Genomic DNA, 102,462 nt, shown 5'->3' on the forward strand with positions numbered 1-102,462 from the left:
GTGATATGGATAAAGTTATTTGTGAAATTTGCAATAGATTTCTTGTGTGAAACTATTTTATTTCAAAAAAAGGTTTGGTGTAACGGCAATGGGAATTGAACAGCTTTTAATGGTAGGTGTCAGCCGAGAAGCTCCAATTGAGCTTAGAGAAAAAGTGTGTTTTGATAAAAGAACAGGCGAAGCATTGGCAAAACTTAAAGAAATTAATGGCATACTTGAGGCGGTTATAGTATCAACCTGCCACCGAAGTGAGATTTATGCGATTGCGTCTGAGCCTAAAACAGATGTGCTTACAAACTTTTTTGGCGATTTTTTCGCTTTGGATGATGCTCGGCTTTCCCCATATATCTACGCACTTGATGGAATATGCGCAGTAGAGCATCTTTTTCGAGTTGCCTGCGGTCTTGAATCAATGGTGGTGGGGGAAGATCAGATTTTATCTCAGGTGAAACAAGCCTGGGAAATTGCAAAAAAATGTAAATCCACCGGGAAATACACAAACAAGCTCTTTAGAGAAGCGATTACTCTTGGAAAAAATGCACGAAGTCAAACCGGAATTACAAATCATTCGCTTTCTATAAGCTATATTGCAGTTTTGTTTATATTGGAGGTTTTTAAGGATTTGCATGACAAAAATATCTTTGTAATAGGCGCCGGGGAGATGGGGAAGCTGGTCATAAAGCACCTTGTGGCAAAGGGGGCAAGACGCATTTATATCTCTAACAGAACCTATGAAAATGCGTTAAAACTCAAGGAAGAAATCCCGGAGGTAACGGTTGTGCCCTATGAGCAAAAGTATGAATACATAAACCAGAGCCATGTAGTTATAAGTGCTACAAATGCGCCGCACTATACGGTAAACCTTGAGAAATTTACGGCCTGTCATCATCAGGGCGATAAAATCTGCATGGTGGATATAGCGCTTCCGCGGGATATTGACCCCCGGATAGGCGAAATAGATGGAGTGACACTGTTTACCATTGATGATTTAAAAAGAACCGCTGTGGAAAATCAAAAGAAAAGGGAACATTTAGTTACTATGATTGAGGATATGATCGATGAGAGTCTAAACGATATTATCAAATGGGATAATGCCATTTATGCCGAAAAGATGATACGGCATATGAACGAATATGCTGATGAAGTCTGCCGCAGCGAATATGAACGAGTTAAAAACAAGCTGCAGGATTTGGATGAAAAAGAAAAGGAAAAGATTAAGTATTCACTTGAAAGGGTTGCAGCAAAGATAGTGAATAGATATTTAATCGGACTAAAGACATTGGCCGAGGAAGAAAAGCTAGACGAATCAGTAGTCAATGTATTTGCAGGAGGCATTTTTGATGAAAAAAATTGTAAAAGTCGGCAGCCGGCAAAGCCAGTTGGCATTAGTGCAAACTAAGCTGATTATCAGCCAATTAAAAGAACACTTTCCACAATGGGATTTTGAGCTGATAACCGTAAAGACTACAGGAGATAAATTTTTAAATTCCAATATGTATGAATTGGGCAAGGGCGCCTTTGTTAAAGAAATAGAGGAAGCACTGCTTTCCGGTGCTATTGATATGGCAGTGCACAGTTTAAAAGATGTGCCACAAGATTTGCCTGAAGGGCTTGAAATTTCAGCGATTACTCGGCGGGAAGATCCCCGAGATGTGTTTATATCGGCAGATGGCAGGAGATTTTCCGAGCTGGATACAGGGGCTAAAATAGGAACTTCCAGTATGCGGCGAATGTGTGAATTAAATAAGCTAAGGCAGGATATCCAGTGTGTTCAGATAAGAGGAAATATTAACACCCGCATAAAAAAGATAAAAACCTGCGGCCTTGATGGCATTGTACTGGCGGCGGCAGGCGTAAAGCGGCTGGGTATGGAAAACCTTATAACCGATTATTTTTCACCGGACGAAATAGTACCGGCGGTAGGACAGGGTGCATTGGCTGTGGAAACTCGAGCTAATGATGAAATATCCTTGTTTGTTAAGTATATAAATGATGACGAGACTACTTGCACAGTAAGAGCCGAAAGGGCATTTATGAAAGTCCTAGGCGGCAGCTGCAAGCAGCCTATGGGAGCATATGCCGAGATTTTTGATGACAGATTAAAGCTTATAGGCATGATAGAAAGGGATAAAATAGTAAAGCGGGGAAAACTTGAAGGCAGAAGAAACGAAGCAGAACAAATCGGTATCCGCCTTGCCGAGGAATTGGGAGGTAAACTATGAAGGGCAAAGTATACCTTATAGGTGCAGGTCCAGGGGATTTAGGTTTAATTGCTTTAAAAGCGGTAGAGGCTTTAAAACACGCCGATACGGTGGTTTTTGATCGCCTGATAAATCCTGATATTCTCAAATGGGCACCTTCCGGTGCAGAGTTTATTGATGTGGGTAAATTTCCGAAAGATCATCCGGTGCCTCAGTCCAAGATAAATCATATTCTTTATACGAAAGCCCTGGAAGGCAAGAATGTAGCAAGACTCAAAGGCGGCGATCCTTTTGTTTTCGGACGAGGCGGCGAGGAAGCCCTTTATCTTAGGCAAAATCAAATACCCTTTGAAATAATTTGCGGAGTTACATCAGCAGTGGCAGTGCCCGCTTATGCCGGAATTCCGGTAACGCACAGATATGCAGCTTCATCCGTCCATATTATAACAGGGCATGAGAAAGACGGAGGAAGCTCTATTGATTTTGAAGCATTGGCAAAACTGAAAGGGACCTTGGTATTTTTGATGGGGATTTGCAACCTGGACAATATCGCAAACAGCCTTATAAAATATGGCAAATCACCAGATACGCCTGCTGCCGTCATAATGAAAGGGACAACACCTGGTCAGAAGACGGTGGTAGGTACATTATCAAATATAGGCGATAAGGTGAGACAAGCCGGTATAAAAAATCCTGCTGTCATAGTGATAGGCCAGGTTGTAAATTTGAGAGATGAGCTATCCTGGTATGAAGAAGGCAAGCTTTTTGGCAAAAGGATCCTCTTTTTAGGAACGGGTTTTTCCGATGAGCCGACGCCGAGGCGAGATTTGCCATTTAATGAGCTAAAGCAAGAGGGGGCAGAGGTTATTATTTGCCCTACACTTAAAATATCTTCTCAAGCGGAAAATGTGAAAGTTATAAACGAAATTGCGGACTGCGATATCCTGATATTTACAAGCAAAAACGGCGTTAATGCCTTTATTTCATGTATGAAGGAAAATAAAATAGATGCACGGTATTTATCAGGCAAACAGATATGGGCCATAGGTGAAAAAACAGGTGGAGAACTTTCGAAAGCTCATATATATCCTGATGTGGTGCCTAAGGTATATACATCAAAGGCACTATTGAGCTGCATAGAAAAAGAGCATTTTGGAAAGAGCGCCGCAGTCATAACGTCGGATATAGGGGGAACGGAACTTATAGCCGGTCTTGAAAACTGCGGAATTAAAGCAAAAAAAATTACGGCATATAAAAACGAACCAAATTTTGAGATTAAAGAAGAGCTGCTTGAGAAAATCCAGGATGGCATCGATGTAGCGGTGTTTACCAGTCCATCCTCTTTTGATTTTATGTGCAAAATACTAAATGATGATATGGCAAGTTTTAAAAATGTAAAGATAGCCGCAATCGGTCCTGTTACAAAAGCGGCCTTAGAAAAAGCAGGCTGGAACGTTGATATTATACCTCAAGAGTATACTCTGGAAGGACTGTCAAGAGCTATATTAGCCTATTATATTGATAAGGAAGGTGATTTTAAATGAAGGCGGAACTTGTGAAAAGACCGCGGCGGTTAAGACTTAATCAAAATATCAGAGATATGGTAAGAGAAACTTCACTTGATGTAAAGGATCTCATATATCCTTACTTTGTCGTGGAAGGCGAGAATGTAAAAGAGGAAATCGAGGCTATGCCGAAAGTATTTCATTTTTCCATAGATAAACTGGTCAAGGATGTCAAAGAAACATATGAGCTTGGAATACCGGCAATTTTACTTTTTGGCATACCCTCTTCGAAGGATGAGGTAGGAAGTCAGGCTTATGCAAGCTCAGGCATTGTGCAAAGGGCTGTAAGGGCTATAAAAGAGGCGATACCCTCTATGATTGTCATAACAGATGTATGCCTTTGCGAATATACCAGCCATGGTCACTGCGGAGTGGTGGAAAATGGGTATGTGGATAATGATAAGACCTTAGAACTTATAGCAAAAACCGCCTTATCTCACGTAAAAGCCGGAGCCGATATGGTAGCGCCTTCCGACATGATGGACGGAAGGGTAGGATGTATACGACAAATATTGGACAGCGAAGGTTATGTGACGGTGCCGATCATGGCTTACAGCGCAAAATACGCTTCCGGCTTCTACGGACCATTTAGGGAAGCGGCTCAGTCGGCTCCTCAGTTTGGAGATAGAAGAAGCTACCAAATGGACCCTGCAAATTCAGATGAAGCTTTAAGAGAAATAGCATTGGATATAGAAGAAGGCGCTGATATCGTGATGGTAAAGCCGGCGCTTGCATATCTTGACATAATAAGGCGTGCAAAAGACAGCTTTAAGGTTCCTCTCGCTACATATAATGTAAGCGGGGAATACTCAATGATAAAGGCTGCAGCGCTGAAAGGATGGCTTGATGAAAAAGTTGTGGCGCTGGAGTCGCTGACGTCCATGAAGCGCGCAGGCGCCGATATGATAATAACCTATTTTGCAAAGGATGCGGCAAAATGGCTTACTACCCGATAATGCTCGATATAGAGGACAAGAGGTGCCTGGTGGTAGGCGGGGGCAAAGTTGCATATAGGAAGATAAAGTCTTTGCTGGAATGTGGAGGGAAAGTAACCGTAATTGCAGACAAAATATGTGATGAAGTGGATGAGCTTTCCAAAGAAAATAAGATCGACGTAATACATAGAAGCTATATTTCAGGGGATGCTGCCGGATATTTTTTAGTAGTTGCTGCATGTGATGATGCCCGTATAAATGAGCTGGTGGCAAATGAAGCTAAAGAGCGCGGCATCCTCGTAAATGTTGCAGATAATCTTAAGCTTTCTTCATATATAGTTCCATCGGTGCTAAGGCGAAAAGACCTTACGATAGCGGTTGCAACGGGGGGCAAAAGTCCTCTTCTTTCAAGGAAAATACGCGAGGAGCTTGACAAAACAATAGGAGAAAGATATGAAAAACTCCTTGATGAGCTGTCAAAGGCAAGAGAGGAGATAAAGCATCAGAATCTTACAATCGAAGAAAAGATAGAAATCTATGAGAACATAATTGAAAAAGGTGAGAAAATATGAAATCCCAAGAGCTTTATACAAGAGCCGTGAAAGTTATGCCGGGCGGTGTAAATAGCCCTGTCAGAGCATTTAAATCCGCAGGGCTTACGCCGCCTTTTATAAAAAAAGGAAGTAAAAGTCATATCTGGGATGAGGACGGCAAAGAGTACATTGATTATGTGCTTTCATGGGGTCCCCTTATACTGGGACATGCCCATCCGGAAGTGGTATCGGTTATTAAAAAACAGGCTGAGCTGGGCACAAGCTTTGGCGCATGCACAGAACTTGAAGTGCTTATGGCTGAAAAAATAAGAGAAGCCTTACCTTCAATTGAAGTTGTAAGAATGGTAAATTCCGGCACTGAAGCCACTATGAGCGCAATACGGCTTGCACGAGGCTATACAGGTCGAAACATCATAGTTAAATTTGCAGGCTGTTACCATGGCCATTCTGACAGTCTCCTTATAAAAGCAGGTTCGGGAGCCCTTACCTTCGGCAGTCCGGATTCTGCCGGGGTAACTCAAGATACTGCAAGAGATACTGTTGTTTCTAACTATAATGATATAGATATGATAAGAGATGTTTTTGAAAAACATCCGGGAGATATAGCCGCCGTTATTGTGGAACCTGTAGCCGGCAATATGGGAACAGTGCCTCCAAAGCCAGAATTTTTACAGGAGCTGAGAAGTTTAACAAAAAGCCATGGCGCGCTTTTGATTTTCGATGAAGTCATTACAGGATTTAGAGTTGGATATGAAGGCGCCCAGGGATTGTATAATATTGTGCCTGATATAACAACACTTGGAAAAATTATTGGAGGCGGTCTGCCGGTGGGAGCCTATGGAGGAAAAGAAGAAATCATGCGCAGGGTATCTCCCGATGGTCCTGTATACCAGGCAGGAACGTTATCTGGCAATCCTTTGGCTATGGCTGCAGGATATACGACTTTAAGCATACTTTCTAAAAATCCTGACATATACAGCAAGCTTAACAAGAAGGCGGAAAGACTCTGCTCGGGATTAAAGGACATTATGGATAAAGCAGGTATTCCGGTTACAATAAATCGCGTCGGAAGCATGATGACGCTTTTCTTTACAAATAGCAAAGTTTATGATTATGCTTCGGCAGCCACGTCTGATACAGCCCGTTATAATACCTTCTTTAAAAAAATGCTGCAAGCCGGTATCTATCTTCCCCCATCCCAATTCGAAACTTTCTTTGTGTCGACTGCACATACAGATGAAGATATAGAAAAAACTTTGAATATAGCAGAAGGCGTGACAAAAAATCTGAGCTTTTAAGTAAAAAAATTTTTTAATTTAATTTTATCAAAAGTATATAATTAAACTTTTTGTGGTATAATCAGTAATGTATTTTAATCTGTAAAAATGTTTAGGAGGTAGTTTTATGCAGGTATTTATTGAAAAAGATTATTCGGCAATGAGCGAGAAAGCAGCACAGATTTTTGCTAACGAAATAAAACAAAAACCTGATTTAGTGCTCGGACTTGCGACAGGAAGCACTCCTATAGGTACATACAAAGAGCTTATTCGGATGCATAAGGAAGAGGGATTAGATTTTTCTAAAGTAGTATCATTTAACTTGGATGAGTATTACAATCTTCCTCCTGACGATCCCCAGAGCTATAACTATTTTATGTTCGAAAATCTTTTTAATCATGTAAATATAAAAAAGGAAAATGTTCATATACCTAACGGATTGGTAAAAGATGTTGAAACTTATTGCAAGCAATATGATGAAGAAATTTCAAAGTTCGGCGGCATTGATTTGCAGCTGTTGGGCATAGGCGTAAACGGTCATATAGGTTTTAATGAACCTGCAGAGGAATTGATTCTAGGGACACATCTAACCGATCTTACAGAAGATACCATAAAAGCAAATTCCAGGTTCTTTGATTCTCCTGAACAAGTTCCAACAAAAGCTATAACAATGGGCATTGGTTCTATAATGAAAGCCAAAAAAATCCTGCTTTTAGCCAGCGGCAAAAATAAAGCAGAAGTTATGGCTAAAATTCTAAATAGAGATGTGGTAACTACAAAAATCCCGGCTTCTCTCCTAAAACTACATCCCGATACAACAATAATAATGGATGAAGAAGCAGCATCGCTGTGTAAATAAATAATTTCTAAGTAATAAGCACTTCTTAAATTTTAGCAGCACAAAAGCTGCCTCTGGCCTACTTGACCCGGGGCAGTTTTTTATCGTCTCCTATCAAAGCTACTTTTGGCAATTTTATACTATCGTCAATTACAGTTTTAGTTTTTATTGCTTTTAAAGTTCACTGTTCCACCCTTCTATGATAAAATGTATTAGAACACAGAAATAGAAACGGAGGAAGCTTGATGAATGTTCTTATAAAAAATGCAAACATAATAACGCCTTATGAGGTGTTGTATGGTTTTGAATTAGCTGTTGAGGGAACTAAAATAAAAGATATTGCGCCTTGCGGTAAACTGCAGGAGGAAAATTTTGACAAGATTATAGACGCTAAGGGCAATTATCTTGCTCCAGGCTTTATTGATATTCACACCCATGCAAATTCCGGGCATGATACTATGGATGCCACTTTTGAGGCACTCTGCGCCATGGCTGATTTTTATTGTAAAAACGGCGTGACAGGATTTTTGGCAACTACTATGACAGCTTCAATTGAAGATACTAAGAAAGCCATTGTAAACGTTGCAGATTATATATCAGAGCAGAATAAAAAACATGGCAGCTTAGATGTTTCAGATAATCCCAGATCCCAAGTACTAGGGCTGCACCTTGAAGGTCCGTATTTTTCCCCTGCAAAAAAAGGAGCACAAGCTCCCGAGCATCTTAAAGAGCCAAACGCAGATGAACTGGCAGATTTTATAAGGCTTTCAAAAAATTCTGTAAAGATAGTTGCACTGGCACCTGAACTTCCCGGTGCGCAAGATGCGATACGTTTTTTGAAAGACCACGGCATAACAGTGTCAGCAGGCCACAGCGATGCCTCTTTTGATATTGCAAAAAAAGCATTTGATTGTGGGGTAATACAAGTCACTCATGTTTTTAATGGAATGAGAAGCTTTACTCACAGAGAGCCTGGAATAGCCGGAGCTGCCCTGACAGATGAAAGGGTATCTTGTGAGATGATTTGTGACGGGATTCATTTACATCCTGCCGCAATGAAACTTGCTGTAAATTCAAAGGGCAAAGATAAAGTCATACTGATTTCCGACTCCATGATGGCTGCCGGACTTGACGATGGAGAATATACCCTGGGCGGGCAAAAAGTTATAGTAAAAGATAGACAAGCCCGGCTCATAGATGGAACTTTAGCAGGCTCCACCCTAACGCTGAATAAAGCGGTATACAACATGGTAAAAATGGTGGGGGTTTCTTTACAAGATGCCGTTCGCATGGCGAGCCTAAATCCTGCAAAAGCTATTGGTGTAGATAAATGCAAAGGCAGCATAGAAATAGGAAAAGACGCAGACCTTATAATTTTTGACGAAGAGCTCAACATTTTAAATGTTATAAAAGCATATTAATACTAGCAAAGGTGATGAAAAGTGCTTGAGATCATAGCAACATGTATTGACGATGCGATAAAAATTGAGGCATGCGGAGGCCAAAGGATAGAGCTGGTGTCAGGCCTTACTGAAGGAGGGCTTACGCCTAGTTATGCTCTTATTAAAAATGTTGTTGAAAGGGTTAAAATTCCTGTTAATGTAATGATTCGCCCCCATGCCAAGTCTTTTATATATACCAAAGAAGACATAAAAATCATGGAAGAAGATATAAATATTGTAAAAGAGCTAAAGGCAAACGGAATCGTTATAGGCATGGCGGATGAAAACGGAAGTATTGATGAAAGAAATTTACAAAAATTGTTGAGGACAGCAGAGGGACTTGATATAACTTTTCACCGGGCAATTGAAGAGACAAAAGATTTGGTAGAAAGCATTAAAATTCTTGCAAAATATCCACAGATAAAACGAGTGCTTACCTCTGGCGGTAAAGGAAAGCCTATGGACAATCTTTCTACAATATGTAGGATGATCGAAGCCGGAAAAGGAAAGATCGAAATTATGGTAGGGGGAGGCATGACAAAAGAGACTTTAGCTCCGGTTATTAAAAAAACCGGGACAAAAGAAGTTCACTTTGGAACTGCAGTCCGCATGAATAATTCTCCTTTTTATGATATAAACTGTGAAAAGCTAAAAGAAATAGCTGAGGAATACAAAAAGGCAACTGAAAATTAATCTTCCCATACGTCATTCATCAGTTTTTCTATATGAGCCTTCCTACTTTTTGTTTCCTCTTTGTCCACAGTTATACTGATTACATCTCCTTCCTTCGCCTCTGAAGGAAGGAGTATTTTTAACATATTCACCATTGTTTTATCCGGTAATTCTACTACCGCAAAATCCCCTTCGAATCTATCAATAATTACCTTCATCATTTATTCCATCCTCCTAATGAACGCAAACATCGCAAGGATCCGATTTAGGACATTTGGAAAGAGGACCGCTTAAGATGGTCTTACTGCGAGAAAGGGTCGAGCATTCCTTAGAATAATGATATGATTTGCCATTAGGCGTCCAATACACTGTTATTTCCGAACTTTTAGTAGAAAACTTATTTATATTTGAAACGGAGCTTGAGATAGACGAATTTGAGCTGCTTAGTGCCCCGGAATTGTAAGTTCCGGGCTTACAATTAAAAGAAATGTTCGCGCCATCGCTTGTAGCAGTGATTGTCCCACATTCGTCCGTTCTATACACTATTATATTTTCAGTCTTTAGTTTATCCATCGTTGTCTTTGCAGGATGGCCGTAATCATTGTTTTTTCCAACACTTATCACGGCATATTTTGGAGACACAGCTGCAAGAAATTCTGATGTAGTAGAACTTGAGCTGCCGTGATGGCCGATTTTTAATACATCAGCTTTAAGATCATATCCTTTTTTTAACATTTCCTTTTCGGATAAACTTTCAGCGTCTCCCTCGAAAAGAAATGCGGTTTTACCGTATGTAATCCTTATAACAGCAGAATAGTTGTTTAAATCATCATAAGTTTCGCTGTTGGGAGCAAGCATTTCGATCTTGATTTTAGGATCTATGTCAATTGTAACTCCTGCTTTTGCAGTAGAAACCTTGAGATTTTTAGATTTTATAGCTGTTAATACATCTTCATATGTCCGGGTTGTAGAAGCAACTTTAGGCATATAAATTTTGCCTATATTAAAGGAATATATAACATCATCCATACCGCCTATATGATCTTCATGAGGATGTGTACCTACCAAAACATCAATCTTTTCTACACCTTGAGATTTTAAGTATGACACAACAAAATCTCCATCTTCGTTATTCCCTGCGTCAATAAGCATCACTTTTCCTTCAGGAGTCTGAATTAAAATACTGTCTGCCTGACCTACATCTATAAAATGGACTTTGATCTGATTTTGCGCAGAAGAAACTTCCTCTTCCTGGGATTGGGCAGGCGGAGATTTTGGCAGAGAATCAGATTGAGGTGAATCTGTTGAGACACCACAGGCCGCAATAATTATCAGCGACAGGGATATTAATAGACACAACAAGATTTTCGAAATTTGGATGGCTTGCTTATGCTGCATCTTAGCTCTAAATCCGAAAATATTTTTTAGCAACTTCATATTAGCAACCACTTCCTGGTAAGATGTTTCTTCGAACTAATAAACCCCGTATTTATCTTCAAATAAAATAAAGACTTCCGCAGTTGTTTTTTACTTCGAAAGCCCTTTTGCACAGTTTCAAATCTCGTGCTTGTATATGTCCAATAAAATTAATTAATATCAAAAATAGCTTTTTATGGTGGAGGCGAGGGGAATCGAACCCCTGTCCGGAGGTACATCAATAAGAGCGTCTACAAGCTTATCCCTCATTTTGGATCTCGCCGGCTTTACTCCTGAGGGCAGGATTAAAGCTCGGCCAGCTCTGTAAGTTTCTCTTTTAGCGCCAGAGCAACGCTAAAAGAAAATCCCGATTTTTTTGACGCCCTTATCTCAGCTCTCGGGCAAAGCCGAGTAAGGACGCGCTGCTTTAATTAAGCAGCGTAAGCTAAATCGTTATTGGCGTTTAATTATTGTTTCCGGATTTACGAGTCGGAAAGCTCGGCCTGCAGCTCTTATCCCTGCTACCCCCGTCGAAACCAAACGCCCCCGTATGAAATTATACTACAAATCTATTATATAACAAATAATACAAAATATCAAGAAGTGCAGCGCCTGCAAAAGTTTTTAGCTTGCAGGCGCTGGGTAAATTTGTTGTTTGTTTATATAAGCGTTTCTATCTTGTATTCGCTAAATTTTTCTTGAATCCAAGTACTAAATGCAGTTGACAGCTTTTCTTCCAATAATACTTCTTTTATTTTATCTTTGCTTTCTTCATAAGTTGCTTCTTTTGCCTCTTTTTTGTCTTCAACCTTGATAATATGATAGCCAAATTCTGTCTTTACAGGATCGCTTATTTCTCCAACCTTTAAAGAAAATGCGGCTTCTTCAAACTCTGGGGTCATTTGCCCTTTTGAAAAATAACCAAGCTCTCCGCCCTGCTGATTATTTGAGGTGTCAGTGGAATAAGTCTTTGCAAGTTCTGCAAAATCTTCTCCGTCTTGCAATTTTTGCTTAACCTCTTTTGCTTTTTCTTCAGTGTCGACCAAAATATGGCTTGCCTTGACCTGCTCCGGCGTGTCAAAGTTTGCTTTATTCTCGTCAAAATAACTTTTCATTTCACTTTCTTCTATTTTAATTGTAGGTTCAAGGAGTTTTTTGACATATAAGTTCATTTTAATATTATCCTTTATTCCATCTAAAGAATAGCCATACATATCAAGAAACTGAGTAAATGCTTCTTCACCGCCGTATTGCTCGGCCAGTTTATCAACTTCTTTTTGCACATCTTCTTCTGACACAGTTATGTTCTGTTTTTTAGCCTCGAGTTCCACTATTTTATTGGCAATTAAGGAATTTAACACTGCGTCGCCGTTTTCTTGAACTAACGCATCATACAATTCATCTTTCGTAATAACTTCATCATTGACACGCGCAACTACATTGTCATCAGCCTTTTTAGCCGATGTGCTCGTATTACATGCCGATAAAATCAATGCGAAAACCAATGACAAAACTAAAATGCTTACTATAAATTTTTTGTGTTTAATTAAAATTGTCCTCACCCTTTACAATCTTTATTAGTAATAGTATATCAGCTTTTAGACGGTTATGTCTATGAGCTGGCAAACAAACAACTTATTGATGGAGTGCTTTCTTGTAAATTATTATGCTATCAAAAAAATGTATAACAATGGGTAAAATAAGTGAAAGTGTATGAAATAAAGGGGGATTTTTCTCTTTATTCCGTGAATATATGTTTCTTGATGTATGCCGCAACTTCTTTACCTAAAACAGCATGGCTTTCAGGGTCTAAGTGCATACCGTCTATTTTGCTGGTTGAGATATATTTAGACGAGTCTAATAAATGGCATTGCCCGCTTAATACCATCGCATACTGCTCTGAAAAATGCTTGCTCTTTTCTATAGCTTTTTCAAGCTCAGGTGCTAAATAACTTATAGTCGGCGCATTTTCCGGAATCAAAATCGGCGGAGGAATTATTACCATGACTTCCGGGGATCCTAAATTTGGCCCTGTTTCACTTTTCTTGATTATATTTACCAACATTTCTACGCTCTGTGCTATTTCATTAGATGTTACACTAAACCTACTTTTTAGGTCGTTGCTGCCTAGAAATAATATTACAAGATCTAAAGGCTTATGAGTATGTAAGCATGGCAAAAGATAAGCTTTGCCGTTTCTATGTTCCCCTCTGACAGGATCATCCCAGACAGTGGTTCTGCCGTTTAGACCCTCGGGTACCACCTCGAATCCTTGACCGAGCTCATTTTGAAGCACACTTGGCCACCTTATATGCTTTGGATACCTACCTGTACCATCAGGATTATGACCCCATGTGTTGGAATCACCATAACAAAGTATAGTCTTCATAAATTTACCCACCTCATAAAAAATTTGCCTATGTTTATATAATAACATGAAAATGAAGTAAGGGATACTTATTTAACACGTTAGGTTGTTTTCCTATAGCCCATAAAATCAACTTGGAGAAAATTTTTGTATATGATAGTATAAAAACACGGGGCTTGCTTAAATGACAAGAAAACAATATAAAGAAGAATTTAGAAAACAAATAAAGCTAAGAAAATAATTAAGGAACTGACCGAAGATGATCAAAAAATAATGCAGGAGGTGAATATCGTTACAGAAAAAACTTAAAACATTAAAAAGCTAGACTCCCTTATATCATATAAAGCTTTATAAGTTTTCTGTAACGGCACAACATGAAAGTAACCGATATTATGAAAAAAAGGATGTCTTTTTCTTTCGAGGTTTTCCCACCTAAAGCTGAACAGTCCATGGAACCTCTTCTTGACACATTAGAGCATTTATACGCTTATAAACCGGATTTTATCAGCTGTACATACGGTGCGGGAGGAACGAATGTAGGCCGGAATATGGAAATATGCAAGGCCATTAAAGAAAGCGGCAAAACAATTCCGGTAACTCATTATACATGCATAGGCAATAAAAAAGAAAAAATACGCGAAGAGCTAGAGACATACTTAAAAATGGGGGTTAACCACATTCTAGCATTAAGAGGAGACTTCCCCAAGGGATGGCAGGAAACAAGAGGAGATTTTGATCATGCCAATGAGTTAGTAGAATATATTAGGACAAATTTCCCTGAATTTTGCATTGCAGTAGCAGGGAACCCGGAAAAGCATATTCAAGCTGGTTCTCTTAAAGAAGATATAGCTCACCTTCGATTAAAGCAGGACGCCGGTGGAGACTACATAATGACCCAATTATGCTATGATGTCAAAAACTATCAGTGTTGGGTTGAACAAATTAGAAAAGCCGGAGTTACATTACCTATAGATGCCGGTATTATGCCGGTTCTTTCAAAGGATCCTACGATTCGAATGACGGTATCTAACGGATGCTCGATTCCGAAGGAATTAGCGGAAATCATAGGAAAATATGGCGACAGCCCTGAAGATTTCAAAAAAGCAGGTAAGGAATACACTGTAAAATTAATTTACGATTATATTAATATGGGAATCGATGGCCTCCATATCTACACTTTAAACAAATGGCAAGATGTTGCAGATATAATAAAAAATGCAGGAATAAGAAGTATAAAGGAATAAACATCTATCTTTATAAATAATGCTACGATATGTAAAATCATTAACTTATAAAGGCTGCAAGTTAATGTATGTTAGCAAACTGCTGAGCTTATATACTAATTTTTTGTTGAGATATTCGGGATAGATCCATACAAAGAAAATGATATAATCACAAAAACGGATGAACTTTTTAGGAAATTACAAAAAATAAAGTCCATATGGCCATTAATGAATATGAAGGAACTGCCAGAATTGTTACTATGAAAGAACTCATGGAAGAGATAGTATAGAAATATCAAGAAGATAAAAACTCCCTGCGAACCTGGAAGGAACGCAGGGAGTTTTTATCTATCTGCAAAAGGAATTTTTACCTCACTTTGAATAAGCGGTAGCGTGTAATTGAGAGCATCTTGTGTAACCCTCTATTCGTTTTATCTACCCATTGGTAGGCATAAATTTTGCTGCTATTTTTTCTTTATAAGATTTAAAGCCATATCAAGAACCTTTGCACCATTCATGGTCCCATAAGTTACAGAATCTATAACTTCTACTGGCACTCCCTTCTTCGATGCAATTTCTTGAACATCTTTCAAAAGGTATCGAGCCTGAGGGCCTAAAAGTATAACATCTGCATCCTCTAATGCTTCGTGAATCTGTGTTGCCGCAACTGCCTGAATGTCTACATCTAAATTTTGTTCTTTTGCAACTTTTTCCATCCGCGTAAGCAGCAAACTAGTGGACATGCCCGCATAACATACAAGATATATTTTCATAGTTTTTTCCTCCGAACTTACAAAAGTAGTTTTACTCCTCGATTTGTGCCTGCGCTTGCTCCTCCTCGTATCTTTGCTTGTCTGCCATCGCTATAAACGGCCACCAGATTGCTCCGACAATTAATATATCTACAAGTTGAAGCACTGCCCCAGTCCAGTGACCTGTAATAAGGAAGCCTTGAATTATCGGCGGTGTAGTCCACGGAAGAATGACACCTGTAGGCCTTGCAACAATGTTGGCTGCCATCGCAAGATAATTTACTATAGTTATTGTCACAGGACCCAAAATCAAGGGTATCATCATTATTGGATTAAGAACTACAGGAAGACCAAACATTATAGGTTCATTTATGTTGAACAAGCCAGGTGCAAGAGATAATTTGCCAAGTTCTTTATATTGTTTTGATTTTGCTCTGAGTATAAGCAGGAATACTACAGGTAAAGTAGCGCCGGCACCTCCGATCCAAATCATATCAAAGAACTGTTCTGTAATGATGTTTGGAACAGGAAGGCCTTGTTCAATTGCGGCCAAATTTGCTTCCTGCAAAGGCACCCAGAATGGTCTTAGAATGCCATTCACAATTGCTCCGCCATTTAAACCTATGCACCACAGGAGGGAAATAGCAAAAACTGTCCCAACTGCCCCTAAAAGATTATTTGCTACTAAAGCAGTCATCGGTGCAGCAACAATTTTATAGATAAAATCATGAATATAACCATAGGGCGTCTGAAGGAAAGCAAGACGAACCAGCAACATAAATACGATTACTGCAAATCCGGGAATAAGAGCTGAGAAAGCTCTGCTTACTGCCGGCGGAACACCTTCAGGCATTCGTATAATAATACCCTTTTTGATAAAATAATTAAATATTTCAGTGGATATAATTGCAACTAAAAGTGCTACTAACAGCCCCTGGGTTCCATACCAGCCACCAACTGTTATGACCTTTTCTACGGTATGAACTGTATTATCAATTTCTATCGTCGTAGTAATAGGCGTTACAAGTATAAATGAAGCAATTCCTAATAAGGATGCCGAGAAAGCATCAATTTTGTAAGATTGGGCTAGCTTGTATGCTACTGCTGCGACTATATATATTGACATTATATCGTAAGTGACTCTTTTTGGAAGTATAATAAACTGATTGAATCCCGGCCCAAAAAGCTTTGTCTGCAGCTCTTGCCATCCGGGAGCAGGAAAATCTTGAATAATAATGAATATAGAACCTATGATTAAGAAGGGCATAAATGAAATAAATCCATCGCGAATAGCGGCTAAATGCCGTTGACCTGCTAATTTTACAGCAAAGGGTAATAATTTCTTTTCAAGAAAATCCTGTACCTTATTCATATAAAATCTCCTTTCATTTTTTGGCTTTAACTTTTACACTATGGGGCTTGTAATTCTTTTAAGGTATTCTTCTAGCCATTGTTGACTGGCCTGAGAGTACAAGGTTTTGCTGCCATGAGGATTTGCAAGGTATACCTTGGGAACATTATCATCCTCGCAAGATACAACAAATGAAAACTCTACATTTGTTCCGACGCCCCAACGTCCCTTATTGTCCATACATACAACAGATATTTCTCCGGATTTTCCCCTCCTTTGCAATAATTTTTGCGTAAGCTCATATACTGACTTTTCTGCAGCTTCTTGTGGACTAAGACCCCTTTCTATCAGTTTTACAGTTTCATAAGACAGGCACCCTTTCATGATATCTTCCCCGAGACCTGTGGCAACAGCTCCGCCGATTTGTGAATCTACATAAAACCCCGAACCTGATAACGGCGAGTCGCCTACACGTCCCCGCTTTTTCATAAATAAACCGCTGGTAGAAGTTCCTGCTGCCATACTTGAATTTTTGTCAAGACAAACCATACCTACTGTATCGTGACCATCGTACGGGCTAAGGTTCTGTTCTCTTATTTCCCTAATTCGTTTGTCCCAGATCTTTTTGGCACGTTCTGTTAACATGTTTTTTCTTTCAAAACCGTTTTTATGAGCATATTCTTCAGCGCCAATGCCAACTAAAAAGATATTAAATCTTTCTCGACTAAGATGGCGGGCAATGCTAATGGGATTTTTAAAGTCGCGAATTCCTCCAACTGCACCGATAGATAAAGTATCTCCATCCATAAAAGCTGCATCCAGTTCCACTTCGCCGTTTTCATTGGGCAATCCGCCGTAACCTACTGACTTATAAAAGGGATAATCTTCAACCGCCATTATAGCATTTTCTAATGCATCACCTGCCCTTGAACCGTCTTTCAGCATTTTTGCAGCTTTTTCAACGCCTTCAAGGGCCATGCGCCATGTAGCAATTATTCCAAAGCTCAATTAAATTTGCCTCCTTTTGAAACTTCTGCAAGCTTTCTATAAAGCTGTATCATTTCCTTAATTAATATTTGAGCAAGCATTGCATTCATCAGATGGTCTTGTGCATGAACCATTAATATAGAATATTCACTTTTAATGCCCTGTGCTTCTTGAGTAATAAGACCCGTTTGAACTTTATGAGCTTCGGTAATAGAAAGACTTGCTTGCTGCATTAAGCTGTCAGCTTTTTCAAAATCGCCTACTCGTGCGGCATCTAAAGCCTGCACCATCTGCGCTAAGGCATCTCCGGCGGAAGCAATAATTTTAACAGAAACTTCTTCTATGTTTTGCATGACTGCCACCTTTCTACATTATTTTAATTTGATGCTTCTAAAACTATTTTATAAAGTAAGTTATACCTTCTTCAAATAAATATTTTCCTAACAGAAAGGAAAAACATAGTTTGGTTTTAAAAATAAAGTACTAAATTGCAATTAGTATGGTGCAATAAATTGAACTTATTATATTAAAGGATATTCCAAGGAAATAGCGAATATTATTATCAAAAGTTAATTGGAAAGTATATAGATATAGTATTTTATTTCAACAATGGTTTTGCAAAAATAATACTTTTTAATACAAACAAAGGTGATTTTATGGATTTATCAGAGAGACAGCGTCATATTCTGTATGAATTTTTAAATGAAGAAAATCAGATGTATACGGCAGAAGAGTTGGCTAATAAGTATAAAGTGAGCAAGAGAACTATATATAATGATTTGCAGGACATTAGAGAGTGGATTTCGAGTAAGGGGCTGGAATTATGTATTAAACCAGGTACGGGTATCTGGTTAAATAAGGAGAAAAACGATCAAGAAACTATTTGTAAAATCAAAAATGAACTCTCTGACTTTAAACCATATATAACTCCGTTATCAAAAGAAGAACGAGTGAAAGCAATTATAAATATTCTTTTAAAAGAAAGCGATACTGTTACTATAAGCGATATATGTTCTCGTACCGGTATTAGCAGAACTACCTTTTATAATGATTTAAATGATGTTGAAAATTGGTTTGAAAGGTTTGACCTGGATGTTGTCAGGACACAGAAAAAAGGTGTGGCGTTAGAAGGAGATGAAGATAATAGGAGAGAGGCTATTATAAGCTTTCTTACAGAAAATCTCGATGAATCGCAAATACTAAGTCTTATGGAAATAAATAATAATTATGCAAATACAATGAAAAAACCCGGAGACAATATTGTTATAGACCTTTTTTCCACCTATTTGTCTAATATCAATTTAGAGCCTGTAAAAATCTTCGTGAATGAATCGCAAAAGGCCTTAGGTTACAGGTTTACCGATAGTGCTTTTTTGGCATTAGTAGTGCATATAGCAATGGCGGTAAAAAGGATTAAAGATGGTTTTAATATAACTATTGATGAGCAGAAACTAAATTTCCTAAAGCAAAATCCTGAATATGAGATATCAAAACTTTTGAGCAAAAAAATAGAGAAAGAATATGAAGTTGCTATTCCGGAAGCTGAAGTAGGATATATAACATTACATCTTTTAAGCGGAAAAATTAATCAGATCTATAAAGAGGAATTAAATCCGTCGTTAAATAATTGTGTTGCTACTATGATAGAGACAGCCGGCAGCATCTTGGGGATGGACCTTTCGGATGATGAAGAATTATCTAAAGGGTTAAATCTTCATTTATCTGCTACATACAACAGGCTAATGCTGGGAATAGAGGAAAAAAACCCTCTCAAAGATATTGTTTTAGAAAAATATGCACAGCTATATTCAACCGCCAAAATAATGGCTGAGGTTTTTGAAAAAGATACCGGATATTCCTTAGATGATGATGAAATAAGCTACATTATGATGTATCTGGGAGCTGCCATAGAAAGGGCAAAGGGAACGCAGACAAAAAAAGTATACGCAGTATGTCCCACCGGTTTAGGAGGAGCCCAGTTACTTGTAGCAAACCTCAAAAATAAATTTCCCGATATAGTAGTCAAGGGAACGATTTCGATGTCTGAAGCCGAGTCATTAAATGATCCTGAAGTAGATGCAATTATTTCTACAGTTAATTTTAAGAACGATAATTTTCCGGTCATTTCCGTAAGCCCATTTGTATCAGAAACTGATATGGTTCGCATATACAATGTTTTAAATGTGGAAACCAGCAAGTTTCAGAGTAAAAGATCGGCCAATAATTTAAAAATAGCGAACAAAGAAGAGATCCCGGCATTTATAAGCATAATTTCCGATCTAGCATGTTTCGTTGATAGGCTTAAAAATAAACTTGCAATCAAAATGAGCAATGAAACTTATTTAGGGCTAATTATTCACTTGGCTTTGAGACTTTCTTTGAGTTCTAAAGAGAAGGACCTTTTTAAAGGGCAGCCATTTAAATTGACAAATGATAAATCAGAGGTCGATTCCGTTATATATGAAGAAATGAAAGATTTGTGTAAAAAGTATCCCTTTACCATAATGGATGAGGATATTTTAGCAATAAAAACATATATGAGTTTAAATAGTGAGGATGTGACGAAGTGAAAGCCCAAACTTTAGTTATAAAAAATGCAAGGATAATTGATCCAATGAAATGCGCTGACTTTAATGGCGATATCTTAATTGAAAATGGTAAAATTTCAAAAATAGATTACGATATTTCTAAAGAAAATGCGTCGTTCGTGATCGAAGATAAGGATATAATAGTAACGCCTTCTCTAGTAGATATGCATACCCATGTCTTTCCTGACGTAACGCCTCTTGGGGTATTGCCGGACACAGTAGGAGTAAACATGGGCGTGGGTATTTTGGTAGATGCCGGCAGCGCAGGGGCATATACCTTTGAAGACTTTAAAAAGAATGTAATTTGCAAAAGCAGGACGAAAGTATATGAATTTTTAAACATTGCCAAAGATGGACTTAAGAAGGGAACGGGAGAGCTTTCGGATTATAACAATATCGATATTGAAGCTAATAAAAAAGTTATCTTAAATAATAGAGAAGTTATCAAGGGGATAAAAGTAAGAGCAAGTGCCAGCGTAGTAGGCAATTTAGGAATTGGTCCCGTAAAAATTGCTAAAGAATTTGCTAAAGAGATGGAACTACCTTTAATGGTGCATATTGGAAATGCTCCGCCGGAGCTTAAGGATGTCCTGAATCTGCTAGACAAGGGAGATATTGTAACCCATATTTATCATGGCAAGCAGGGCGGTCTTTTCAACCCGGATGGTACAGTATTAAAAGAGGCTTTAGATGCATATGAAAGAGGAGTCTTGTTTGACATAGGCCACGGAACATCTAGTTTTAATTTTAAGGTTGCGCAAAAAGCTTTTAGCCTGGATATAAAACCCTATACAGCCGGCACCGATATATACAATCAAAATATTAATGGTCCTGTGTACAGCCTAACTACTACATTGACTAAGCTTGTAAATTTGGGTCTTAGCCTAGGGGAAGTTGTAACATTGGCGACAATAAATCCAAGGACAATACTGGGCATAGAAAATCAACCTATAGAAACAGGCTACAAGGCGGAAATTACGGTTATGCAAAAAATTGATGGACAATATTTGTTTATAGATTCAGATGGAAATAAAATGAAAAGCAATTTCAAACTTGTTCCGAGGTATTTAATTACAGGAGAAGAATTAATTAATACAGAAGGAGAGTAAAATGGACTACATGTCAGTTGTGCAAAAAGAAATGCAGCTAAATACAGAGGAAATTTCAGAGTTAAAGTCATTTATGGAAAGATTAATAAGTGAATCACAAAAAGAGGGTATTCATTTTAGTGAATCTAGAAAAATAGCAGTCGCTGCTCATTATATAAGTCTGATAAGAAGACTAAAAGCAGGAGAATACCTGCCGGAGATGGATTTAAGCGCAGTTAAGTCGCAGCTTGACGGCAAGATAATGGACATAGCGCTAAAGTCAGCAGAGCCTATTTTCAGCAAGTATAACTTAGATGTTGACGAGCGAGAAGTAATTTTAATTGCTACACATATCGGAGCTGCTAAAGAGGAACAAAATAAAAGTGAAATAAATAGCTTAGAGGAGGGGAAATTATGAGTGATAATGAGAAAAAGATTTTGGTAGTTATAGGAGACAGGCTCGGAAAGGGCCAGAAGGTGGCAAAGGGAGTTGAAAAGGCAGGCGCAGAAGCATACGTAATCCCAGGGATGGCAGCGGATATGAAGTTGGCTGATGTTATGCATGAAAAAAATGCTGACATAGGGTTATCGTTTTGCGGCAGTGGAGGCGCAGGAGCTCTTGTGGCGGCGAACAAATATGGCTACAAGGTTGCTCATCATTTAAGGTCGATAGACGCAGGCATAACTGCATTAAGAGAGGGAGCCAGAGTATTAGGATTTGGATTTATGGATGTAGAAGAACTTGGTTTTAGAATTGTTGAAGAATATAAGAAAATTCTTCAAGAGGGGAAAGAAAATGGAAAATCTAAAGGCAAAAAGTGAAAATCAGTTAAAAGAAATAGTAAAAGAGTTTAATATCTCGGGAAAAGGCAAAAGCGAAACTCTTGCGATTCAAAACGCCTTTACAAATCTAAGAAAAGAAGTATATGCATCAATAGATGGATGCATTGTATTTATGGAACCTGAAGCATTTCGCATTGACAAAATGACAATAAAAGAAAGGAAAGAAAAATTTCTTTGGGTTTTTATGCCAAAGATAAAAAGGGAATATCTAGTTAAATCAACTATTCAAGTTCGGATTAGATATATAGATTACAAAGAAGATAGTGTTGAGGTAATTCGAGATGGTAAAAAAAGGTTAATTAATCGCCTTCAAGAAAATAGTCTATAACTAAAAATAAAGGAGGTTCCAACTCATGTTAGTCATTATTATTAAATCAATCATAATCGGAGCTTTGGCTGGTGCTGCGGTATCAGCTGGCGCTGCAAGAATGTTCTTTGCTCCGGAAGTTCAGTCTATGGGGTCGTTCCGAACCATCGGGGAACTTAACGCATGCAAAGGAGATCCAATTACGCATTTTTCTTTTGGTCTTGGTTTTCTTTTTAACTCTGCGGCTTCTGTTGTCGGAGCAGGCGCTTTAACGCAAGATGTGCTGCACAGAGTAGTGCCAAACTGGGCAGAAGCCCTACTGCTGCTTAAAAATCCAAAAGCGGAAGAGACCATGTATAATCCTACTGCTATGGCAATTAGCGGTAGCATAGTAGGCGCCGTTGTAGTGACGTTTTTGAATACCATTGCATCTGCCATTCCAGAATCTATGTCGATGGTTGCCCAAAAGATATTAGGACCTGCATCAAATTTAATGATAAATCCTGTAATGCCGATAATATTTTGGATTGCCGCACTTGATGCAGGTAAAACTACCGGGATTTTCGGAACTATATTTGGTGGATTAGCGCATATGATAATGGGCAATGCTGTGCCCGGCGTTGTGCTTGGCATCTTAATCGGTAAATCTTTTGAAGAAAATAAAAATCAAAGTTCTAACTGGGCATTATTACTAATAGTTATTGCGTTGTTTGCGGTTATTGCGTATTTCCGTGGATTTTATGCTAATCTTTTAAAGTTTTTTTAAGATTGTTTTGCATTAATAAAATACTTTAGAAAGAATGGAGGATTTATAATGGAAGAGAAGAAAACGATAAACTCAAAAAGCTTTTTAATGAGCCCCCTTGCTTTTCCCGTGATTACCGCACTTGCTTGTGCCGCAGTTTTTGCCGGCACGCATATGTTTGTGATGTATCATGTAGGGGCGTTCAATGAAATTTTTGTAGTTCAAATGTTTGATGAAGGATTAAAAACCGGAGATTTTGCTGCCGCGGCTGGTTTTGCAGGTGGCTTCCTTCTAGCGAGAATTTTGGAAGGTCCGCTGGTTGGAGTCTTAGATATTGGTGGTTCGATTATGACAGGAGTCGGGATTGGAATACCTGCCATGCTTATGGCATCCGGCATTAAAGCCCCTATATACAATTTTAGCTTATCTCTTCTTACAGGTGCGGGAATCGGTATAGTATTAGGAATAATTATAATGGCTATAAGGAAAATTATGCCTGAAACTACCACTTCTTTTGGAACCGACGTAATGATGGGAGCAGGTAATGCTTCCGGAAGATTCTTAGGCCCGCTTGTTATTTTATCAGCCATTCAATATAGTATTCCGGCAGGCATAGGAGCTTTTGTCGGCGCAGCTCTTTTTTATAAATATGATAGACCGATAGCCGGCGGCGCAATTTTAGGAGCTATGATATTAGGAATAGTGTTTCCGGTTCCGGTAGCATAAGCTTCTGGGAGGGCAAGCAAAATATATTTTTATCTTAAACAGTTGAAAGTAAGGTGCTTAAAGTAAATGACAATTTATGAAAGTTTAGGTTTAAAGAAAGTAATTAATGCAAGCGGTAAAATGACGGCGCTTGGAGCAAGCGCCGTGAAAAAGGAAGTTGCCGAATACATGGCGCAGGCTGCCCAAGAGTACGTTGAGATAGATTCATTAATCGACAAAGCCGGAGAAATCATATCATCATATACACAAGCCGAAGATGCCTGCGTCACTTTGGGAGCTGCGGCTGGTATAGCGATTAGCGTTGCTGCATGCATCACAAAAGGAAACATGAAATTAGCAGAACAATTGCCAAACAGCGAAGGCATGCAAAACGAGATCATCATTCAAAAAGGACACAGCGTAAACTTTGGAGCTCCCATAGTCCAAATGGTATCACTGGGCGGCGGAAGACCTATAGAAGTGGGACAGGCAAACAAAACAGAGTCTTTCCACATAGAAGGCGCGATTAATGAAAAAACAGCGGCACTGCTGTTTATCAAATCTCATCATACCGTTCAAAAAGGCATGGTTTCATTTCAAGCCATGGCGGACATAGCTCATAGGCACAATCTTCCCCTTATTGTAGATGCAGCCGCAGAAGAAGACATTAAAAAATACTATCAACAAGGAGCCGATCTTGTAATATATAGCGGAGGTAAGGCAATCGGCGGTCCGACTTCCGGCTTTATATGCGGAAAAAGAGAACTTATCAGTTGGTGCAAAAAACAGTACAAAGGTATCGGCAGAGCGATGAAAGCCAGCAAAGAAAGCATAATGGGACTTTTAAAAGCTATAGAGCTATACGTAAACGAGGATAATCATGCCATTGCTTTAGAAAACAAGCAAAAGATGGAAAAACTTGCACAAAACTTAGCCGACCTAAAAAACATAAATGTTAGCATAAAACAAGATGAAGCCGGACGAGAAATATACAGGGCCGAAATAAAGATCGATGAAAAAGCGGCTAAAATTACTGCATATGAAATTATAGAAAAACTTAAATGCGGCAATCCATCAATATATGTCAGAGACCACTATGCAAACTTAGGAATAATAAGTATCGACCCAAGAAATTTAAAAGAAAAAGATGATGAAATAATAGCTGACAGATTGCATGAAATACTGGAGGGAATAACTAATGCTTAAATTTTACAAAGATCGCATTGCTATAAATATATTAGCACATGACGCAGACAACCTTATTGAATTAAACAAGATTGCAAATGGATATATGGCCGTAGGCATAATGGCGCAACATTATGCCAAAATTGAAGATGCCATTAAAGTAGCTAATGAATTTAAAAAATACAGCGCGATTTCAGTCGGACTTGGCGACGGCAGCGCATCCCAGTGGGAAAGGTGTTTAGAGATTGCAAAAGCGACAAATCCGGATCATGTAAACCAGACATATCCTACAGCCGGATACGCAAAAGGCTTTTTGACGGCGACAGGATATACCGGCACGATAGTAAATGCATTGGTAAAGCCATCTGATGAAATAGGAAAAGTCGTGATATCCACTGGGCCTTTAAGCGAAAAGAACATCGAAACGTTAGTCGATGTTTCTACTGCTGCCGCTATGATAAAAGAAGCAAAAATTGATTCTGTAAAGTTTTTCCCCATGCATGGAACAGAAAAGCTAAATCATATGATTGCTATGGCCAAAGCTGCAAGCAAAGCGGGAATTGACATATTTGAACCTACAGGCGGTATAAATGAAGATAACATAGAGGCAATAGTAAAAGCATGTCTTGATGCAGGATGCAAGAAAGTCATGCCCCATATATACAGTTTCATTGTCGAAAAAGAAACCGGCAAAACAAAATCAGAAAGCGTAAAGAAGATATTTGAAATATTATCAAAGATAGTGTAGGAATATCAAGAAGATAAAAACTCCCTGTGAACTTAGAAGGTACACAGGGAGTTTTTATATTTATTTATTGCGTTCCATAGTAGTCAAGTATTATTCCTTTAAATTCATCAAATTTTTTCGCCTTGATTAGCCGGCTTACGGCGTAAGGGTCATCTAAGATCTGCATGAGGTATTTGTACAGGCTCTGGAGGCTTTTTACATCAGATTCGTTGATAGCGAACATAAAAACAATCTGAACTTTATAATCGCCCCAGTCGATAGGTTTTTTAAGAATTGCAACAGATATTGCGGTCTTATAGGCGTTCATCACTAAAGCATGAGGTAAAGCCACCATATTGCCAAAAGATGTGGGAGAAAGAGACTCTCTTTCTACGACAGAATCAAAATATGTTGGCGGAACATAGCCTTTTTCATACAGGTTATTTGCCATAAACTTAATGATTTCGAAGCTGTCATCTATATCTAAATCCGGAAAAAATAACTCTTCGACTATAGCACGATCTATTCTGCTTACAACTGCCCTTACATTCATAACAATTTCAAAAAAGCTCAACTGTTTATTAATTTCTTGAATATCTTTTTTATCAAGAAATGGGGAAATAAAAATTACAGGTACGTCAAAATGATTTTGTAAATCTGCTGTGCTTATAATAAAATCAGGTTTCATATCCTTTGCCATATTATATTCTACAATTGATAGAACATCTATTATCTCAAGCTTGCTTCCGAATTCGGAATTTATCTTTGAACTTAGGATATCTCTTAGATTTTCGGTGCAAATTAAGATAACTTTTTTCTTTGATGCAGTTTTTTGATTAAGGCGTTCAAACGCAGCTCCTAAATGAAGCGCAAAAAAGCCAATTTCGTTTTCGTTCATTTGTATATTTGTAAGTTTGTAGAATTCATTTGATAAAAACACTGCAAGCTCAAAAATAAATGGGTATCTATGCTTTAGTTCCTCTAAAATGGGATTTCTAAGAATAATACTATTTTTAATTCTGCTGTCCATAGCTTTTATGTGCATAGCAAGACCTACAAGCAAATCTTCATCTTCTGAAAAATTTATTCCGAAGTTATCATAGACAGATTTAATTAGCTTTTGAGTAATATCTATATATTTTGTTTCAATAACATTTTCTAAATAGTGAAAGCTACTGCTCTTGCTTTTTAAAATTCGCTTTCCTAAAATCATATAACCAATATATAAAATTTCCTCTTTCGGGAAATTAATGCCGAATCTTTCAGACAACCCCTGAGCAATGTCTTTTGCCAATTTATATTCGTTTGTGTTTAAAAAACTTTCAAGGTATGGAGAGTCTTCGATAAAATAATTATTTTTAATTCTTCTAAGAGAAATAGCTATGTGAATAACTAGGTTCAATAAGCCGATTTCATTTATTACAAGATCGTTCTTCCTAATTGCCGATAGAACAATGTCCTGTATCGCGGACATATTAAAATCTTCGAAATAGCTATCATATTTTGATATGTTTAGGAAGTTATTGCCTGCCTCTTTAAAGAGCAACTGACTGAGCAAATTTCTTTTGCTTTCTTCGGAACCCTCCAAAAAGATATTATCTGAGTTTCTCTTAAGATTTAGGTTACAAGAAAACTCCTCAACAATTTTTCTAACTTTTACAAGATCACTTTCGATAGTACAGTCGCTTACCATAAGCTCGTCAGCTAAATCATATATATTAATTGCCGCCTTTTCAAATAGCAATCTTTTAAGGATAAAATTCGCTCGTTCATCTGGATAAATCGGCAAAGTATTCTGCAACGTCTCAATTTGTTTTAGCAACTCTAATGCTTTTTTGCGATCTGAGATAATGTAGCCATCGCGCTTAGAAGAAATGATCAAAGGCGGGTCAATGCCAATTTCTGCGTTAAGTTGTTGTATGTCATTTCTTATAGTCCGCGCAGAAACACCTGCTTCAATAGCGATTTCCGGACCTTTTACCCAGCGATCTTGCTTATATAACATCTCCAGTATGAATTTTTGGCGGGGAGATATATTAAGTTTACTCAAGCAAATTCTCCTTCATATAAATCTTATGTATTTTGGCAGCCCTTCTATAAAAGGAACTTTTACCTCGCCTTGAATAAGGGGCAGCATGTAATCGAGGGCATCCCGGGTAACCCATCTATTCGTCTTGTCTATCCACTGGTCGGGAAAGAATTTTGTGCGGTTTGCAACCTCGGATAAAGGAACTGCTCCGGCGCTAAAGATGCTATCTGTTTTTTCTATGGATATCATAACATCGCAAATGCCCTTCATTAATTTATCTACGGCTTCTTTACCTACCATAACAGCTGCTTCATTATCTGCAAGAGATGCTATATGGGCAGCGCACCTTTGGAGAATTGAAAGCTCGACAACTTTGACGCGTTTTGATATATTCTCAGCTACAAGTTGCTTCATATAGCTGCCTACTCCGCCCATTTGGATGTTTCCGAAAGCATCAGCTTTTTGTTCTTTTAAATAGATATAATTGCCGTTTTTGTTTTTAAGTCCTTCAGAAGCTACTATAAACACTTTGCCATGGTTATCCTTAAAAACTGTCTTAACATCGTCCAAAAATTCCTTTTCATCAAAAGACATTTCTGGAAAATATATTAAATGGGGAGAATTTACAACATTATCGCGGGCTAAAGCGCTGGAAGCCGCCAAAAATCCACTGTCCCTTCCCATTACCTCAACAATTGTAACAATGTCTTTTGCATAAACCTCTGCATCAAGAGCCATCTCCCTTACGCTTGACGCAATGTACTTTGCAGCACTTCCGTAGCCCGGACAAAAATGAGTATTTACCAAGTCATTGTCTATGGTCTTTGGAACACCGATGACCTTTATATCTCTACATGTTTTTTTCATATGTTCGGATAACCTGTGAGCTGTATCCATTGAATCATTGCCGCCTATGTAAATAAAATAGCCTATATTATGTTTATCTAAGATTGAACATATTTTCTCAAAGTCTTCGTCTTTCAATTTATGACGACAAGAGCCAAAAGCTGCCGAAGGAGAATACCTTAAAAGATTTAAATCGTTTTCGCTGATATTTGTTACTTCTGCAAGGTTATCGTTTAATATGCCTTCTATGCCGAACTTTGCTCCATAAATCTTAATACCATATTTTAAAGCTTCCTTAATAATACCGTAGCAGCTAGCATTTATGACCGAAGTAGGTCCTCCTGACTGGGCAAAGGCAAGGTTCTTTTTCAAAAAATCCACTCCATTCCTAATTTATTTAGCCTCAATATTATATTCGGGAAAAGTTTTCTTAAATTATAACATTTGACACAAAGACCTACAAGGAGGAGATGTTATATGGCAAAAACAGCTATATAATAAATGCCAAATTACAAAAAACAATTATTCAAGGTTCGTGTTTTTAATTTGTATATTGAAAATGGCAGGAATTTATGAAACCTAATGGCGGCCGATCTCATAACTTACCTTAGAAGTTTATAGCACAGATAAGGCAAAAAGATATTATTTGTGCTATATTGTGGTAAATGTTATAATGTTAATTAGATAATTTTTAAAAAACAATTTAGCATTTTGGATATAACCAATAAGACATTTTAGTTTCTCATGCTAAGGGAGCAGGATTTATGAATAGAAAAGAAAAAGTATACAATGCTTTAGGAAAGTTGACACAGAATATTTTACTCAAAGATTTAACGGAAAATTCCGATATTGGATTTGACGCAGAAACTATTTCCGCTATTGCACAGGTTGATCGCAGCAACGCCAGTCGAGAGCTGAATGAATTAGCGCGAGAAGGAAAAGCGATAAAAATAAATGGAAGGCCGGTAAAGTTTCTTGACAGATCTCATTTAGAGCAAATTGCGAAATTAGATTTTGAAAATGGGTACATATTTGACACACTAAATGATTTTTTAAAATTCTTTAATACTGCCGATACTGCCGAAAAAGAAAAGATAGAGAAAATGAGCGATCCTTTTGATAGAATAATTGGTTCAAGAGGAAGCTTGGCGCTTGCTATTAAGCAGGCAAAAGCTGCAATTCTCTACCCGCCAAAAGGCCTTCACACATTAATAACCGGTCCTACGGGCGTGGGCAAAACAACTTTTGCAGAAATGATGTACCAATATGCCCTCTATGCAGGAAGTATACCTAATGATGCGAAACTTGTTATTTTTAATTGTTCCGAATATGCTGATAATCCTCAATTGATTTTATCGCAACTTTTTGGACATACAAAAGGAGCATTTACAGGGGCTATAAATGAAAAAGCAGGACTTGTGGAAATGTCTGATAGAGGTATTTTACTGTTAGATGAAATACACAGACTGCCACCGGAAGCCCAAGAAATGCTATTTTTACTTATGGATAAGGGAATTTACAGAAGACTTGGCGAGACGGATAAGTACAGACAAGCAACTGTGCTTATAATCGGAGCTACAACAGAAAATATCAATTCTGCATTATTAAAAACTTTTCTGCGCAGAGTGCCCATGACAATAAATCTTCCGTCCTTGGAAGAAAGACCTATGGAAGAAAGGATGGAGCTTATAGAGGAATTTTTTATAAATGAAGTAAATAATGTTAATGTGCCTGTTAAAGTCCATAAAGATGTAATAAGAGCGTTTTTACAATATAATTGCACAGGTAATATAGGTCAACTAAAAGGTGATATCCAGCTCTTGTGTGCCAGAGGTTTTCTTGATTACAAAACATATGGCAAAAAAGAAATAGAGATAAACATCAATTTTTTGCCTGAGCATGTTTACACTGGTTTGTTAAACCAAGAGAAAAGCAGAAATGAGATAATAAATCTATTACGATATGAAAAAGATTATTATACTTTTACACCTCAGGATAGAGAGAATTTTTTGACCGTAGATAATTACGATCTATCTGATAATTTATATAAAGAAATAACTGATAAGTATAATCACTATTTCAAGATTGGGTATTCAGGAAGTTCAATAAATGAAATAATCAGCGAAGATATTGAAAAGTATTTAAAAGAACTTATGAAAAAATACAATGCTGAAAAAGAGCTTCCGGTCAAAGAAGAGCTTTTCAAGATTATAAGTCCGAAGGTGTACAATGCAGCAGAAATGGCGCTTACTCTTGCTCAGCAGAAGCTTAATCGAACATTTAGCACAAGGGCCGTAATTGGACTTGCCATGCATATTAGTGCATTGATAGAAAGAATATCTAGTGGAGAAATTATTTACTCTGAAGAAATAAATAAAATTGCTTTAAACAATCCGGAAGAATTTAGAGCTGCAAAGCTGGTAAGGGAAGTGCTTCAGCAAGAGCTGGAAATTAATATACCAAAAGAAGAAATTGGTTTTTTAACTATGTTTTTAAGCACCGTAGATTCTGATACGAGCTATAAGAAAATAGGCGTTATAGTGCTAGCTCATGGAGAATCTACCGCCTCTAGCATAGCAAATGTTGCAAATAGTTTATTGGGAACAGATCATTGCCGAGCAATAGATATGCCGCTTGATGTTAAAGTTGAGGAAATTTTAAACAAAACTATAGAAAAAGTGAAATCCATAGATGAAGGCAAAGGTGTATTGCTTCTTGTGGATATGGGATCTCTTATTGCATTTTCAGAGATAATTACAAAGAAGACAAATATACCAACAAAGTCAATAGAAAATATTTCAACACCAATAGTTATAGAAGCAGTAAGAAAAAGCCTTTTACCGGAAATGAGCCTGTACACCCTCGTAGAAGATATAAAGAATGCGAATCCTTATATAGGCCGAATGGTCAGCGGCGAAGTAATAAACAAAGCCGATATTACAGAGCCTAAGGTAATACTTACTACATGTATCTCCGGAAAAGGAGCTGCTGTAAAAATTGCGCAACTGTTAAGAAATACTTTGCCTTTTTTAGATGAATATAATGTTAAAATAAAACCGGTCGATATTACGGAAAAGGTAAATCAAGCCGGCAATAAAACTCTTTATGAGGGAACAATAAATGATCTGATAGCAGTGGTGGGGACCGTAGATCTACAACTTTCCGGAGTGCCATTTATTCCAATAGATGAACTAATAATTGGAGATGGGATTAAGAAAATAGAAAAAAGTATAAGTGGTTTAAACGCAGGTCCTTATGAAAAAGAGGAAATATCCGGAGATAGTGTTTTCGTCAAACTATTGGAAGGAATGCTTACGTTTTTAGATGCAAAAAAGGCTTTTAAATTCGTAAACGATTCTTATATTATGTTAGTGAAGATGTTAGGAATTAATGATACACGACAATTAAAGACAAGATACATCTTCCATAACTGCTGCATGATAGAAAGACTTATCCAAAATGATATACTTCCATATAGTGGCATAGAAAAACTAATAAAAGAAAAACGTGATATATATGAAAAGGTTAAATACACACTGATAGACATAGAAGAAGCTTTTGGCATTAAAGTACCTGACACAGAAATCGGCTATATAATGGATATTTTTGACACACAGTAGCACACTAATCTTGAAAAGAAAAATTAAATTGAAAAAAGTTTTTAAACTTTATATTAAAAAGGCGAGAAATGCTTCATTTGCAAGCCCTCGCCTTTTTAATATTTATCATGACACACTAATTTGGCACCGAACTTGCATTTAACAATAGGTAATTGCTAAGTAGTTGTATTCACATCAAATATTTTGCATGTATATAGGAGGACAATTTATGGTAGGTATCTTAATAGTTACACATGGCAATTTTGGAACTGAACTTTTAAAAAGCGCTGAACTAATTATAGGGAAGCAAGAAAACGTTGAAACATTAGGACTGAACCCAAGTGACGATATAAAAGAGTTATACATTGCTGTAAGAAGCTCTATTAAAAAATTAGATAAGGGAGATGGGGTTCTAATATTAACTGACTTATTTGGTGGTAGTCCCACAAATGTCACAGCAGCGAGTATAAGTGATTACAAATGCGAAAGTGTCTCAGGCGTTAATTTACCTATGTTAATAGAAGCATTGGATTCTAGGGAATTTATGCCCTTAGAGGAACTAACAGCCAAAACAATTCAAAGTGGCGTTGAGGGGATAAAAAACGTAAAAAATGAATTAGGTAACAAGGCAAATTCTATATAAGGAGTGCTATTAGCATGATGAGGGTAGATGAGCGCCTCTTACATGGACAAATTTTAATTAAATGGCTGGAAGCAAAAAATTCTAATTATATAATAATTATAGATGATGAAGTATCAAATAATCCTATATTAAAAAATATTTTAGAACTTTCTATTCCTCAAAATATGATTGTCGAAATTTATAACTTAGAAAAAGGAGCCGAAATATTAAAAAATAATAAAGAGTTAAATAGCTCTCCTATTATACTAGTTAAAAATTTGCAGATAGTAAGATATCTGCATGAAAAGGGAGTGAAAATAAATGAAATTATAATTGGAAGAATGCCAAGTGGTGTTGGGAAAAAGAAAATTTATTCAAATGTTTTTATATCCGATGCAGATATAGAGACAATTGATTATTTCAGGAGAGAAAAAATACCGATAATCATTCAAATGGTGCCTGATAGTAATCCAATTTCGATTTATGATTTAATTTGGGGAGTTTAGAAACCAACCTTTAATAATTTACTTGAAAGGGGATGATTGTATTACTCAAAAAAATAAAGATATACCATACTTACTAATTTTAACGCATGGCAAATGGGGCGTTGAACTCGTAGAAGGCGCTGAAATGATTTGCGGAAACTTAAAAAATATTTTTGCATTTCCGCTGATGCCAGATCAATCCTTAATAGAGTATGTCGAACCAATTGAAGAAATTCTAAGAAATGCTCCCGAAGGCAGCATTATCTTAGTGGACTTATTCGGCGGAACAACATCCAATATAGCCGCTTTATTGTCAAGCAAATATAATATACTAGCTGTAACAGGCCTTAATATTGCTATGTTAATAACCGCAAGTGAAGTTAGAGGGAAATATGGAAGAGAAGAAATATGGGAAAAACTCTTAAATTCATCAATTAATAACTACAAAAACCTTACAGAATTGTTAAGGAATAACTTGACTTAAAAGGAGCAAGGAGATGTTACTACAACTTAGAGTTGATGATAGATTATTGCATGGACAAGTTGGAACTGCATGGACACCAAAATTGCAAGCAGATATGGTAATAATTGCAAATGATAAGGTAAGCAATAACTCTATGCTGAAAATGACAATGAGTTTAGCTAAGCCGGCAGGAGTTGATTTAAAAATTTTAACAATTAATCAAGCAATAGAGTTTTTAAATGATAAAGACGGAAAACTAGCCAATAGAAGAGTATTTATTATAACAGAGTCAATACAAGACGCCGCTTTACTTGTAGAACACGTAAAAGATTTAAATAAAGTAAATTTGGGAGGGATTCGGCAGAGTCAAAATCAAGATAAAGTAAAAATATCAAAACAAGTTTTTCTAAATGAACAAGAAATGAAGATTCTCTCACGAATGGCTGAAAAGAATGTTGAAATTTTCGAACAAATTGCACCATTAGATCCCAAAAAAAACTGGGAAAATATACAAAAATTATTTTCAAAAGGCGGAGGTAAATTATGATAGGAAAAGCTATTATATTAGGCATCCTTGCCGGACTTACTCAACTTGATAGTCGTATAGCAGGCGACAATATGCTACAAAGACCAATTGTAACCGGACTTCTTGTAGGTTTGCTTTTAGGTGATATAAAAACAGGCATTATAGTGGGAGGCTCATTAGAACTTGTAATGATGGGGTTTGTGGGAATAGGCGTTTCTTCACCTGCTGATGTAAATATTGGCGGTATCTTAGGTGCTGCATTTGCAATTATTTCAAAACTAGATATTCAAGCAGCTGTAACTTTGACAATTCCTATAGCGATGTTAGCAAACTTTGTAGGCATTTTTATAAGAACTGTAAACATAGCATTTCAACATATGGCTGATACATATGCTGATAAGGGTGATTATAAAGGTGTTGAAAGAACCTTATGGTATGGGGCAGCTTTGTTTTTTATATGTCCAGCCCTTGTAGTGTTCTTCGGAGTTCTTTTTGGGAGTAATGCAGCGGCAACTCTAGTTTCAGCAGTTCCAATGCAAATTATGGACGGCTTAAAAGTTGCAAGTGGTGTCCTTCCTGCGATTGGAATGGCTCTATTGTTGGATATGACCTTTGATAAAAAGTATGCAGGGTATCTAGCATTAGGATTTATACTAGTTGCATATCTAAAACTTGACATTCTTGCTATTGCTATTATAGGTGGAATAATTGCTTATATAATTTACCAAAACAAGTCTAAGGGCGGTGTTTATAATGGCTAAATATACAAAAAAAGATCTTAAAAGATTGTTTTGGCGCTCATGGCCGATTATGGCGAGCTTTAATTATGAGAGGCTTCAAGCTCAAGGATTTGTTTTTGCCTTAATGCCATTTTTACGAGATCTTTATACGAAAAAAGAAGATTTTATTGCAGCGATGAAGCGGCATTTAACCTTCTTTAACACAACGCCTCAATGCGCCCCATTTATTTTAGGAACTACGTTGGCTTTAGAAGAAGAGTATGCAAAAAATCCGGACGGTTTTGATGTTGAAACAATAAATGCTGCAAAAGTTGCATTAATGGGACCTTTGGCAGCAATAGGAGATTCATTTTTCTGGGGAACATTTAGAATAATTGGAGTTGCTGTAGGTGCACCTTTAGCTGTTAAAGGCAATATACTAGGACCAATAATGTTTATACTTATATATAATATCCCTAATTTCTATGTAAGATGGAAGGGAACTTTTATAGGATACGAACAAGGCATGAATTTTATAACAAATGCTTCTGAAGCCGGGCTGTTTGAAAATCTTATGGAAGCTGCAAAGATTGTTGGGCTGGTTGTAATTGGCGGCATGATAGCAAGCATGGTTTCGCTTTCAACACCCCTCGTGCTTAAAATAGATGAGGGCAAAGTAGTTGTTCAAGAAATTATCGATGGTATTTTCCCGTGCTTATTGCCATTGCTTGCAACTTTAGGTGTATGGAATTTATTAAAGAGAAAGATATCTACTACATGGGTTCTTTTGATTATAATAGCATTAAGTATTTTAGGAAAATATATAGGAGTGGTATAAAATTGAGTATATATAAAAATCTTTCAGAAAAAGCGATGTTAGAGTATATTTATGAAACACCTGAGGCTTTAAAAAATATTTTAGAAAAACGCAAGGATATTACCGAACAATTCATTAATGAGTTTCAAACTAGAAATATAAATAAGATACAGATTATAGGATCTGGAACTTCGTTTCATGGCGGATATGCTACAAGAGGATTTTTAGAAAAATTATTAGGCATACCAGTAGATGCATTTTATCCAATACCATTTAAAGACAGCAGAACAGTATTAGACGAGAAAACAATGGTAATTGGCATTTCACAAGGCGGAAAAAGTTTGTCGACCGTTGCAGGTATTGATTATGCAAAAAGCAAAGGGTGTTACACGGTTGCAATAACAGCTAATGACGATGGAACAAGACTAAGTGAACATTGCGATATGACAATCTTACTTTCTTGTGGTCCGGAACATGCTGGTCCAAAAACAAAAGGTTATCAAGCAACGCTGCTAATTTTATTACTCCTTGGTATAGAATTAGCATTAAGGCAAGGGAAAATAAATGATAGTGAGTACAACAAAATAATTAACCGGCTAAAAGTAACTGTAACTAATCAAAACAATATTATAAGATCATCAGAAAATTGGTATGAGACAAACAAAGATGAGCTTGTTAAAAGCCGTAGAATGATCATTGTTGGTTATGATTCGAATTACGGAACTGCTCTTGAAGGACGACTTAAGATTCAAGAAACTGTGAGATATGGTATAGAAAGTTATGAACTCGAAGAATTTATGCACGGAATCTACAATTCAATTAATGAGGATGTATTTATAATTTACCTAGCATCTGCTGGAAATTATAAAAGCAGAATTATAAGATTAAAGGATTTCCTATCCAATTATACTAAACACAACTTTATTATCGGAAATCTAAAAACAAAAAACGATCCAAAAGCGCTAGATATTAGTTTTGTAGACGATCCTGATTTTTCAATTTTTGAGTATATATTACCTTTACAATGCATAGCGTATTACCTGTCAAAAGACTTAGGTATAAATCCAAACATACCTAAAATCGAAAATTTTCATTCTCTTATGGAAAGTAAATAAGATAGAATGAGTTAATAGCCATCTGTTAGTTTAAAAACCAGAGGAGACGAAAAATGGATAAAGAAGAAATTATTAATAAGTTGAAAAATGGATTGATTGTATCGTGTCAAGCAACACCGGATGAACCACACTATATGAATGGCATTACTATAATGATGGCGAAATGTGCTTATTGGGCAGGTGCAGTTGGGATAAGAGCAAATACACCACAAGATGTAAGATCTATAGCAAAAGAAGTTCCTCTCCCGATTATAGGGCTATGGAAGATAGGAAGGGGAGAGAAAGAGGTATATTTAACGCCTGATATCAATGCTGCAAGAGAACTATATAATGCAGGAGCACAAATAATTGCGGTCCAGGCAACTTCACATATTCGCGATGATGGAAAGCAATCTTATGAAATTATTAAGGAGATAAAGAATGAAATACCTGAAGCATTGATATTTGCAGATGTTAGAAATGCAGAAGACGCTAAAATTGCTGCAGAATATGGTGCAGATTTTATAGCACCGACACTTTATGGTTATACAAGTACACCTCAAGAATTAGTGAAAGTAAAGCACAATTTTGGACCAGATTTAGAATTGCTTGCATCTGTTATTAAAGCAACAGAAAAAACAAATTCTTTAGTAATAATGGAGGGGAAAATTAATACACCGGAACAAGCTGTTATGTGCCTTTATATGGGTGCCCATGCTGTTGTTGTAGGAAACGCTATTACTCGCCCACATATAACGGCAAAGAGATTTGTTGACGCAATCAATAAATATCGATAGAAGTTTTTATATAATTTTAGATTAAATAAATCAGAGAGAATAGCCCGAAACCTTCAATCAATGAGATATGATTTCTGGCTATTCTCTTAATATATTTATATTTTATACTAACTTTTTCGCTAAGTATTAATATAAATAAAACAAAAAGTTTTTCTAACAAACAGTATTGACAAAATACATATTGTAATGTACAATAAATTCATGAAATTCGAGGAGGTGATAATATTGAATAATATTCAAGAAGAAAAAAAATTCTTCACACAGTTGCTGAACATGTTAGAGCAACATTTAGGAGGTGATACTGAGATAGTTTTACATGATTTAAAGCATGATTACGACAAAACAATTGTTGATATACGAAACGGCCATATAACAAATAGAAAAATTGGAGGGGTAGGAAGCAATCTTGGTCTTGAAGTTCTGAGGGGCACAGTCAAAGATGGCAATCGCTATAATTATATTACTCGCTTAAAGGATAATAGAGTCATTCGATCTTCTTCTATGTATATACGAAATGAAGACAACGAGGTAATTGGCTCTATATGCATTAATACAGATATTACCGAGTCATTGAAATTTGAAGAGTTTCTAAGGCAATACAACAATTATAATATCAATGAGTATTTGGATAACGAAATTTTTGTTAGCGAGGTAAATCAATTGTTAGAACATATTCTTCGTGAAGGGGAGCGCATAATTGGTAAACCTGCGGCTATAATGACAAGAGAAGAAAAAATAGAGTTCCTTAAATATATTGACAGCAAAGGAGCGTTTCTTATTACGAAATCCGGTGAACGAGTTCAAGAATTTCTAGGTATTTCAAAGTATACGATGTATAGCTATTTAGATATTGCTCGTAAAAATGATTTAGAAACGGAATCTGAAATTAAGGCTGAAAGTTAAAATATAGTTATAATTGATAGAAAAAATAATTTTGTATATAAGTAATTAGTCTAAGTAAAACCATTATACTAAATCTTTTAAAATAACATAAAGGAAAGCTTGATCAAAATGGAATTTCAAGAAAATAAAGAATTTACCATTGATGTTCTTAAAAAGTTGGTGGCAATTAATTCTGTTACTGGTAACGAAAGTGAAATAGGCAATAAAATATTTGAGATTTTAAAATATTTAGGTGTAGATGAAATTGAAAAACAAAATGTTGACAATGATAGGTTTAATGTAATAGCAAGGGTTAGAGGAAATAAAAAGGGCCCTATTACTCTTTTAACAGGACATTTAGATACCGTTCCAGCTGGCAATGGCTGGGAAACAGATCCTTTTGTGCCCGTGATAAAGGGAGACAGGGTTTATGGCAGAGGAGCCCTTGATATGAAGAGTGGAATAGCTATCATTTTAAGTACAGTAAAATTTGCTATAGAAAATAAAGATAAGATGAAAGGCGATATTTTAATTGCTCTTGTTCCGGACGAGGAAGCAACATCTCTTGGTATAACTACTTTGATAAACAGTACAATAAATGCTGATTTTGGTATTGCTGCAGAACCTGAGTATATTCCAATAATTGGAAGCGTAGGCAAACTATTAATTCATGTTGACGCTTACGGTAAGGCTGCTCACGGATGTGAGCCAAACAAAGGAATAAATGCTATTGAAGAAATGGCACGTTTTATCGCTTCACTAGATGAGATCCCATTAAAGGAACATCATAAAATTCAAAAACAGCCGTATGTTACTCTTAAAATAGGAGGTGGTTTTAAGCAATATTCGGTTATCGTACCTGATTATTGCTTTTGCCTTGTAAATAAACATACAGTTCCTACCGAAACAACGGAATACGTTTTAGAAAAAATGCAAGAACTTGTTATTAATATGGGATTAAAAGCTAAATTTACTCTTAAAATAGATGAGCCTTATTATGAACCTTATGAAATCCAAACTGACCTGCCTCAAATTGAAAAATTATGTTCTATATATAAAGATGTAATAGGAAAGCCTATGGAGTTTCGATACGGCACAGGAGTTTGTGATAATAACAAACTAGTTCCAGCCACAGGAATTCCAGTCATATGTTTAGGAGCGAAGGGAGGTGGCTTACATTCAGAAAATGAATGGGTAAGCCTTAAGAGCATATTCGAGATGAATATAATTTATCAAAAATATATTTTTAGTTTTTAAAAACTTTATAATATTAGAAAATTATTAAAAGTGAGTTTTTCAATTCGTAATTTTGCATTTTTTGGCATGACTATCTGTTGCACAATAACAACATAGTTGGAGATGAAAATCTTGGAGAAAATTAAAATTTGCACTGATAAAGCAGGAAAACCAGGGGGATGGTATTCTCAAGGTTTTAGAGTAGGGAATATGATTTACACAGCAGGAATAACAGCTATTGATCCTAAAACACAAGTGCTTGTCTCTCCTGATGATATTACTGGCCAGACAAAACAGGTTTTAACAAATATGAAAGCCATTTTAGAAGCTGCCGGATCTGATATGAATCATGTCATAAAAACGCTTGTATTTATTTCCGATATAAACGATTTTCAAAAATTTAATGAAGTTTATAAGGAATTTTTTCCAACTGATCCGCCTGCGCGAAGTACTGTCCAAATTGGGAGATTTAAAGATGAAACGGTAATTGAAATTGAAGCTATTGCTACTGTTACTGACTAGCTTAAAGCTCACTTATGGAACATATTTTATATTAAATTTTGGGTCATAATAAATTATCAAAATACGGAGGCGCATTAGGGTGGAAAAGTTATATGAAGAGATCCGAAAAGATTTATCTGCAGATAAGAATTATGAGTATACAAAATGGCTAACTGAGCATTATCCCCGACGAATTTCAGGAATGGGAGACGACAGAAAAGCTGCAGAATGGGTTGCAAGTAAATTTAAAGAATTCGGACTTGAATCAGAAGTTATAAATTTTGAAGCTTATAATAGCAATCCTATCAGTTCGTCACTAAAAGTGATACAACCGGAACTGAAGGAAATTGATAGTTTGCCATGCTGCCACGTGGAATCAACGCCAAAAGAAGGGATAGATGTTGAATTAGTATACGTAGGAGCCGGTGATTATGATGATTACATAGAAAAAGATGTAAAGGGCAAGGCTGTGTTAGTCGAGGTATCCTATAGTCCTGCAACGCCTGAAAAAGCTAGAATAGCAACTGAAAAAGGAGCTATTGCCATGATTTGTGCTAATTGGGGGGAGGATGAAAATGAGGAAGAAGATTATATTTGTGGTCGAGGATTAAAATCTGTATGGGGGAATCCGACTCCAGAAACTTTCAAAGACATTCCCAAAATATCAGGAGTTAGCATATCGCACAGTGCAGGCATTTATTTGAGGAATTTATGCAAAAGTGGAAAAAAAGTTTTGGTGAACATAAGTGTCCAGTGTACAAGAAGCTGGGACATGTTGGCGATGCCCATAGGATATCTGAGAGGGAACGAAGTTCCGGAAGAATTTCTACTTGTTAATGGTCATATAGATGCATGGGAACCTGGTGTTACTTGTAATGCGACAGGAAATGGAACTATTCTAACACTTGCGGAACAGCTTGCAAAACATCAAGATAAAATTAAAAGAAGCATTTATTTTGTATGCTGGAATGGTCATGAAATAGCTGAATCTGCTGGTTCTACATGGTATGTAGACCATCATTGGGACGAGCTTGACGAAAATTGTATTGGCGGCATCAATATTGATTCTACAGGAATGTTACATGCTGTACAATATGAATGCACTGCTTCCAGAGAAGTTATGAAATTCGTAAAGGATATAATTAAAGAGATACTTAATGAGGATATAAATGTTTTACCGCTTAATAAATTTGGAGATCAATCTTTTTTTGGTATAGGGGTACCATCAATAGTAGGCCGAATGGGTATGAGTGAAGAATACATAAAAAGAACAAATGGAGCAAATCTTGGATGGTGGAATCATACCATAAAAGATGATCTAGATAAAGTCGACAAAAATAACCTTCAAAAAGATTTAGAAGTAAGTGCAGCTATAATATGTAATTATGTAAACGCATCAGTACTTCCGCAAGATTTTTCAATAACATGTGAAGATATAGAGACAAAATTAACTGAAATTATCGATAAGGCAGATCCAAAAATTGAGATTAAGAGCATTCTTTATAACATTAGGAAATTAAAGGATTACATTACTACAATAAATTCAAGAAAGATTTCTTTGAATAGCAACCCTCCAACTGATAATAAAGTTAAGCTCATTAATGAATTATTACTGAAACTGAGTCGCTCTCTTACCTGGGCTTTTTACACTTATTGCGATCGTTTTGAACAAAATTCGTACGCTTATAAGCCTGCTACAAAACCTATTCCTTTACTTTATTCTGCGGTAGAGCTTGCAAATATGGATCCAACGTCATCAGAATATAAATTGCATTATACAAGCACCGTGAGAAATCGTAATCGGGTCTCTACTGCACTGCGAGAAGCCCTTAAATATTGTGAACTGTATTTGACTTTGATCGACCAGTAGATTGATTAAATGTATGTTCAAAAATTAAATAATCATAGGGGGTACATATTATGCCATTAATAAAAAAAATTTCTGTGATTATCTTGACAATAATTATGATTATGGGGCTTACAGGTTGTGGAAATGAAAGTTTATCAAGCGATAAAATCATTTTGGGTTATATTGGTCCGATGACAGGAGAATCTGCTCTTTGGGGTGAAGTAGAGTCGAATACTTTAAAAATGTTGGTGGAAGAGACTAATAATCAAGGAGGTATCTTAGGCAAAGAAGTGGTGCTTAAGATATATGACAATCGTGGAGACCCTGTTGAGACAACGAATGCTGCGAGAAGGGCTTTACAGAATGATGGCGTTATAGCTTTTATAGGCCCCAATACTTCGTCATGCGCTATAGCACTTGATGAAGTTTGTGAAGAATATAAAGTTCCGCACATTACTACTTGTGGTACTAACTATAAGGTTACCCAGCGCGAAGATGGAAGTGTTCGCAAATATTCGTTTAGGGTATGTTTATCGGATCCTCAATTAGGAGATATCATGGGACAATATGCATATGAAAAATTAGGGATAGAAAAAGTGGCAATTATATACGAAATAACTAGTGAATATTCACTAGGTATAACTCAGAATTTTACAGATGCATTTGAAAAAGTTGGTGGCAAAGTAACAATACAAGAAGGCTATAAAACTGGAGATGTTGATTTTCGACCACAACTTTCCAAAATTAAAGCAGTAGGCGATTTTGATGCCTTAATGATTCCTGCAAACTACAAAGAAGTAGGCCTTATCGCAAATCAAGCTCGGGCATTGGGCATAACCCAACGTTTTCTTGGGGTAGATGCATGGATGATGGAAGACTTATTTGAAATTGCAAAAGACGCTGTTCAAGAGACATATTTTCCATGTGCTATGGATGTAAATGCTGAAAATTTGAAAGAATTCAAGGGCAAATTTAAAGAAAAGTTTAAAATGGATCCAGACAAAGGCGGAACAAATGCATATCTTGCATATGATTGTTTCCAAATAGTAAAGAATGCAATTGAAAAAGCTGGAGAGCCAGATCCTCAAAAAATTCGAGATGCTATGGAGAATACAAAAAATTTGCAGTGCCTCACAAGTGTAATAAGCATAGTTCCGGAAACTCACAATCCAATTCGCACGGCTAGCATATTTAAAATAGAAGGTAATAATTTTGTTAAAGTAGAAGAGTATGCACCAGATTATTCTAAATAATTTATTTCATTTTTAAATATAGCTTTTGCTTCGAGGTGTTTTTCTCGAAGCAAAAGCTAATTTGAAAGGTGGTACGAATTTGTTCTTTCAGCAACTAATTAACGGTCTATCAATAGGAAGTGTGTATGCTTTAATGGCTGTAGGTTATTCACTAATATATAGTCTTCTAAATTTTACAAATTTTGCACATAGTATAACAGTTACAATAGGAGCTTTTGTTACTTTTTACTTTCTTTCTATGGTTACCAAGAATCTTTTTTTAGGAATAGTTATAGCTACAGGCGTTGCAGGTTTACTAGCTGTTGTAATTGAACTGTTAGGATATAGGCCTTTGCTTAATAAAAATGCTCGTCGAATTTACTTACTCATTACAGGACTTGGAATCTCAATTATGTCTGAGAATCTTGTAATTATAGCTTTCAGTAGTCGCTTTCGTGTATATCCGGTAAATTTTTCCAATAAATCAATTGAAATATTTGGAGCCAGTGCTGGAGTGATAGATTTGATAATATTTAGCGTTAGCGTAATAACTCTTGTTTTGGTTGAACTGCTTATACAAAAAAGCCGATTAGGTTTAGCTATTAGAGGTGCAGCTGTAAATCTTGATGCAACATCTCTTATGGGAGTTGATGTCCAAAAACTAATTATGATTGTTTTTCTGATTGCAGGTAGTTTAGCAGGATTAGCAGGTGCGCTTTTAGGGGCAAAGTATACTACATTTCCGATGCTTGGGTCAGTAATGACTAACAAAGCTTTTATTAGCTCTGTAGTTGGCGGGCTTGGGAGCGTACCTGGTGCTGTTCTTGGAGGCTTAATTTTGGGAATTAGCGAAAGCATGATTTCTGGTTATTTATCTTCTGCTATGAGAGATATATTTGCATATCTGTTGCTTGTTATAATTCTTTTTGTAAGACCATCTGGTCTTCTGGGTAAGTCATCAGAGGATAAGGCATGAGGAGGAAAAGACATGAATAATTATGTTATTGGTGTCCTAAGTCTCACAGGAATCTATATGATAGCAATTTTAGGTGTATCTATTTTGACGGGTTTTACAGGACTTTTTTCAATGGGTCATGCTGGCTTTATGGCAATAGGCGCATATGTTTCTGCCCTTGTGACCAAGAGTTTTGGAATTTCACCATTTTTTGGGGTTTTTTTAGGAATGCTAGCAGCTACTGCGGTTGGCTTAGCAATCGGCTACCCCACACTTAAATTAAAAGGGGATTATTTTGTTATTGCTACACTTGGAATCGGCGAAGTGGTAAGGCTAATTATAGAAAATCTCCCTAGCGTAACGGGGGGTGCTCGTGGAATGGCTGATATCCCAAGGGGCTCAAGTTTTAGCGTTGTATGGGTTACAGTTATTGTATTAGTAATGTTATTGAGAAATTTCTTATATTCTAAGCATGGCCGCAATTGCATCGCAGTTCGAGAAGAGGAATTAGCTGCCTCAGCTATAGGCATAAATGTGGCAAACTATAAATTGTTGGCAATGGGAATAAGCTGTGCGCTTTGCGGTATATCAGGAGGGCTGCTGGCTCATTATATGAGGTATTTAAATCCGAGTATGTTTAGTATGGCAAAATCTAATGAGCTTGCTATGACCGTAATACTTGGCGGCTGTGGGAGCCTGACAGGAACTGTTATAGCTTCTTTAATTCTTGTTCCTCTTCCTGAAATACTGCGTTTTGGTTCTGTTCAAGAATGGCGCATGGTATTTTATGGGCTTTTGGTAACATTAGTAATAATATTTAAACCTTCTGGTTTATTAGGTAACAGAGAATTCTCTTTAGCTGATTTAAAAAATGTTCTTTTTCGAACCGCTCAGAGATTTTTAGGCGAAATGCTTAAGGGAGGGAAGAGAAAAAATGTCTGAGCATGATGTTGTTTTAGAAATAGACCATGTTGTAAAGCGATTTGGGGGTATTACCGCTGTTGATGATGTCAGTATACGTATAGCCAAACAAAGCATTCATGGGATAATAGGACCTAATGGAGCGGGCAAAACTACATTATTTAATATGATAACTGGCATATATAATACAACAACAGGGAGTATCTTTTTTAATGGGAAAAAAATTAACGGGAAGCAAACCCATGAAATTACTAAATTAGGAATCGCACGTACTTTTCAAAATATTCGTCTTTTTAATGATTTAACGGTGTATCAAAATATGCTGACAGCTTGTCAAAAAAATATAACCTATGGGTTGTTTGATGGTTTTCTAAGAACCTCAAAATGCAAAACCCAAGAAATGTCAGCAGATAAAATTTGTAAAAATATGATGATAGAAGCGGAGCTTAGTGAATATAAAGAACAAAAAGCAGGAAATCTTCCATATGGAATACAACGAAGGTTGGAAATTGTGCGAGCACTTTTAACAAATCCATATGTTCTATTATTAGATGAACCTGCCGCTGGCATGAATGAAGATGAATCTTTGCAGCTTTCTAATTTTATTAAGGATATTCGTTCGAAAAATGATATCACAATAGTTATAATAGACCATCACATGGATGTTATTATGAATATTTGTGATTTCATATCAGTATTAAATTTTGGCTCATTATTAGCCGAAGGTACGCCAAGCGAAATTCAGAAAAACCAAAAAGTTATTGAAGCATATCTGGGAGTTGATGAATAATGCTCAAAGTTGAGAACCTTAGTTTTTCTTATGGAAAGATCCGCGCAATAAAAAATGTAAGTTTTGAGCTTAAAGATGGTGAAATCATGGCTATTATAGGAGCGAATGGTGCGGGTAAATCTTCTTTAATGAAATGTATAGCTGGTCTTTTAAAACCTCAAGCAGGTAATATATGGCTTGGTAAAATCAAACTTGAACCCCCGCCCTTCAAAGCTGTAAAGAATGGCGTTGTTTTAGTGCCGGAGGGTAGATGGATATTTCCTAATTTATCAGTTGAGGATAATCTTTTGTTAGGAGGATATACAGTAAAGGATCGTAGGCCAGGCTTAAAAACTGCATATAATATGTTTCCGTGGATGGAAGAGCGCAAAACTCAGCGAGCAGGGACTTTGTCAGGTGGCGAGCAACAAATGCTAGCCATTGCGCGGGGCTTAATGTCAAATCCTGAGTTTTTACTTTTAGACGAACCTTCTCTTGGCCTTGCACCACTCATAGTTAATGACATAATCGAACTAATAAAAATGATAAATGCTCAGGGAATTTCTATATTACTTGTAGAACAAAATGCGCGCAAAGCTCTTGGAATAGCTCATCAAGCGTGCGTATTAGAAGAGGGGAAGATTGTAAAAAGTGGAAGCGGAAAAGAACTAGCTGCTGACGAAGAAATAATTTCAGCTTATTTAGGAAAGAAAAAATAGAAAGTGAGGAATAAAAAATGAATGAAAGAACGACTAAAGCACAATTTGATTATTTTGGTATTGAAGGCAAAACTGCAATTGTTACAGGTTCAGGAAATGGAATTGGCCGTGCAACAGCTATAATGTTGGCAAAATTAGGATCTAATGTAACTGTATGCGATATTGAAAATGAGAGTGCTAATAATGTTACAAAAGAAATAATAAACAATGGAGGAAGGGCAATCGGTATAAGGTGTGATGTATGCCAGCTGGAAGATATAAGAAATACTATTGATAAAACTATAGAAGAATTTGGCAATGTTGATATTCTAATCAATAATGCTGCTGGTTTTGGTGGAGGCAAAACAATCGACGATATGACCTATGAGGAGTGGAATCGCCTTATACAGCTCAATCTTACAAGTGCTTATATGTTTACCATGGAAGTTCTTCCTTATATGAAAGCGAAAATGCATGGGAAAATAGTTATGGTTAGTTCAGGAGCAGGAATAGTAGGAGATTTTTCAGATCCTCATTATGCAGCATCAAAAGCCGGAATGATAGGGCTTGGAAAAGAATTAGCTCATGAATTAGCTGCATATCGAATAAATGTGAATATTCTAGGCACTGGACTTACAGATACACGAATGTCAAGATCTAATTTATGGAATAAAAAAACGCAACAGGTGCCATGGTATCGCATAGGTTTACCTGAAGACCAAGCAGCTGCTATAGCTTATATGGTTTCTGAATCAGCTGATTATCTCACCGGCCAGGTAATTTGTCCGAATGGCGGTGCTTGGATGTAAGTTTTACTTAAAAATAGTTACATATTATCTTTTATATATTTTTATCTCTTAAAAAATTGTATAGAATATAGTAAGGAGAATAAAAGATATAAGATGGAAGATATTATAATTTATAACGGTATAATTGTAACAATGGCAATAGAAAACGGTACAGGTCTTATTAATAATGGTGCAATAGCTATTAAAGGTGATATAATTACCGATGTTGGTGAAACAAAAAATATATTAAAACAATTTAAAGCGCATAGATACATTGACGCAAAAGGAGAAGTGATAATGCCTGGCCTGATTGATACACATATGCATTCAGGAATAGCATTGTTTAAAGGACTTGCTCAAGATACAAGTAATTGGTTACAAGGATGTATTTGGCCTCTTGTAGAAGAAATACATGTACAAGAAGCTTTAAAGGGCTCCATGGTTATGATTAGCGAAGCAGTAAAAGCAGGAACAACAACTATGTGTGATTATGATAATCCAATGAGGGAAATTGTACAAAATCATATAAAAATAGGAACACGGGCGTGCGCGACCCAAGAAATAAATGCATTACCCTTAAATGCTTCTGAAACACCTATTGGTGAACTATATCCGCTTGATTCAAGTGTAGAAAATTCAAGATTAGAAGAAAGTAAAAAGCTTATAGAAGAGTATCACAATAGTTATAATGGGCGAATAACATGCATGCTTGGTCCTCAAGCTCCCGATAGAGTTACCAAAGGACTTTTAAACGAAGTAAATGAACTTTCCAAGAAATATGCTCTTAATATTCATATGCATGTTGCATGTGGGACACGAGAAATGAACCAAATGCTATTAAGGTATGGCAAGCGTACTATACCTTTCCTAGATGAAATAGATTTTTTAAATGAACGTCTGGTTGGAATTCATCTTTCTGTTGCTACTACTAATGAGTTAAAAATGTATGCACAATCTGGCACTGCTATGGTCTTATGTTCAGGAAGCGAGGCTATAATTGATGGAAACATTCCTCCGGCTTTAAAATTTAGCAAATACAGCAATCGCCTAGCTTTGGGTTCCGATCAAACACCTGGCGGAAACTCGAGTAATATGTTTAACGAAATGAAACTTACGGCATTGTTGAATAAGTGCAAATATAATAATCCAACTATTTTCCCTAGCTGGAAAGTACTGCGGATGGCCACAATCGATAGCGCCAAAGCTATAGGGATGGATTCTATTATAGGTTCTATTGAAAAAGGTAAAAAAGCTGATATGATAATAATCAATTTTATGCTACCACATCTTACGCCAATTATTTTAGAGCCAATTCGAAATATTGTACCGAATCTCGTTTATGCAGCAAATGGTAGCGAAGTTACTACATCGATCATTAACGGTGAAGTTGTAATGGAAGACCATTGCCTGACAAACGTTAATGAAAAAGAAATTATTGAGCAAGCAAACGAAGCGGCAAAAAGCGTGATGAAAAGAGCAAAAGAAAAAGTAATGAGTAAAGAAACTGAAATGATCCAAATGATGAGAAAAAACGAATATAATTTAATATAAATTTCGAGAAGATTATTTATTGTAGGTTAAAAACTTTTGTTTTGCTTTTGAAAAAAATGTAGATAACTTTATGAAAATCTTAATTTTATCTATATCTGATGTATTGTATTAAACTCTTGATATTTCTAATTAATATAAATATCAAGGTAAATGTGATCTAATTTAGGTATTTTATCTTGAAGGAAAGGAAAATGAAAGAAATATGAAAAAAGATAGTTTGGATTATTTAAAAATAGTTGGAAAGCCGGCAATTGTAACAGGAGGTGCAAGAGGCATAGGACGTGCAATATCTATTTCTCTTGCAAGATATGGAGCAAAAGTAGTGATTTGCGACATAAATGATGAAAATGGAAGGGCAGTAGTAGAAGAAATAATATCACAAGGAGATGAAGCTGCATATATTCATTGCGATGTATCTGACCCATTACAAGTAAAACAACTTGCTAAATTTACAATGGAAACTTTTAAGGGGATTGATATCGTTGTCAATGATGCAGGCATTGGATCTGCTCCTATTCCGTTTGAACAAATAAGCGATGAAGAATGGGAAAAAATGTTGCGAGTTGATTTAACGGGTCCTTATTATGTTTGTAGAGAAACAATTCCATATATGAAAACACAAAAGCATGGCAAGGTCGTAAATATTAGTTCTGGTTCAGGAATTATTGGAGCTGAATTTTGTGCTCATTATGCGGCAGCAAAAGCAGGTCTTATAGGATTTACTCAATCAATAGCTAAAGAATTGGGACCATTCAAAATAAATGCTAATGTAATAGCTGTTCCGACAACCGAAACCCCAATGTTAGCTGAAACAAATTTTGATGTGTTTGTAGAAGATGAACTTAAAGAAATACCGTGGGGCCGTATAGGCACACCTCAAGATATTGCAAATATGGTTTTATACCTGTCGTCGGATGCATCAGAATATGTAACAGGTCAAGTTTTGGCTCCTAACGGTGGCAGACGAACACCAATTTAACAAAAACATATTTCTTAATAAAAAGCAAGTCAATAGAGAACCTCGATTAATCTGCTCCTTATATGATAAAAATTCGAAACTATAAAAATTATTATCATATAACGAGCATTTTTAATTATATAATATCTGCAAACTTCATACTTTACTTTAATATTTTTTGGATCATATATAACATACAACAATTTATTTATATCACTCTATCTCCTCTTATATCTCTAATTACAAAATAATTTTCCTATCTTTATAATCATCTGGGTCTGTTCTATATACTCGTATACAAATTCTAGCTTTCGAAGGACCAATAATAAACTTAAGCAGCTTATAAACCGATAGAATCCTCTTTTTAGATTCAAATATTTCTTGCTCTAAAGGGATCAACCATCAAAGGCCCTGCGAATCAATTGCAGAAGTAGGAATTTTAGGATATATTGAGCATATAAATAGAGGGGATGGTGTTATTAAAGCCGTCATTCAAAATTAGAGAACAGTCAGGCGACTTGAATTCCTATATTATTTTGTGTGATGATGCAGCATCATTTTATATCCCTCTAGTATGACGATGAGCGATATTCTCCTTAGAAAGCTTACAATAAAACCTGTGTCAAACAGCCATTAAATTAATGATATTTACGCTGAGATTAAGGTTAGCTAATCTATCTTCAAATCCGGAAAGGGAACTCCTCTCACAATTGGTAATTTTCTTCCTGCAACTATTATACCTTACCAAAAACAAGGTATAATAGAAAAGAGAAATGAAATTTTACTATGATGTTAGAGATTGGACTTTGTTTGATAAGAGAGGGATTTACGATGACAGCCGAAAGGTTAGAGAAGATTTTCCGTGAGATTCTAGATATTTTGGATATAGGTATTCATATTATTAAGACTAATGGCGATACAGTCTTATATAACTCTTCTATGGGGAAATTAGAGAGACTTGTTCCGGCTAATGTAATAGGAAAAAATTTATTAGAAATTTTTCCATCTCTTAATAATGAAACAAGCACTTTACTTTATGTGGTTAATACAGGAAGGCCGATAGTCGATCGGGTACAGACTTACATTAACTTTAAGGGCCAAAAAATTACCACAGTTAACAGTACGTACCCATTAAAAGACGGGCAAAAGATAATTGGGGCTATTGAGATAGCAAAAGATATAACAAAATTAAAAGAGCTATCTGAAAAAGTAGCATTCTTACAGAGCTCATCAAAAGAGAACACAAAAAGAAAAAAAGAAGGTCACCCTTTTGCAAAATTTACATTTGATGATATTGTAGGAGAAAGCAAGGAAATCAAAAAAACAATTTCAATGGCTAAAAAAGCTGCCCAAACTTCTTCTTCAATTTTAATTTATGGAGAAACAGGCACAGGGAAGGAAATGTTTGCACAAAGTATTCACAACGCAAGCAGCAGAAGGAATCAGCCATTCATTGCTCAGAACTGCGCAGCAGTGCCGGAAAGTCTTTTAGAGGGAATATTATTTGGAACTGTTAAGGGAGGATTTACTGGAGCAATAGATCGTCCGGGTCTTTTTGAGGAAGCTGATGGAGGCACACTTTTTTTAGATGAAATAAATTCTATGGGAGCCAATCTTCAAGCTAAGTTACTCAGAGTTCTTCAAGAAGGTGTTATAAGAAGGGTCGGAGACACTAACATAATACCGATTAACGCAAGAATCATAGCGGCTGCCAATGAAAATCCTATAGAATGCACAAAGAATGGAACTTTGCGAAAAGATTTATTTTATAGATTGGCAGTAGTTTATATAAAAATACCGCCTCTTCGCGAAAGAAAAGGAGATATCTATATACTTACAAAATATTTTATCAAGAACTTAAACAAAACTTTAGGTAAAAACGTTATTGATGTGTCGCGTGATGTATTGAAAGTCTTTATGGAATATGAATGGCTAGGCAACATCAGGGAATTAGAGAATGCTATTGAAGGTTCTATGAACATGATTGTAAATGAGAGTTACATAGAAATTGAGCACCTTCCTTTTTATATATTAGAGCAATATAATCAAGATGGCAATTATATTTATAAGGACAAAAATATTGAAAATGAAGATAAATTAGCTAAATACATTATCCCGTATAATAATCAGGATGCAGAAGACGCTTATGATATTGCTGATTCTGCCCTTGATCAGGTGATAGATCGTATTGAAAAAGAGATTATTGTTAAGACATTAGATTTATATAATGGCAATATAACTAAAACAGCAGAGAAACTGAAGATTAAACGGCAAACTTTGCAGTATAAAATAAAAAAATATGGACTCATTCTTTAACGTTTGCATTCTTAATATAGAGCAAAAAGCAACCTCTTTATACCACCTTTAAATCGATTTTTAGATACTCACTTTTGCATAAATTTCAAATAGCTTGAAGCCTTATCATCTATAATATGGTTTCAGGCTATTTATTTTTATCGTAAGCAATACTCATTTATTTAAATTGTTCTAAAAAACTAAGCTATGAGTTATTTGTAAGCAGGAATTTGTCAATTGTAAGTTGTAATAATGATTATAAAGATTTTTACTCTAAATAGTATGCAAAATTTTTTGCATTAATAATTACGGATGCAAAAAATTCGTCATTATAATTAAAATAAGATTAAAAAAGCGCCACTTTGATAAAATGGTCTGCTTATATTTAATTATAAGTCAACAATAATCAATCACAATAGTTAAAAAGAAGATATAATTGGCATAGAAATTGCAATATTAATACTTAAAACAGTTTTGACTATAAGTTTTTTTATAAAAACAGCAAAGGAGGTAAAAATGTAAAAAAGGCAATAACCTTTACTGATGTTATTTGGAAGAAAAGAATATACTTTCTTTATAAACGATTTAGCTATCTTGATTCAGCTATCTTAGTGCAGGAAGTATGCACAGCCCCTTGACGAAAACCACAAAAACCTTTAAAGATATAAAAATTTAATGTCTAAAGATAATTATATGAGGAGAGGTAAAATGGAAGAGTCTAAAAGTAAGCCGATTATAGGAGTAACAACAGCTTGGAGCATTGAAACATGGGGCGATTCATTAGAGGGAGGGTATTATTATGTAGGGAAACCATATGTAGAAGCTGTAGCAAAATGTGGTGGAATACCGCTATTAATAGCTCCGGAATATGATTTATCCACATTGGATGACACCATTAATAATATTTTGGATACGGTAGATGGATTACTTTTTTCCGGAGGAGGAGATTCAAAGAAAAATTCAGGAAAATCTATATCTGGATTAAGAGAGCAACAGCCTAAGAGGTATGATTTTGAAGCTGAATTATTGACAAAAGCTCGGGGAAAAGGTATGCCGATATTAGGTATATGCAGAGGATTCCAAATGATTGTAGAAGTTTTCGGAGGTAAATTGTCCAATGAATTAGTTGAAAACCATAAGCAAAACATTTTCGGGAGCAATCCGTGGCACAAAGTTCAAATTAATAAAGAAAGCAAACTTTATGATGTTCTTAAGAAAGAAATATGGGACGTTAATAGTTTTCATGTGCAAAAAGCAGAGAAACCACCTGAAAATTTTATTATTTCTGTAATAAGTGATGATGGAGTAATAGAAGGAGTGGAAGCTATTGAAGATCCATTTTTAGCAGGTTTCCAATTTCATCCGGAAGAGTTAATGTGGCGCGATCAAGAGGCAGAGAAGATTTTTAAATGGTTTATAAAATCTTGTACAAACAAGTAGAAATTATTTTGTAATATTGCAGGAGATTGAATGACGGCATATCTTGCGAAAAGATGAGAGAAAAAATGAAAGAGACGATATTTTATTATGATTGCTTTTTAATACATAGTGAATTGGTAAGGAATATCAAGAAAATAAAAGATAACAGAAGGAGTGTTATGAGTGAGCAATAATGCTAAAAAAGAAAACAAGGATAGAAAGTTTCTAAATCCCAATGGTTATTTTATTATTATGATCTTGATACTTCTTGCTGCCATTGCCACATGGGTAATTCCTGCCGGACAATATGATAGAGTCGTTGATAGCGTTACAGGAAGAGAAGTTGTAGATCCAAATTCATTTAGATACATAGAAAAGACACCGGTAGGACTATTTGATGCTATCGTTGCTATACCCCTGGGAATAAAATCTATGTCAGGTATAATTGCCTTTATATTTATTGTTGCAGGAGCAACAGCATTAGTAAAAAGCACCGGCGCAATTGATGCCGGTTTAGTAGCATTAGTAGACAAATTTAAAGGGAGAGATTTACCGTTACTTATTGCGACAATAATTATATGTTCTCTTTTAGGTTCTTTATTAGGATTTGCACAAGAAATAATACCGTTTATTCCTTTAGGGGTGGCATTAGCGCTTAGCTTAGGGTATGATAAAGTAGTTGGATTTGATATTGTGAGAACATCTACTTGGGTTGGGTTTGCCGCATCGACAATAAATCCATATGTTGTAGTAGTTGCCCAACAAATGGCTGGACTACCTATTATGTCAGGACTTAGATACAGAATAATAATATATTTTATATTCATGATAATTAGTACTATATTTTTCTTGAATTATGCTAAACGAGTTAGAGACAATAAACAAAACAGCGTTATTTTCGGATATGAAAGCGGAGAAGATCAATCAAAATTTAAGATAAAGAATATTACCGAATTCACTATTAAGCATAAAATTATTTTAATTACTTTTGCATGTGGATTAATTTTATCTGTTTATGGCGTGCAAGCATATGAATGGGGAACTAATGAGATGGCAGCTGTAATACTTATTACAGGAATAATAGCGGGATTTATTGCAGGTTATAGCCCCAATCTTATTGCTAAGATATTCACTGGAGGTATGAGTGAAATAACAAGCGGTGCTTTAATAGCTGGATTTACCGGTGCTATAGCAATTATATTACAGCAAGGTCAGATATTAGATACGATCATATATGGATTATCACAACCTCTATCTCAAGTAAATGGAGCAATTACTGTTATAGGAATGGTATTATTATATAGCATCATAACATTTTTTATCGGTTCAGCAGCAGGTAGAGCGGCTGCAACACTTCCGATTTTAATACCCTTAAGCGATATTTTAGGAATTACAAGACAGACTACAGTATTAGCCTTTATATTAGGCGGGGGAATTACCAATATGATATGGCCAAATATGATCTATGTTCTTTCATTTGCCGACATTCCTTACAGCGGATGGGTAAAACATATTTGGAAGCTTGTAGTTATATTGATAGTTATTGCTTGCGCTGCTGTTTCTGTAGCATATTTTACTAACTATGGGCCATTTTAGTTATTATGAATTTAATTTGTTACAGCACACTTATTACCCTTTTAGTCGTGCAAACTTAAAAGGGTAATATTTTTTTGGTTAATTTGCATTAGCCATGACATAAAGGCGCTAGGAAGTATAATTATTTAGTTACCGCAAAATATTTTGCGCAAGTTTTTAGTAAAATAACGTATGGCTCTCCGATGTGTTATATAAAAAATATTTCATTATGTTTTCTGAGATTATACCTGCTTTCTCGTTAGTTAAAAGGATCTTAGGTCTGCAAACTATAATTTTATTAGAATTTATGTATGTAATTCAGGAAGATTAGAGCGTAAAAGTTAATTGGCATAAAAATTGCTTAAATTATAAGTAATGGTATTTTTGAAGCAGTTGCAAGCGATCGTAATATTTCCTATATATTCCCTATTATCCGCCGGAGACAGTAAACAGACAAAGTTATTATTTGTAAACTATTACTTTTAACTTAGATATGGAGGCCTTCATGATATATCCCAGTGTAAAAATTGATCTGGAAAAGCTAAGAAGCAATACAAATTGCATAGTAAATCTTTGCAAAGAAAAAAATATAGAGATTATGGGAATAACAAAAGGTATTTGCGCCTTTTTGCCGGCTGTCAGAGCAATAATTGGCGGAGGTGCAAAGAAACTTGGAGATTCTCGAATTAAAAATATCAAAATGATGAGAAAAGAAGGTATTGGTTTGCCTATTTACTTGATACGGTGCCCAATGCTTTCAGAAATAAAAGAAGTAGTAGATCTGGCCGACGGAAGTTTAAATTCAGAATTGGAAGTAATTAAAGCTTTGTCATATGAAGCTCTTGCAGAAGGTAAAAAACATAAAGTTATATTGATGGTTGATGTGGGAGATTTAAGAGAAGGAGTCATGCCTGAAGATGCACTAGATATTACAGAAGAAATACTTAAACTGCCGGCAATAGAATTCGAGGGAATTGGAACTAATACCGGATGTTTCGGGGGAGTAAAACCGACATATAGGAATACAAAAATTTTGGCAGATCTTGCCAATTGCATTGAAAAGAAATATTCTATTGAGTTAAAAACTATATCAGGAGGTAATTCTGATACTTTAAATCTTCTTAAGGAATCGGAACTTCCACCACGAGTCAATCAACTGCGAATAGGCGAGGCGATACTTCTGGGTACGCGTGTGGATAAATTTTCAGAGTTGCAGCTTTATAGAGATTCTTTTGTATTGGAAGCAGAAATAATAGAAGTTAAAATAAAACCCTCGTGTCCGATAGGAGAGATAGCTTCCGATGCCTTTGGAAAAGTTCCGGTTTTTGAAGATAAGGGACTTATGAGACGCGCTATAGCAGCAATTGGCAGACAAGATTGCATTATCGAGGGATTGTCTCCGCTAAACGATCTAATAGAAATAATTGGATCAAGCAGTGACCATCTTATCCTTGATGTTACTAAATCCAAAGATATAAACGTAGGTTCTAAAGTCCGTTTTAGATTAAGCTATAGCGCACTCATAACTTTAATGAATTCTAATTATGTAACCAAGAATTATAGTTAATATTTAAGAAAACAATAAATTTTAATTACTATGTCGTAAGGAGAGATAAAATATGGACAACGTAAAAGTTATTATATGGGGTTTAGGCGCAATGGGCAGTGGTATGGCAAAAATGATTTTGCAAAAAGAAGGCATGGATATTGTTGGAGCGATAGCTTCAAGGCCTGAGAAAAATGGCAAGGACCTAGGCGAAGTTATTGATTTAGGTCAAAAATGCGGAGTTTTGATATCATGCGATGAAGACAAAGTGTTAAACACTAAAGCGGACATCGTCCTCCTTGCCACATCATCTTTTACAAAGGATGTATTTCCTCAAATAGAGAAAATAATTGAAAGTGGTAAAAATGTTATAACAATTGCAGAGGAAATGGCATATCCTTTTTATAGTGAACCAACATTATCTAAAAAACTTGATGTGTTGGCGAAAGAACATAATGCAACAATACTTGGAACCGGTATAAATCCAGGTTTTGTTCTAGATACTTTAATAATTGCATTAACTGGAGCTTGCATGGACGTAAAAAAAATCACAGCTCGCCGTGTAAATGATCTTTCACCATTTGGCGCAACCGTCATGAAGACCCAGGGGGTGGGGACTACAGTAGAAGAATTTGAAAACGGATTAAAAAGCGGTAATATCGTTGGTCACATTGGATTTAATGAGTCTATTGCAATGATTTCCTCAGCCTTAGGTTTTGAGATAGATGAGATAGAACAGACGAGAAAACCAATAATATCTAAAGTTTTCAGAGAGACTCCATATGTTAAAGTTGAGCCGGGGATGGTTGCAGGATGCCATCACACCGCAATAGGAAAGGTAAAGGGTGAGCCGATTATTGTTTTAGAACATCCACAGCAAATACATCCTGAATTAGAAAATGTCGAAACTGGCGACTACATAAACATTGAGGGAATGCCGAACATAAACCTTGCCATAAAACCGGAAATTCCTGGCGGGGTTGGCACGATTGCTTTAGCAGTAAATATGATACCGCAAGTTATTGCTGCAAAACCAGGACTTACAACAATGAAGGATTTGCCAGTACCTGCTGCATTAATGTCAGATGTAAGGAAACTTGCCCACTGGGGGTGTTTTTAATTGATGAGTGCGAAAAAGGGAGATTGGGTCCAAATACATCGCATAGAATTAAAGCCATCAGAAAGAGTTTCTAATTTACCCCTAGATACTCAAAACGTTCCCTTGGAAGTGTGGCAAAAGGGATTTGCAGCACATGAGGCCTTAGTTGGCGATGAGATTGAGATTGAAACGGTTATTGGGAGAAAGGCAAAAGGAGAATTGGTTAAAGTTAATCCTGAATACGAACACAATTTTGGAAAACCGGTAGTTGAACTATTGACAATCGGTGCTGAGCTTAGGAAGATTTTGGAAGGTGAAGAAAATGAATAGTGATATGAGCTATGATGCTGTTATGAATAGAAAAAACGAGATAATGAAAAATGCAGTTGGCATAGATTACAATGATTTTGAATCAGGCGGTATTGCATTTGAATATGAAAAAATGATGGAAGAGGTAGGATATACACTAAATGAAATTAGGGAAATTCAATCTTATACAAGCGTAGGGAACACCCCCTTGATTGAACTTCGAAATTTAACTAAAATTGCACGCATGATGTCGGCTCCCGGCAAGGGTGCAAGAATTTTTATAAAAGATGAAGCCGCCAATCCTTCGGGAAGCTTTAAAGACCGACGAGCTTCTGTGTCAGCATACAGAGCTAAGGCATTGGGTTATGAGGGCATAATCGCAGCTACCAGTGGCAACTATGGAGCAGCTGTAGCTTCTCAAGCGGCTATAAACGGCTTAAAGTGCATAGTTGTCCAAGAAGTATTCGATAGTAAAGGTAAGGGCCAACCTGAAATACTAGAAAAAGGTCGAAAGTGTGAGGCGTTAGGGGCTGAAGTAGTACAACTTACAGTTGGACCAGAGCTTTTTTATACGTCTTTATGCTTATTAGAAGAAACAGGATATTTTAATGCATCCCTTTATACACCTTTTGCAATTTCAGGCATCGAAACACTTGGATATGAGCTTGCCGAGCAAGTAAAGACCAGAACAGGTAAAGAGCCGACTGCAGTTATAATAACTCATGCTGGTGGAGGCAATGTAACAGGTACTGCTCGCGGCCTTTTAAAAGCAGGGTGTAAAAACACAAAAGTTATTGGAGCAAGCGTAAATCTTGAAGGCCTCCATATGGCAAGTGACGGGGACTTTAATAGAAAATCGTTTACAACTGGACATACAGGTTTTGGTGTTCCTTTTGCTACTTGGCCTGATAGAACAGATGTCCCGAGAAATGCTGCAAGACCTTTAAGATACCTGGACCGCTATGTTACGGTAAGCCAAGGCGAGGTATTTTATATAACCGAAGCCCTTGCACAGCTAGAAGGAATGGAGAGAGGGCCTGCAGGAAATACATCCCTGGCGGCGGCTTTTGCAATAGCTCGGGAAATGAATGAAGACGAAATTATAGTGGTACAGGAAACTGAATATACAGGAGCGGGAAAACTGCCAAGCGCGCAGTTGACTTTTGCAAAATCAATGGGGATTGAAGTAAGAAAAGGCGATCCTGTTGATAATAAACCCGGAGAACGAATAGTAATTCCTGAGCATCCTTCACAGATAAGAGTAAAAGATATGGATTTAGATAAAATGAAGAGATCATATGTAAAAAATTGTATTACAGCCTACAGCAAAAGCAAAATTCGTCCTGAAGATATTACATTTTTGGCTGAAGATACAAAAAGCGATGTAAATTATATAAAAAATATTCTCGATGAACTAGCACCGCAAAACAAGGGTTAAGGGGTGAAAATATGCAGCGAAAAGATGATTTTGAGGAACGCAGAAAACATTTATCCAACCTTACAGAGGAAGAACTAAAAGATAAATTCTGGGAGCTTACTGAGCAGGTTGTAAAACCCTTGATTGAGCTTGCGAAAACTCATACTTCTCCTTCTATTGAACGCTCAGTATTATTACGAATGGGATTTAATAGTTTAACAGCAAAAGCAATAGTAGATAAGTGTGTCGAAATAAACCTTTTAGGAAAAGGAGCAGGCAACGTAGTGCTAAAGTATTCTCTCTTTAAGAATATTCCTCTGGAACAAGCTGGAAATGAACTTGCAAGTGGACGCGGCTGGGACGAGATAAAAGAAGCGGTTATGATTGATATTTCGAATCCTGAGATTTTTAGCAATATTTTATCAGAGGAGATATAAAAATGAGCTTAGAGAAAGATAAGAAAATTGATATAGATGAGATATTGAATGATCTTAAAAACTATAGACCTCGGCGTAGAGGATGGCATTGGCGGGAGAAAGTGGAAAATCAGAAATTAGGCCCTTTTGAATACCATCAAACATCATCAGGATTAAAGAATAGCATTCCCCTACCGGCCGCAAAATATTTTGGTAATATCGATCCTCAGCCGGATTGCATAATTACGACTGAAATTGCTTCCGGACGTTTTGAGGATGACATTAGGCGTATGCGAATGGCTGCTTGGCATGGGGCGGATCATATTATGGTAATCAGAACTGCTGGGCAAAGCCATTTTGATGGGTTGATCGAGGGGACACCTGAAGGCGTTGGAGGAGTTCCTATTACGCGTAAACAACTAAGAGCTACTCGAAAGGCCCTTGATTTAATCGAAGATGAAGTTGGAAGGCCGATTAATTTTCATTCTTATATCAGCGGCGTAGCAGGACCGGAAATGGCTGTACTTTTCGCAGAAGAAGGGGTAAATGGGGCACATCAGGATCCCCAATATAATGTATTATATAGAAATATTAATATGGTTAGATCTTTTGTTGATGCTGCTGTAGCTAAAAAGATTATGGCGTGGGGAGATATAGTTCAAATAGATGGTGCGCACAATGCCAATGCTACTGCGCGAGAAGCTTGGAAAGTTATGCCGGAGCTTATGGTTCAACATGCTATAAATTGCATGTATTCTTTAAAAATTGGTATGAAACAAGAGAATATTTGTCTTTCAACGGTGCCTCCTACTGCTCCACCGGCACCTAATCTTAGAATAGATCTTCCGTATGCTGTTACGTTAAGAGAACTTTTCGACGGTTACAAAATGCGGGCCCAAATGAATACAAAATACATTGAATCTAGTACTCGGGAAGCAACAGTCACCCATGTATTAAACTTACTCATATCTAGGCTAACAAGTGCAGACATTCAAAGTACTATAACTCCAGATGAAGGCAGAAATGTTCCTTGGCATTATTATAATGTTCAAGCAGTTGATACAGCAAAACAAGCTTTAGTTGGTATGGATGGCCTTGCAGAAATGGTTCAAATAAAAAGAGATGGTCCCCTCGGAGTAAAAGTACGCGAACTTAAAGAAAGGGCTGTTTTGTTCCTTGAAGAAATTATAGAAGTTGGTGGCTATTTTAACGCAGTGGAACAGGGCTTCTTTGTTGATTCAGGGATGTACCCAGAAAGAAACGGAGACGGAATTGCAAGAAAAATAGATGGAGGCGTTGGCGCAGGAACGATTGTAAAACGTGACGAAGATTATATAGCTCCGGTCTGCGAGCAGTTTGGCGATAATCATGTCCCAACTTGGGTTAATAAACCATGTGATCTGATAGGAGGTTGCACCTTTTGCAGCCCTGATAAGATTGCTTATATAGATGAATTGGATGAAAATGATAATGTAGAAGTAAGACTTAAAGAAACAGAGCATCTTCGAGAGAATAACCTTTTAAAACCGGAAGTGGAATGGTTTGGAGATGGATGCATTTGTATTAATGTGTTTTTGCCGGCAGAAGAAAGGGTAGCGGAAGCTGCAGGCCTTGAAATCGGGAAAAGGCTTGGCCTTACCGAAGTAGAGGTTATTCACAAAGAAATCATGCAGCCCGCCGAAGGCACATATTTAGAAATAAAAGGAAAAGTAGATTTTGAAATAGACCCTAATGATTTAAAAATACCAGAAAAACCTAAGCTCCTTTCAGCTGATGAAATTAGAAATTATGTTAAAGATAACCCCATTAAAGTTGTGGCAGCAACGGTTGGAGAAGATGAGCATTCTGTAGGTATGAGAGAAATTATTGATATAAAACATGGTGGCCTTGAGAGCTTTGGATTCCAGTGCCATTATTTAGGCACATCTGTCCCAATAGAAAAAGTAGTTGATGCAGCTATTGAGATTGATGCAGATGCGATTTTAATAAGTACTATAATTACACATGCAGATATTCACAAGATTAATATGAAAAAGCTAAATGATATTTGCATCGAAAAAGGTATACGCAGCAACATTATTCTTGTTGGAGGCGGAACTCAAATTACAAATGAAATTGCAAAAGATGCAGGACTCGATGCCGGCTTTGGCCGAGGTACAAAAGGAATTGATGTAGCAAGTTTTATAGTTGAATCACTAAGAAATAGAAGCCTTGAATGATTTTGGTCGAATCTAGTTGTTAAAAAAGTTTTCTATTCAGTTTTAAGGAGATTTTTATATGTTGAATATAGATGTTTTAGTAGCGGAGATTGGAAGCACTACTACAATAGTCAATGCCTTTAACGGTATTCGCACTTCCTGTCCGGAATTTTTAGGACAGGGAATTGCTCCGACGACTGTAGAAGATGGAGATGTAACGATTGGCCTTGAAAATGCAATAAAAGATTTAGAACAGCAAGTGGAAGATAAGATTCAATGGGGGAAAATGATGGCTTCTAGCAGTGCAGCCGGCGGTTTAAAGATGACGGTGCACGGTCTTGTATATGATATGACAGTTAAAGCGGCAAAAGAAGCAGCGCTTGGAGCGGGGGCCATTATTCGGATGGTTACTGCCGGAATGCTAACACTGGCCGATCTTAAAAAAATATCAGAGATAAAACCCAATATAATATTGATTGCAGGCGGAGTAGACTATGGAGAAAAAGATACAGCTATATATAATGCGAAAAAAATTACAGAACTTAAAATGGATATTCCTGTAATTTATGCAGGGAATGTAGCTGCTAGAGATGAGATAGAAGAAATTTTTAAAGGCAAAAATCAGATATTTTTTGTTGACAATGTTTATCCTCACATTGATGAACTGGTAGTAGAACCTGCTCGAAAGGTTATACAGCAAGTTTTTGAAGAACATATTATTAAGGCGCCAGGCATGGAAAAAATTCGTACTTTTGTAGATGGGCCTATTATGCCGACGCCCGGAGCAGTTATGAATGCTGCTAAAGCTCTAAAAGAAGAAATAGGCGATTTATTGGTTGTCGATGTAGGCGGAGCTACTACCGATGTCCATTCTGTAGCTGAAAACTCAGAAGAAATAGCAAAAATATTAATAGCACCTGAACCGGAAGCAAAAAGAACAGTAGAAGGAGATTTAGGAATATTTATAAACCGTTATCATGTAATGGAAATTATGGGCTATGAAAAATCTACGAAAATTTTAGGATTTGATGTTAAAGAAGCTCTAGAAAAACTGCCGCCTATACCCTCAACTCCTCAAGAAATAAAACTTGCAGAGTATTTGACACAAATAGCTTGCAAAACTGGACTTGAACGTCATGCAGGTAAAATAAAGTATCTTTTTGGACCTGCTGGCAAATATGCCATAGCAACAGGCAAAGATCTTACAAAAGTAAAATGGATAATTGGGACTGGTGGCGCACTTACAAAATTACCAAGAGGCAAGAAAATATTGGAAAGTTTACGTTGCCCGGAAAAAAGTGAAAAATTACTTCCAACTCAAAACGCTAGGGTTTTGATAGATTCCAATTATATAATGGCTTCATTAGGGGTTCTCTGCTCTCGCTATTCTTCAGAAGGCATAATATTGCTTAAAAAGGACTTAAGTATTAACGAAAATTTCTGTATATAGTTTTTCGGTTTTACTTGATATCTCCTTAGCTTTGTGTTATAGTTTAATTAAATTAAATATGTTTATGTCCACTAGGGGAGCAAGATAGCTGAGATAGTGAGTGATTCACTGACCCTTGAACCTGTTCTAGGTAATACTAGCGTAGGAAAGTGGTTTTAGGATTTGAATATAGTAAGCCGCTGACCTTGTGTAGCGGCTTTTTGCCATCTACTCTCCGGACATAAAGTTTTGTTTGGGGAGGAGGTGAGTTTATTTGAATTTTGCTGCCGGTTTGTTTGAGGATTTTGCTGAAATAACTCCGCTTACATGGGTTGTTTTACTGGCTATAGTTGCTTTTGTTATCATAATTTCAATGATAGGAAAACACGCGAAGTTTGATACGAGAGCTATGGTATATGGAGGTCTTTGCGTTGCGGTTGCCTTCATACTTTCCTATATCCGGCTGTATCGTTGGCCTCAAGGAGGTTCGATAACGCTGGCGAGCCCGCTGCCTATTTTCATTTATGCTTATATTTTTGGACCTGCTGCAGGATTTATAGCCGGAACAACTTATGGTCTTTTACAACTTGTTCAAGACCCCTACATCCTACATCCTTTTCAAGTATTTTTGGATTATATATTGGCTTTTGCAGCTTGGGGGATTGCCGGATTTTTCCGTAAGAATTTGATTCTCGGTATAATTGCAGGAGGTTTAGGGCAGATATTTTCCAGCTTCCTTTCAGGCGTTATATTCTTTGCATCTTTTGCACCTGAAGGTATGAGCCCTATTTTATATTCTATAGCTGTAAATGGAACAGTGCTGGGGACCAACATTCTAATATGTGTTTTAGTTGCAATGATTCCTCAAATAAGAAATACAATTGAAAGCTTAAAAAGGCAAGTTATAAAAAGCGAATAAGATTTTATTTTTACCGGCTGCAATAATTGTAGACTATTTGCAGCCGGTTTTTGTATGCACAGCTATATTTTTAAAAAGCTTCTATATAAAGAATACTTAAAAGTCTTGATTTACACATTAGCAATGAGACTCTGGAATAAATTGCTGTTATGAGTTAAAATATTTATATAACATGTAGATACTTAAAAAGGTGGTAGCCATGGAGAATATAATAGGTTTAGATGATATTGAAGAGGCTAGAAAAACTCTAAATAATGTGGCGTACAATACAGGATTGGTACATAACACCACTTTTAGCGAGATGACAGGAAACTCTATTTATTTAAAAATGGAAAATCTGCAGAAAACAGGTTCATTTAAAATCAGAGGGGCATTTAATAAAATAGCTCATTTACCTAAAAAGTATAAGAAAAAGGGAGTAATAGCTGCCTCCGCCGGAAACCATGCTCAAGGAGTTGCGATGGCTGCTAAAGCTTATGGAATAAAAGCAACGATCGTAATGCCTAAACATGCGCCTTTGTCAAAAATTGCGGCAACCCGCGGTTATGGAGCTGAAGTTATACTCCACGGACATTTATATGATGAAGCCTATGAAAAAGCAAGGGAAATCCAAGAAGAAACAGGAGCCGTTTTTATTCATCCCTTTGACGATCCGGAAGTGATAGCAGGACAAGGGACTATAGGTATTGAAATTCTCGAAGACTTGCCTGATACGGATATTATTATTGTTCCCGTAGGAGGAGGCGGCCTTATATCCGGTATAGCTGTTGCAACAAAAAGCATAAAACCAGATATTAAAATAATAGGGGTGCAGAGTAAAAATATGCCATCAATGGCTGAGTCGATTTTTAAAGATCGTATAACAACGGTAGATGGCATGCCTACCATAGCAGACGGAATTGCAGTAAAGACTCCGGGCAAAATTACTTTTGAAATTGTTAAGCGGTATGTAGACAATATTGTTACAGTTGATGAAGACGAAATAGCAAATGCAATTTTGCTGTTAATGGAACGTGCAAAAGTAATTGCCGAAGGAGCTGGAGCTGCGTCTGTTGCAGCACTTTTAAATAGGATGGGGCAGTTAAAAGATAAAAAAATAGTCGCATTGCTAAGCGGCGGAAATATAGATGTTAATATGTTGTCAAGGATAATAGACAGCGGCCTTGTAAAAAGCGGTAGAAAAGTCTTTATTAATACACTTATACCGGACAGACCCGGCACACTTGGCATATTGCTTAATCGCTTAGCGGATACGGGAGCAAATGTACTATCAGTTACCCACAACCGTTCAAGTAGGGATATACCAATAGGATATGCTAAAGTTGAGCTGGAATTAGAAACCACGAGCGAAGAACACATTGAAGAAATAAAGGAACTCTTATCACTAGACAATTATAGTTTTGTAATATTATAGACGGATAAATTTGAAAAAAAGGTTGGCCTAAAAAGCCAACCCAATTATCTTATATATTACAGCTTAATAAAATATTTATTCGACGTTTATTACTTTTCCACTTAATTTTGCCACTCCTGATTTTGGCAAGGTAACTTTTAAAACTCCATCCTTAAAACTTGCTTTAATTTCATCAGCCTTAACGTCTTCAGGGATTGAGAGAGATCTTGAGAAATTACCGCGCCGGCGCTCACGACGAATATAATTCTTATCTTTTTCTTCTGCGGTTTCTTCATAGCTTGCGGCAATTGTCAAAACGCCGTCATCATAACTTACATTTATGTTGTTCTTATCACATCCGGGAAGATCTGCCTCAACTATATATTCCTTGTCGGTTTCTTTTACATCTACTCTAAAAGACCTTGTCTCGAACTCATCGAGAAAATCAGAAAAATCATCAGTGTCCAACATCAAGTCTAACAAATCAGGAAGTGAGTGTTTACGCCGTCTCCAAGGAATTAAACCTCTGTCTTGCATAAAAATCTCCTCCTCACTAAATTTTTAAACTTCGAAATTTAACGCTATTATATCATAAAGGTCAGAAAAGGTCAATGAATTTGTATTAAATTTTTAAACTATAAAGGTTTTTTAGGACAAATATCGAAATAAAATACTATGTGCCCAATGTTTGGCACATTGTTTTCTAAAATGTTTATCAAAAGAGGTCAAAATGGAAATTGGAGTAGACATAATTGAAATAAATAGAATAAAAAATGCCTGCAGAAGGAAGAAATTTGAGGACCGCTTTTTTACAGCTTGCGAGCTTACTGAAATAAGTGCAAAAAAAAGCTACTATACCCATCTTGCAGGCAAATTTGCTGCAAAAGAAGCTGTGGCAAAGGCTTTAGGTACTGGTTTTTCCGGTATGAAATGGAAGGATATCGAAGTCTTAAACGAAGAATCAGGCAAGCCTATGATTATCCTAAATGGAAAGGCCTTTGAAATATTTAAAACGAAGGGTTTTGAAAAAATACTCATTACTATTTCTCACAGCAGAGAATATGCCATAGCTTTTGCTGTAGCCCTTGGAGGTGCGGTGGATGAAGGTAGTAAGTCCTGTTACAATGAGAAAAATGGACCAGATGGCAATAGAAGAATATAAAGTTCCCGGTGCGATATTAATGGAAAATGCCGGAAGAGAGGTTGCGCTAGCCGCAAAAAATTTGTTTGAGCGAAAAAATAGTGGCATGTCGGCAAACAAAGCAAAAATCGCAGTATTTTGCGGTAAAGGAAATAATGGCGGTGATGGATTTGTAGCCGCAAGGCATCTTTCCAACATGGGTTTTGGTACAACTATATATCTTATTGCAAATCCTGAAGATATCATAGGAGATGCCGGCCTAAATCTTAAAATTGTAGAAGAAATGGAACTTCCGATTGAAATCATCGGTAAATCCTCAGATTTAAGCTCGATTGAAGAAAAAATAAAGGAATCTTCTATTATAATCGATGCTATATTCGGAACAGGATTAAAAGGCGAAGTTAAAGGCATAGCACGCGACGTAATAGAATTAATAAATTCACTCAAAATTCCTGTGATTGCAGTTGACATACCTTCTGGAATATCCGGTGAAAGCGGTAAAGTTCTTGGCACTGCTATAAAGGCTGAGGAAACTGTAACTATGGGTGCTTTAAAGACAGGACTCTTATTGTATCCCGGCGCCGAATACGCAGGCAATATTAAAATTGCCGATATTGGCATGCCTAAAATTGTAGAGGAATCAATCGAAGCTGAAGCTGAACTTTTAGAAGACAAGTGGGTTGCATCCTGTTTTAAGGCCTATCCGCCCGATGCCCATAAGGGAACATTTGGAAAAGTCTTTATTATTGCAGGTTCGCAAGGCATGACCGGAGCAGCAGCTCTTTCGGCAACAGCCGCTGTCAGAAGCGGAGCAGGTCTTGTTACAGTGGGCATTCCCAAAAGTTTAGATGATATTTTAGAGACAAAGCTTACCGAAGCCATGAAACTTCCCCTTGCTGAAACATCTGATCGCTGCTTGAGCTTAGATGCCCTCAATACAGCCATAGAATTTGCCTCAACATGCAATGCTGTTGTTTTGGGTCCGGGCATTTCACAAAAAAATGAAACCAAAAAATTTGTGCAGCAATTTATCTTAAAATGCCCTGTTCCTATAGTCATCGATGCAGATGGTTTAAATGCCCTAGCAGATAATCCGGACATATTAAAAGATATTAGCGCGCCGGTAATTATTACACCACACCCCGGTGAAATGGGACGGCTTTTAAACATGACCTCTGCCCAAATACAAGAAGACAGGATAGGCGCAGCGAGAACTGCTGCAAAAAGATTCGGATGTGTTGCGGTTCTGAAGGGGGCCAGGACTCTTATAGCTACACCTTCCAATGAACTCTTTATAAATCCTACCGGTAATCCCGGTATGGCAACAGGCGGCAGCGGAGATGTGCTTTCTGGAATGATAGGAGCTTTTTTGGCAAGGGGCATGGAGCCTCATGAAGCGGCTGCATCGGCTGTATACTTGCACGGCTTGGCTGGAGATTTTGCAGCTTTAGATAAAACCGAAATATATCTTTCGGCGGGAGATATAATCAACTATTTGTATAAAGCTTTTTATAAAATCAAAAAGGAGCATCAAGATGTCTGACGAACTTTTAAATATCAGGCCTACTTGGGCTGAAATTGATCTAGATAACCTGCGCTACAATTTTGCTGAAATCAAAAAAGCCATCTCGCAAAATGCAAAGCTATGTGCGGTTGTAAAAGCCGATGGATACGGCCATGGAGCTTTTGAAGTTGCTGAAGTCGCCATTGCATCAGGAGCATCTTATCTTGCGGTGGCATTTCTTGATGAAGCAGTAGAGCTCAGACAAAAGGGCATAAAAATCCCTATTCTAATTTTAGGTTTTACACCATCTGTTCAATTTGATACAATAATAGAATATGATATTACTCAAACTATATATAATGTAGAATCTGCGAAGATTCTTTCCGAAAAAGCTTTGAAGCAGAATAAAAAGGCCAAGGTGCACATAAAGCTTGACACAGGGATGAGCAGAATCGGTTTTCAAACCGATGAAGCTTCTATTGGTCAAATAAAAGAAATTTGCAAACTGCAAGGACTTGAGGTAGAGGGGATATTCACACATTTTGCAAAAGCGGACGAAAAAGACAGCAGTGCCACTTATCAGCAGTTTCAAAGCTTTACAAATGCTGTAAATGCGATAGAGAATGACAGCTTAAAGATTCCTATAAAACATGTGGCAAATAGCGCAGCTATAATAAGCTATCCCCAGACTCATCTTGATATGGTAAGGCCGGGCATCATAATTTATGGTATGTATCCTTCAAAAGAGGTGCCCCGAGAAAAGGTAAGGCTTAAACCTGTGATGAGCCTTAAAACCAGGATTGCTCATGTTAAATCTGTTCCAAAGGGCAAAGCCATAAGCTACGGCGGAACCTATATTACACAGAGACAGAGCCTTATAGCTACATTACCCATAGGATATGCAGATGGTTATTCAAGGCTATTGTCGTCTAAAGCCCATGTACTTGTAAATGGACAGCGAGCGCCGATTGTAGGAAGAATATGTATGGACCAATGCATGATAGATGTAACTGATGTGAAAGAAGAGGTGATGCAGGGGGATGAAGTTATTCTAATAGGTTCTTACGGTAATGAGAGTATTTCGGCTGAGGATCTTGCAGACATCATAGGCACTATAAACTATGAGATAACTTGTGGCATCTCAAAACGAGTACCTAGGGTGTATATTAGCGGCGGAAAAGTAAGTAAGGTCAAAAATTTTTTGTTAAAATCCTAAAACAGTCATTGCGGCTGTGTTTCTACAAGATTGACACGGCAGTGCCAGAATATGTATAATGGATACGTACCTGGGCATTATTTTAAAGCATAAGCAGGGGGTGCCGGTATCATCATGTCAGAACTAAGGCAGATTGTCATTAGTTTGCCGGATAATTTATTGAAAGAAGCGGATTATTTTATCTCATTGGCGAACAAAAATCGCAATGATTTTATATGCGATGCAATGAAATCGTATTTAAAAGAAATGGAGAAATCCCTGATGAAAGAGCAATTGAAAAATGGCTATTTGCAAATGGCAGAGCTGAATGCGCAGTTTGCGGAAATTGGATTATGTGAGGATTTTAAGGATTTTGTGATATATGAAACAAGACTTTCGGGGTGTGAATAATGTGCTGGTTAGGCGTGGCGAAATTTTTTATGCGGACTTAAATCCGGTCGTAGGTTCCGAACAAGGGGGCATAAGACCGGTATTAATTGTGCAAAATGACGTGGGGAATAAATACAGCCCCACGGTTATTATTGCTGCAATTACTTCTCAAATAGACAAGGCGAAATTGCCTACACATGTTGAACTGCCAAGCAAAGATTACGGACTTGAAAAAGATTCCGTAATCTTGCTTGAACAGCTGCGTACCATTGATAAGAGAAGATTGAAACAAAAAATAACTATATTAGATCAAGAGATAATGAAGAAAGTTGATAAGGCTTTGAAAGTAAGTTTGGGGCTTGATGATGAAGTATAAGGGTTGATCATTTAAAAAAGAAATTAGGGCAGCGAGTTATCAATTACATATTTTAATACAACAAAACATAGACTATACTTTCACCGGAGGAATGGTATGAAAATCAAGACGCGGTTTTTTACGGAGCTGATGATGGCGCTGGCCTTAATGATGGATCTGGATGAAAATAGGAAACTTTACCATGGGTGGAGAGTTGGTATCCTGGCAGAAAAGATGGCGCAGAAGATATTGCCTGAATATAGGACTCAAATATTTTATGCGGGTCTTTTACATGATATAGGCGCAATATCACTAGAAAATCATGTTACATGGTATATAGATCAAAAGGAACATTTTAAAAATCCTATACTTTTAAAACATCCGGAAAAAGGCGCCAAAGTTATAAGAGAAATTGAGCCGCTGTCTATAGCTGCTGATATGATTATGGATCACCATGAGTACTGGGACGGCAGCGGATACCCCCATGGAGCAAAGGGTAATGCCATAAATATAGGAGGTCAAATATTAAGAATAGCAGATACTTTTGACCTGCTTGCGCGGGTAAAACCACCGCTAGATTTCAATGGCATTAAAACCGCATTAATGGGACGTAGAGGTAGTGAATTTTCTGATTTGATGTACGAATTGATGATTGCAACCTTGGAAGAAGATGATTTTTTTGATAAAGTAATCAGCGAAAAAGCAGTTTCGGAAATACTTCCAAAGGTTGTAAGGGAATTACCTCCCGTTGACCTTTCGTCCTGTAAGACTGATGTTGAAAATGCCGCAAAAGTTTTTGCTCAAGTCATTGACGCAAAGCACAGCTATACAGCAGGCCATTCGGAACGTGTAGCGTCTTATACATATGAAATTGCAAAAGGTATGGGTATTGAAGAAAAAACGGCTAAAAGATATGAAATTGCAGCTTATCTCCATGATGCCGGTAAAGTTGCAGTACCAAAGAGCATTTTAGATAAGCCGTCTTCCTTAACTCTCGAAGAGTTTAAGCTGATGAAAAGGCATCCGGTGTATACTATGGAAATTGTCAGTATGATAAGTGAGCTAAAAGATTTAGTGTTAGTTGCCGGAGGCCATCACGAAAGGTACGATGGCTTTGGCTATCCGGAAGGTTTAAGAGGTGAAAATATCCCGCTGGGAGCTCGCATAATGGCTGTAGCAGATTCTTTTGATGCCATGACATCACTAAGACCTTACCAAAAGTCAAGAAGCAGAAGAGAAGCCAAGGAAGAGCTGGCAAGGAATGCCGGAAGCCAGTTTGATCCTGTTGTAGTAAAAGCTGCCGTAGGCGTTCTTTAAGGAAAGGGGCTGATTGCCAAGTGGCATTAATAGGTGTTACGATGTCATATGATTACAACAAAAATCAGGCAAAAATCAACGAAAATTTTTTTCGCACTATTGAACTGGCAGGCGGATTGCCTGTATGCATACCACCGATTAGAAATGAAGCGGCACTTAAAGATTTGAGCGAAAAATTAGATGGAATTGTTTTGTCGGGCGGTCCTGATGTAGATCCGATGCATTATAACGAAAAGCCGATTCCTCAATTAGGGAACATAGACCCTGACAGAGATACCGCCGAAATATTGATAACAAGGGAAATGTTTGAGCTTAAAAAGCCGATATTAGGTATCTGCCGGGGGATGCAAGTTTTAAATGTTGCTTTTGGTGGAACACTGATTCAGGACGTGACTGCTCACCTAGAGAATCCATTAAAGCATGAGCAAGATGCTCCTCGCTGGTATAAAAGCCATGAAATTGAAATTTGCGAAGAAGATTCTATAGTTTTTCGTTTGTTTGGACATAGGAAACTAAGAGTTAACAGCTTTCACCACCAGGCCATAAAAGAGGTTGCGCCGGGCTTCAAAATCTGTGCGATAGCGCCGGACGGAATTATTGAAGCTATAGAATCTATTGATAGAGATAGATTTTGTGTCGGAGTTCAGTGGCATCCGGAAGAAATGCTTTGTGAGCCGAGATTTTTTAGTTTGTTTGAGGCTTTGATAGAGGCCGCAGAGAAGGCGGAAGCCTTAAGGTAACCTAAAAAGAGGAAGGGGACTTTTTATGAAAATCTATATTTCTGCCGATATGGAAGGGATTTCCGGGGTTGTCTCCATGCAGCAGACAGAGCCGGGAAACAGCGAATATGAAAGAGCAAGACTCATGATGACAAAAGAAGTAAACGCAGTTATAGAGGCAGCATTTGACAATGGCGCAAAAGAGGTTGTTGTCAACGACTCTCATAATAACATGGACAACATTCTTATCGAAGAGCTTGACTCGCGAGCATCCCTTATAAGCGGCGATCGTAAACCCCTTAGCATGATGGAAGGAATAGACCAATCTTTCGATGCGGTTTTTTTCGTAGGATATCATGCCAGAGCGGGAAGCAGTGAATCCATAATTGATCATACATATACTTTCCGGGTTTTGGAAGCTAAAGTAAACGGAAAGCCCTTGAGTGAGGCTGGTTTAAACGGCCGCGTAGCTGGCTACTATCATGTTCCGGTGGCGTTTATATCAGGAGACCAAAATGCAATAAGATGTGCAAAAGAGGAGCTTTTTGAGCCGGTAGGCGTTGCTGTTAAAAAGTCAGTAGGGCGGACAGCGGCAATAATTCATCCCTTCACCCAAGTTGCACCCAAATTAAAAGAAGGTGTCGCTGAGGCGATGAAAAAAATCCCAAAGCTTAAACCTACGGTAGAAAAAGAGCCGGTAGAGCTTGAAGTTACCTTTACAATATCTGATATGGCGGCAATGACCGAATTAATACCTGGAGTTACAAGAAAAAGTGCAAGGACGGTAGTTTATACCGGCAGGGACTATTTGGAAAGTTTTAAAGTATTTAGAGCAATGCTGGTATTAACAGGCGGTATAAAATGAATAATATACGGAGGATAAAATAAGAATGATTGCTATTATAAATGGGAAAATATATAACAACATAGAAGGCAAATTTATTGAAAACGGAACCATAATTGTTGATAATGGGAAAATAGCGGAAGTGGGGGAGAATTTAAAAGCACCTCAAAACGCACAAGTAATTGATGCTGCAGGGGAGTATGTGTTTCCCGGCTTTATAGATGCCCACAGTCATATCGGACTTTATGAAGAAGTTGTTGGGGAACCCGGAGAAGACGGAAACGAATGCACAGATCCGATAACCCCCCAACTTAGGGCTATTGATGCAATAAATCCTGCAGACAGAGCTTTTGATGATGCTGTAAAAGGCGGCATTACAGCGGCTTTTACAGGGCCTGGCAGCGCCAATGTTATCGGTGGGCAGTCTGTTGTCATAAAAACCTATGGGAAAATTGTCGATAATATGATTGTGAGAAATCCGGCAGGATTAAAGATTGCCTTTGGGGAAAACCCAAAAAGGGTTTATGGCGAGCAGAAAAAAATGCCCTCCACAAGAATGGCAAGCGCGGCCTTGCTTAGAGAAGCTTTAATAAGCGCGCAAAATTACAAGACAAAGCGTGAAAAAAGCGATCCGGAAAAGTTTGTTGAAAGAGACCTTAAAATGGAAGCGCTGTGCGATGTATTAGACAAAAAAATACCGCTGAGAGCACATGCCCACAGAGCAGATGATATTATGACTGCTATAAGGATTGCAAAAGAGTTTGATGCAGATATAGTTATAGAACATTGCACAGAAGGCCATTTAATAGCTGACGAGTTTGCAAGTTTTGGTATCCCTGCAATAGTCGGGCCATCCCTTTCATCTCGCTCAAAAATAGAACTTGAAAATCTAACATTTGAAACACCGGGCATTTTGTCAAAGAAAGGCATAAAAGTTGCCATAATGACAGATCATCCGGTAATACCGATACAGTATCTTAGAATTTGTGCTGCTATGGCAGTCCGCGAGGGAATGGAAGAGAAGGATGCTCTTGCTGCCATAACTATAAACCCTGCCGAAATTCTTGGCGTATCTGATAGACTTGGCAGTATTCAAAAGGGAAAAGATGCGGATATCGTCATTTGGAATGGCCATCCCCTGGAAGTCAAGTCCAAACCTTCCTGTGTATTGGTAAGCGGCGAGATTGCATATAAAGAGAGTTGAATTTTAATAAATGGAAATAGTTTTTGAAAGCGAAAATATAGAGCAAACAGAAAAACTGGGAGTTCTAGTGGGAAAGTTACTGGTAAAAGGGGACTTTTTGGCGTTGACCGGAGATTTGGGCGCAGGTAAGACCGCTTTTACAAAGGGAGTTGCCAAAGGCTTAGGGATAGATGAGGAAGTTACCAGTCCTACTTTTACCATCATAAATGAATATCACGGTGGAAGTGTTAGCTTAGCTCACATGGATGTGTACAGACTAAAAAATCCGGAGGAACTGGAAAATATAGGATTTTATGACTACCTGCAAGACTTTGTTATTGTAATGGAATGGGCTGACAAAGTAAAGGAGATACTGCCCGAAGATGTCTTGTGGGTAGATTTTAAGGTATCGGGAGAAAGTAAGCGAAAAATAAAATTTGCCTCAAAAAGCGCTCATTATGATAGTATTATTGAAGAACTGAAAAATTGTTCAGGAGTTGGAAATAAATGACAAAAGTTCTCGGAATCGATTCATCCTCAATTGTTGCTGCAGCAGCTGTTCTCAGCGAAGAAAAGCTGTTTGCCGAGTATCTTGTGAATAATAAAAAAATGCATTCAGAAAAAATGATGCTGATTGTCGATAAAGTGTTGAAAGATTCCGAGACAACTGCAGAAGAGCTGGATGTAATCGGAGTTGCCAAAGGGCCCGGCTCATTTACCGGAATTCGTATTGGCATGGCCTGCGCCCAGGGCATAGCCCATGCCCTGGACAAACCGATGATAGGCATAAATACCCTTGATGGTCTTTCCTATAACTTAATTGGCTCAAAAACCTTAATTTGCCCGATAATAAATGCGCAGCGTAAAGAAGTTTATACATCACTCTACCGTTGGGATGAAGGCAAGCTCAACAGGCTTTGGGACTATAGACTTATTAAAGCAGATCTGTTAGTACAAGAGCTTTTTTCGCTCAAAGAAAAAGTGACAGTTTTAGGCGATGGCGTTTTTTTATTAAAAGAAGTACTAAATGTCTGTTGCAGCGGCTCTGATTGTGATATAATTTTTGCAAATCCCGCATTTTCTATGCCGCGCGCTTCATCAATAGCGGCAGCGGCATTAGATAGATATGCGCAAGGTGAGAAAGACACTTGTTTTTCCATAAAACCTTTTTATATAAGAAAGTCCAGCGCTGAAGAAAAGCAGGAGGAGCGTTATGGAACAAAGAGCCGAGGATGATTTTACAATTGAGACTATGAAAGTAAAAGATTTAGACGAAGTGATGGAGGTAGAGCGCCATTGCTTTAAGACACCCTGGTCTCGTTATTCCTTTATGTGTGAGCTTACCGATAATCAGTTTGCACACTATATTATCGCAAGGCATAACGGTAAAATTATAGGTTATGCAGGAATGTGGATAATCTTAGACGAAGCCCATGTAACCAATATAGGAGTTTTGCCGGAATACAGAGGTAAGGGAGTAGGAGAAACACTGATGAGATCTCTTATGGCGCTAGCTAAAACTGAAGGCGCTAATAAAATGACCTTAGAAGTGCGCAAGAGCAATTATATAGCTCAAAACCTATATTCCAAACTTGGCTTCGAGCCAATCGGAATCCGAAGAGGCTATTATATAGACGATGGCGAGGATGCAGTTATAATGTGGAAGGACTCACTTTAGAGGCTTTATCGGCACCCCTCCAACAAAAGCTCCGCAAGGCACATCTTTATTAACCAGCGAACAGGCAGAAACAGTAGCATCATCGCCGACAATAATGCCGGCGAGTATTGTGACATTTGCACCTATTGTCACATTCTTCCCTATAACAACCCTTCCCTTTCCCCATTCTTTTACCATGTATTCATGAGCAAGTATCGTAGAATTATAGCCGATTATCGTATTGTCTCCGATTTCTATAAGTTCAGGGAAAAATATGTCAAACATTGCCATAAGACCTATGGATACATTCTTTCCTACCTTCATTCCGGTGAGTCTGTACATAAAATTTTTAAGAGGAAGAAAAGGCACAAACCTTGCAATATAAATTAAGATAAAGTTGTATACTGCCTTTAAAGGATTTACTGTTTTATACCAAAACCACAGAGAATTGACAGATCCTGCCTTGTGCCTTTCAACCCTTCGCATTTTAATCTCTCCTTACATCCTGTCTATAAACTCAAGTTAGCATAAGCATTTAAAGAAAGATCATGTTTTGCTCCTCTTAAATATTGGTAATATCCGGCGCAAGCAATCATTGCCGCGTTGTCAGTGCAGAGGATAGGCGGTGGAAAATGAATTCTAAAATTATCCCCCGCTCTTTTTGTTAATTCATTCCGCAGCTTGTGATTAGATGCTACCCCGCCTGCTAAGGCAATTTCTCTAACGTCTTTTAGCTGAGCCGCCTTTAATGTATTTTCTACAAGGGCGTCAACTACTGCCTTTTGAAAACTGGCAGCCACATCTTCCACAACTATAGGTTCACCTTTTTGCTTTTGATGGTTCAAATAATTTAGAACAGCAGATTTTAGACCGCTAAAACTAAAAGAAAGGTCGTTTTCTTCTATATGGGCCACAGGAAAAGATATGGCTGTTTCATTTCCGCTTTTTGCGGCTTCTTCAATAGCCGGCCCGCCGGGGTAACCTAAGCCAAAGGCTCTGGCTATCTTGTCAAAAGCTTCTCCTGCTGCATCGTCTATAGTTCTTCCCATTACTTCATAATCTCCGTAATCATTAATATATACTAAATGAGAATGACCTCCTGAGACAACCAGGCACAAAAATGGCGGAGCAAAGTTATTCTCCAAAAAGTTTGCGAAAATATGCCCCTCTATATGATTTACTCCCACTAAAGGCTTATTTAAAGCATAAGCCACTCCTTTAGCATAAGAAACCCCCACCAGCAAGGCACCTATAAGACCCGGTCCATGGGTTACTGCCACCAAATCCACATCTTTAAAACTTATATCGGCCTCTTTCAGCGATTGTTCCGCAACGTGAGCCATGGCTTCGAGATGTTGTCTGGAGGCGATTTCAGGCACCACACCGCCAAATCTTTGATGCTGTTTGATTTGAGAAAATATAGTGTTCGATAGGATTTTTCTGCCGTTTTTTACTATAGAAACCGAAGTTTCGTCGCAAGATGTTTCAATGCCCATTGCGATAATGTCTTTTTTCAAAAAAATCGCTCCTTCTAAGCCAGCCTGTCAAGCTCATCATATAGTTGCTCCAAATCATAAATTACTTGGTTATATGCCTTATTAACCTTTTGAGAATTTTCAGGGTTACTGTATACCTCCGGCTGGCACAACATATGTTCCAGTTCTTCCAATTCCTCTTCTTTTTTTAAAATGTTTTCTTCCAGTTCTTTTATTGCAAGTTCTTCTTGCCTCTTTTTTTCCCGTTCCTGCCTCTTGCGAAGTTTGATTTTTTGAATTACGGTTTTGCTTTCTTTGTTCTCGGACGCAACTTCAGTTTTAGCAGTTTCATTTTTCTTTTCCAGGTAGTAACTGAAAGAACCATCAAAATCTATAATATTACCATCAGAAAATTCCCAGATTCGAGTTGCAATTTTAGATAAAAAGTATCTGTCATGAGATACTGCGATTATAGTCCCCTTAAAGCTTTTTAAAGCTTCTTCTAAATTCTCTTTTGAAATTATGTCAAGATGGTTTGTAGGTTCGTCAAGTAAAAGAAGATTTGCTCCTTGAAGAATTACCCTTCCAAGAGAAAGCCTGCTCTTTTCTCCACCGCTTAGCACATCGACGGTTTTTTCTATGTCGTCTTGGAAAAACAACAGACCTGCCAAAAAAGTCCTGATTTCAGTAAGACTAAGGCCGGGGGCAGCATTCCACATTTCATCTAGCACTGTTGATTTAGAAGAAAAATCTTGTTGCTCCTGCTCGAAATACACAGGCTCTACCTGATGGCCGAAATTTACAAAACCTTCCTGGGGCTCAAGCTGACCGGCAAGTATCTTTAAAAATGTAGTCTTTCCTATGCCGTTCGGTCCGATTATGCCTATGCGCTCCCCTCGAAAGACTTTTAAATTGACATTCTTTAATATGTTTTTGTCGCCATAAGAAAAACCTAAGTTTTCAATTCTAAGCACCTCTTTGCCGCTGGAATCCTGCATATCAAATCGTAAGCGAACAGCAGGAGCGCTGCTCCTGCCGGACATAGACTTTGGCAGTAATTCTTCCAGCCTTCTTTTTCGATTCTCAGCCTGGATATAATTCCTATGGGAGATAAAAGTTTGTATGTTCTCTTCAAGCTTTTGAATCTCTTTTTGACGAATTTTTTCTTGCTTTTCATGGATTCTTGCTAAAGCCTGTTTTTTGTCTACAAATTCAGAGTAATTTCCGTTGTATAATGTGATAGTATTATTTTCCAACTCAAAAATTTTCTTTACAGTATTGTCTAAGAAGTATCTGTCGTGAGATACAATCATGAATGCTTTTGGGTAATTTTTCAAGAAACCCTCCAACCACTGAAGAGATTCTAAATCCAAATAATTAGTAGGCTCGTCGAGAAGCAGAAGATCCGGAGACTCCAGTAAAATTCGCCCTAAAGCAAGGCGGGTCTTTTGACCACCGCTAAGGCTCGAAATTTCCAAATCTTCATCTGTAAAACCAAGACCTTTTAATACTCCTCGTATACGGCTTTCAATTTCAAAGCCTCCATTTTCCTTAAATTCCTCAAAAAGCATAGAGTACTGATGCATTAAATCTTCTAAGCGATCTTCGTCTTCATAAATTTTGGGTGAAGCCATCAAATTTTCTAATCTGTGCAGTTCATCCTCTTGTTCTTTTTGTTTTAAAAAAACAGAGGAAAGAGCCTCGCCTATAGTCTTATAACCTTCAAGACCGGTATCCTGGGCAAGATAACCTATTTTGATATTTTTATCTATATAAATATTACCACTGTCATAAGGCATGCTTCCAACGAGGATTTTCAGCAAAGTTGATTTTCCGGTGCCGTTTAATCCTATTAGCCCTATTCTGTCATTTTCTTCAATTGAAAAACTAATGTTTTCGAGAACGATGGTATCTCCAAAACTTTTATTTAAATTTGAAACACTTAATATTGTCATATACATCACCAATTATATCTTCATATTGAAAAAGCGGGAAACTAGGTAAATTCTACAACAATGGGGCTAAAAAATCAAATAAAGAAAGTAAAGCAGCCATAATGAGTCATAATTATCGATAAATATTAAGATGAAAAGAAGGAATTTTGTTAAATAAATAGAAATAAATATAACAGGCAAGTATTTTTTATAATACATGTTACGAAGGAGTGAAGTTGTTAAATTGCGACAGGTAAGCGTAAGGACAATCGAGCAAACGGTAAAAGAGTTATTTTTGCAAGCAAATTACTTAATCGGAGATGATGTCTTAAGCAAATTAAAAGCTCAGTATGAGAAAGAGGAGTCGCCTATCGGAAAATCAGTTATTGAACAGATTATAAAAAATGATAAAATAGCAGCAGAAGAAAAAATAGCCATTTGCCAAGATACAGGAATGGCGGTTGTATTCGTAGAACTTGGTCAGGAAGTTGCAATTATTGACGGTGATTTTAATGATGCTATCAATGAGGGAGTAAAGCAGGCGTATACAGAAGGATATCTTCGTAAATCGGTAGTAGATGATCCTTTGTTTGATCGTGTGAATACAAAATACAATATACCTGCAATAATTCATTTGAAAATTGTTCCGGGGGACAAGATAAGTATTTTGGTTACCCCAAAGGGTTTTGGCAGCGAAAACATGAGCAGAATAAAGATGCTAAAACCTGCAGACGGAGTAGAGGGCGTTAAAAACTTCATTGTAACTGCGGCGGTAGAAGCAGGCCCGAATCCCTGCCCGCCGATTGTAGTTGGAGCAGGTATCGGAGGGACTATGGAAGTTGCAGCAATCTTGGCTAAGAAAGCTACCGCAAGACCTGTAGGCGAGCATAATCCGGATAAAAGATACGCAGAGTTGGAAGCTGAAATTTTAAACGAAATCAATAAATCCGGTGTTGGACCGGCAGGCCTGGGAGGCAGAACAACAGCTCTTGCTGTAAATATCGAGCAATTTCCCACACATATAGCAGGCTTGCCTGTAGCTGTAAATATTTGCTGTCATGCGGCAAGGCATGCACAAAGGATAATATAGGGGGTGGGATAAACATGACAGAGACAATCAAGATACAGGCGCCTTTAAACGATGAAAAAGTAAGAGAACTTAAGGCTGGCGATAACGTACTTATCAACGGCATAATTTACACAGGGAGAGATGCTGCGCATAAGCGGCTGATAGAGCTGATAAATTCCGGGAAAGAGCTTCCTTTTGAAGTAAAAAATCAAATTATCTACTATGTTGGCCCTGCGCCGGCAAAACCCGGTTATGCAGTGGGACCGGCAGGGCCTACTACAAGCTACAGAATGGATCCCTATACTCCGCCTCTTTTGAAACTAGGTTTAAAGGGAATGATTGGCAAAGGAGTAAGATCAAAAGAAGTAATTGATGCAATGAAGACATACGGCGCAGTCTATTTTGCAGCTGTAGGCGGTGCTGCGGCGTTAATTTCAAAAAGCATTAAAAAAGCAGAAATTGTATGCTATGAGGATTTAGGGCCGGAAGCTATACATAAATTCTATGTGGAAGACTTTCCGGCGATAGTTGTAATAGATTCGTTGGGGAACAACCTTTATGAAAGCGAACCCCAAAAATACAAAATTCAATAGGAGGCCTTTATATGGATTTAACAAAAGAAGCACTTGAATTGCATGCAAAAAACAAGGGGAAAATTGAGGTAATTAGCAAGGTTCCCTTAAAAGATGCAAAGGATCTAAGCCTTGCATATACGCCGGGTGTAGCAGAACCGTGCAAGAAGATAAAAGAAAATCCGGATTTAATATATGAGTATACGGCAAAAGGCCGTATGATTGCAGTTGTCACAGACGGTTCAGCGGTATTGGGCTTAGGCAATATCGGAGCTGCCGCAGGTATGCCTGTTATGGAAGGAAAAGCCGTACTTTTTAAGAATTTTGGAGGGGTAGATGCATTTCCTATCTGTCTTGCTACTCAAGATGTGGATGAAATCGTGGAAACAGTTAAGCGCATAGCGCCGACCTTCGGCGGAATCAATCTGGAGGATATTTCAGCTCCAAGATGTTTTGAGGTTGAAAAGAGACTAAAACAAGAACTGGATATTCCTGTATTTCACGATGATCAACATGGCACTGCCGTAGTGGTGCTTGCAGCTGCCATAAATGCACTTAAAATAGTAAATAAGGATATAAAGGACGTTAAGGTTGTTATAAGCGGAGCAGGTGCCGCAGGGGTTGCTATTACAAAACTTCTGCTTTCGGCAGGCGTTGCCGATGTAATTGTGTGCGACAGCAAGGGGGTAATTTACAGGGGAAGGGAAAACCTAAATGAAAGTAAGCAAGAATTAGCAAATGTGACAAATAAAGAGAATATTAAAGGAACTATCGCAGACTCCTTAAAGGGAAGCGATATATTTGTCGGAGTTTCTGGCCCCGGAACCGTTACAAAGGAAATGATAGAAAAGATGGGAAAAGATGCGATAGTATTTGCTCTTGCAAACCCTGTGCCTGAAATATATCCGGACGAGGCTAAAGCAGCCGGAGCAAAGGTTATAGGCACTGGCCGCTCAGACTTTCCAAATCAGATAAACAACGTGCTGGCCTTTCCCGGCATCTTCCGCGGCGCTTTAGAAGTTAGGGCATCGGATATAAACGAAGAAATGAAAATTGCGGCAGCCCATGCCATAGCGTCACTTATTTCTCCTGATGAGCTATCACCGGATTATTGCATTCCGGGAGCCTTTGATAAGCGAGTAGCCGCGAATGTGGCCTATGAAGTTGCAAAGGCAGCTATGAACTCTAAAGTGGCAAGGGTAGAAATTGATGCTGAAAAGCTAAAGGAATTAATGCTGAAATAATTTAATCAAAAAAGTGAGCTTAAAGGTGCAAAGAACTTTTAAGCTCACTTTTTGTTATATACTTTATATACTTTAGCCTGCTTAGAGCACAGAAATTGAACATAAACCACCCGCTATACAGGCGCGCGATGATTGTGCGAGATTACTGGTTTCTAAGCATTCTTACAAGTATGGCTGCAGCCTCGGCCCGGGTAACACTGCCACCGGGACTGAATTTGCCGTTTTCACATGACATAAGTTTTAATCCTAAGGCTAGTGTTACATGACCCTTATAATCGGCTGTTATGGAAGCACTGTCGGCTGCAATATCTTTATAAATATCAGAAAGACTTGCCGCCTTTTCAAGACCCATGGCCCTTACGACAAGAGCGGCAGCTTTCTCGCGAGATATAAGTCTTTTCGCATCTATCTCATTTGGCTTTATCCATCCCAGCTTTAAGGCTAAATCAATATATGACTGTATATCATCAGCATCCGAAGATTTCATCAAGGCATCATCAGGGATGTTCTGATTCTTAGCTAAAAGGAGAAACTTTACAAACTCGCCTTCTGTTATGTTTTTATCGGGCAGAAACTTGTCTTCCGAGCATTTAATAACGCCTAAATCAATTAGGAGCTGAATATCTTTTTCCGCCCAGTGTCCTTTGATGTCGGTAAATGAAGTTTCAACCTCTTCTTTAACGGGTTTTCCACTATAATCTAAAGGTGTAAAATCAAAAGCGTCAAAGGTGTAAGAATCGGCATCTTTCGGTTTGTATACCAGTTTGTAATTCCCTACATCTCCCTCTTTGGGATTATAAAGGTAGGCGTAAACTAATTCTAAACCCACCTTTTTCAAGAATTGTTCCTGAGCCTTGTCCTTTGGAATAACTCCTGTAGGATCCGGAAATACTCTTTCGTGCCAGTCCATGCGATAACTGACTATCTGCCCGCTTTGAGAGTCTACCGTTAAATTAAAACCATTAGCGTTATAAGGAATACCATTAACTATTCTTGTATAAACAAAATAATGTTCGCGAGCTTTTTCGGATTCGTCAATATTTGTGTCAATATCCTCAAGCTTCACATTTTTAAAGCGTGAAGGCTGGAAGTTTTGCAAGAATTCTTCTGCTTTTTTCTGAGCCGCAGCTCTATCGTAATTTTGCTTAAATTCTTGAGACCATCTGCTATCATCATAAATATCGAAACTCAATAATTCCTTGGTCAGTGCATTTACTGATGCGTATATGGTACCACTGATGTCACCATTTTCATCTGTTTTTTGCCAGCTAATATTCCATATTTTTTGTCCCGGATCGTCGTAAATTTCATAAAGATTTGCCGTCTTTTGCTTATAATCGGAAGGGATGGTGATATAATTCTTAACGATATTAATTGCCTCATCTTTTGAAATACAGTTTTTAGTTATCTCAACCTCCTTGCTTTCAGCAGGGGTAAGAGACGTGTCATATCCGGCTTGCGCTGATTTTTCTCCGGCGCCTGCACCGTAAAAATCATAATACCTATCGTCTATTATCTCTCCGGTAACTGCATCTATTAAAAATCTTTCCGAATTTAAAACATAAACCAGTTTAATATCTTCTTTTTTTGTGGAATAATCAAAGTAGCGTTTATATACAAGCTTTAAACCTAATTTATCATTAGTCTTAAAAATTTTCTCCGCATCTTCCGGCAAGATTAGATTTGCAGCAGATGGCAATGGATCCCAGCACCAATTAAAGGAATAGCTTAGAATATCGCCGGTGTAGCCGTCTACTTCTACGTTAATATAATTATTCTCAACGGGTATATTGCCCTCTGTGCGGATAAAGTTAAAGAAGTAACTTTCGCTATAGTTTTTTGTAGGATAAACTGCGCCTTTAGATTCGGTAAGCTTTGTTTTGGCAAATTCAGATGGCTGAATTTTTTTAGCATAATTCTGCGCTATTTCTAAAGCTTGATTCTTTGTGTACTTTGGTATTCCTGACGTCGTTCTTCCTGAATCGTAACCGCGGTACATATAAATACTTAATATATTTCCTGTATCGCTGTCAACGCTTGCACTTAAGCTGCCATAGGCCTCCTTTGACTGAGACCAGTTAAGTTCCCACACGTTTTTATTCTCATCAATTTCGTTGTAGTTTATATTAAATTGATCATAAATAGATGTGTCAAATAGATTTTTAATAATTTCTATCGCTTTTTCCTGAGAAATAGTTGTTTGAGCTGATGCTGCCACAGGAGATAAAATAGAAAGCATAAATATTAAAGCTATAATTGTTGAAAAAACTCTTTTTCTCATAACACCTCAACCTTTCTTGTTTTGAGTAGAATCCTTAGTCAACAGCGTTAAATACATTTTAGATTCTATCGCCCCCTAGTTTTATCTTCTTTCTATATTGACGCATTAGTTATCCAAAAAGTTCCCTGAAAAAGCTCGCTATAGTTGACCCGGGGCTTTAAAGAGAAGTATAATATAGTATAATTTAGTAAGAAAATTATAAAAAGAGGTGGAGCAATGCTTCTTAGCAATGCGGAACTTACAATAAGGCTTGTCTTATCTCTTGTGCTTGGCGGAATCATAGGCTTAGAAAGAGAAACTACTAATAAACCGGCAGGTTTTAGAACACATATATTAGTTTGTATGGGTTCTGCCGTAATCATGCTTACTTCGATATTTATTTTTAGCCAGTTTCAGGGGAAAACCAATGTAGACCCTACTCGCATACCTGCTCAAGTTGTAAGCGGCATAGGTTTCCTTGGCGCAGGCACGATAATAAGGGAAGGAGCTTCTGTAAAAGGACTGACTACAGCTGCAAGTCTATGGGCGGTATCTGCAATCGGTCTTGCAATCGGAGCAGGTTTTTATTATGGAGCAACTCTTGCTACATTTATGATGCTGCTTACTCTCGTGACTTTCAATAAATTAGATCAGTTAATTTTAAAGAAGAGATTTTTACAAATGCTGTTTGTGGTAATAGACGACAGCCCCGGCCAGTTAGGGAAAATAGGTTCTTGCCTCGGCGAAATGAATATCAGCATTAGAAACATAAAGATGGAGAGTTTGGATGAAAATAGGTTAATGATAACTTTAATGATTCCCAAAATTAACCGCTTAGAATTCGAGGAAATAAAACAGAAGTTGCAAGAGATAGGGGGAGTATATGAAGTTAATACAGAGTTTGATTAAACATTATCTAAGGATTCCAAAGAGCCGGCTATGTCCGCCGAATAGATAAATGCAAGAACTTCTGCAACTGCCCTGTAAAGCTCTGCCGGGATTTCTTGACCTATCTCGAGTTTAACTAATGCCTCTACCAGAACAGGATCTTTGTAAACAGCTATATTTTCTTCTTTTGCTATTTCTAAAATTTTTTCTGCTATAAAGCCTTTGCCGGAAGCCAAAATTTTTGGTGCGTTATCGGCGCTGCTGTCGTATTTCAGCGCTGCGGCTTTTTTGTTTTTATTAGCACTATATTCTTTTACCATAGCTTCACCCTAAATTTTAATATTTATTCCTTTTAGATGAGAATGTCCAGCTTTATCAAAAAGAAAATTTTCAAGAGAAATCTTACCTACTTTAAATTCCATATTGCGAACTAAGGCGCTTGTGTTATTTGAAGCAGTGAGAAAATTCTTCATGTAATCCAACGATTTTTTACTTTCAAAAGTAGAAGCAGCCTTTATGGCGCCGTCCAAGTAAGTAAGTTCAATAAGCACCGCCCCCAGGTTTTTTGTATTTACGATAAAGCTTAATTTAACAAACGCTTGCTGTCTTGCAGAATCTAAAATTTCATGAGAAATTCTTATGTAAATTTTCTGGTATACGGGCAGCTCGATTATAAAAAAGTATACCTTTTCATCAGTAGTTATGTTTATAGGATTGTTTGCGGCATTTAAGACTTTCGCTGCAAGATAGTCCTTTAAAATTCCTTCTTTGACATGGTTCTCCGTAGCCATTTCTTTGTCTTTTGACGCTGGAGAAAAGCCTTCAAGATATTTTAAAAGCTGAGTTTCTAAAGGTGAAGGTCCTACTTTTGCCCAGCTGTCAACGGCCTTGTAAAACAATAAGTTTTGAGACTGAGTTTGAGGATTTTCATCTGTAAACCCCTCGAACTCTTGATTTTTAGCGCCTTCCAAGTATTTTAATAAATCAATAATTATATTGATGCGTTCAGCGGTTATAGGCAAATTCAATTTAGATAAAATGCCTAAGGCGATATTTGTCTCTAAAGATTGAGGAATGTCAAGGAAGGCTAAGGAATTATTGTTGACGGTATCTATACTGTTCTTATTTTCAAGATTTGCTCCGCCTCCGGCAGCTTGAAGATCCTTTGAAACTAATTTTGAATTTACACTATCGCTCTTTTCCTCAGGAATATTTAAAGGAGGAATATTCACCCTTACCACATCTCCATAGACAATTTTGCTTTCTTTATTTAGATTATATCACGTAAAAATACGAACGTTAAATCTATTTACAAAGATAAAATTCGTATTTTTATTGACATTGTCTAGCTTATTTGGTAATATATTCTCTGGAAAAAACAATATTCATACCTGCGTAATTCCGGCAATACGGAAAAAATTACGGCTCCTGTTTACACATCAATTTTACAACTTTTATTTACTTTATACGTAGTTTTTACAAACAAAATAATCTTAAAGGGAGGCTTTTCTATTGAAAAACGATGTTTCTGCCGGCGGCCAATCTAATTTTTTTGAAAAGTTTTTTAAGCTGTCGGAAAATGGGACAAATGTCAGAACGGAAATTCTGGCAGGTATTACAACATTTGTTACTATGGCTTATATTCTTCTCGTAAACCCTATAGTTTTAAAAGATGCCGGCCTTGACCAGGGAGCAGTATTCATGGCTACGGCACTTGCTTCAGCTATAGCGACGCTGTTTATGGGAGTTTATGCCAACTATCCCTTTGCACTGGCTCCGGGCATGGGCCTTAATGCTTTCTTTGCTTATGTCATGGTGGGAAAAATGGGAATTCCGTGGCAGACTGCGCTGGGAGCAGTATTTCTTTCAGGTATTATAGCTGTTATTGTTACACTTACAGGTTTAAGGGAACTTTTAATTCGGGCGATACCAATGTCACTAAAGCATGCGGTAGGCGCTGGCATAGGACTATTTATTGCATTTATAGGATTTAAAAATTCTGGAATTGTTATTAGTAACCCGGATACTTTTTTGGACCTGGGGAATTTTAGAGATCCTGCTGTTTTACTTGCGGCGGTAGGTCTTATAATTACAGCAGTTCTTGTGGCAAAAGGTGTTAAAGGCGGAATTTTGCTCGGAATAATAATTACTTCAATAATAGGAATTCCAATGGGCATAACAAAAATTCCGGCATCGATTATTTCGGCTCCGCCAAGTATAGCGCCAGGTCTTCTCAAACTTGACATTAAAGGCGCTTTACAGCTTTCTATGTATCCCGTTATATTTTCGCTCTTTTTTGCAGATCTTTTTGACACAATAGGGACTTTTGTAGGCGTGGCCAGCCGCACAGGCATGATAGATGAACACGGCAACCTTAAAAGAGGAAACAAGGCCCTATTTGCAGATTCCATAGGTACTGTTATAGGTTCCTTGCTGGGAACAAGCAACACCACTACATATGTTGAAAGCGCAGCCGGCGTAAGCGTTGGCGGCAGGACTGGCCTTACGGCAGTTACAGTGGCGGTTCTTTTTATTGCAAGTATTATATTTTCGCCTATAGCTCTGGCGGTTCCAACGGCGGCTACAGCTCCGGCGCTGATTATTGTGGGAATTTTCATGGCAACAAGTCTTAACGAAATTAAATTTGATGACTTTTATGAAGCATTTCCGGCTTTTCTTACAGCCGTTCTAATGCCCTTTACCTTCAGTATTTCTTTAGGTCTTTCGGTGGGCTTTATTGCATATGCGGCGCTTATGCTGTTTTCAGGGAGAGGAAAAGAAGTTCATTGGATGATGTATGTTCTTGCGGTAACTTTCGTACTATATTTTGCTTTTATAAGATAAAAATAGGTTTTCTATAAAAGTTAGAACGACAGCAATAAAAGGATGGCAATAACAATAACAACTTTATGACAATAATAACAAATCAGGTAAGATAGAGATGATTATTCTCTTCTTACCTGATTTTCTTTTTTTATGGTAATGTAAGCGCAAAATAAGTATCTATGACACCGAAAATAAATTTCTGCGATACACTTCCTACTGGATCGTGTAAAACTTGTAAAAACTACTTTTTTCCCTTTTTATAAGCAGCTGCTATATCGTGAAAACCTGCCTTTTCTAATTTTTCGATAACAATTTCGAATATTTCAGATGACCTGATTTCCTCCTGATTACGAGAATAAACTGCTTTTTCAATGCTTGTAAGAAGTTTTTTAATATCAGATGCCGTAAGCGGTTTTGATATTTCATCAGATACGTTTTCCAGGGTTACTTGAATCTTGCCGATGTCAAACTCCTGTATACGTCCGTCTCGCTTAATAACTTTCATTGGCCCACGCCCCTTCAACTGTTGTATGTTGTTTATATACTTGCAATTAGTGCAACTTATATAAAGTAATATATCATGACTATTCGCAAAAATCAATGTGCGCCGGGATACGAAAAAATAAGACGAAACCCAATTTTTTTTATAATTTTTTAACTTAAGCAGGATTTTGTCAATCGGATGTAGAATTTAATAAATAGTAAGTAAAATTTAAAATTAAGGAAGTGACCATTTAATGTCTGGTTATAAGAAACTTTTTGAGCCAATTAAGATTGGCAAGGTAGAAGTTAAAAACAAAATAGCTATGGCTCCAATGGGTATATTAGGACTTGCGACTGACAAAGGCGGTTTTTCCAAGAGAGCCCAGGATTATTACATAGAAAGGGCCAAGGGTGGAACCGGTCTAATTATTACAAGCGTTACCAAAATTGAAAATGAAATTGAAAAAATGCATCCCGGAATCATTGTTTGCACAACAATGGACCCTGCTCACTTTATAAATACAACATCTGAAATGGTGGAACGAATTCATGCATATGATTCCAAGATATTCCTGCAGCTTGCAATAGGCTTTGGCCGGGTTGCGGCTCCTGCAATGCTTGTCGGCGAACCCGTTGCGCCATCTGCAATACCCAATTACTGGGATCCCTCTGTTACATGCAGGGAACTTACGACAAAAGAAGTAGAAAAATTGGTTAAAATGGCTGCCGAGTCAGCTGCTATAGCAAAAGTAGCAGGATTTGACGGTGTTGAAATCCATGCTGTTCATGAAGGATACTTACTTGATCAGTTTACAATTGGAATGTTTAACAGAAGGACAGATAAATACGGCGGAGACGTAATGGGGAGACTTACTTTACCTATTGAAATTGTCAAGGCTATAAAAAAGGTAAATGGTCAAGACTTTCCGGTCAGTTTAAGATTTAGCATAAAGAGTTATATCAAAGGTTGGAATCAAGGCGGACTCGATGGGGAAGAGTTTGTGGAAAAAGGAAGAGACACAGAAGAAGGGCTTACCATCGCGCCAATTTTGGAAAAAGCCGGATATGATGCCTTTGATGCAGATGCAGGATCATATGATGCCTGGTATTGGGCACATCCCCCGATATACCAGAAACACGGCCTTTATCTGCCGCTTACGGAACAATTGAAGAAAGTAGTAAATGTTCCTGTAATAGTTGCAGGCAGAATGGATTTGCCGGAACTTGCAGAAAAGACGCTAGAAGAAGGAAAGGCCGCAGATATGGTCTGCTTAGGTAGAGCACTTCTTGCGGATCCTGCATGGCCAAATAAAGTTTTGGAAGACAGACCGGAAGATATTCGTCCCTGCGTAGGCTGCCATGACGGCTGCCTTGGAAGAGCTTTTGAAGGCAAACCGCTATGCTGCGCAGTAAATCCTGCATGTGCAAGAGAAGTAGACTATGGCATTTATCCTGCCTGCTGCACCAAAAATGTAATGATTATTGGTGGCGGCGTAGCCGGTATGGAAGCCGCGAGAGTAGCTGCCTTAAGAGGACATAAGGTGACGCTTTATGAGAAAACCGACAAATTAGGGGGACATCTAATAGAAGCATCAGTTGACGAATTTAAAAAGGATAACGAGAGATTACTTGATTGGTATAAAACTCAAATGAATAAACTTGGAATCGATGTCAAACTAAACACAGAAGTTGACTCTGAGTTTGTAAAAGCAAATGCAACAGATGTGGTAATAGTTGCAACAGGCTCTACACCCATTAAACCGAATGTGCCCGGAATAGACAAAGACAATGTTGTTACAGCCACAGAAGCTCTTCTTAAAGAAAAACCGGTAGGCAATAAAGTTGTAGTTGTCGGCGGCGGCCTCGTCGGATGTGAGACAGCTTTAAGTCTTGCGATGGCAGGCAAAGAGGTAACTATTGTCGAGATGCTTCCTGAACTGATGTCGGCAGGTCTTCCTGTGCCTCACATGAATAGGACAATGGTGCTTGATATGATAAAACTACACAATGTGAAGACGGTTTTAAACAACAGCCTCCTTGAAGTAAAAGACGGAGCAGTGGAAGTTATAGATAATAACTTCAAGAGAACCACTATCCCGGCCGATACGGTAGTTATATCAGTAGGTTTAAAGCCAAATAAGTGCCTATATAATGAAATATCAGGCAAGCTGCCTAAAGTTTATACTATAGGAGACGCCAATAGAGCACGCAATATAATGTATGCTATATGGGATGCGTATGAAGTGGCAAGAACTATTTAGTTTGTAGCTTCTACACACACGGCAAAATCCTAAATAAAAACCTAAACATATTTTGCAAATCTAAACACGCTCCCTTTGAACCAAAGACAGACTCTGTCTTTGGGCGAAGGGGGCTATTTTTAGCAATTTGCAGTAATTAAAAGGTTGTTAGAGCATGACTGGTGTTATTGGGTTCTTTTCAATTAATTGTCTTGATTCAAGGTGATTTGTAATTAATTGACAATTGCTTTTACATATTAAGAGTAATAAACTACAAGATATATCTAATTTGTGAAAGATAAACACATAGTTAGTTATTTTAAAACCTTTTAAGAAGGTGATACTTTGCAGGAACAAGATGTAATAAAAAAGTTCATCGAATTGGACGACAAGATACAAGAGATCAGTGCCGCCCGAGAAAAACAATTGGCAGAATTAGAACAGCGCTACAAGGCAGAAGAACAGAAGATAGTTGAAGATTTATCAAAGAGACTGGAAGAAGAAACAAATGCAGTTGTTAGGAAAATAATGCAAGAAGCCCAAGAAGAAGTCGATAATCTTAATAAAAAATCAAAAGAAGTCGTAAGCTACATGGAACAGGAATTTCAGAATATCCATGAAGAACTGGTAGCAGAGATATTAAAACGGATTTTCGACATAGAGAGTGAACGCTATGGATAAAATAGCAATTTACGCAGCAGTAAATACTAAAATCAGAGCAATGGAGGGAAAGTTTCTTACGGAAAGTGATTACGAAACTTTGCTTGAGAAAAAATCTGTTCCTGAAATTGCTTTTTATTTGCGAGACAGCACATTTTATGGCCAGTTTTTAAAAGACTTGCCTGCTGACAAACTTAGCCGCAGATATATTGAAGATATATTAAAACGCAATATGATAATAAATATGGACAAACTGCTGCATTATTTTCGCTACGACTACAAAAAATTTATTTCTTCATTTTATCTCAAATATGAAATTGAAGACTTGAAGGTGTTGGCTAGAGAAATCTTCAACAACGAAAAGTTTGACATAACAGAAAGGCCTCTTTCCTTTTTAGGCAAATACAGCAAAATTGAGCCCGAAAAGTTTTTGAAGGCAAAAACTGTTGAAGAACTTATTTATGCTACAGAAGGTTCCGATTTCTTCGATATACTTAAGCCTTTGCTTAGGACGAAAACCGAAAACTTGTTTAGATTTGAAATGCTTCTTGATGCAGGATATTTTAGAATCCTAGAAAATAAAATGAAAAATGTTTCAAAAGAAGACAGCATAATTCTTAAAAAATGGGAAGGCATGGTAGCGGACCTTTACAATATTCAGTGGATATATCGGGGCAAAAAGTTCTACAACATTTCTCCTGAGGAACTCTTGAATTATACAATTAATTTTGGAGACAAGCTGAATTTTACTAAAAGAAGATCAATGTGCTACACTAAAACTCTTGACGAGCTTTATGCCATGGCGCAAGATGCGGGATACGGGTTTTTATTTAAAAAAGAGGAAATGTCAAGAGACATTTATATGGAAAGGCGCATAAATAGATATATATACTATAAACTCAAAAAACTTGCCCGTGAATATTCAATGAGTATAATGCAGACAATTAACTATATATACTCTTTTGAATTTGAAATTCGGGATATCATTTCTATAATGGAAAGCATCAGATACAATATGCAGCCTGACCAAATAAATAAATTTCTAATTAAGGCTATATAAGTTGCGGGAGATGATTTTATGGCAGTTGAAAAGATGAAAATCGTTGGCATAATCGGGGAAAATTCTATATTAAACCGCCTTTTACGACTTGTTTTGGTAGATGAAAGCATGCACATGATAAATGCTCTTGCCCGGGTAAATTCCAGCGATTTCTTTCTGCCCCCTACTGAAAAAAACATAAAGGCTTTGGAAGAACTTCCCTTTCTAAAGCCATATACTTCTAAACGTGATTTTACCCAGGACGAGCAAATGATTGCAGCACTAGCAAGCCTCTTTGAACTTTCGCCTCGCGTAAAACTTGAGCACCTAGGGCAGGATTATGATTATGAGGAATTTATGAAAAGCCTCTCCGATATTTACAAAGAAGTGCGCAAAACTGCAGATGAAATAAATGAAAAACTTCAGTTAATAGAGCAAAAGCAGACATATATAGAAAGCCTGAAATATTTGAGACAATACAGCTTGGATATATCAAGACTTTCCGGAATGAAGTACTTGACATTTCGGCTTCTGAAGTTTTCGCGAGATGACTATGTAAGAGTAAAAAAGAACTATGAAAACATACCCGCTGTAATCCTGAAAGTGGCAACAGAAGGCAAGGATGTTGTTGCAGCAATTATAACTCCTATTATCCTAGAAGAGACTGTAGAAAAAATATTCAGTTCATTAAATTATAGCGTTTTACCGCTGCCTCCTGACAAGGGCGGAACCGCAGAAAATATTATAGAAGAACTTACTGCAAGCATAGAAGAAGACCAAAAAGCAGTTGAATTACTGAAAGAATCGCTTCAAAAGTTTAAAATAGACTTTGCAGAAGAAGTCGAAAAGGGCTTTTCGAGGCTGGAAATGGAAAAGAAAATTGAAGAGGTCAAGTCTGATGTTGCAGTAGGCGAAGACTTATTTTTCATGTTTGGTTTTGTACCCATAAGCCGGGTATCCAAATTAACAGACAGCCTCAAACAGCAGTTTGGCGATAGAATTATCCTACTGATAGACGATGTGAAAACGGGAGATTCAATCATTACACCCCCTACTAAGCTCAGCAACCTTAAAATTTTCAGGCCTTTTGAAGCCTTAGTAAAGATGTATGGCACACCTGCTTATGATGAAATAGATCCTACAGCTTTTTTTAGCATAACGTATATGCTGCTTTTTGGAGCGATGTTTGGAGATGTAGGACAAGGCCTTATACTCTTTAGCGCAGGACTTTTTATGGAAATCGCACTAAAAAGAACCAGCCTAGGCGGTGTGTTAAGTAGAATGGGCTTTGCGTCGACGATATTCGGCTTTTTCTATGGAAGCGTCTTTGGTTCTGAAGAAATTATCCAGCCTCTTGTTATAAGGCCGATGGCGAATATAAATTATATGCTGGTGGCAGCCATCGTTTTAGGCGTTGTCCTAACCATAGTAGGCTATATTTACAATATCATGAATTCATATCTTGAAAGCAATGTAGAAGAAGGTGTCTTTGGAAGAAACGGCGTAGTTGGGCTGGCATTTTACCTAACAGTGCTGTATTTGGTTACATCATCAGTTATTGCAAAAAGTGGAATCTCGCCAATATTGGTCTATGCACTTATAGTTTTTTTGGTTTTAATGGTGCTAAAGCAGCCTTTAGCGAACACCATTATGCATACAGGCAAACTATATAACAGTTCCCCTACCGATTATTATATTGAAGAAGGCTTTGGTGTTATAGAAACATTGCTTTCAATGATGTCAAATACCATATCATTTATAAGAGTAGGAGCTTTTGCCTTAAACCATGTAGGCCTTTACATGGCTTTTGCAACGATGGGGGAGATGATGGGTTCTAAAGCAGGCAACATAGTGATGCTGGTTATAGGCAACATAGTTATAATCGGACTAGAAGGGCTGATAGTATTTATACAGGCCCTCAGGCTGGAGTACTATGAACTCTTTACTAAGTATTTCCGAGGTGACGGCATCGAGTATAAGCCTGTAAGAGTAAAACGCGTGGCCTTTACACCTAAGAAACTTGATAGTATTAATGTCGGTGCGTAAAACTAAATTCTATATTAACTTTATAAGTTTTGAGGAGGAGCGAATATGTATATCATATTATTTATTGCAATGGCTATATCGTTAATAACTTTGACAACAGGGTTTGTTATTTATTTTATGAAAGATGAAGTAAGGGCAAAACGTTTCAAAAAGCTCAGTAAATACAGCACAGCAGTTTACGCCGGCCTTATTGCGGTTTTCCTGTTTTTTATGATACCAAGCTTTGCCGGTGCAGCATCTGCAACTGATTCTTCATCCGGTTTAGGATTTATTGCAGCGGCTCTTGCAACAGGTCTTGCTACCCTGGGCGCAGGCTATGCTGTAGGTGCAGTTGGCTCTTCGGCGTTAGGAGCAGTTTCAGAAGATCCGAATGTTTTAGGTAAGACTTTGATATTCGTAGGTCTTGCAGAAGGTATCGCAATTTATGGCTTAATTGTGTCCATAATGATTCTCGGAAGATTGTAGAGGGATACAAATGAAATGTTTCTTAATAAGCGATAACCATACTACGCTGGCCGGAATGAGGCTTGCCGGGGTAGAGGGCGTAGTGGTGCATGAGAGAGAAGAAATCCTAAATGAGTTAAAAAAGGCAAGAGCAAGTGATGATATAGGTATAGTAATTATTACAGAACTTGCGGCAGAAAAGATAAAAAACGAATTAGATACAATGAAACGCTCTTCCGGACTTCCTATCATAATTGAAATTCCGGACAGACACGGAACAAGACGTTCTCCTGACTTTTTAACGAGGAATATTAAGGAGTCCATAGGAGTTAAGATTTGAGGTGACAGCATGGCTACTACCATTGAAGATAAAATAGCGCTTTTTACAAAGGTGCTCATAGAGAGAATAGAGCAGGATTATGCAGAAAAACGTGAAAAGCTTACCCGCTATTACGAAAACCGTAAATCAGAGATCGTCATAGACTATGAGCAAAAAATAAAGAATTCAGTTGATACCACAGCAAGAAACGCCACAGTAAAAAAACAGCAGATGATTTCAAAGGCAAAATCAGATATGCATCTTGCAGTGCTAAAACAAAGACGTAAGTTTGTTGAAAGAATCATAGACGAGGTAAAAAAGGAAGCTTTATCATTTACCGAAACAGAGGAATATGCCAAATTTCTGCAAGAAGCCATTAAAAAAGTGAATAGCAAATTTTCAAGTGATCAATTTGTAATTTTTAATTTTAGCCCAAATGACACCGAAAGACATAAAGATGTGATTTTAAATACTATAAAATCATCAAGAAGCGAAGACAACTTCAAGATCGAAGAAACAAAAAGCATAAGCGGTGGCGTTTTTGCTAAAACTTCAGATGATAGTCTTGAAGTAGATTTTACAATTGATACCATAATAGAAGAAAGCCGCAAATTAGCAGGTGAAATCCTGTCTTCAAGGCTTGGCGAGGGGTGGCAGAATGTCGAATCAAGGTAATATAATTTATATTAACGGTCCTGTTGTCAAAGCCAATAACATGCAAGACTTTTCGGTAAGAGAGATGGTCATGGCAGGTGAGAAAAAACTTATCGGCGAAGTTATTTCTCTTGAAAAAGATATAGGAACGGTTCAGGTATATGAAGAAACATCGGGCCTTAAGACAAATGAAAAAATAATTGGCACAGGCAGCCCACTCTCATTGAAGCTGGGACCCGGCATCATAGGAAACATCTTTGACGGAATTGAAAGGCCTCTTTCTGAAATATATAGTTCCGGCCTTAAATTCATACCAGAAGGTATTGGCCTTTTATCAATAGATGAGAAGAAACTTTGGCATGCTGATATTCTGGCTAAAGTCGGTGATGTTCTTAAATCTGATGACATATTTGCTACAGTGCAGGAAACCTCCATGGTAACCCATAAAATTATGGTTCCGCCAGGCATAGAAGGCAAGGTTGTAAGCGCTGTAGATAGCGGAGAATATACTATTTGCGATACACTTGCAGTATTAGAAGATTCCCTGGGCGAAAAACATGAGCTTAAAATGGAGCAGGAATGGCCTGTGCGAGTTCCAAGACCTGTAAAAATGCGTATGCCGATAGAGAAGCTTTTGGTTACCGGTCAAAGGGTAATAGATGTATTCTTTCCCATAGCAAAGGGCGGAACGGCAGCCATTCCCGGAGGATTTGGTACAGGAAAGACTATAACACAGCATCAGCTTGCAAAATGGAGCGATGCTGACATCATAGTATATGTAGGCTGTGGAGAGCGCGGCAATGAAATGACCGAAGTTCTGGAAGACTTTCCTAAACTGCGCGACCCCAGAACCGGCAATCCCTTGATGGATAGGACAGTTCTCATAGCAAACACATCGAACATGCCTGTGGCAGCTCGAGAAGCATCGATTTATACGGGAATTACTATTGCTGAATATTTCAGAGACATGGGATACAGTGTGGCTATAATGGCCGACTCCACGTCCAGGTGGGCGGAAGCGCTTAGGGAAATTGCCGGAAGGCTTGAAGAAATGCCTGCCGAAGAAGGCTACCCTGCATATCTTGCCTCACGGCTTGCTGCTTTTTATGAAAGGGCCGGGTATGTTAAAAACTTGAACGGAACAGAAGGTTCGGTAACTATCATAGGCGCAGTTTCACCGGCAGGCGGCGATTTTTCCGAGCCTGTTACTCAGTCTACAAAGCGAATAGTAGGCGCTTTTTTAGCCCTGGACAGAGAGCTTGCTCATGCAAGGCATTTTCCGTCAATAAATTGGATTTCTTCTTACAGCGGCTATATTCCAATGCTGGAGGATTGGTTTAAGGAAAATGTTGCGCCTGATATTGTGGATTTAAGAGCAAAGATGATGAGAATTCTTCAAGAAGAAGATAAACTTATGGATATAGTGAAATTGGTAGGGGAAGATGTGCTTCCTGATGAGCAGCGAATAATCCTTGAAATAGCAAAAATTATAAAATCAGGATACTTGCAACAAAATGCTTACCACCCTCAAGATGCGTATGCTCCTCTTTCAAGACAATATAAAATGCTGAAGATAATCGACAAGTTATATGATCGGGCTTCTGCTTGCATAAAAAAGGGTATACCATTGTCTAAGGTAAAAGAAGAGACGTTATTTTCCGATATTATAATGATGAAGTACAATATCTCGGACGACAAGCCTGAGATCTTTGATGAACTTAGCAAAAGAATAGACAATCATTACGACAGCTTGGAAAGCATGTATAAAGAAGGTGCCGCCAATGAAGGTTAAATACAGAAAACTGGATAAAGCTGAGGGGCCTTTAGTAGTTATGAGCAACGTAGAAGGTGCCGTTTATGATGAGCTTGTGGAAGTGGAAATGCCAAATCATGAACGCAGAACAGGCAAAGTTGTTCAGATAAATAAAGACAAAGTAATAATTCAGGTATTTCAAGGGATATCAGGAATTTCCTTAAATGATGTAGGCGTTGTATTTAGCGGCAAGCCAATGGAGATACCTTTATCAAGAGAAATATTGGGCAGAAGATTTAACGGGATAGCGGAACCTGCAGATGGAGCGGGCGAAATTTATTCCGATAAGTATTATAATATAAACGGCAGACCGATGAATCCGGTGGCGCGGCTATATCCCAGGAATTATATACAAACCGGCATATCTGCAATCGACGGCCTTATAACCCTTATAAGAGGGCAAAAACTTCCCATCTTTTCAGGAGACGGTCTTCCTCACAATCAGCTTGCGGCTCAGATAGTTCGACAGGCTAAAATCAGCGGAGAAGAAGCCGAAAAATTTGCCGTCGTATTTGCGGCCATGGGTATAAAGCATGATGAAGCTAATTATTTCAGCAAGGTTTTCGAAGAAGCCGGGGTTATGGACAGAGTTGTTATGTATGTGAACCTGGCAGACGATCCTGTGGTTGAACGTATCTTGACGCCGAGATGTGCACTTACTGCTGCAGAGTATCTTGCTTTTGAGTGTGATATGCATGTGCTGGTTATATTGACAGACATGACAAGCTATTGTGAAGCCCTAAGAGAGATATCCTCTGCTCGCGAAGAAGTTCCTTCCAGAAAAGGCTATCCCGGCTATCTCTATTCAGATTTGGCCAGCCTTTATGAAAGAGCAGGGATGTTAAAGGGTGCAAAGGGCAGCATAACCCAGATACCTATACTTACAATGCCTAATGATGATATTACCCATCCGGTGCCTGACCTTACCGGTTATATTACTGAAGGGCAGATAGTTTTGAGCAGATCACTATACCAAATGGGTATATATCCCCCTATCGATGTGCTGCCATCGCTTTCTCGTTTAATGAAAGACGGCATAGGCGCAGAGTACACCAGAGAAGACCATCCGGATGTAGCAAACCAGGTTTTCTCCGCTTATTCGAATGTCCAAGAGATAAGAGCACTGGCACAGGTTATAGGCGAAGATGAACTTTCGGAAACTGATACAAAGTATATGGAATTTGGAAAAAATTTTGAGGAAGTTTTTGCAAAACAAAGCTTTGAAGAAAATAGAGATATTATTTATACCCTGGATCTTATGTGGGATTTACTTAAGATTTTGCCTGAACAAGAGCTTAATAGAATAGATCCGGCCCTTGTACAAAAATATCTTAGGAAGTGATTTTCGTGCAAGAAAATATTGCACCAACTAAAGCCAATTTAATGGATTCCGAGGCAGCCCTTGACTTTTCCAAGAAAGGTTATGAATTGCTGGATAAAAAAAGAAACGTACTTATTAGAGAAATGATGGGATTCATGGATAGGGCTGAAAAACTTCAAGACAGCATAGGCAAAACCTTTAAAGAAGCTTATGAGGCGTTAATTTTAGCTAATGTTACATTAGGAATTAGCGAAGTTTATCAGGTAGCAAAATCAATTCCCCTTGCCGACGAAATCACAATCTTAAGCCGCAGCGTAATGGGCGTGGAAATTCCCATGGTAAAATATGAGAAGAAAGATATTGACCATTACTATAGCTTTTATCATACAAATACCGCACTAGATGTCGCCCTGCAGAAATTCCATGATGTAATTTATTTAATATATGAACTGGCAGAGGTAGAAGATTCAGTTTATAAGCTGGCAGTTGAAATCAAAAAAACACAAAAAAGAGCTAATGCTCTGCAGAATATTCAAATTCCCAGATATGAATATCTGGTAAAAATGATATCAGATGTTCTGGAAGAAAAGGATAGAGAGGATTTTTTCAGGTTGAAACTGCTAAAAAAGAAAAAAGTCTAGCAAATAGAAAGAATGCTTCCTTTAAACCGGAGATAAGACTTCCGGCAAGGGAAGCATATTTTATAGGTGAAGGCACTTTATTCCCCGGAGTTTTTTGTTTGTCAGGACCTCTTTAACTTTCCCAATACTTTCCTGTTTTTCTCCTGAAAGGTCTTCTCCTTTCTCGATCTTAATTAATATCCTGTCAATCTCCTCATAACTAATTCCAAGGGCAAATTCATCAGTGATTCCGGGGGCAATGTCGGGACTGGGCTTTTTGTTGATGATTTTTTGAGGAATTTTCAGTATTTCAGCAAGTTCGTAAACCTGAGTTTTATAAAGATGACTTATAGGTTCGATATCGCAAATCTCATCTCCCCATTTAACATAAAATCCGGTTAAGGCTTCTGTCTTATTTGTACATCCTGCTACAGCATAACCTAGCTGCTCAGCATAAAAATAAAAAATGACCGATCTTATCCTGGGTTTTGCCCTGTAATAAGCAAGACTTTCTCTAAAACTCTTGCTCCCCTGGTTTTGCAAATCTTGGATGTAAGGCTTGTCCTCTGCCAGCCAGACATTTTGCGCATATCTTTCCTGAACAGATCTGGGAAATATCAATGCGGGAGGCTTGAGAGAATACACACCCATGCTTCTGAGTATCCTGCTGATATTTTTTATCTTATAATTTATTTTTAAAAACTCGCAAACCAATTTTGCATCTTTTACGGTTTCTTTTGCCGAATCCCTTTCCGGCAGAATCAGCCCGAACACTTTATCACTGCCGATTGCATCTACCAGCAGCTTTCCCACTACTGCCGAATCAATTCCGCCACTAATTCCAATGACAACTCCGTTAAATTTATATCTTTCAATATTTTCTTTTATAAAGGTCTTTATTTTCTCTACCTCGGTCAAAACAAAACCTCCTTCGCATAAAAGATTTACATTTTTATAGTATCATATATTTTTTGTAAATTGGTCATTTTATGCCTGTATCTATACTAATTATAATAAAGGCACAGGCGGCATGGGAAACAGTGGAGCAAGATTGCGTGACGGCTCAGCAATACTGATAATTAACAATTAGCTGGCTGGCAAATTGAAACGCCAGCCAGCTTCTTTCTGCCTAATTTAAACCATTTAAATACGTTTACGCTACTTAATATATTTATGTTATAATAACAATTAAGTAAAAGTGGCCCGAAATGAGGTAAAATAATGGAAAATAAATGGAAATACAGAACGACAATTAAATCGCAAGCATTTTTGTATGTAGAGATAAAAAAAGCTGCAAAGCTTGTTTTGCAAGGGCACGATGAATATCAAATCCGAAATAAATCACTTTATGACAATATATTCCAGGTAAATACTGATGCCAGAAAAGCAGAAATTGCATCAGCTGTTATAACCAGACTAAATGTATTAGATAGGTTCTTCATAGAAAATTTAGTAAATTCTGACATACAAACAAGTAAGCTCATAGCACTATATTCTATAATGAAAACTGATAGGCTGTTTTTTGAATTTATGAATGAAGTTTATAAAGATAAAATCATACTTGGGGATAGATTCATTTTGGACAAGGACTTCAATATATTTTTTGACAGAAAAAAGGAGCAAAGTGCCAGGGTAGCATCATGGGCAGATTATACCTTTTATAAGCTTAAGCAGGTAATTTCAAGGATTCTGACCGAATCCGGTCTTGTTAAAAATGAAGGTAAAAAAATAGAAATAGTAAGACCAATCATAGAACATTCTGTCATAGATCATTTAAAAGAAATAGGAGATACAGTATATCTTAATATCTTATTAGGTAAACTGGATTAAATATTGCGATCGAAAGGAGGCGGGCTATGGCTACAACAAAAGAAAGGCTTGATAAAATACTTCCTGCAATAACCAAAAAATCTTTTAGGGAAAACAAAGGTCTTGGAAATGAGATTGGGTACTATATTTTCGACTATGAACCTCAGCATGAGATGTTGGTAAGGGATTATATCAATTTTTTAAAGGACAAAGTAAATAGCGGGAACTATGGATTTAAAATAAAAGAATTCGATTTATATGAAATAATGTTAGAAATTCTTGACTCAAAAGGATATCTCGAAAAAAATTTCGAAATGGAA

Annotated in this window: 98 protein-coding genes, 1 other RNA gene, 2 pseudogenes and 1 riboswitch; of the genes and pseudogenes, 81 read left to right on the top strand and 20 right to left on the bottom strand. The window is 37.4% G+C overall.

The annotated features are described in order from the left end of the window. Positions 1–88 precede the first annotated feature (88 nt). The 9 genes from hemA to BUE08_RS03825 all read left to right on the top strand — a co-directional run bounded on the left by hemA (position 89) and on the right by BUE08_RS03825 (position 9,505). A complete protein-coding gene (gene hemA, locus BUE08_RS03785) occupies positions 89–1,399 on the top strand; it encodes a glutamyl-tRNA reductase (protein ID WP_286680384.1) in 1,311 nt (436 codons plus the stop codon). Then, a complete protein-coding gene (hemC, locus tag BUE08_RS03790; protein ID WP_286680385.1) occupies positions 1,341–2,222 on the top strand; it encodes a hydroxymethylbilane synthase in 882 nt (293 codons plus the stop codon). The genes hemA and hemC overlap by 59 nt, the downstream gene beginning before the upstream one ends. Next, entirely contained in the window at positions 2,219–3,745 is a 1,527-nt protein-coding gene (gene cobA, locus BUE08_RS03795; protein WP_286680386.1) for a uroporphyrinogen-III C-methyltransferase, read from the top strand. Before hemC ends, cobA begins: the two co-directional genes overlap by 4 nt. Further along, positions 3,742–4,722, top strand: a complete 981-nt coding sequence (gene hemB / locus BUE08_RS03800; RefSeq protein WP_213996482.1) for a porphobilinogen synthase — start codon at positions 3,742–3,744, stop codon at positions 4,720–4,722. The genes cobA and hemB overlap by 4 nt, the downstream gene beginning before the upstream one ends. Continuing rightward, positions 4,704–5,273, top strand: coding sequence for a precorrin-2 dehydrogenase/sirohydrochlorin ferrochelatase family protein (locus BUE08_RS03805; protein WP_059032707.1), 570 nt, complete (start codon positions 4,704–4,706; stop codon positions 5,271–5,273). The genes hemB and BUE08_RS03805 overlap by 19 nt, the downstream gene beginning before the upstream one ends. Further along, on the top strand, positions 5,270–6,553 hold the full coding sequence (gene hemL / locus BUE08_RS03810) for a glutamate-1-semialdehyde 2,1-aminomutase (RefSeq protein ID WP_286680387.1): 1,284 nt from the start codon (positions 5,270–5,272) through the stop codon (positions 6,551–6,553). The genes BUE08_RS03805 and hemL overlap by 4 nt, the downstream gene beginning before the upstream one ends. A gap of 106 nt (positions 6,554–6,659) precedes the next feature. Next, positions 6,660–7,391 (top strand): glucosamine-6-phosphate deaminase, encoded by a 732-nt coding sequence (nagB, locus tag BUE08_RS03815; protein WP_286680388.1) that lies wholly within the window; start codon positions 6,660–6,662, stop codon positions 7,389–7,391. 224 nt (positions 7,392–7,615) lie between these two features. Continuing rightward, positions 7,616–8,791, top strand: coding sequence for an N-acetylglucosamine-6-phosphate deacetylase (nagA, locus tag BUE08_RS03820; protein ID WP_286680389.1), 1,176 nt, complete (start codon positions 7,616–7,618; stop codon positions 8,789–8,791). Between the two features lie 21 nt (positions 8,792–8,812). Further along, positions 8,813–9,505, top strand: coding sequence for a copper homeostasis protein CutC (locus BUE08_RS03825; RefSeq protein WP_059032703.1), 693 nt, complete (start codon positions 8,813–8,815; stop codon positions 9,503–9,505). Here BUE08_RS03825 and BUE08_RS03830 read toward each other — a convergent pair. The 5 genes from BUE08_RS03830 to BUE08_RS03850 all read right to left on the bottom strand — a co-directional run bounded on the left by BUE08_RS03830 (position 9,502) and on the right by BUE08_RS03850 (position 13,289). Next, the gene (locus BUE08_RS03830) at positions 9,502–9,705 is read right to left on the bottom strand and encodes a DUF3006 domain-containing protein (protein ID WP_202859741.1); all 204 of its coding nucleotides are present in this window, start codon (positions 9,703–9,705) and stop codon (positions 9,502–9,504) included. The genes BUE08_RS03825 and BUE08_RS03830 overlap by 4 nt on opposite strands. 13 nt (positions 9,706–9,718) lie before the next feature. Further along, positions 9,719–10,882: a ComEC/Rec2 family competence protein gene (locus tag BUE08_RS03835; RefSeq protein WP_502689426.1), complete on the bottom strand. Its 1,164-nt coding sequence runs from the start codon at positions 10,880–10,882 to the stop codon at positions 9,719–9,721. A 215-nt stretch (positions 10,883–11,097) separates the two neighbouring features. After that, positions 11,098–11,448: a transfer-messenger RNA gene (ssrA, locus tag BUE08_RS03840) on the bottom strand. A gap of 111 nt (positions 11,449–11,559) precedes the next feature. Then, positions 11,560–12,462: a peptidylprolyl isomerase gene (locus BUE08_RS03845; protein WP_213997420.1), complete on the bottom strand. Its 903-nt coding sequence runs from the start codon at positions 12,460–12,462 to the stop codon at positions 11,560–11,562. 176 nt (positions 12,463–12,638) lie between these two features. Further along, a complete protein-coding gene (locus tag BUE08_RS03850) occupies positions 12,639–13,289 on the bottom strand; it encodes an SGNH/GDSL hydrolase family protein (RefSeq protein ID WP_213997419.1) in 651 nt (216 codons plus the stop codon). A gap of 371 nt (positions 13,290–13,660) precedes the next feature. Between BUE08_RS03850 and BUE08_RS03855 the strand changes: the two genes are divergently transcribed. After that, positions 13,661–14,512 carry a methylenetetrahydrofolate reductase gene (locus BUE08_RS03855; RefSeq protein ID WP_202859737.1) on the top strand — a complete coding sequence of 284 codons (852 nt, stop codon included), beginning with the start codon at positions 13,661–13,663 and terminating at the stop codon, positions 14,510–14,512. Positions 14,513–14,955: 443 nt separating this feature from the next. Here BUE08_RS03855 and BUE08_RS03860 read toward each other — a convergent pair. From BUE08_RS03860 to BUE08_RS03875, 4 genes and pseudogenes are all read right to left on the bottom strand, one after another. Beyond that, positions 14,956–15,267, bottom strand: a pseudogene (locus BUE08_RS03860) (PTS sugar transporter subunit IIB); the annotation flags it as partial. A 28-nt stretch (positions 15,268–15,295) separates the two neighbouring features. Then, positions 15,296–16,615 (bottom strand): PTS sugar transporter subunit IIC, encoded by a 1,320-nt coding sequence (locus BUE08_RS03865; RefSeq protein ID WP_059032699.1) that lies wholly within the window; start codon positions 16,613–16,615, stop codon positions 15,296–15,298. A gap of 33 nt (positions 16,616–16,648) precedes the next feature. Then, a complete protein-coding gene (locus tag BUE08_RS03870) occupies positions 16,649–17,572 on the bottom strand; it encodes a glycosylasparaginase (RefSeq protein WP_353682079.1) in 924 nt (307 codons plus the stop codon). A gap of 26 nt (positions 17,573–17,598) precedes the next feature. Continuing rightward, a complete protein-coding gene (locus tag BUE08_RS03875; RefSeq protein ID WP_059032698.1) occupies positions 17,599–17,934 on the bottom strand; it encodes a PTS lactose/cellobiose transporter subunit IIA in 336 nt (111 codons plus the stop codon). A gap of 303 nt (positions 17,935–18,237) precedes the next feature. Here BUE08_RS03875 and BUE08_RS03880 point away from each other — a divergent pair, with 303 nt between their 5' ends. From BUE08_RS03880 to BUE08_RS03920, 9 genes are all read left to right on the top strand, one after another. Beyond that, positions 18,238–20,151: a BglG family transcription antiterminator gene (locus BUE08_RS03880; protein ID WP_213951490.1), complete on the top strand. Its 1,914-nt coding sequence runs from the start codon at positions 18,238–18,240 to the stop codon at positions 20,149–20,151. After that, positions 20,148–21,278: an amidohydrolase/deacetylase family metallohydrolase gene (locus tag BUE08_RS03885; protein ID WP_213951489.1), complete on the top strand. Its 1,131-nt coding sequence runs from the start codon at positions 20,148–20,150 to the stop codon at positions 21,276–21,278. Before BUE08_RS03880 ends, BUE08_RS03885 begins: the two co-directional genes overlap by 4 nt. A 1-nt stretch (position 21,279) precedes the next feature. Beyond that, positions 21,280–21,675 (top strand): PRD domain-containing protein, encoded by a 396-nt coding sequence (locus BUE08_RS03890; RefSeq protein ID WP_059032695.1) that lies wholly within the window; start codon positions 21,280–21,282, stop codon positions 21,673–21,675. Next, complete coding sequence (locus BUE08_RS03895) at positions 21,672–22,079, top strand: SFCGS family glycine-rich protein (protein WP_059032694.1); 408 nt, start codon at positions 21,672–21,674, stop codon at positions 22,077–22,079. Before BUE08_RS03890 ends, BUE08_RS03895 begins: the two co-directional genes overlap by 4 nt. Further along, entirely contained in the window at positions 22,054–22,428 is a 375-nt protein-coding gene (locus tag BUE08_RS03900; RefSeq protein WP_213951488.1) for a DUF4312 family protein, read from the top strand. The genes BUE08_RS03895 and BUE08_RS03900 overlap by 26 nt, the downstream gene beginning before the upstream one ends. A 25-nt stretch (positions 22,429–22,453) precedes the next feature. Further along, positions 22,454–23,173, top strand: coding sequence for a DUF4311 domain-containing protein (locus BUE08_RS03905; protein WP_213951487.1), 720 nt, complete (start codon positions 22,454–22,456; stop codon positions 23,171–23,173). Positions 23,174–23,221: 48 nt separating this feature from the next. Beyond that, positions 23,222–23,878, top strand: coding sequence for a DUF4310 family protein (locus BUE08_RS03910; RefSeq protein ID WP_059032691.1), 657 nt, complete (start codon positions 23,222–23,224; stop codon positions 23,876–23,878). Positions 23,879–23,944: 66 nt separating this feature from the next. Continuing rightward, the gene (locus tag BUE08_RS03915) at positions 23,945–25,063 is read left to right on the top strand and encodes a DgaE family pyridoxal phosphate-dependent ammonia lyase (RefSeq protein WP_059032690.1); all 1,119 of its coding nucleotides are present in this window, start codon (positions 23,945–23,947) and stop codon (positions 25,061–25,063) included. Next, positions 25,056–25,790 carry a KDGP aldolase gene (locus tag BUE08_RS03920; RefSeq protein ID WP_059032689.1) on the top strand — a complete coding sequence of 245 codons (735 nt, stop codon included), beginning with the start codon at positions 25,056–25,058 and terminating at the stop codon, positions 25,788–25,790. The genes BUE08_RS03915 and BUE08_RS03920 overlap by 8 nt, the downstream gene beginning before the upstream one ends. Positions 25,791–25,854: 64 nt before the next feature. Here the strand turns inward: BUE08_RS03920 and BUE08_RS03925 are convergent, their stop codons facing one another. After that, entirely contained in the window at positions 25,855–27,819 is a 1,965-nt protein-coding gene (locus BUE08_RS03925) for a BglG family transcription antiterminator (protein ID WP_059032688.1), read from the bottom strand. Positions 27,820–27,831: 12 nt separating this feature from the next. After that, complete coding sequence (locus BUE08_RS03930; protein ID WP_059032687.1) at positions 27,832–29,016, bottom strand: 6-phosphofructokinase; 1,185 nt, start codon at positions 29,014–29,016, stop codon at positions 27,832–27,834. A 392-nt stretch (positions 29,017–29,408) separates the two neighbouring features. Between BUE08_RS03930 and BUE08_RS03935 the strand changes: the two genes are divergently transcribed. The 33 genes from BUE08_RS03935 (at position 29,409) to ilvA (ending at position 66,142) form a co-directional block, all read left to right on the top strand. Continuing rightward, positions 29,409–32,264 carry a sigma-54-dependent transcriptional regulator gene (locus BUE08_RS03935; RefSeq protein WP_213951480.1) on the top strand — a complete coding sequence of 952 codons (2,856 nt, stop codon included), beginning with the start codon at positions 29,409–29,411 and terminating at the stop codon, positions 32,262–32,264. A 208-nt stretch (positions 32,265–32,472) separates the two neighbouring features. Then, on the top strand, positions 32,473–32,886 hold the full coding sequence (locus BUE08_RS03940) for a PTS sugar transporter subunit IIA (RefSeq protein WP_059032685.1): 414 nt from the start codon (positions 32,473–32,475) through the stop codon (positions 32,884–32,886). A 14-nt stretch (positions 32,887–32,900) separates the two neighbouring features. Further along, positions 32,901–33,371 carry a PTS sugar transporter subunit IIB gene (locus BUE08_RS03945; RefSeq protein ID WP_059032684.1) on the top strand — a complete coding sequence of 157 codons (471 nt, stop codon included), beginning with the start codon at positions 32,901–32,903 and terminating at the stop codon, positions 33,369–33,371. A 22-nt stretch (positions 33,372–33,393) separates the two neighbouring features. Beyond that, positions 33,394–33,834, top strand: coding sequence for a PTS sugar transporter subunit IIA (locus BUE08_RS03950; protein ID WP_213951479.1), 441 nt, complete (start codon positions 33,394–33,396; stop codon positions 33,832–33,834). Between the two features lie 13 nt (positions 33,835–33,847). Continuing rightward, the gene (locus BUE08_RS03955) at positions 33,848–34,360 is read left to right on the top strand and encodes a PTS sugar transporter subunit IIB (RefSeq protein ID WP_059032682.1); all 513 of its coding nucleotides are present in this window, start codon (positions 33,848–33,850) and stop codon (positions 34,358–34,360) included. Then, entirely contained in the window at positions 34,357–35,100 is a 744-nt protein-coding gene (locus BUE08_RS03960) for a PTS mannose/fructose/sorbose/N-acetylgalactosamine transporter subunit IIC (RefSeq protein WP_059032681.1), read from the top strand. The genes BUE08_RS03955 and BUE08_RS03960 overlap by 4 nt, the downstream gene beginning before the upstream one ends. Beyond that, positions 35,093–35,896: a PTS system mannose/fructose/sorbose family transporter subunit IID gene (locus tag BUE08_RS03965; protein WP_059032680.1), complete on the top strand. Its 804-nt coding sequence runs from the start codon at positions 35,093–35,095 to the stop codon at positions 35,894–35,896. Before BUE08_RS03960 ends, BUE08_RS03965 begins: the two co-directional genes overlap by 8 nt. Before the next feature lie 2 nt (positions 35,897–35,898). Continuing rightward, positions 35,899–36,990 (top strand): SIS domain-containing protein, encoded by a 1,092-nt coding sequence (locus tag BUE08_RS03970; protein WP_059032679.1) that lies wholly within the window; start codon positions 35,899–35,901, stop codon positions 36,988–36,990. Between the two features lie 53 nt (positions 36,991–37,043). Next, complete coding sequence (locus tag BUE08_RS03975) at positions 37,044–37,766, top strand: N-acetylmannosamine-6-phosphate 2-epimerase (RefSeq protein WP_059032678.1); 723 nt, start codon at positions 37,044–37,046, stop codon at positions 37,764–37,766. Between the two features lie 225 nt (positions 37,767–37,991). Then, on the top strand, positions 37,992–38,669 hold the full coding sequence (locus BUE08_RS03980) for a helix-turn-helix transcriptional regulator (RefSeq protein ID WP_213951478.1): 678 nt from the start codon (positions 37,992–37,994) through the stop codon (positions 38,667–38,669). Positions 38,670–38,777: 108 nt separating this feature from the next. Further along, entirely contained in the window at positions 38,778–39,905 is a 1,128-nt protein-coding gene (locus BUE08_RS03985) for a M20 family metallopeptidase (RefSeq protein WP_213951476.1), read from the top strand. Between the two features lie 102 nt (positions 39,906–40,007). Then, a complete protein-coding gene (locus BUE08_RS03990; protein WP_353682078.1) occupies positions 40,008–40,406 on the top strand; it encodes a RidA family protein in 399 nt (132 codons plus the stop codon). Positions 40,407–40,485: 79 nt separating this feature from the next. After that, complete coding sequence (locus BUE08_RS03995) at positions 40,486–42,255, top strand: M28 family peptidase (protein WP_286680392.1); 1,770 nt, start codon at positions 40,486–40,488, stop codon at positions 42,253–42,255. A gap of 50 nt (positions 42,256–42,305) precedes the next feature. Further along, positions 42,306–43,487: an ABC transporter substrate-binding protein gene (locus tag BUE08_RS04000; RefSeq protein WP_213951473.1), complete on the top strand. Its 1,182-nt coding sequence runs from the start codon at positions 42,306–42,308 to the stop codon at positions 43,485–43,487. Positions 43,488–43,566: 79 nt separating this feature from the next. Continuing rightward, positions 43,567–44,442 carry a branched-chain amino acid ABC transporter permease gene (locus BUE08_RS04005; RefSeq protein ID WP_213951472.1) on the top strand — a complete coding sequence of 292 codons (876 nt, stop codon included), beginning with the start codon at positions 43,567–43,569 and terminating at the stop codon, positions 44,440–44,442. A 12-nt stretch (positions 44,443–44,454) separates the two neighbouring features. After that, a complete protein-coding gene (locus tag BUE08_RS04010; protein ID WP_286680393.1) occupies positions 44,455–45,363 on the top strand; it encodes a branched-chain amino acid ABC transporter permease in 909 nt (302 codons plus the stop codon). Beyond that, positions 45,356–46,132 carry an ABC transporter ATP-binding protein gene (locus tag BUE08_RS04015; RefSeq protein ID WP_213951470.1) on the top strand — a complete coding sequence of 259 codons (777 nt, stop codon included), beginning with the start codon at positions 45,356–45,358 and terminating at the stop codon, positions 46,130–46,132. Before BUE08_RS04010 ends, BUE08_RS04015 begins: the two co-directional genes overlap by 8 nt. Beyond that, entirely contained in the window at positions 46,132–46,830 is a 699-nt protein-coding gene (locus BUE08_RS04020) for an ABC transporter ATP-binding protein (RefSeq protein WP_213951469.1), read from the top strand. The genes BUE08_RS04015 and BUE08_RS04020 overlap by 1 nt, the downstream gene beginning before the upstream one ends. A 17-nt stretch (positions 46,831–46,847) precedes the next feature. Continuing rightward, entirely contained in the window at positions 46,848–47,618 is a 771-nt protein-coding gene (locus tag BUE08_RS04025; protein ID WP_213951468.1) for an SDR family NAD(P)-dependent oxidoreductase, read from the top strand. Between the two features lie 93 nt (positions 47,619–47,711). After that, the gene (locus BUE08_RS04030; protein WP_213951467.1) at positions 47,712–49,148 is read left to right on the top strand and encodes an amidohydrolase family protein; all 1,437 of its coding nucleotides are present in this window, start codon (positions 47,712–47,714) and stop codon (positions 49,146–49,148) included. A gap of 202 nt (positions 49,149–49,350) precedes the next feature. Next, positions 49,351–50,127 (top strand): SDR family NAD(P)-dependent oxidoreductase, encoded by a 777-nt coding sequence (locus tag BUE08_RS04035; protein ID WP_213951466.1) that lies wholly within the window; start codon positions 49,351–49,353, stop codon positions 50,125–50,127. 768 nt (positions 50,128–50,895) lie between these two features. Continuing rightward, positions 50,896–52,422: a sigma-54 interaction domain-containing protein gene (locus tag BUE08_RS04040; protein ID WP_286680394.1), complete on the top strand. Its 1,527-nt coding sequence runs from the start codon at positions 50,896–50,898 to the stop codon at positions 52,420–52,422. A gap of 687 nt (positions 52,423–53,109) precedes the next feature. Next, positions 53,110–53,841, top strand: coding sequence for a gamma-glutamyl-gamma-aminobutyrate hydrolase family protein (locus BUE08_RS04045; RefSeq protein WP_213951464.1), 732 nt, complete (start codon positions 53,110–53,112; stop codon positions 53,839–53,841). A gap of 162 nt (positions 53,842–54,003) precedes the next feature. Continuing rightward, entirely contained in the window at positions 54,004–55,416 is a 1,413-nt protein-coding gene (locus BUE08_RS04050) for a YfcC family protein (RefSeq protein ID WP_213951463.1), read from the top strand. A gap of 484 nt (positions 55,417–55,900) precedes the next feature. Further along, entirely contained in the window at positions 55,901–56,962 is a 1,062-nt protein-coding gene (locus BUE08_RS04055) for an alanine/ornithine racemase family PLP-dependent enzyme (protein ID WP_213951462.1), read from the top strand. A gap of 52 nt (positions 56,963–57,014) precedes the next feature. Next, entirely contained in the window at positions 57,015–58,061 is a 1,047-nt protein-coding gene (gene ord / locus BUE08_RS04060; protein ID WP_213951461.1) for a 2,4-diaminopentanoate dehydrogenase, read from the top strand. A 3-nt stretch (positions 58,062–58,064) separates the two neighbouring features. Beyond that, positions 58,065–58,370: a 2-amino-4-oxopentanoate thiolase subunit OrtA gene (gene ortA / locus BUE08_RS04065; RefSeq protein ID WP_213951460.1), complete on the top strand. Its 306-nt coding sequence runs from the start codon at positions 58,065–58,067 to the stop codon at positions 58,368–58,370. After that, on the top strand, positions 58,363–59,787 hold the full coding sequence (ortB, locus tag BUE08_RS04070; RefSeq protein ID WP_213951459.1) for a 2-amino-4-oxopentanoate thiolase subunit OrtB: 1,425 nt from the start codon (positions 58,363–58,365) through the stop codon (positions 59,785–59,787). Before ortA ends, ortB begins: the two co-directional genes overlap by 8 nt. Positions 59,788–59,798: 11 nt before the next feature. Beyond that, complete coding sequence (locus BUE08_RS04075; RefSeq protein ID WP_213951458.1) at positions 59,799–60,203, top strand: ornithine aminomutase subunit alpha; 405 nt, start codon at positions 59,799–59,801, stop codon at positions 60,201–60,203. Positions 60,204–60,205: 2 nt separating this feature from the next. Beyond that, a complete protein-coding gene (gene oraE / locus BUE08_RS04080) occupies positions 60,206–62,401 on the top strand; it encodes a D-ornithine 4,5-aminomutase subunit OraE (RefSeq protein ID WP_213951457.1) in 2,196 nt (731 codons plus the stop codon). Positions 62,402–62,459: 58 nt separating this feature from the next. Next, complete coding sequence (locus tag BUE08_RS04085; RefSeq protein ID WP_213951456.1) at positions 62,460–63,830, top strand: GlmL-related ornithine degradation protein; 1,371 nt, start codon at positions 62,460–62,462, stop codon at positions 63,828–63,830. A gap of 63 nt (positions 63,831–63,893) precedes the next feature. Next, positions 63,894–63,995, top strand: a riboswitch (TPP riboswitch). 88 nt (positions 63,996–64,083) lie between these two features. After that, on the top strand, positions 64,084–64,728 hold the full coding sequence (gene thiT / locus BUE08_RS04090) for an energy-coupled thiamine transporter ThiT (protein ID WP_059032658.1): 645 nt from the start codon (positions 64,084–64,086) through the stop codon (positions 64,726–64,728). Positions 64,729–64,927: 199 nt separating this feature from the next. Beyond that, positions 64,928–66,142 (top strand): threonine ammonia-lyase, encoded by a 1,215-nt coding sequence (gene ilvA, locus BUE08_RS04095; protein WP_083497677.1) that lies wholly within the window; start codon positions 64,928–64,930, stop codon positions 66,140–66,142. Between the two features lie 75 nt (positions 66,143–66,217). Here ilvA and BUE08_RS04100 read toward each other — a convergent pair whose 3' ends face one another. After that, on the bottom strand, positions 66,218–66,658 hold the full coding sequence (locus tag BUE08_RS04100) for an Hsp20/alpha crystallin family protein (protein WP_059032657.1): 441 nt from the start codon (positions 66,656–66,658) through the stop codon (positions 66,218–66,220). Positions 66,659–66,851: 193 nt separating this feature from the next. On the opposite strand from BUE08_RS04100, the gene acpS reads away from it, so the two are divergent. The 12 genes from acpS to rimI all read left to right on the top strand — a co-directional run bounded on the left by acpS (position 66,852) and on the right by rimI (position 76,447). Continuing rightward, on the top strand, positions 66,852–67,283 hold the full coding sequence (gene acpS / locus BUE08_RS04105; protein ID WP_059032656.1) for a holo-ACP synthase: 432 nt from the start codon (positions 66,852–66,854) through the stop codon (positions 67,281–67,283). Further along, positions 67,222–68,805 (top strand): bifunctional ADP-dependent NAD(P)H-hydrate dehydratase/NAD(P)H-hydrate epimerase, encoded by a 1,584-nt coding sequence (locus tag BUE08_RS04110; RefSeq protein WP_059032655.1) that lies wholly within the window; start codon positions 67,222–67,224, stop codon positions 68,803–68,805. Before acpS ends, BUE08_RS04110 begins: the two co-directional genes overlap by 62 nt. Next, positions 68,798–69,982 carry an alanine racemase gene (alr, locus tag BUE08_RS04115; protein WP_059032654.1) on the top strand — a complete coding sequence of 395 codons (1,185 nt, stop codon included), beginning with the start codon at positions 68,798–68,800 and terminating at the stop codon, positions 69,980–69,982. Before BUE08_RS04110 ends, alr begins: the two co-directional genes overlap by 8 nt. Positions 69,983–70,096: 114 nt before the next feature. Continuing rightward, positions 70,097–70,372, top strand: coding sequence for a CopG family ribbon-helix-helix protein (locus BUE08_RS04120; RefSeq protein ID WP_059032653.1), 276 nt, complete (start codon positions 70,097–70,099; stop codon positions 70,370–70,372). Beyond that, on the top strand, positions 70,344–70,727 hold the full coding sequence (locus BUE08_RS04125) for a type II toxin-antitoxin system PemK/MazF family toxin (protein ID WP_083497676.1): 384 nt from the start codon (positions 70,344–70,346) through the stop codon (positions 70,725–70,727). Before BUE08_RS04120 ends, BUE08_RS04125 begins: the two co-directional genes overlap by 29 nt. A gap of 96 nt (positions 70,728–70,823) precedes the next feature. Further along, the gene (locus BUE08_RS04130; RefSeq protein ID WP_059032651.1) at positions 70,824–72,023 is read left to right on the top strand and encodes an HD-GYP domain-containing protein; all 1,200 of its coding nucleotides are present in this window, start codon (positions 70,824–70,826) and stop codon (positions 72,021–72,023) included. Between the two features lie 20 nt (positions 72,024–72,043). Beyond that, complete coding sequence (locus tag BUE08_RS04135) at positions 72,044–72,763, top strand: gamma-glutamyl-gamma-aminobutyrate hydrolase family protein (RefSeq protein ID WP_238142651.1); 720 nt, start codon at positions 72,044–72,046, stop codon at positions 72,761–72,763. 25 nt (positions 72,764–72,788) lie between these two features. Then, positions 72,789–73,607 (top strand): M55 family metallopeptidase, encoded by an 819-nt coding sequence (locus BUE08_RS04140; RefSeq protein WP_059032650.1) that lies wholly within the window; start codon positions 72,789–72,791, stop codon positions 73,605–73,607. 25 nt (positions 73,608–73,632) lie between these two features. After that, the gene (locus tag BUE08_RS04145) at positions 73,633–74,790 is read left to right on the top strand and encodes an amidohydrolase (RefSeq protein WP_059032649.1); all 1,158 of its coding nucleotides are present in this window, start codon (positions 73,633–73,635) and stop codon (positions 74,788–74,790) included. 10 nt (positions 74,791–74,800) lie between these two features. Then, entirely contained in the window at positions 74,801–75,280 is a 480-nt protein-coding gene (gene tsaE, locus BUE08_RS04150) for a tRNA (adenosine(37)-N6)-threonylcarbamoyltransferase complex ATPase subunit type 1 TsaE (protein WP_083497675.1), read from the top strand. Continuing rightward, positions 75,277–76,005 carry a tRNA (adenosine(37)-N6)-threonylcarbamoyltransferase complex dimerization subunit type 1 TsaB gene (tsaB, locus tag BUE08_RS04155; protein ID WP_286680395.1) on the top strand — a complete coding sequence of 243 codons (729 nt, stop codon included), beginning with the start codon at positions 75,277–75,279 and terminating at the stop codon, positions 76,003–76,005. The genes tsaE and tsaB overlap by 4 nt, the downstream gene beginning before the upstream one ends. After that, the gene (rimI, locus tag BUE08_RS04160) at positions 75,983–76,447 is read left to right on the top strand and encodes a ribosomal protein S18-alanine N-acetyltransferase (protein WP_059032647.1); all 465 of its coding nucleotides are present in this window, start codon (positions 75,983–75,985) and stop codon (positions 76,445–76,447) included. The genes tsaB and rimI overlap by 23 nt, the downstream gene beginning before the upstream one ends. On the opposite strand, the gene BUE08_RS04165 is transcribed toward rimI, so the two are convergent. Genes BUE08_RS04165 through BUE08_RS04175 form a run of 3 tightly spaced genes read right to left on the bottom strand, consistent with a single transcriptional unit; the run spans position 76,439 to position 79,856 of the window. Further along, the gene (locus BUE08_RS04165; RefSeq protein WP_213951453.1) at positions 76,439–76,912 is read right to left on the bottom strand and encodes an acyltransferase; all 474 of its coding nucleotides are present in this window, start codon (positions 76,910–76,912) and stop codon (positions 76,439–76,441) included. The genes rimI and BUE08_RS04165 overlap by 9 nt on opposite strands. A gap of 23 nt (positions 76,913–76,935) precedes the next feature. Next, the gene (gene tsaD / locus BUE08_RS04170; protein ID WP_353682081.1) at positions 76,936–77,922 is read right to left on the bottom strand and encodes a tRNA (adenosine(37)-N6)-threonylcarbamoyltransferase complex transferase subunit TsaD; all 987 of its coding nucleotides are present in this window, start codon (positions 77,920–77,922) and stop codon (positions 76,936–76,938) included. Positions 77,923–77,957: 35 nt separating this feature from the next. After that, entirely contained in the window at positions 77,958–79,856 is a 1,899-nt protein-coding gene (locus tag BUE08_RS04175) for an ABC-F family ATP-binding cassette domain-containing protein (RefSeq protein WP_286680397.1), read from the bottom strand. Positions 79,857–80,079: 223 nt separating this feature from the next. Between BUE08_RS04175 and BUE08_RS04180 the strand changes: the two genes are divergently transcribed. The 3 genes from BUE08_RS04180 to BUE08_RS04190 are packed head-to-tail and all read left to right on the top strand — an operon-like array spanning position 80,080 to position 82,720. Beyond that, positions 80,080–80,925: a fumarate hydratase gene (locus BUE08_RS04180; protein ID WP_059032643.1), complete on the top strand. Its 846-nt coding sequence runs from the start codon at positions 80,080–80,082 to the stop codon at positions 80,923–80,925. Between the two features lie 14 nt (positions 80,926–80,939). Continuing rightward, on the top strand, positions 80,940–81,497 hold the full coding sequence (locus BUE08_RS04185; RefSeq protein ID WP_059032642.1) for a Fe-S-containing hydro-lyase: 558 nt from the start codon (positions 80,940–80,942) through the stop codon (positions 81,495–81,497). An 11-nt stretch (positions 81,498–81,508) separates the two neighbouring features. Further along, positions 81,509–82,720 (top strand): NAD(P)-dependent malic enzyme, encoded by a 1,212-nt coding sequence (locus tag BUE08_RS04190; protein ID WP_059032641.1) that lies wholly within the window; start codon positions 81,509–81,511, stop codon positions 82,718–82,720. Between the two features lie 142 nt (positions 82,721–82,862). On the opposite strand, the gene BUE08_RS04195 is transcribed toward BUE08_RS04190, so the two are convergent. Then, entirely contained in the window at positions 82,863–85,001 is a 2,139-nt protein-coding gene (locus BUE08_RS04195) for a YcdB/YcdC domain-containing protein (protein ID WP_286680398.1), read from the bottom strand. A gap of 216 nt (positions 85,002–85,217) precedes the next feature. Between BUE08_RS04195 and BUE08_RS04200 the strand changes: the two genes are divergently transcribed. After that, entirely contained in the window at positions 85,218–85,889 is a 672-nt protein-coding gene (locus tag BUE08_RS04200; RefSeq protein ID WP_213951436.1) for an MgtC/SapB family protein, read from the top strand. On the opposite strand, the gene BUE08_RS04205 is transcribed toward BUE08_RS04200, so the two are convergent. Together BUE08_RS04205 and BUE08_RS04210 are read right to left on the bottom strand one after the other, a co-directional pair. Then, a complete protein-coding gene (locus BUE08_RS04205) occupies positions 85,886–86,188 on the bottom strand; it encodes an EscU/YscU/HrcU family type III secretion system export apparatus switch protein (protein ID WP_059032638.1) in 303 nt (100 codons plus the stop codon). The genes BUE08_RS04200 and BUE08_RS04205 overlap by 4 nt on opposite strands. Before the next feature lie 9 nt (positions 86,189–86,197). After that, complete coding sequence (locus BUE08_RS04210) at positions 86,198–87,100, bottom strand: hypothetical protein (protein ID WP_286680399.1); 903 nt, start codon at positions 87,098–87,100, stop codon at positions 86,198–86,200. A 280-nt stretch (positions 87,101–87,380) separates the two neighbouring features. Between BUE08_RS04210 and BUE08_RS04215 the strand changes: the two genes are divergently transcribed. Then, complete coding sequence (locus BUE08_RS04215) at positions 87,381–88,712, top strand: NCS2 family permease (protein ID WP_213997248.1); 1,332 nt, start codon at positions 87,381–87,383, stop codon at positions 88,710–88,712. 223 nt (positions 88,713–88,935) lie between these two features. On the opposite strand, the gene BUE08_RS04220 is transcribed toward BUE08_RS04215, so the two are convergent. Then, complete coding sequence (locus BUE08_RS04220; RefSeq protein WP_286680400.1) at positions 88,936–89,199, bottom strand: ATP cone domain-containing protein; 264 nt, start codon at positions 89,197–89,199, stop codon at positions 88,936–88,938. 232 nt (positions 89,200–89,431) lie between these two features. On the opposite strand from BUE08_RS04220, the gene BUE08_RS04225 reads away from it, so the two are divergent. The 10 genes from BUE08_RS04225 (at position 89,432) to BUE08_RS04270 (ending at position 100,354) form a co-directional block, all read left to right on the top strand. After that, positions 89,432–91,438 carry an oxidoreductase gene (locus tag BUE08_RS04225; protein WP_286680401.1) on the top strand — a complete coding sequence of 669 codons (2,007 nt, stop codon included), beginning with the start codon at positions 89,432–89,434 and terminating at the stop codon, positions 91,436–91,438. 324 nt (positions 91,439–91,762) lie between these two features. Next, positions 91,763–92,098, top strand: a complete 336-nt coding sequence (locus BUE08_RS04230) for a hypothetical protein (RefSeq protein WP_059032633.1) — start codon at positions 91,763–91,765, stop codon at positions 92,096–92,098. Next, positions 92,091–93,137, top strand: a complete 1,047-nt coding sequence (locus tag BUE08_RS04235; protein ID WP_059032632.1) for a V-type ATPase subunit — start codon at positions 92,091–92,093, stop codon at positions 93,135–93,137. Before BUE08_RS04230 ends, BUE08_RS04235 begins: the two co-directional genes overlap by 8 nt. A gap of 18 nt (positions 93,138–93,155) precedes the next feature. Next, on the top strand, positions 93,156–95,162 hold the full coding sequence (locus BUE08_RS04240; protein WP_286680402.1) for a V-type ATP synthase subunit I: 2,007 nt from the start codon (positions 93,156–93,158) through the stop codon (positions 95,160–95,162). A gap of 45 nt (positions 95,163–95,207) precedes the next feature. Further along, positions 95,208–95,627, top strand: a complete 420-nt coding sequence (locus tag BUE08_RS04245; RefSeq protein ID WP_286680403.1) for an ATP synthase subunit C-like protein — start codon at positions 95,208–95,210, stop codon at positions 95,625–95,627. A 10-nt stretch (positions 95,628–95,637) separates the two neighbouring features. Then, complete coding sequence (locus BUE08_RS04250; protein WP_286680404.1) at positions 95,638–95,946, top strand: V-type ATP synthase subunit F; 309 nt, start codon at positions 95,638–95,640, stop codon at positions 95,944–95,946. Between the two features lie 9 nt (positions 95,947–95,955). Continuing rightward, positions 95,956–96,600, top strand: a complete 645-nt coding sequence (locus tag BUE08_RS04255) for a V-type ATP synthase subunit E (RefSeq protein WP_286680405.1) — start codon at positions 95,956–95,958, stop codon at positions 96,598–96,600. After that, on the top strand, positions 96,584–98,371 hold the full coding sequence (locus BUE08_RS04260; RefSeq protein ID WP_286680406.1) for a V-type ATP synthase subunit A: 1,788 nt from the start codon (positions 96,584–96,586) through the stop codon (positions 98,369–98,371). The genes BUE08_RS04255 and BUE08_RS04260 overlap by 17 nt, the downstream gene beginning before the upstream one ends. Further along, complete coding sequence (locus BUE08_RS04265) at positions 98,361–99,734, top strand: V-type ATP synthase subunit B (protein ID WP_286680407.1); 1,374 nt, start codon at positions 98,361–98,363, stop codon at positions 99,732–99,734. The genes BUE08_RS04260 and BUE08_RS04265 overlap by 11 nt, the downstream gene beginning before the upstream one ends. A gap of 5 nt (positions 99,735–99,739) precedes the next feature. Further along, positions 99,740–100,354 (top strand): V-type ATP synthase subunit D, encoded by a 615-nt coding sequence (locus BUE08_RS04270; protein WP_286680408.1) that lies wholly within the window; start codon positions 99,740–99,742, stop codon positions 100,352–100,354. A gap of 60 nt (positions 100,355–100,414) precedes the next feature. Here BUE08_RS04270 and nadE read toward each other — a convergent pair whose 3' ends face one another. Then, on the bottom strand, positions 100,415–101,251 hold the full coding sequence (nadE, locus tag BUE08_RS04275) for an NAD(+) synthase (protein ID WP_286680409.1): 837 nt from the start codon (positions 101,249–101,251) through the stop codon (positions 100,415–100,417). 303 nt (positions 101,252–101,554) lie between these two features. Here nadE and BUE08_RS04280 point away from each other — a divergent pair, with 303 nt between their 5' ends. Then, positions 101,555–102,163, top strand: a complete 609-nt coding sequence (locus BUE08_RS04280) for a DUF1819 family protein (RefSeq protein ID WP_286680410.1) — start codon at positions 101,555–101,557, stop codon at positions 102,161–102,163. A gap of 26 nt (positions 102,164–102,189) precedes the next feature. Beyond that, positions 102,190–102,462, top strand: a pseudogene (locus tag BUE08_RS04285) (DUF1788 domain-containing protein); the annotation flags it as partial.

The organism is Tepidanaerobacter sp. EBM-49, from assembly GCF_001896645.1.
GTDB lineage: Bacteria > Bacillota > Thermosediminibacteria > Thermosediminibacterales > Tepidanaerobacteraceae > Tepidanaerobacter > Tepidanaerobacter syntrophicus.

Coding starts and splice junctions, on each gene's coding strand:
- nagA (WP_286680389.1), top strand. CDS start 7,616: ATGAATGTTCTTATAAAAAATGCAAACATAATAACGCCTTATGAGGTG.
- BUE08_RS03890 (WP_059032695.1), top strand. CDS start 21,280: ATGGACTACATGTCAGTTGTGCAAAAAGAAATGCAGCTAAATACAGAG.
- BUE08_RS04280 (WP_286680410.1), top strand. CDS start 101,555: ATGGAAAATAAATGGAAATACAGAACGACAATTAAATCGCAAGCATTT.
- BUE08_RS03850 (WP_213997419.1), bottom strand. CDS start 13,289: ATGAAGACTATACTTTGTTATGGTGATTCCAACACATGGGGTCATAAT.
- tsaD (WP_353682081.1), bottom strand. CDS start 77,922: ATGGGCATTGAAACATCTTGCGACGAAACTTCGGTTTCTATAGTAAAA.
- ilvA (WP_083497677.1), top strand. CDS start 64,928: ATGGAGAATATAATAGGTTTAGATGATATTGAAGAGGCTAGAAAAACT.
- BUE08_RS04055 (WP_213951462.1), top strand. CDS start 55,901: ATGATATATCCCAGTGTAAAAATTGATCTGGAAAAGCTAAGAAGCAAT.
- BUE08_RS04220 (WP_286680400.1), bottom strand. CDS start 89,199: ATGAAAGTTATTAAGCGAGACGGACGTATACAGGAGTTTGACATCGGC.
- tsaE (WP_083497675.1), top strand. CDS start 74,801: ATGGAAATAGTTTTTGAAAGCGAAAATATAGAGCAAACAGAAAAACTG.
- BUE08_RS03955 (WP_059032682.1), top strand. CDS start 33,848: ATGTTACTACAACTTAGAGTTGATGATAGATTATTGCATGGACAAGTT.
- oraE (WP_213951457.1), top strand. CDS start 60,206: ATGAGCTTAGAGAAAGATAAGAAAATTGATATAGATGAGATATTGAAT.
- BUE08_RS03805 (WP_059032707.1), top strand. CDS start 4,704: ATGGCTTACTACCCGATAATGCTCGATATAGAGGACAAGAGGTGCCTG.
- BUE08_RS03935 (WP_213951480.1), top strand. CDS start 29,409: ATGAATAGAAAAGAAAAAGTATACAATGCTTTAGGAAAGTTGACACAG.
- BUE08_RS04015 (WP_213951470.1), top strand. CDS start 45,356: ATGTCTGAGCATGATGTTGTTTTAGAAATAGACCATGTTGTAAAGCGA.
- ord (WP_213951461.1), top strand. CDS start 57,015: ATGGACAACGTAAAAGTTATTATATGGGGTTTAGGCGCAATGGGCAGT.
- BUE08_RS04205 (WP_059032638.1), bottom strand. CDS start 86,188: ATGGTAAAAGAATATAGTGCTAATAAAAACAAAAAAGCCGCAGCGCTG.
- BUE08_RS03985 (WP_213951476.1), top strand. CDS start 38,778: ATGGAATTTCAAGAAAATAAAGAATTTACCATTGATGTTCTTAAAAAG.
- BUE08_RS03865 (WP_059032699.1), bottom strand. CDS start 16,615: ATGAATAAGGTACAGGATTTTCTTGAAAAGAAATTATTACCCTTTGCT.
- BUE08_RS04140 (WP_059032650.1), top strand. CDS start 72,789: ATGAAAATCTATATTTCTGCCGATATGGAAGGGATTTCCGGGGTTGTC.
- BUE08_RS03965 (WP_059032680.1), top strand. CDS start 35,093: ATGGCTAAATATACAAAAAAAGATCTTAAAAGATTGTTTTGGCGCTCA.
- BUE08_RS04145 (WP_059032649.1), top strand. CDS start 73,633: ATGATTGCTATTATAAATGGGAAAATATATAACAACATAGAAGGCAAA.
- rimI (WP_059032647.1), top strand. CDS start 75,983: ATGGAACAAAGAGCCGAGGATGATTTTACAATTGAGACTATGAAAGTA.
- BUE08_RS04175 (WP_286680397.1), bottom strand. CDS start 79,856: ATGACAATATTAAGTGTTTCAAATTTAAATAAAAGTTTTGGAGATACC.
- BUE08_RS04240 (WP_286680402.1), top strand. CDS start 93,156: ATGGCAGTTGAAAAGATGAAAATCGTTGGCATAATCGGGGAAAATTCT.
- BUE08_RS04010 (WP_286680393.1), top strand. CDS start 44,455: ATGAATAATTATGTTATTGGTGTCCTAAGTCTCACAGGAATCTATATG.
- BUE08_RS03915 (WP_059032690.1), top strand. CDS start 23,945: ATGACAATTTATGAAAGTTTAGGTTTAAAGAAAGTAATTAATGCAAGC.
- BUE08_RS04200 (WP_213951436.1), top strand. CDS start 85,218: ATGCTTCTTAGCAATGCGGAACTTACAATAAGGCTTGTCTTATCTCTT.
- BUE08_RS04025 (WP_213951468.1), top strand. CDS start 46,848: ATGAATGAAAGAACGACTAAAGCACAATTTGATTATTTTGGTATTGAA.
- BUE08_RS04250 (WP_286680404.1), top strand. CDS start 95,638: ATGAAATGTTTCTTAATAAGCGATAACCATACTACGCTGGCCGGAATG.
- BUE08_RS04040 (WP_286680394.1), top strand. CDS start 50,896: ATGTTAGAGATTGGACTTTGTTTGATAAGAGAGGGATTTACGATGACA.
- BUE08_RS04020 (WP_213951469.1), top strand. CDS start 46,132: ATGCTCAAAGTTGAGAACCTTAGTTTTTCTTATGGAAAGATCCGCGCA.
- BUE08_RS03830 (WP_202859741.1), bottom strand. CDS start 9,705: ATGATGAAGGTAATTATTGATAGATTCGAAGGGGATTTTGCGGTAGTA.
- BUE08_RS04035 (WP_213951466.1), top strand. CDS start 49,351: ATGAAAAAAGATAGTTTGGATTATTTAAAAATAGTTGGAAAGCCGGCA.
- alr (WP_059032654.1), top strand. CDS start 68,798: ATGTCTGACGAACTTTTAAATATCAGGCCTACTTGGGCTGAAATTGAT.
- BUE08_RS03940 (WP_059032685.1), top strand. CDS start 32,473: ATGGTAGGTATCTTAATAGTTACACATGGCAATTTTGGAACTGAACTT.
- BUE08_RS03945 (WP_059032684.1), top strand. CDS start 32,901: ATGATGAGGGTAGATGAGCGCCTCTTACATGGACAAATTTTAATTAAA.
- BUE08_RS04185 (WP_059032642.1), top strand. CDS start 80,940: ATGACAGAGACAATCAAGATACAGGCGCCTTTAAACGATGAAAAAGTA.
- BUE08_RS04190 (WP_059032641.1), top strand. CDS start 81,509: ATGGATTTAACAAAAGAAGCACTTGAATTGCATGCAAAAAACAAGGGG.
- BUE08_RS03920 (WP_059032689.1), top strand. CDS start 25,056: ATGCTTAAATTTTACAAAGATCGCATTGCTATAAATATATTAGCACAT.
- BUE08_RS03870 (WP_353682079.1), bottom strand. CDS start 17,572: ATGGCCCTTGAAGGCGTTGAAAAAGCTGCAAAAATGCTGAAAGACGGT.
- BUE08_RS04100 (WP_059032657.1), bottom strand. CDS start 66,658: ATGCAAGACAGAGGTTTAATTCCTTGGAGACGGCGTAAACACTCACTT.
- BUE08_RS03960 (WP_059032681.1), top strand. CDS start 34,357: ATGATAGGAAAAGCTATTATATTAGGCATCCTTGCCGGACTTACTCAA.
- cobA (WP_286680386.1), top strand. CDS start 2,219: ATGAAGGGCAAAGTATACCTTATAGGTGCAGGTCCAGGGGATTTAGGT.
- BUE08_RS04000 (WP_213951473.1), top strand. CDS start 42,306: ATGCCATTAATAAAAAAAATTTCTGTGATTATCTTGACAATAATTATG.
- BUE08_RS04120 (WP_059032653.1), top strand. CDS start 70,097: ATGTCAGAACTAAGGCAGATTGTCATTAGTTTGCCGGATAATTTATTG.
- BUE08_RS04130 (WP_059032651.1), top strand. CDS start 70,824: ATGAAAATCAAGACGCGGTTTTTTACGGAGCTGATGATGGCGCTGGCC.
- BUE08_RS04125 (WP_083497676.1), top strand. CDS start 70,344: ATGAAACAAGACTTTCGGGGTGTGAATAATGTGCTGGTTAGGCGTGGC.
- BUE08_RS03910 (WP_059032691.1), top strand. CDS start 23,222: ATGGAAGAGAAGAAAACGATAAACTCAAAAAGCTTTTTAATGAGCCCC.
- BUE08_RS03855 (WP_202859737.1), top strand. CDS start 13,661: ATGAAAAAAAGGATGTCTTTTTCTTTCGAGGTTTTCCCACCTAAAGCT.
- BUE08_RS04045 (WP_213951464.1), top strand. CDS start 53,110: ATGGAAGAGTCTAAAAGTAAGCCGATTATAGGAGTAACAACAGCTTGG.
- BUE08_RS04255 (WP_286680405.1), top strand. CDS start 95,956: ATGGCTACTACCATTGAAGATAAAATAGCGCTTTTTACAAAGGTGCTC.
- BUE08_RS03895 (WP_059032694.1), top strand. CDS start 21,672: ATGAGTGATAATGAGAAAAAGATTTTGGTAGTTATAGGAGACAGGCTC.
- tsaB (WP_286680395.1), top strand. CDS start 75,277: ATGACAAAAGTTCTCGGAATCGATTCATCCTCAATTGTTGCTGCAGCA.
- BUE08_RS03900 (WP_213951488.1), top strand. CDS start 22,054: ATGGAAAATCTAAAGGCAAAAAGTGAAAATCAGTTAAAAGAAATAGTA.
- ortA (WP_213951460.1), top strand. CDS start 58,065: ATGAGTGCGAAAAAGGGAGATTGGGTCCAAATACATCGCATAGAATTA.
- hemB (WP_213996482.1), top strand. CDS start 3,742: ATGAAGGCGGAACTTGTGAAAAGACCGCGGCGGTTAAGACTTAATCAA.
- BUE08_RS04075 (WP_213951458.1), top strand. CDS start 59,799: ATGCAGCGAAAAGATGATTTTGAGGAACGCAGAAAACATTTATCCAAC.
- BUE08_RS03835 (WP_502689426.1), bottom strand. CDS start 10,882: ATGCAGCATAAGCAAGCCATCCAAATTTCGAAAATCTTGTTGTGTCTA.
- BUE08_RS03990 (WP_353682078.1), top strand. CDS start 40,008: ATGAAAATCTTGGAGAAAATTAAAATTTGCACTGATAAAGCAGGAAAA.
- BUE08_RS03975 (WP_059032678.1), top strand. CDS start 37,044: ATGGATAAAGAAGAAATTATTAATAAGTTGAAAAATGGATTGATTGTA.
- acpS (WP_059032656.1), top strand. CDS start 66,852: ATGGAAATTGGAGTAGACATAATTGAAATAAATAGAATAAAAAATGCC.
- BUE08_RS04195 (WP_286680398.1), bottom strand. CDS start 85,001: ATGAGAAAAAGAGTTTTTTCAACAATTATAGCTTTAATATTTATGCTT.
- BUE08_RS04225 (WP_286680401.1), top strand. CDS start 89,432: ATGTCTGGTTATAAGAAACTTTTTGAGCCAATTAAGATTGGCAAGGTA.
- BUE08_RS04030 (WP_213951467.1), top strand. CDS start 47,712: ATGGAAGATATTATAATTTATAACGGTATAATTGTAACAATGGCAATA.
- hemC (WP_286680385.1), top strand. CDS start 1,341: ATGAAAAAAATTGTAAAAGTCGGCAGCCGGCAAAGCCAGTTGGCATTA.
- BUE08_RS04110 (WP_059032655.1), top strand. CDS start 67,222: ATGAAGGTAGTAAGTCCTGTTACAATGAGAAAAATGGACCAGATGGCA.
- BUE08_RS04260 (WP_286680406.1), top strand. CDS start 96,584: ATGTCGAATCAAGGTAATATAATTTATATTAACGGTCCTGTTGTCAAA.
- BUE08_RS04245 (WP_286680403.1), top strand. CDS start 95,208: ATGTATATCATATTATTTATTGCAATGGCTATATCGTTAATAACTTTG.
- BUE08_RS04235 (WP_059032632.1), top strand. CDS start 92,091: ATGGATAAAATAGCAATTTACGCAGCAGTAAATACTAAAATCAGAGCA.
- BUE08_RS03875 (WP_059032698.1), bottom strand. CDS start 17,934: ATGCAAAACATAGAAGAAGTTTCTGTTAAAATTATTGCTTCCGCCGGA.
- ortB (WP_213951459.1), top strand. CDS start 58,363: ATGAATAGTGATATGAGCTATGATGCTGTTATGAATAGAAAAAACGAG.
- BUE08_RS04165 (WP_213951453.1), bottom strand. CDS start 76,912: ATGCGAAGGGTTGAAAGGCACAAGGCAGGATCTGTCAATTCTCTGTGG.
- hemL (WP_286680387.1), top strand. CDS start 5,270: ATGAAATCCCAAGAGCTTTATACAAGAGCCGTGAAAGTTATGCCGGGC.
- hemA (WP_286680384.1), top strand. CDS start 89: ATGGGAATTGAACAGCTTTTAATGGTAGGTGTCAGCCGAGAAGCTCCA.
- BUE08_RS04085 (WP_213951456.1), top strand. CDS start 62,460: ATGTTGAATATAGATGTTTTAGTAGCGGAGATTGGAAGCACTACTACA.
- BUE08_RS04265 (WP_286680407.1), top strand. CDS start 98,361: ATGAAGGTTAAATACAGAAAACTGGATAAAGCTGAGGGGCCTTTAGTA.
- nagB (WP_286680388.1), top strand. CDS start 6,660: ATGCAGGTATTTATTGAAAAAGATTATTCGGCAATGAGCGAGAAAGCA.
- BUE08_RS03880 (WP_213951490.1), top strand. CDS start 18,238: ATGGATTTATCAGAGAGACAGCGTCATATTCTGTATGAATTTTTAAAT.
- BUE08_RS03905 (WP_213951487.1), top strand. CDS start 22,454: ATGTTAGTCATTATTATTAAATCAATCATAATCGGAGCTTTGGCTGGT.